Below are 115343 nucleotides of genomic sequence, written 5' to 3'. Positions count from 1 at the left end.
AATTTTAAAAGCGTTTATTTCCAACTGGTTTGGATCTTCATCATAATAATTTCCATACCCAAAATAACGGAAATAATTATCTACCCATTCCTTATCATCAAACTTAGCTTTGAGTCTGTTATATTCTTCCAGATCATTATTTTTTGCTTCCTTAAAAGCCCTTAAAACCTGTTGAGCTTCATAGCCCCGATGTATTTTTTCTTTATATGAAATGATACCTCTTGCCTCATTACCCAAAACCAAATCTTTTATACCAGGTACAAAAGCATCAACCTTAAGAAAAGCCATATATGAAAGCATATTAGGAATTTCAATCTTCACTAGAAAGTCTGATTCCGACTCTTTATTAAGAGGATCATCAGGTGCCTTGCCAAACAAACCAATAGCGATTAATGGAGCCTGTGTCTGACCTTCAAACAATGATTCCATAGCAGCAAACTTCATAGGTTGATTACGGGCAATCTCTCTGGCTGATCCATCACCTGTTCCAATTAGCATTATTGATGAAACAATACCAAAAACAGAAGCAATTACAATACTTCTTTTGGCAAATAAGATGTGACGCTTTTTCAACAGAAACCAAGCACTTATACCAACCACAAAAATGGAAGCAAGTACATAACCCGATGTTGTTGTATGAAGAAACTTATTTACAGCTGTTTCTGAAAGAAAGACATCCCAGAAATTAACCATCTCGTTTCGTGCCGTTTCCGGATTAAATTTCATTCCAACGGGATTCTGCATCCAGGCATTTGCCACCAAAATCCATAAAGCTGAAAGATTAGCACCGATAGCGGTTAACCAGGTAGCGGTTAAGTGAAATTTCTTACTAACCTTACCCCAACCAAAAAACATCACTGCAATAAATGTACTTTCAAGGAAAAAAGCCATAATTCCTTCGATGGCCAGAGGAGCACCAAAAATATCACCCACAAACCATGAATAATTAGACCAGTTAGTACCAAACTCAAATTCAAGAATGATACCTGTAGCTACCCCAATGGCAAAATTAATTCCAAAAAGTTTCATCCAGAACTTGGTTATTCTTTTCCACTCTTCATCTCCGGTTTTCACATAGATACTTTCCATAAAAGCAACTATAAATCCTAAACCTAAAGTAAGCGGAACAAACAGCCAATGAAACATTGCTGTTAAAGCAAACTGTGCCCTTGACCAATTGACAAGGGTTAGATCAATATTCTCAAACATTATAATATAATTTGATTTAATGAGTAATAAGTTCCTCCAATACATGATTGGCTCTTTCTTCTTCAGTACTATACCTGTTCTTTAATGTATCTCTGAAAAAGAATAGTTTTAATACGGCAAACATAATGAATAGCTTTATTAATATGATAATCCATAAGCTACGCCCCCAGCCTGGCATATTTTTAAAACCATCAATGTAAAAATGATAAACTTTTTGTATTCGATTCATCCTATTTGTAATCTTTCACTAAAACAGTAGCCTTTCTAACACAATTGATAATTCTTTTGTTTGCCAATTCTTTCTCCTGTTTTTTGTTTTACAGAATTAGTCAAGTACAATTTGATTTCAAATTTAATTGGTTCTCATTAATACAGAAACATTTCCGCAATTAATTTAAAAGAAAAAAATACATACTCTCAAAAAAAATTTAACAATTATTAACTCCTTGATTTTTAATTGAATTTAAGACAAACATATCCTTAATATGTATTTTTTATTGATTAATAACTTTCAAAAAAAGTTAAACAAATTTGGTTATTAATTAATTTTTGTTCACCTTTAAAATGTATTTAAGTATTTGATTACCCTTTTGCATTTTAATCTAACGAGATTGATTGTCAGTTGCATAAAAATAAAAAAAGTTGTAAATTTTATGTTTTAGAAAATACCAGCTGTTAAACACCCGAGCAGTTGTGTTGATTAAAACAAGTTGTTAACGAAAAAACCCAAAAGATGACCGCAGAACAATTTAACAACCGCTTGTTGAATCTTCAACAAAAGATGTTTAGCTATGCCCTTAGCCTAACAGCTAATGAGGAAGACGCCCACGATTTACTTCAGGAAACAAACTTCCGAGCTCTTTCATCACGTGAAAAATTTGTAATGAACACCAACTTTTCGGCGTGGATGCACACTATTATGCGCAATTCTTTTATCAACAACTATCGCCGCCGATACAAAATGCGTCAGGCACCCATGTTAGTTGATGAAGTTAACTACTTATCTAATAAATACTATACAGATGACACTCCGGATGTGCTTCATTACACAGGGGAGATTCACAAACATATGAATAACCTGAATTCAGATTTTAAGCAACCACTTAAAATGCATATGGAAGGTTATAAGTACAAAGAAATCGCAGAAACACTGGATATGCCAATCGGAACTGTTAAAAGCCGAATTTTCTTTGGACGAAAAAAATTACAAAAGATGATTGAAAATTAACATTTAGACTCTTAATATTTTTGGTAAAGTAAAAGCGGGCTGTTGGCCCGCTTTTATTGTATCCAATCATTGATATTTATATCTAGTTAGAAACCACTTTTACAGCACTTCCAGCTTCTTTAATCATTGCCTTAATAGAAATATCTTCACCTAATCCTTCCTGCATCCAAGCATTAGGAGTCAGACAACCGATACGGAATAAACGTTCTACTTCTTTTGCAAAGTCAGCTTGCATCAAAAACTGTTCTACCTGAAACTGAATCAAATGCCCAAAGGCATAATTTGATAAATAAATGGGACTATTAATCATATGGGAATAAATAGCTAGTATAGGCTCATCTTTAACTCCAAAAACAGGTGCATAATACTCATTCCATATTTCAACAGCTAAAGACTGAACAGCAACTTTCAACTGCTCAGCATCTGCATCCGGATGATCGTACAACCATAACCACATACGTTGGTCCAGCAAAGAAACTCCCATTATCTCATAGGTATTCCAGAAATTATCCAATATATCCAAAGCTTCTTTTTGAGGATTCTTATTGTCAATTCCTAAAAGTTCCAAATCACGTTTCTGAAAAATAAAAGCCAATGCCTCAGTAAAAGCAGTATTCGGCACACCATTCAATAAGTAGTAATCCACATCGTACAACGAGATGGTTTGCTCAACATTATGGCCGAACTCATGAACAGCAATATTATACCCTTTATAATCCATTCCGGTTGAAGGGATTCGGGTTCGTAAATGGGCATTTTCACCTTTCATACCTGCTCCCCATGCATGACCTGAACCTCTGGCTGGATCCACATCAATATGATCAGCCAGAAATTGTGCTTTCTCATTGGTAAAACCTAATTTAACAAGCATATTGGCTAGATCGGCATCCAAAGCCTTTGCATTGGGATAGCGTTTTTGAGTAATTGCATTCAGGTTTTCTTCATTGATATTGCTTCGGGCCTTAAAACCATCATACCAGATATCCCAGGGTTTTAGTTCACGCCCTAACCTGGTTTGTATTAACTCCGCAACTTTTTTCAACTCACCTGATGACATAAACTTCCTGAACAACTTTTCTGCATCGTCCTGCGTAATCTCCATACCTCCCTCAAATGCACGCATTACAGCTGTATTCAAAGGAGAATATTCATCCATTGCACGCATGGCCTTGAAATTATTGATGATTTGCTGATAACGTTCGTTTCCTTCAGGTGAAGCTTCAATCGCCTTTCCATCCTGATAAACGATGTTTGTTACAGGATCCCAATCATACGAAGGATTGTTAATCACTTTCTCTGGAATTGTTTGATCAATGATACGCTTCATTACTTCGTATACCTTTTCTTGCAGCTCAACACCTTCAACACCTTTACTGTAATGCGATTTAATTTCATCACGAAGATTCCAGTGGGCAAGTAAAACCATATCTTCAGGAAAGAAATGATTTCCACTCTGATCTGTCAGATGTCCCATATGTATATTGTAATTGGCAATATACATTTCGGAAGCTGAGGCAACTTCTGATACATTTTGAAGAATGGACGCTGGAATACGAGCCGTAAACATATCACCCAATCGTGCAAAAGCCCATTGCTGACGAGTCCAGCTCTTACCCAGTTTCTCCTTTTCCTTTAAACTGTAATATGGAAAGTTGAGTGCAATAGTAAATGCAATCTTATTTCGATACATATCCTCAATCATATGTGCATCGGCACTATAGCCACCAAAATCCTTATCAATATCAAAGATTTCTCCCATTGGTTCATGAAGGGGACGCTGTAGATCAAGACTGATTTTATTAAAATGCCCTCTTAATATCTCAATGTTGCGACTGATCTTCTCAAAAGTCTGTGACTTTTCTTTATTATTGGCAATAAAATGAGTGACACAGTATGATTTAAATTCATTTTCTGTACCATCTGTACTTCGCCAAAGCGAAGCTGTATGTTTAACACCTCTCTCCGCATCAGCCTTTATATCTCCTCCATATTGAGTAATTAAAGCTTCCACAGTTGACTTTATCGTCGACTTTGATATATTAGCCTTTTCCTTCATTTCCTGATTTTTATTTTCCTGGCAACATGCTGTGATTAAAACAACAGTCATCACCAAAAATGCGATCTTCTTCATAGTATATTTTGATATAAATTTCAACTCTGATAGAGGTATAGAAAATAGATTATTAGGTTCTATTATTTCGATTTAAACTTTTGTCTAAAGCCCCCGATAGTAATCGGGGGTAATAACCCATCAAAGTAACAAAGCTAATGTATAAAAACAACACAGATTAGGATATTTGTTAGCTATTAAAACTAAACAACCTCCTTTTTCCACTTACCTTTTCTAAATAACCAGGCAGCTAATATCGTCATGCATGATTCTGCAATAATGATTGCATAAAAAACACCTGTTTGTTCCATTCCAACAATCATTGCTAACAAGTATGCCAATGGAATTTCAATCATCCAGAATGTAAATACATTGATTCGTGTTGGAGTTCGGGTATCGCCAGCTCCGTTAAATGCCTGAATCATCACCATACCCATTCCGTAAAAGGTAAAGCCATAAGCTACAATTCGCAGACATTCTACACCAGCCTTTACAACCTCAACATCATCGGTAAATAACCTTACAAACCAACCAGGAAAGACAATAAACAGTACGCTCAACGCTCCCAGAAAAATCATATTAATTCTGGCAACACCCCAAACTGCTTTTTCAGCTCTCTCTGGTTCTTTGGCGCCCAGATTTTGTCCTACCAAAGTTGAGGCAGCATTACTTAAACCCCACGAAGGCAGCAAAGTAAAGATGATGATTCTAATACCTATAGTATAACCAGCCAACACTTCACTTCCAAAATTGGAAATGATACGAACCATAAAAATCCAGCTTGAAGTAGCGATTAACGACTGTGCTATACCTCCCAATGAAATACTGATGAGATGACGAATCCTTTGCCATTCAATCTTTAATGGTATTCCTTTCAGGCTTACACGTCCTTTGCCTCTGAATAATAAAATTAGTTGAACCACTACTGCAATACCTCTACCTATGTTAGTAGCTACGGCAGCTCCAGCTATACCCATCTCGGGAAATGGGCCAATACCGAAAATCAGCAATGGATCCAGAATCATGTTCAACCCATTGGCAATCCATAACACCCACATGGCAATATTAGCGTCTCCGGCACCTCTGAAAATAGCATTATTGATAAACAATAGCATGATGACCAGATTACCACCAAACATGATGCTGGTATAGGATGAAAGATCTACGACAATCGCCTCTGAAGCACCCATCAATTGAAGTAAATCCTTCGCAAAAATCATCCCTGGCACAGCAATCAAAACAGACACAACAACACCGGTAATAATAGCTTGTAATCCCTCATGTCCTGCCTCTTCGCCTTTCTTCTCACCGATTCGTCGCGATACAAGGGCAGTGGTAGCCATACTCAAACCAAACGAGATGGCATAAATAACAGTTAAAATACTTTCGGTAATACCTACCGTTGCAACAGCATCTGCTCCTAATCGTCCAACAAAATAGATGTCGACAACGGCAAATACTGATTCCATAATCATTTCGAGTACCATAGGAACAGCCAGCAGAAAAACTGCCTTCCCTAATGGAATTTTGGTATAATCCTGCTCAGAACCACCAAAGGCTTCCTTAAAATCTTTCCAGATGCTACTCAAACTTCTTTCCTTTAATTTTCGTGATAATATATTTATACTCTGCCTAACCATCTTGTTTTAGTTTTTGTTTAAACCTGAATTTTGAACTTATTACCCTTTCTATGCTTCCATTTTGTGAAATGTGGAAACCCAAACATACGGGTACTGCAATCTGATAAACAACATGTGTCCTCATGGTAAATCCTCCTTTAATTAAAAATTGATGAAATAAAATTGAATTGATAAGTACAATGAGACCGACCTAACTAGAAGTTATAGCGTACACAAACGGCCGGTAGAAACGATATGTATCTCATTGTTTTCATAATAGAACAAAGATTGTGTAAAAAAAACAGATAAGGCAATACCTAAGCTGAAAATAAATTAAAGTTTTTGTATTTTGTCTCAATAAATTAGGCTAGCATGTTAAACAAATTGGGAATTATAGCAGGGTTGTCAATCTTATTGATTGCATGTCAGGATATGGAGAATAATAACCGGAATCTTCATTTCAGGATTGAAAATCTGGCTGATGCGGATACCTCGCACATATTTTATTCCGAAACAGTTTACGTTCCTGTATATACAGATGTTTATCATGTTGATCAATCAAGGCTATTCCCACTCACTGTTACCTTAAGTTTAAGAAACACAAGCTTAACAGATACCATAGCTGTTCAAAAAGTAGATTATTACAACAGTGATGGAAAACTGGTTAAAAAGCATATAGAAGAAAGTAAAATGTTGTTGCTCGAACCTCTGGAATCTTATGAACTGGTGATTGACAAAATGACCTACACAGGCGATACCGGAGCCAATTTTATTGTGGAATGGGGAGGAAAAACCAACAATAGCTCAATGCTCATTCAGGCTTTGATGATTAATACTTCAGGCCAACAAGGACTGTCTTTTATTACAGAAGGAAAAATTATTAAATCACAAATAAAACCTTAACCTCATATGAACGATCAGGGAAAAATTATAGCAATAGTAAGCTATATTACACTATTAGGCTGGATTATTGCACTCATCATGCGACAAAGCGAAAGGCCTCAAAGTGAGATAAGCAGGTTTCATCTCCGTCAGGCCTTAGGTATTAATTTACTTGTCTTTTTAGTATCCTCTTCACAATACTTTTTTGCCTTACTTTATCTTGGTTTCATTGGTACTTTGCTATCATTTGCAGTTGGTATTCTTTGGTTGATAGGTTTAATAGCAGCCATTCAAGGGCGCTTCAGGTATATACCTTTTGTTGGAAAATGGTTTGAGGATACCTTTAATTTTATCCACTAATCAATTAAAGAAACAATTGACACCATTGATTAAACTGATCAACCTGATGTTTACCATGTTTAGCCATTGATTTACGTATTTTTTCTATGCTTTTAGGTTGAGTCAGGATGCCGCTCTTACTATAGAACTTATCTGCAAAACAGATAATTTGCTCTTCGATGGATTGAGGTCTCATATCACGATGAGGAATGGGTAGACTCTGAGCTTGAATATCTTCAATTGATAAGCCTGTTCCTGTATGTCGTTCGCAAACTAAACCATGTTTAGGATAACCTTCCTTCTCCAGCAAATCTCTACCTAAATAACCATGACAGATATAAGGTTTATCTCCCAGACAATACAGATCTGGAGCATTTGTATAGAAAATACCAATATCATGTAACATGCAGGCTTCTTCAATAAATTGCTGATCAGCTCCTAACTCAGGGTGATTCTGAGCAATCGAAAGTGCCATATCAGTCACAGCCCTGCTATGCTCAACCAAAACAGTCCAGATAGGACTGCCCGGCTGATAGTATTTATCTATTATTTCCTGAGGATTCATACAATAAGTTGAACAGTATTAGAGGCAGAAGGCAGTAGTTTAAATGGGCTATTTTTTCAATTACCTATGAACCAAATAGTTTAATTTTTTAAAGTCAAACTTCTTACTTCTGCCTAAAATCTTCTGCCTATTTATGTCTACTTTTTAACTCACGGGCCAGATCTTCGATACGATAGCCTTTGTATGTAAGTAACACAATCAAATGATAAAGAAGATCTGCTCCTTCGTACAAGAAATTCTCATCATCATTTGCCATGGCCCCAATAACTGTTTCTATGGCTTCTTCACCAACTTTCTGTGTTATTTTTCGAATACCTTTTGTGAATAAATGAGTGGTGTACGAGCCTTCTGGCATTTCGTCTTTTCGCTTATCAATAAAGTCCTGCAACGTTTTTAAAAACATCACATCATCCTGCTTATTCTCCTCTTCCCAACAAGTATCTGTTCCTTTATGACAAACAGGTCCTACAGGATTCACCTTGATCAACAAAGTATCATCATCACAGTCAACAGCCATTGAAACAACATTCAGAAAATTACCCGACTCTTCTCCTTTTGTCCACAGACGTTCTTTGGTTCGGCTATAAAAAGTCACTTTTCTTTCCTGCTTTGTTTTCTCGTAGGCCTCTTCATTCATAAATCCCAACATCAAAACTTTGTTGGTTGTATTATCCTGAATAATTGCCGGCACAAGGCCGTTTCCAAGCTTTTGAAAATTTATTTTCATGTTTATTGGCTTATAGCTGATAGCTAATAGCTGACAGCTTATTTCAGTTATTTTTTTAATTTATTCATTAAACTCTGAAGCATCATAATTTCTTCAATTAAAGATGTTCTTAGCTCATCGCACAAATCATCTTGATCAAATTCCAATTGTATAACAATTTCAATTTGTGTATCCAACTCAAAACAGCTACCTAAAGATATTTCCAAATAACGATGATAATCCTTCTCGCTTTTTCTACTACTTCCTTCTGCAATATTTGAAGGTATTGAAACAGCTGCTCTATTCATCTGAGAAACAAGATTGAACTTTTCATTTGAAGGCAATGCACTTGTTAACTTATAAGTAAGCTTAACAATTTCAATCCCTTTTTGCCAGACTCTAAGTTTTCTATAATCCTTCATCAATTCCTGTTACTGATTATAGCTAATAGCAATCAGCTATCAGCCATTAGCTGCATTATAATCTAATAGGCACTCCCTGCTCGTGCAAATACTGCTTAAGAGTTGGAATGGGAATCTCTTTAAAATGAAAGATACTAGCGGCTAATCCGGCATCTGCTTTACCCAAAGTGAATACATCTTTAAAATGTTCCATTGCTCCGGCACCTCCGGATGCAATAATCGGAATAGATAAGTCATCACTTAATTTGGCTAATGCTTCGTTGGCAAAACCTGTTTTTACTCCATCGTGATCCATACTGGTGAAAAGTATTTCTCCAGCACCACGGTCTTCAGCTTCTTTTGCCCATGAAAAGAGTTTCTTTTCTGTTGGTATCCGTCCACCGTTAACAGTAACAATCCAGTCATCGCCCTGATCATGTTTAGCATCAATCGCAGCTACCACAAACTGACTTCCAAAATTTTTTGCCAGATCATCAATCAATTGAGGATTGCGAACTGCTGATGAATTAATAGAGATCTTATCAGCTCCGGCATTTAATAATGCATCAGCATCACTCAACTCACTGATCCCTCCTCCAACAGTAAACGGAATATTAATATTACGGGCAATACGCCTTACCAAATCCACAAACGTCTTACGTCCTTCGTGACTGGCAGTGATATCTAAAAAAACCAATTCATCGGCACCTTGTTCAGCGTACAAAGCGCCTAATTCCACCGGATCTCCAACTTCTTTTATTTCAACAAACTTCACCCCTTTAACGGTTTGACCGTTTTTTATATCGAGGCATGGTATTATACGTTTTGCAAGCATGTTTTTTTAAGTTTTAAGTTCAACAGGCAGAGGGCAGAAGTTATTTAGTTGATTGCTTTAGTTTATATATTAAACTTGAAAGCATCTTTTCAATCTCGATAGATAACTTATTCACTTTATCGTAATCCTCCAAGAGAATATATTCTAAACGTAAAGCGATTTCTATTTGTGTTTGAAGTTCATACAGCGATCCTGATGAAATCTGTAAAAAGCGTAAATAATCCTTTGTATGATTTCTACCATAACCTTCGGCAATATTTGAAGGAATAGAAATGACACATCTTCTAATTTGTTGAGTCAAACAATACAACTCTTCAGCAGGAAATTGTTTAGTCAACTTATAAGTATCTTCAACCAGATCCATACCTTTTTGCCAAAAAATCAAATCTCTGTACGTTTTCATATTCTTAAATTTAGATACACCAACTGCCTTCTGCCTAAATCCTACTGCCTATTTAAAGGAATCTATGCAACTCTTTCAACTCAATCCTACCCTCATATATCGCCTTTCCAAAAATAACTGCAGGTACATTTGCCTCAGCCAGTTTTTCAATATCATCAATATTACTAACTCCTCCACTGGCCACCAGGTATAAACCAGGAATCTCAGCAAGAATATCTTTGTATAATTCAATGGCCGGCCCCTGTAACATACCATCTTTACTGATATCGGTACAAATAACTTTTTGAATGCCCTTTGCAGAATAATCTTTGATGAAAGGTATCAGCTCCTGATCGGTCTCTTCAATCCAACCGGTTACTGCTATTTTATTGTCTTTTGCATCTGCTCCAAGAATGATTTTATCGCTACCGTATTGCTCAATCCACCCTTCAAACTCAGGTCGATTTTTAACAGCAATACTACCTCCTGTAATCATCTGCGCTCCACATTCAAAGGCAATTCTCAAATCTTCAGTAGTTTTTAAGCCCCCACCAAAATCAATCACCAGATTTGTTTTGCCAGCAATATTCTCAAGGGTTTTATAATTAATGATATGACCAGCTTTGGCACCATCCAGATCGACCACATGTAAGCGCTTGATTCCATTATCTTCAAACTCACGAGCCACTTCCAAAGGATCTTCGTTATAAACCTTTTTACTGGTATAATCACCCTGACTCAATCGAACACATTTGCCTTCGATAATATCAATGGCAGGTATAATATCTATTTTTCCCATTGTTTACAGACTTAAGAAATTAGAAAGGATACGTTCCCCAACCGATCCGCTTTTCTCGGGATGAAACTGTGTTGCATAAAAATTATCTTTCTGCAATGCAGAACTATAATCCACAATATACTTGGTAGTAGCTGCTGTATCGGGACCTTTGGCAACATAAAAACTATGCACAAAATATACATACTCACCCTCTAAAGATGCATCAAACAAATTGCTTTTGACATCAAAGATGGAGTTCCAACCCATATGAGGAATCTTAATATTATCAGGATTTCCTTCAGGTAATTGAAACTTGCGTACTTTTTCATCAAAAATACCCAGGCAATCAACATCACCTTCTTCCGACCAGCTGCACATCAACTGCATACCCAGACAAATACCCAAAACAGGTTGTTTTAAACTCACAATTAATTTGTCCAACCCTGTTTCTCTAAGATATTTCATTGTGGTACTGGCTTCACCTACTCCTGGAAAAATAACTTTATCTGTATTTCTAATTACCTCTGGATCTGCTGATATCTCTGCCTCGTAACCCAACCTGTTTAAAGCATTTAAAACAGATCGAATATTACCGGCATTGTATTTTATGATTACGATCTTTTGAGAGTCCGGAGCCCCGAGCTGGGAGTCCGAAGTATGGTTTTCTGAATTTTCATTCATATTATTTCATTTTTGATTTTAAGCCCTTCAACATTTTATCAATTTCTTCCAGCTCATTAATAGCCCTATTCAAATCACCCAGTTCCAGATAACCTACATTCTTTGCAATTTCCAACTGAGTTTGCACTTCATAGTTCGATCCAATTGCAATGGAAAGAAATCTTCCGAAGTCTCCATCCGATTTCCTACCGAATCCTTCTGCAATATTAGATGGAATTGAGACCGATGCCCTACGAATCTGATTTGTCAAACCAAATTTCTCATCTTCAGGAAAAGCTGATGTTAATTCATAAACTTCAGTTACAAAATCCATTGACTTTTGCCATACTATCAATTCTCTAAATGATTTCATAATATGTAGATTTGAGTTAATATCACTTCTCGGACTTCGGACTTTCTACTACGGACTTATTCTAACTCCTCTCCAATTCTCTTAACCAAAGCAGCAAACTCTTCTTCATTGAATAGTCTGGTCAAAAAGATAATTTTCCCGTCTCTATCAATCAAAACATTACGCGTAACACCAGCTTGCTTATCGGCATACAAACCAAAAATATCAGCTCCAGGATCGAGCCCTATACTATAAGTAATTTTAGTATCTTCTTTCAATTCCAGTGCTTTCTTCACAGGCTCATCACGGTCCACACCAAACACTTGCAATCCCTTATCTTTATAGGCCTGCCAGATTTGCTCTTCGATATGTGGCATTTCTTTTCGACAAACTCCACACCACGACGCGGTAAACTGTAGCATTACAACCTGTCCTTTTAAATCGGATAACTTCACTTTTGTACCATCAGTGAGTTCCATTTCAAAATCAGGCGCTTTGTCTCCTAATTTCACAATATATCCTCTGTCATCGGGAGCTGCCTGAGCAAAAAGCGCAATACAAAAAACAGATAATAAGAATGATAAAATGATTTTCTTCATCACCATAATATTTAAATTTTATGCAAAGATGATTGTTTTGTTTTTATACACCAGCGTTTTGCGATCAACATGCGCCTGAACGGCTCTTGAAAGCACAATTTTTTCTATATCCTTACCTTTCTGAACCAGGCTCTGAACGGTATCATGATGTGTAATTCTTGTTACATCCTGCTCAATGATTGGACCTGCATCCAGATCAGATGTTACATAATGTCCTGTGGCACCAATAATCTTGACACCTCTTGAATGAGCTGCATGGTATGGTTTGGCTCCGGCAAATGCTGGTAAGAATGAGTGGTGGATATTAATGATTCTGTTTGGATACAACTCATTAAATTCAGACGAAAGAATCTGCATGTAACGAGCCAACACAATAAAATCAACATTATTCTCTTCCAATAGTCGAATCTGTTCTTTCTCCATTTCCTCTTTATTATCTTTTGTAACAGGAAGGCAATAAAAAGGAAGTCCAAATTGCTTGGCCACCTTTTCCAGATCCTTATGATTACTGATAATTAAAGGTATCTCAACTTTTAATTCACCGGCACTGTAGCGGGCTAATAAATCATATAAACAGTGTGATGATCGACTCACAAAAATTGCCATCCTTGGCACCTGATGTGAGAACTGCAACGACCAAACCATTTCCATTGGCCAGGCCAGTTTCTCCTGAATAACATCTTTAATCTGATCCGTTGGAATTTCAAATCCATCAAGATCCCACTCCACACGCATAAAAAAACGATCCTCACTATAATCAGTATGCTGATCTAGATACACCACATTACCATTGTGACGATGTATAAAGTCTGTTACTTTCGCCACAATTCCTCGTTGATCTGGACAGTGTATCCGAAGAATAGCCGTTTCTCTCATTTAAATTTATTGTTTAGTTGTTCGTATTTTAGTTTGTTAGCCCCGATAACTATCGGAGTCAGTAGGTAGTAGTTGATTTACAAGTCACACAAAATCTATTCGATTTAAAGAACTTCAGCTTACTTAATAACATTAATCCACCACATAACCTATTCGGAAGTATCTTTTATACTTTTCACAAAATCATTGATCGCTGTCTTATCTGCTCCTTTTTCAGCCAATAATTTGACAAATGCACTTCCAACAATTGCACCCGAAGCATATTGACAGGCTGTGGTAAAAGTTTCTTTATTACTAATTCCAAATCCTATAATCCTCGGTGTTTTAAGACCAAGGTTATTTACACGGTTGAAATATGTCAATTGTTGATCAGATAAACCACTTTTAGCACCCGTTACAGCAGCCGACGAAACCATGTAGATAAAGCCATTACTGTTAGCATCAATCAATTTAATACGTTCATCAGGAGTTTGTGGAGTTATTAAGAAGATATTTGAAATATTGGCATCTTCAAAAAGCTGCTGATACTTGTCTTTGTATTCATCAAACGGTAGATCAGGAAGAATGACTCCATCAACACCTACTTCTTTACATTTAGCCACAAAAGCTTCCACTCCATATTTAAAAACCGGATTAAAATAACCCATTAAAACAATAGGCATATCAATGGTTTTGCGCATCTCCTTGATTTGCTCAAAAAGCTTTTTGATGCTCATACCATTTTCAAGTGCTTCTTCACTACTTTTCTGAATAGTTGGTCCATCAGCTAAAGGGTCTGAAAAAGGCATACCTACCTCAACCAAATCTGTTCCGGCTTCCTGCAGTGCTTCTAGAATAGGCAATGTGTCCTCCAGTTGCGGATGACCGGCAGTATAATAAGCCGAGAATATTTTTTTTTTCTCTTGTAAGAGTTTTTGTATTCTGTTCATATTAATCTTAGTTGAATAGTTTTAAGTCTGTAGGCAGTAGTTGACTAACATACCGCTTAAAATCTATGATTAACTTTCATTCTAGAATCCAAAACGATTCATATAAGTCTCCATATCTTTATCGCCACGACCCGAGATAGTAATTACGACGGCATCATCGGGCTTGAATTTCATCTTACCCAAAGCAGCCAAAGCGTGCGACGACTCCAATGCAGGAATGATGCCTTCCAGCTGAGTTAATTCCAATGCTGAATCAAGTGCTTCCTGATCAGTTGCAGATATGATGGAAGCTCGTTTGGTATCATGCAGATGAGCATGGATAGGGCCAATACCCGGATAATCCAAACCTGCGGAGATTGAATAAGGTTCTGTAATCTGGCCATCATCACTTTGCATCAAATACGTCTTGCTACCATGAATCACACCCAAATCACCCATTGCAATGGTTGCAGCAGTTTCTCCTGAATCAACTCCCATACCTGAAGCTTCAACAGCAATTAATTTAACCCGCTCATCATCCAGAAAATGATAAAATGAACCAGCTGCATTACTTCCTCCTCCAACACAGGCAATCACATAATCGGGATATTCCTTATCTGTTTGCTCTTTAATTTGCCATGCAATCTCCTCGCTTATGATAGCCTGTAAACGAGCAACCATATCAGGATAAGGATGTGGACCAACCACAGAACCAATCAAGTAAAAAGTATCTTCAGGATTACAAATCCAATCACGCAATGCTTCATTGGTTGCATCTTTCAGTGTTTTACTACCCGATTTTGCAGCTTTCACTTCGGCACCCAACATTTTCATACGAGCCACGTTTGGCGCCTGACGTTTAATGTCCACCTCGCCCATGTAAACCACACACTTCAACCCCATTAAAGCACAGGCAGTCGCGGTTGCCACGCCGTGTTGTCCGGCACCGGTTTCGGCAATAATTCGCTCTTTGCCCATATGTTTTGCAATCAGAATCTGACCAATGGTATTATTTACTTTATGGGCACCTGTATGATTCAGATCTTCACGTTTCAGATAGACATTGGTATTATATTTTGCAGACAATCGCTTTGCCAGATAAAGTGGTGAAGGGCGCCCCACGTAATCTTTCAACAACGACTTGTACTCTTTCTGAAACGCTTCAGAATTGATTATATCGAGATAAACCTTCTTCAGATTATCGATATTGGGTTGTAACATCTCAGGAATAAAGGCTCCGCCAAAACGACCGTACATCCCGTTTTCGTCAACTTGATATTTACTTTTATCACTCATTGTGAATTTCTTAATCAATCTTTTTTTTTCTTCTCACTTTCGATTATTTACCCTTGATAATTTTGTTTCGCTCTAGCCGCTGGGCTTTTCATTTCTTGTCTTGATACAAGAAACGAAACAAAGAAAATCAAGGCTGCATTAGGGATGATTACTGATTTTCGAAGAGCCTAAGGACGGCCGGGTGATCTTCGAACAAGTTCTCAGCTTCCCGGTCTTTCTAAAACTCTTCATCACCTCATCTATCATCCCTAATGAGGCCGAACCAATACTTATCCACTTTTTAAACCTATTGTTTCTTTCATCCCCTTTCTTATTTCAGAAATAAACTTTTGTAACTTTTCAACGTCTTTTAAAGCAGGTTCAATCTCAAAACAACTATTAATATCAATGGCTTTAATGTTGAGTCCTTCAATCTCCAAGATGGAAGCTGCATCATCAGGTCCGATTCCACCGCTTAAAAAGATGGGGCGAGCATTATTATAACCTTTCAATAAATGCCAGTCGAACTTCTTTCCACTGCCGCCATACTCTTTGGTAGCCGTATCAAACAAAAAGTAATCAACAAAGTCTTCGTACTTACGGGCCAACTCAAAATCAAAATTCTCATCTACCCTGAATACTTTTATTATCTCAACTCCACTTTGTTTGAGTATATGACACAACTCAGGCGATTCATCCCCGTGAAGCTGCAAAACATCCAGACCAAAGCTGATTTTCTTTTCGCGAATCTCACGCTCCGATGCATTTACAAACACCCCAACTTTCTTCACTGATGAAGGAAAATCAACTGCAGGATAATCCTTCACAAAGCGAGGCGAATTAGGATAAAAGATGAATCCCAAATAATCGGGATACAGCTTCAAAACCTCCCTGATATTATCAGGATCGCGCATTCCGCATATTTTTATCTGGGGCAGATGCTTCATCACTTATCGCTTGATAGCTTTACAAAAATCGATACACGCCTGACCAGGATCATTCGTTTTCATGAAGTTCTCTCCAATCAGAAAACCATCAAAACCATTCTCTCTTAAGTAAAACACATCGTCAGCTGAATGTATTCCACTCTCCGAAATGCGTATCTTATCTTTGGGTAATTGCTGAGCTAAAGCAACGGAATGCTTTAAATTTACTTCAAAAGTTTTAAGGTTACGGTTGTTGATTCCAACCACATCAACATATTGGTTCAATCGCTCCAATTCACTTTCGTCGTGAAGTTCCATTAGTACCTCCAAACCCAATTCATGTGCCGCTGCTCCCAACTCTTCAGCCTGCTGATTTGAAAGACAAGCAGCAATCAATAAAATGGCACTGGCACCGATTGATTTTGCTTCAAACATCTGGTAAGGATCCACCATAAAGTCTTTTCGCAAAACAGGAATTGATGTCACAGAACGAGCTTCTTTCAAATCCTCAAATGTTCCTCCGAAGAAATCGGTATCTGTTAAAACTGATAGTGCTGAAGCTCCTGCCTTTTCGTAGGCTGCAACCACATCTTTCACCTGAGCCTTTCCGTTAATAACACCTTTGGATGGCGACTGACGTTTGAACTCAGTAATCACCCCCGATTTGGACGGATCAGTTAAATAGGCTTTCAAAGAAGGTACCTTTAGTCCAAAGGCCTCCGACTGCTTCAATGTTTCAATTGTAACTTTTGCTTTTGCCTCTGCCACTTCCTCCTTCTTCCGCAGAATTATTTTATCAAGAATATTCATTGTACAAATTTATGACAGACTCAACAGGTTTGACAATACTTCGGCAGCTTTACCATCACTCAATGATTTCTTAGCATCTTCAATACATTGTTCCAGACTTTTTTCCGGGTAATAGCATTGAAGAGCCGAAGCTGCATTGGCGATCACCACACTATTTTGCGCCCTGGTTCCGTTTCCTTCCAACACCTTCACAAATATTTCAGCAGCTTCAGGAATGGTATTTCCGCCAAAGATATCTTCAGGTGAAACAGGATCCATTCCAAAATCTTTTGGTGAATACATTTGTTCTCCATTTTGTGTGATGGCTTTAAAATCACCCGTCAACGAAATCTCATCATATCCATCCATTGAATGAATTATTGTGTAGTTTTTGTTTGTTTGCTGATAGATGTACTGATAAATACGAGCCAGTTCCAGACTAAAAACACCCACCAGTTGATTCTGAGGGAAGGATGGATTAACCAATGGCCCCAGCATATTAAAAAATGTTTTTAATCCCAGTTCTCTGCGGATTGGACCAACGGCCTTCATGGCAGGATGAAACATAGGAGCATGCAAGAAACAGATATTGGCTTTTTCTAATTGCTCTTTTAACTTATCTTCTTCTGAGGTGAACTGATATCCCAGATATTCCATTACATTGGACGAACCACATGAAGAGGAAACGCCGTAATTACCATGTTTGGCCACTTTTGCTCCGGCTCCGGCTACAACCAATGAAGCCAATGTTGATACATTAAAGGTATTTTTACCGTCACCACCCGTACCACACATATCTATTGTGTTGAATTCTGAGAGATCAACTCTTAGGCACAATTCCAATAATGCATCTCTAAAGCCTGATAACTCTTCTACAGTAACCGGACGCATCATAAAGACTGTAAGAAATGCAACTACCTCTGACTGGTTATAACTTTCAGCTGCAATATTTACCAACATTTCCTTGGCCTGACTCCGCGATAAGGTTCCGTAGTTAAGTAATTCTTTTAATATGGTTTTAATCATTGGTTTAAAATTAAATCGTTCATTTTAGGCCTTTATGAGTAACAAGTAGCAAGACTTTTATAGTGATAAACTCATGATGCTTCTAAACACTTCTCACTTGGCACTAGGCACTTCTTTACTATTTTCCCAACCAGTTACGAATCATTTGTTTCCCGTTCTCTGTTAAAACCGATTCGGGGTGAAACTGCACTCCACGTAAATCATACTCTTTGTGGCAAACACCCATAATCTGACCTTCCTCATCGCGCGAAGTTATGGTAAGTTCAGCTGGTAAATCTTCTTCATTCACAACCCAACTATGATATCTGCCCGCCATGAATTCATCAGGTATAGAGTTAAACAAATATTCATCTCTACTAGTGACTTTTACTTTTGTAGCCACTCCATGATAAACCTTATTCAGGTTTCGAATACTGCCACCACATACTTCACCAATTGCCTGACAACCCAAACATACTCCTAAAATACTTTTGGTTGGCATATATGTTTTGATAAGTTCCTTTAATATGCCTGCTTCATCAGGTATACCCGGGCCCGGAGACAACAGAATCTTTTCGTATTTATCCACCTCTGCAATTGATATTTCATCATTGCGGTAAACATCCACCTTTTCATTTAAAATCTCCTCAACGTAATGGACCAGATTGTATGTAAACGAATCGTAATTATCCAGAATCAGAATCTTCATAATATATAGCTTAATGCTTCTGCTTATTGCTTACAGCTTGGTTATGTAAATTAAAAATCTTGCGCCATTTCAATGGCTTTTTTCAATGCTCCCAATTTATTATTGACTTCAGCCAACTCATTTTCTTCTTTTGATTCGCTTACCACACCAGCGCCGGCCTGATAAAACAAGGTATTGTTTTTACTTAGAAAAGAACGAATCATGATAGCCTGATTAAAGCTTCCATCTAAACCAATATTACCTATGCAACCACCATAATATCCACGGTTTTGATTTTCGATAGAATCAATCAGCTGCATAGCTTTGTATTTGGGTGCTCCCGATAAAGTTCCTGCCGGAAAAGTATCAGCCATTACTCGCGCAGCAATGGATCCTTCTTTCAATTGCCCGCTAACATCCGAAACCAGGTGTAATACATGCGAGTAATACTGAACCTCTTTATAGGTATTTACTTTCACCTTCTCGCAATTACGGCTTAGGTCATTTCGGGCTAAATCAACCAACATTACATGTTCAGCGTTCTCCTTGGCATCCTCACTCAATTTAATGGCCAGCTCCTGATCTTTCACATCATCTCCGGTTCGCTTGAATGTTCCGGCAATAGGATTGATTGTTGCTTCATTGTTTTGAATCACCAGCTGTGCTTCGGGTGAAGACCCAAAAATCTTATATGATCCGTAATCGAAATAAAACAAATAAGGCGAAGGATTAATGTTTCGCAAAGCCCTGTAAACATTGAATTCATCGCCTTTAAATGATTGCTTGAACTGACGTGATAACACAATCTGAAAAACATCACCTCTGAAACAGTGCTCTTTTCCCTTGGTTACCATTGCCATGTACTCTTCATTCGTAAGGTTTGAAGTTTCATTATTGGCCGGTTCAAAATTGAAGGCAGGTAAAGCCCTGTTATAAAAGGTATCTATCAATTCACCTGCGGCTGATTGTTCTCCCTCATTCAGGTTTTCAATCAGGTGCAATTGATTACTAAAATGATTGAAAGCAATGATATACTTGTAAAAAGTATAACGCATTTCAGGAATTTTATGCTCATCCAAAACAGGTGATTCAAAAGTAAGTGTATCGAAATACTGCACCGCATCAAAGGTTGTGTATCCGAAAAGACCATTTACTTTAACCGGGCAATTTTCTTTTTTAACATTGAAACTTTTAATAAACTCATCGAGCAACTGCGGAACATTGTTCACCTTATCAATGGTAATACTCTCCAAATCTTTATGCGCTTCACCCAAAAACACTTTCCCTCTATCGGCTATAAAATCATAAACAGGATTAAAGCAGATAAACGACATCGAATTGGAATTTCCATGATAATCGCTACTCTCCAATAAAATAGTGTTTGGATAAGCATCACGTAATTTAAGGTATAAGCTTACCGGTGTTGTCACATCAGCTACATTAGCCGGTATGGGTGTTGCTTTGCAAATTATATTTTTAAGTTCCATGGTTTAGTTTTTACACAATTTAATTAAAAAAAAGAAGGCTTACCTGGAGTTAGGTAAGCCTTCTTGTGTTCGTTATACTGTATACGGCTATGGCCCTCAACCCCTTGTTGAAAGATATAAATGGTGCCACCAGCCTGTATTTTTTGTAATCAAATTCATTATTTCCTCGTTGTTGAGATGCAAATATGAGAAATATATTTCATATATGCCAAACATTCAATTCCATTTTTATCCATTAAATTCAAAATATTCTTTTAATTTGATTATTTAAAGCTTCATTTGCTGATAAAGTATCACTCGCGACTTATAATCACATATGAAGATGAAATTAAAAAGCCGCAAAGAATATCTCTGCGGCTCCAAACAGGTGTTCATTCTGTCTGTTATTCTACATCCCAGGTATCACCTGAATGTACTAAATCTTTAAAGGACTTAATCTTACTTACTTCCTGAACGTCATTTAATTGTGACTCCACACATTGATCGTAAACAGGTGCCTTAACTGCACGGATCACACCAAGAGCAACAGGATAATCAGGATATTCCATATCTGCCAATTTCAGATGCAAAGTAGTATCCTCACAATGAGCATCGTGAATTAGTATATCTGCTTCTGTAATACCATTCTGACCAATGGTCTCCACTTTTAGATTCAAACCATCAAGCACTAAACCTTTATTTCTGTCTTTGCCAAAAATCATAGGTTTTCCATGTTCGAGTTTAATGGTACGATCCTCAGAGTGTGCCTTATCTGTTATTGCATTATGCGTTTTATCATTATAGATCACACAGTTTTGCAATATCTCAATGATAGAAGTACCCTCATGAGCGGCAGCTTCTTCCATCATTTCAACCGAATGTTTCAAATCTTTATCAATACAACGGGCAAAGAAATGTCCCCGTGCACCAATACATAATTCTCCCGGACGGAAAGGTGACTCAACGGTTCCGAAAGGAGAAGTTTTAGATATAAACCCACGTTTTGAAGTTGGTGAATACTGTCCTTTTGTTAATCCGTAAATCTGGTTATTAAATAGAATTACATTCAAATCAACATTACGGCGAATGGTATGTATAAAGTGATTACCTCCGATAGCTAATGCATCACCATCTCCGGTAATCTGCCAAACTTTTAATCTTGGGTTAGCCACTTTCACTCCCGAAGCAATAGCTGAACCTCGTCCGTGAATGGTATGAAATCCATAAGTCTCCATGTAATAAGGGAAACGCGATGAACATCCGATACCTGAAATTACAGCTACCTCTTCTTTTGAATAGCCCAAATTAGCCATTGCTTTTTGAACAGAATTCAGAATTGCATGGTCGCCACAACCAGGACACCACTTAACACTCTGATCACTTTTGAAATCAGTAAATTTAATTTGACTTTCTACAGACATTTTCTATTCCTCCAGCAATGTTATAAAATGTTCTTTCAACTCAATAACGGTAAATGGTTGACCTTGTACCTTATTAAACTTTTTATATTTGAATTCAGGAAAATTCATCGTAAGATAATTGGCAAATTGCCCCATATTCAATTCACAAACAACAATCTTTTTATATCGTTTCAATACTTCTTTTGTATTTAAAGGAAGTGGTTTGATATAATTAAAATGTGCCAGAGCAACATTATGTCCTTCATGTGTAAGCTCATCAACCGCTGTGAATAAATGGCCAAATGTGCCACCCCATCCAACAACTAACAAATCAGCATCATCCTCACCAATCACTTCCAATTCAGGAATAAAATTGGCTACTTTCTGAACTTTTTCTTCACGTAACTCAACCATTCGCTGATGATTTAAAGCATCATGAGAAACAGCTCCGGTCACTGCATCTTTTTCCAAACCTCCCAATCGGTGTTCAAACCCTTTGGTACCAGGTGTAGCCCAGTATCGAGATAATTTTTCCGGATCGCGCAGGTAAGGATGCCAATCATCTATTTTTTCTGTAACAAACGGCACTTTTATTTCGGGCCAATCAGCTAAATCAGGTATTAACCATGGCTGAGTACCGTTTGCTATAAAACCATCAGTTAACAATATTACCGGAGTCATGTGTTCAACAGCAACCTTGGCAGCATAAAAGGCATAATCAAAACTATTGGTTGGTGAGCTCGCAGCAATTACCACAACAGGGCTCTCACCATTACGTCCATATAATGCCTGCATCAGGTCAGACTGCTCTGTTTTAGTAGGCAAACCGGTTGATGGTCCACCTCGCTGCACATTAACAATAACAATCGGAAGTTCAGCCATAACAGCCAACCCAATAGCTTCTCCTTTCAATGCTAAACCAGGACCCGATGTAGTAGTAATTGCAAGACTACCTGAAAAACTTGCCCCGATAGCCGTACAAATACCTGCTATTTCATCTTCGGCCTGAAAAACTTTGACACCTAAATCTTTACGGGCACTTAACTCCTGTAGAATCTCTGTGGCCGGTGTTATAGGATACGAACCCAAAAACAGTTGAAGGTTACTTTTTTCAGCTGCCGCCAAAAAACCCCATGCAACAGCCACATTACCGCTTAAATTACGATATTTTCCTTTTTTAATGTCGGCAGGATGAATATGATATGATGGCGTTACAGCCTGTATGATATTACCATAGTTATAACCATCACTCAACACCTTAAGATTTGCCTCAACAATCAATGGTTTTTTGGCAAATTTCTTTTGAATATATTCACGGGTGTGATCCAACGGACGATCAAAAAGCCAGTAAACCAGTCCTAAAGCATACATGTTTTTACTTCGTAGTATACTTTTATTATCCAGTCCCATATCTTTCAAGCTTTCCTTCGTAAGTGTCGTAATAGGAGCTTTTACGATATGATAATCACCCAGTTTATCTTCAATAATCGGATCATCTGTTTCATATCCTGCTTTGATAAGATTCTTCTCATCGCAACTGTCAACATCCAGAATAATTGTTCCACCTGGTTTCATCCATTTGGCATTCGCTTTTAAGGCAGCAGGATTCATTGCGACCAATACATCACAATAATCACCTGGTGTATAAACCTCTGAATGTCCAAAATGAACCTGAAAACCGGAGACTCCGCTTATTGTTCCTTGTGGGGCCCTTATTTCGGCCGGATAATCCGGAAATGTAGATATATCATTTCCAAAAATTGCTGAAGTGTAAGAAAATAAGGTTCCGGTTAGCTGCATTCCGTCACCGGAATCGCCTGAGAACCTTACAACCACTTCCTCTTTCTCAATAACTTTTGATCTTTTACCCATGATCGTTAAGTACGTCGGTTATTTATTAACTATAAGCATCTATCTCCATAAGAGACAAATGCTAAAACCTAAGTTAAGGACACATTAAATTCTATCAAAATTTAAAGTAAAGGTATTGATAAGCATATCTTCAATAAGTGATCTTTGTCATATTCATACACTTTTTAAAAGCTGTTTTACAACACGTTTTGAATGTTTACCTGAAAAAGTCAATATTTTCTTATGAAAAAACAATAATCAAAGCACCTGAATGTAATTTCTTAAGCAGATGGTTGTATTTTTGTGACACTCAAATTTGAAATAATTATAAATACCACCTATACAATGGCATTAATTAAAGAAGTAAGAGGATTTACTCCTAAGATCGGCAACAATGTTTATTTAGCTGAAAACGCTACTGTTATTGGAGATGTAGAGATAGGAGATGACTGCAGTATATGGTTTAATGCAGTGTTACGAGGAGATGTTAATTCGATTCGCATTGGTAATAAAGTGAATATTCAGGATGGATCTGTTCTGCATACACTGTACCAGAAATCCACCATCGAAATTGGCGACAACGTTTCAATTGGCCATAATGTAACCATTCACGGAGCCAAAATTGAAGACAATGTGCTAATAGGTATTGGTGCAACAGTGTTAGATCATGTGGTGGTTGGGTCAAACTCCATTATTGCCGCAAACTCACTTGTTCTAACCGGTACAATTGTTGAACCCAATAGTGTTTACGCAGGAGTTCCTGCTAAAAAGGTGAAAGATATCGAGCCGAATCAAACGAAGGAAATGATCAATAAAATAGCCAACAATTACCTTATGTATGCAGGTTGGTATAAAGAAGACTAAATATTAAAGCTGTCGGGGTTTCAATATTCCGGCAGCTATAAACGAATATGCTCAACTCTTATATCTCCACTAAAGAAAATACCTGCTGTCTGTTTAAACTTATCAGTACTCTCAGTAGTGTAAAAATGTACCGAACCATTTTTTGAGCACTTTTTCTCCATCTCAGGATGGCGTTGTAAATAATCTTTCAGACTTTCTCCTACGATATCTCCCTGTTCAATAACATTTACACCTTCAGGCAAATATTTCTTAATCTTGGGTATAAGTAAAGGATAGTGTGTACAACCTAAAATTACTGCGTCAATCGAAGCATCTTTATATAATAGTGAATTGACATTTTTCTTCACAAAATAATCTGCTCCTTCACTATCAAATTCATTATTCTCAACTAAAGGTACCCACATCGGACAAGCTTCCTGTGATACCTGAATATCCGGAAATAACTTTGCTATCTCCATAAGATATGATTCGGATTGAACGGTACCAGAGGTTCCAACTATACCCACATGACCTGATTGACTTAATTCGTTTACCTTTTCAACACTGGGCCGAATGACACCCAAAACCCTTCTTTGTGGATCAATTAGAGGCAGATCTTTTTGCTGAATACTACGTAATGCTTTGGCTGAAGCTGTATTGCAAGCCAGGATAACTAAATGAGCTCCCATATCAAAAAGTCGACTAACAGCCTGAAGCGTGTATTCATAAACCACTTCAAACGATCGGGTACCATATGGGGTGCGGGCATTATCACCCAAATAAATATAGTCGTATTGCGGTAAGTGCTTAATAATTTTATCTAACACAGTAAGGCCTCCATAACCTGAATCAAAAACTGCAATCGGACCAATTTTATTCATTGTAATAATTAAATTATAACCTTAAAGATACAAAAGCGGGTGACTTTAAAAAGTCACCCGCTCATTCTTTCGAATAATATTTTAATTATTGTGCGTTAACTTTAGCTTTTACCAAATCACCGCAATCAATACTTTTTTCAGAATGATAAACTACAACCTGAGAGCTAATATCGAAGATATAAATCAAACCTTGTTCCTGTCCTACTTCTTCAATAGCCTTTTGTACTTTTTCGATAATAGGCGCTAACAATTGTTGTTCTTTCTTTTGTATCTCCTGCTGAGCCATTTGACTGTATTGTTGCAAACGCTGGTCCTTATCCTGCATTTCTTTTTCCTTTGTAGCGCGGATTAAGTCAGGTAAACTATCTCTTTGAGATACGTAATCAGTATACATTTTTTCTAACTCACTCTGCATTACCTGCAATTGATTTTGCAATTTAGTAGCCTCACTTTGTAGAGTTTTATCAGCCTCAATTTTAGCAGGAAGTTCAGCTACTACTTTCTGAATATCGATATGACCAAACTTTAACTCCTGAGCAAAAGCCTTTCCTGAAAAAGCAAATGCTATAACTACGACGAATACTTTTACTAATTTCATATACTTTTTATTTCTTAGTCATTAAAAATTACTGTATCCCCAACTTTGCTTTTACTAATGGGGTAACATCTATACTTTTTTCAGAATTAAAAACAGGCACTCTAGATGCAAGATCAAATATATATAAGAACCCATTTTCATCACCTACTTCTGTAATGGCAGTTTTTAATTTTTGAATGATAGGTGCTGTTAATTCATTTTGTTTAGCCTGCATTTGTTGTTGGGCCAACAAGTAATAGTTTTGAACTTTTTGGCTCATTTCACCCATTTCACTCTCTTTTGCCTGACGTTCAGCCGGTGTTAAGGCAGTTGCAGTTTGCTGATATTCCTGCTGTTTCTTTTGCAAATCCTCTTGCATTACAGCTAATTGATCTTCTTTCACTTTAAAATCAGCCTCTAACTGAGACTGCATTTCCTTAAATTCAGGCATAATCGTCATCAATTCGTTCGAATTCAAATGACCGAACTTCATTGGTTGTTGCGCATTCAAGGTAAAAGTCCCCAGAAGAATCAGCATAAATATTCCTATAAGCTTATTCATCATACTTTCTTGTTAATTCTTAAAAGCATAAGATATAACCTGCATTGATTAACTGTTTTTCTTTCTCTGCGTGCTATTTCTTACTAATCTATTTTTCTATTCTACTCATTTTTATATCCGAGTTTCACCAAAACATCATCACTGATATCCTGTTTTGGATCCACATACATAATGCCCATACCTGATGCTTTATCAAATACGGCTAAATAATTATTATCGGCTGCGATTTCTGTTATCGCATTAAAAATATCATCCTGAATTGGTTTGATAAGCGATTCTCTGCGTTTAAAGAGTTCACCATTTTGGCCAAAATAAGATTGCTGCAATTGCTTTGCTTCCTTTTCTTTTTCTACAATCTCATTTTCACGCTTCACTTTCATCTCGCTAGAGAGAAATACATTCTCGGTTTGATAGGCCTGATATAATTGAGATACTTCCTCAAACCTTGCTTCAATTTCCTTTTGCCATTTACCAGAAAGCTGATTCAATTGTTCATTGGCAGCTTCATAAGCAGGAATATTACGAAGAATATATTCGGAATCAACGAATGCATATTTTTGTGCACTAACCAATGTGCTTACAAATAATAATGCTACTAAAACTAAATTTTTCATAGTCGCTAATTTTTGGTTTCTCAATTTATTACAAAAATCAAACCAAACACCTATCCTGTTAATTACTAGAAACTTTGACCTATCACAAAGTGGAACTGACTTCCTCCTGCGTTTTGTCTGTATGGACTTTCATCAAATCCATAACCCCAATCAATTCCCATAAGCCCAAATATAGGCAAGAAAATTCGTAAACCAACACCTGCAGAACGTTTCAGTTCAAATGGGTTAAAGTCTTCGTATGAACTCCAGGCATTACCGGCTTCAAGGAAAGCTAATGCAAATACGGTTGCTGAAGGCTGCAACGCCAATGGGTATCTAACCTCCAGGGTTAATTTATTATAGATATTACCATCGTATGAACCGGTAGAATTATATGGTGTTAATGAAGAGTTTTCGTAACCACGTAATCCAATTGTTTCACTACCATACATGCTATATCCCGACATTCCATCACCACCAAGAATAAACTTCTCGAAAGGAGATTTAAGATATTTATTATAATATCCCAGGAATCCCATTTCCATCTTACCCATCACAACTAATTTTTCTTTATTGTCGATAGGTTTAAAGATAGATCCTTTAAAAGTCCACTTATGATATTCAATTCGTTGATACAATTCCTGCTGATCATCTGTATCTGTTGCGTCCAGCTTAGACCAGTCTTTATCAGAGAACATCGACCATGGAGGTGTAAATTCCAATCCCAATGAGAAATCTGAACCACTACGAGTATAGATTGGATTATCAATTGAACGACGGCTCAACATAACTTTAAAGTTCAGGTTATTTGAAATACCGTTCTGCATAATAAAATAGTTCCAGTCCAATAAGTCGTAACGCTGGTAACTTACTTCTGTATATAAAGTAAACCAGTCATCAGGCCATCTTAAACGCTTACCAAAACCTACAGACACACCAGAAATATTCATGTGCTGGTTAGTATCGTAGTTTGGATAATAACTGTTGTAGCTTGATCCATATCCATAACTCGAATATGGATTGTAGTAACTACTGCTTACACCTGTTTGAATAGAATGGTAAAGAGAAAAACTTAATGAGTTTGGTTTTTTACCACCTAACCAAGGTTCGGTAAACGATAAACTATACGATTGGTAATATTTACCGTTTGTCTGAGCTCTTAAGGCAAGTGTTTGTCCATCACCAGTTGGAAGTGGTCTCCATGCTTCTCCGTTAAAAATGTTACGCATTGAGAAATTGGTAAACTTCAAACCAAGTGATCCCACAAACATACCGGCACCCCAACCTCCGGAAAGTTCTATCTGGTCATTTGCTTTCTCTTCTAATTGATAAACAAGATCAACGGTACCATTATCCTGATTTGGACGCACATCTGGCACAATATTTTCCTGGTCGAAGTGACCTAGTTGAGCAAGTTCTCGAACCGTACGAATTAACTCAGACTTACTAAACAACTGGCCTGGTTTGGTTCTGATTTCACGTCGGGCTACATGCTCGTGAGTTTTAGTATTTCCTTTAATGATTACATCATTGATAGTAGCCTGTTGACCTTCATAGATTCTCATTTCAAGATCAATGGTATCACCCTGCACGCTTACTTCAACCGGATTAATATTTGAGAACAAATAACCATTGTCCATATATTTGCTCTGAACAGCATCTTCATCATCTGTTAAACGTTCAGCTAAAAATTTCTGGTTGAATACATCTCCTTTTTTAATCCTCAATATAAAAGAAAGATAATCGCTTGGGTAAATAGTATTACCAACCCACGAAATATCACCAAAGTAATATTTTTGTCCTTCTTCCAGAGTAATCTTCACATCAACTGTGTTTTCCTCAATATTCTTGACAACTTCCTGTGAAACAATACGGGCATCGCGGTGACCAATCTCGTTGTATTTATCAATCAATGCAACCAGATCTTCCTGATATTTTTCAGTTATGAATTTCTTTGTTCTGAAGAAGTTTAAAATATTTCCTTTTTCATTGGTCTTTTTCATGGCACGATTTAACTTTCCATCAGAAAGCACCTCGTTTCCTTCAAATACCAGAGACGCAACTTTTACTTTATCCTTTTTATCAACATTAATTTCCAACACTACATGATTCACCTTTTGTGTATCATCTTTTTGAATAATGTTAACTTCTGTATTGTAAAAACCCTTATTTACAAAGTATTCAGTAATGTATTTTTCAGCTCTCGTAATTAAATATGGAGTTACCTGAGAACCTTTCATCATGGCAACTTTCTCACGAACCGTTTCAATTTCACTCTTCTTTAACCCAACAAAAGTCATTTCGGATAATCGGGGACGTTCCTGCAGATAAACTTCCAGATAGATTTTACGTCCTTCTATTTTTTTCGCTTTGATCTTGACATCCGAGAAAAGACCATGATCCCAGTAGCGACGAACAGCTTCTGAAATTTCATCACCCGGAACAGTAATCTCCTGGCCAGGTCTTAAACCACTAATGTTTACGAGAATTTTAGGATCCAAATTTTCAACACCAACTACATCAATCTCTGCAATTTCGTAGCGTTTTGGTGATCCTGAATAAGAAATATTAACAGCATCCTGTCCGATAGCAATCGTTGTTGACAAGAATAATACTAAAACCAATAAATACTTATAATAGTAGATACCTTTCATTTACTTCTACAGTTTGTTCGTTAAGGTCAAAGAATAACTAATGTATGACTCAATCATGATGTATCAATTATTCTTAATTACTTCTTATTTTTTTATTTGATCACCTGTTTTGCCAAAGCGCCTTTCGCGTCCCTGGTAATCAAGTATGGCTCTATACAAATCGTCTCTTCTGAAATCAGGCCATAAAATATCACAAAAATAAAGCTCTGAATAAGCCAATTGCCAAAGCAGGAAATTACTTATTCTTTGCTCTCCACTAGTTCTAATCAATAATTCAGGATCAGGCATCCCTTGTGTCGATAAATATGACCCAAACATTGCATCATCCAGTTGTTCAATATTGAATTTTTTTGACTCAACATCTGATGCAATTGCCTTCACCGCTTCCAAAATCTCCCATCGGGAACTGTAGCTTAATGCCAGAGTTAAGGTTAACCCATTGTTTCCTGATGTTTGATTAATACATTCATCCAAACGTTTTTGAACGCTTCCCGGCAAATTTGATTTACAACCAATTGCATTTAGTCTAACATTGTTATCCATCAGAGTTTTTGTCTCTGAACTAATTGTTGTAACCAATAAACTCATAAGAGCATCAACCTCTGTTTTTGGTCTGCTCCAGTTTTCAGTACTAAATGCGTAAAGGGTTAAATATTCAATTCCCAACTCAGCTGAAGCTTCTGTAACTTCACGCACTGCTGTCACCCCATGTTTATGCCCAAAAACCCGGGCATTACCTCTTTTTTTAGCCCAGCGACCATTACCATCCATAATGATAGCAATGTGTTTTGGTAACTTATCTTTTATCAGTTGATCTTTTACTGACATTTCAACTGCCTCGTTTTAATAGCCCCCGTTACAGGATGATTTACGTCTCAACATACTAATTGTAACATAAACACCTGCAAATGAAACCCAGTCATTATTATGTGTCCAAGTGGCATCGGCTCCATACGGATCAGATGGGTCAATCTCCCCAGGACCTTCATAATCAAGATCATCGGCAAATGTTTTCCGGAACGACCATTCAGCTCCCAGTCTTACCCATTTGTTAACCTTATACTTTACGCCAACACCGAAGGGCAAAGATAATATAAAAGTTGGTTTCGTAGTAAGATTTTCAGCATCCCCCACTTTTCGACTATAAATCATTGTACCTAAGCCCACTGAAAGATACGGAGTGAAGCCGGTATTTGCTATGTACTTATGATCGTATGATAAAAAGTTGAATTCTGCCTGCACGGTCAAATCACCAATTGTATTGTTAAACTCATATGTTGGCCGTCCTACTTGTTGATCGGAAGGACGCAAATCCTTAAAATTTAAACTTTCATCCGAATAATCTCCGCTAATTCTACCTATTGTTGCCGAAGCTTTAAAAGCCAAACGATCGCTGTATGCATATCGTCCAATGCCTCCCAAAGCCGGCTGCAGCTTGTAAAATTGCTTTGACGGATTTAAATCACCAAAATAATATGAAGTTCCTATAAAACCACCTAACTCAAGCCTATCCTGAGCATGTATATTCTTTGTAGCCAAAAGGAATACAGCTATCAAAAATGTAACTGCAAAATACTTTCTGAACAACAAACAAAAATATACCCGGGTGTTAAAGATCTTCACAAGTCGTTTTTTAACTCCTGCCACAAATGTATTATTTAAAAGATTATTTCAAAGAATGTCTCAACCAAACCACTAATCACCTCAACTAATAAACGTTAAATTTCAATTTTATTGCTGCTAAAGATAATTAATTACGGCGATCGAGCCCCCACATCAGCTTATTTCGCAGGGTAGTGAAAAAGGAATAATCGGGAAGTTTAATCACATTAATACTAAAATCGGCTTTCTTAATTTTGAGATGTACTGAATCTTCAAAAACCTGACTTCGTGAATCAAGAGCAGCCAAAAATTTTGTATCCCTACCCTCGACCTTTAAGGTAATTTCTACATTATTAGGAACCACCATTGGGCGAACGGTTAAGTTATGCGGTGCGATGGGTGTAATCACAAAATTATCGGCATCCGGATGTATAATTGGCCCTCCGACACTTAACGAATACGCTGTTGAACCCGTAGAGGTAGCAATAATCAAACCATCGGCCCAATAAGAATTTACAAACTCATCATTTATATAGGTATGAATGGTAATCATCGATGAACTGTCTCTTTTCACAATAGACAATTCATTCAAAGCATATGGATTATCTTTAAAAAGTTGATTGTCGGTTTGTAGGGTTAATAAATCAAGCTGATGAACCTTATACTTGCCGTTTAATACATCCTGTATAGTACATTCCATTTCGTTTTGAGACACATCTGCCAAAAAACCAAGTCTCCCACTGTTGATTCCTACAATGGGCACACCCGAATCCCGCACAAAACTCACAGCTTCTAGAAAAGTACCATCTCCTCCAATACTAAAAACCTGATCAACAGCCGGTAATCCGGAAGAACCATCAAAAAACCCAACAACATCAGGTTTCATGTTCACCTCGGTCAACAAGAATTCATAAAATGGTTTATATATAAACAATTCAACATCGTTACTTCTCAAAACCTCAAAAAGCCGAATGCATGAATCGTAAAAGGACTTATTGAATTTTTTACCAAAAACAGCGATTTTCATCTGTTCAATTTATAGTTTCATAATTAGGATAAATATACCGAAGATATTAATAGCAGCATTTCATCCTTCCTGATTTTGCATTCTTACAAGACCAGAATTTATACAAAGGTAAGTAAAGCTTAAATATCAAGGTTAAAGTGTACGAAAAAACCATCATATCCTAACTTATTAATCGAATAGTTAAAACTGAACACTTTATCGTAGAAGGTTACAAAATCAATCCCCAGGCCATATCCGTACTGCCAGCTATTAACCATATTATTGGTTGGATCCGGATTTTTCTGCCAGGCATAACCAGTATCAAAAAAGGCCTTTACATAAAATGCATAATGAATTTTGGCAAACTGCGTTAAAGGCATAAAACCAATTGTTTTAACCTTGGGCTCCATCAAAGTAAATAATATCTTGTTCTGAACCATAGCATTTCTCACGCCATCCAACACGTACAATTCATAACCATTCATAAAGCTTTTGTACCCTAATCCCTGAAACAAAGCATAAGGTAAATGATCACTGGTTCCTACTCTTCCTTCCGCAACTCCACCCCAATGCCATCTTCTACCCAATTGCGCATATTGCTGAAATTGCAAATGGAGATTAAGATCGTTAAGTTCATCCGTTAAGATACCCAAACCATTTTTTGTTAGACTTAAATTCAGACTTGTCCCACCTAATGGATATACTTTCGAATCTCTTTTATCAAATCTGTATTGATAAGATATGCTCAGGTAATCCATTTTTGAATCACCTGGCGTAAGATAATTGGGGTTTATCTGAGTTACTGAATCTGACACATCAAATCCTTCATAAGTCAATTCAAGTCTGTGACGTTGATAAAGATCGCTTCTTAAACTGTAGTTGACAGCAGATTTATAATAAAACTGAGACATTTCATTATTGACCATCACGAACATCGGTCGATTATCGATGGTTGCAAATGGAACTTTTGTAAATGCTTTGGCATTGACCTCTGCTCCCCAGCCGGATTTTCGTTTATATTCGGGAGAGTCGAAACGCAAAGAGACCTGAGTTGAAAAACCAATTTTGACCCGAAATTTTAATAATTCTTTTCTACCCCTGAAGTTATCGCGTTTGAGATAGATTCCATAATTCATTCGGGACCAATCACCACTCTCGAGAAACGAACTTAAATTTCTATCAGTATGCTCAAATATTGGAAACACCCACCAATACCAGCGCTCATCAACTTTGATATGAAAAACTACACTTTCATCCAATTGTTTACTATAGGTAATGGTAACAAAATTAAAGAGAGAAGTATTTAAAAGATTGTCGCGACTGCGGGTTATTAGCTGACCTATTTGATTAATCCATAAGGTATCGCCTGTTTCAAACTCTAACTCATTCAGAATAACACGTGACTTGGTGACCTTGTTACCTGAAATAATAATTTGCTTAACAAGGACACTGTCGATTAATTCTGTTCTTCCGTCATTCGTTTCAAGCTTCCGCCCATAAGCTTCAAATGAACACGTTGCCAGCATTACCAGCCATAATAACACGACTATTTTCTGACCACTTTCATTTTTCTGCATACACCGCTATTAATTTCACATACTCAGATATTTCATAAGTGAGTCATAATTTCTTTTTACTGTTTCGTCATAAGAATCATTCCCTACATATGTAGTTTTAACTGAATATCCATACCGATCAAATGCTGTAAGCACTGATTCCAAATCGGTACGATTTAATTTTATTGCTATCGAATACCTGTCACCCTCATCCATTTGACTTACATAAAGACTTAATATTTTGGCATCAGCATCTTCCACAATCCTTGCAATCTCTGATAAAGAATAATCTCTCAACTGAAGTTCCAATTCAACTATTCCTCCAGGCGTATGAGCTGCTATCAAATCAGCAAATTTTTGGAGTAACTGACTTTGAGTTATCAATCCCAGGTATTCCTTATTTCCATCCAGAACAGGCACAACTGTAAGCTGTAATCTCGAAGCCAGTTCAATCACATCATAAATATGCTGATATGCAAACACATAAGGCTTGTCGTAAGATAAAGGATGATTTCCGAGAGGCTCATCGGCTTTATTGAGGTCGTATATGTCAACATCAGAAATCAGCCCAAGAAATGATTTATTATTTACAATGGGTAGATGTGATACTCTGAACACTTCCATCCAGTTGATTGCATCCAATCCTGTATCTGAAGTTTTAAGAGCAGGAACCACATCTGATATTAATTCTTTTGCCAACATAGGATACTTTTAGAAATACTTTATAATTTTGCCATACAATTAAAACCCTATTAATGAATGGTTGTTTGTTTATTTAAAAATACTTTCAATGTATTAAACAATCAACACGCACCATAGTTTATTAAGTTTTTTTAACCACCACAAAGTGTGTATTCATCAATTATTCAGAAATGACAAAGCTGAGTGTTAATATTAATAAGATCGCTACAATCAGAAATTCACGTGGCGGCAACATGCCTAATGTATTAAAAGCTGCTGTAGACGTACAGCAATTCGGGGCAGAAGGAGTAACGGTTCATCCACGCCCTGACGAGCGTCACATTAGATATCAGGATGTTCTGGATATTCGTCCGGTTATTACAACTGAATTTAATATCGAAGGTTATCCTTCTAAAGAATTTATTGATTTAGTATTAAAGGTAAAACCTCATCAGGTTACATTAGTACCTGATCCACCTGAGGCTTTGACATCAAATGCAGGATGGGACACGATTAATAACCTTTCATTTCTACAGGATGTGATAGGCCGATTCAGTGAAGCTGGTGTGCGTACTTCCATTTTTATTGATACTGACCTTGAAAATATAAGCAACGCTGTAAAAACGGGTACTGACCGCATTGAGTTATATACTGAACCTTATGCAACAAATTATCCAAAAAATAAAGAAGCTGCCATAGAACCATTTGTTGAAGCTGCTAACCTGGCTAACAAAATAGGATTAAAGATCAATGCCGGCCATGATTTAAGTCTAGAAAATCTTAAATATTTCAACGAGAAAATACCTTTCCTTAAGGAAGTTTCCATTGGTCATGCCTTAATTTGTGATGCTTTATACTATGGACTGGAAAGAACAATTCATATGTATAATGAGTTATTGATAAAATAAGATTTTTCAATGAAACTCTTTTTCAGAGAATACGGATCAAAGGGCCCCAAACTAATCATTCTTCATGGTTTGTATGGGGCTTCCGACAATTGGGTGAGCATTGCCCGACAATTGCAGAACGATTACCATGTATACCTGGTTGATCAAAGAAATCATGGTCAATCGCCACATGCTTCAGAAATGAATTACGAAGTAATGGCTGAAGATTTGCTGGAGTTTTTTCAGGGTCAGAAAATTGAGAAAGCTCATTTAGCCGGTCATTCAATGGGTGGAAAAACAGTTATGAGGTTCGCCCTTATTCATTCTGAGCTGATAGACAAACTGGTTGTACTTGATATTGCTCCCAAATCTTACGCTTCATTCAGCAATTATGCCGAAGTAACCAATAACCATTCTCTAATAATTGAATCGCTTTTAAGTCTTGATTATAAAAACGCTCAAAGCCGTACTGATATTGACAAACAGTTAGCTCAAAAGTTACCATCAAAAACACTTAGACAGTTTTTACTAAAAAATATCGACCGGACTAAAGAAGGAAATTACGAGTGGCGATTAAACCTGCCAGTGCTTAAAGAAAACCTTGAAAATATTATGGATGGCTTTTCTTCTCTCGATGCGGAATCGCATCAGGTTAATATTCCAACCATTGTTATCAGAGGAGAAAAATCAGGATATGTAATGGATGAAGACACACTCATCATCCATAAATATTTTAAGAAGGCTGAGATCGTTACCATCCCTGATGCTGGCCATTGGCTACATGCAGAGCAACCCGAACTTCTGGTTAAAACATTGGCTTATTTCCTTTTGGATTAAAGCGCAAGTTCTACAGCTGAGGATTCAATTAATGGTTCACCTTTAAATCGCAGAAACAATTGTGCTGTTGCTAAAACATCTTTTTCACAATATCGTGCAATACGTTCGATGTCCTTTTCTTCGTAAAACACCTTTGCTACCTGACTTCCATCAATATCATCCTTTGGCGAAGGAATATCAAAAATGGTGGTTAAGAGATTGAGGGAGGTATAATGTTTGTAATCACCAAATTTCCATAAATCAAGCGTATCTAAAAACCTTACTTCCCAAGGCTTCTTACCGGCTACATCCAGTATTTCAGGTAATTTAACGCCATGTATAAGCATCCGGCGTGCAATAAACGGAAAATCAAATTCCTTCGCATTATGCCCACAAATGTTTTTACCCGGCTTTGATGTAAAATGCTCAAGTGTTTGTTTGAAATCAGTCAATAACAGTTTTTCATCTTCTCCGGCAAAAGACTTTAACCTGAAGATTCGCTGACCATCACGATGAGCCAAAACGCCTATTGAAATACAAACTATCTTTCCAAACTCGGCATAAATCCCTGCCCGTCCATAAACTTCGGCAGGTGTCTCTTCTTCTTTTCTGAAAAAAGCAGATTTTTTATCCCATAGCTCCTGCAAGGCAGGTTTCACCATATCAAATGAAGGCTGATCAGGTACTGTTTCTATATCCAGAAACAAAATATCCTCGACTCGTACATGATCAAGCATAAGCAGTAGGTTTAGTTAAAACAAGATAAATTACGCTCAATAAAGTTAGTTAAAATATCAATTGCAATATGATTATTTCCACCCTGAGGCACAATTAAATCGGCATATCGTTTAGTAGGCTCAATAAACTGCAGGTGCATCGGTTTCACAGTATCTCCATAGCGCTGTAAAACTTTATCAACGGTTCTGCCCCTTTCTTCGATATCTCTCTGAATCACTCTCGACAAACGATCATCTGCTTCTGCATCAACAAAAACCTTCAGATCCATCAACTCTCTTAATCGCTCATTACCCAATATCAGTATTCCTTCAACGATTACAACATCGCGTGGCTGAACTGTAATGGTTTCTTCAGATCGAGTACAGGTCAAATAAGAATAAATAGGTTGCTCAATACAATTGCCCTCCTTCAATTGAGCCAAATGATCGTAAAGTAATTCGAATTCAATGGCATCCGGATGATCAAAATTAATTTTCTGACGCTCTTCAAGAGGAATATGCTTATTGTCTTTATAATATGAATCCTGCGGCAAAACTGCCACCTCATCCTTCGGCAAACGCTCAATGATTTTGCGTACCACAGTCGTTTTACCAGATCCTGTACCTCCGGCAATACCAATTATCAGCATTTTTATATTTTTGCTATGAGTTAGTTATGACAACAAAATTACTAAAAATAATGACTATGATTAAGCACATTGTTTTGTTTCAGCTAAAAGCATTTGAAAGTGAAGACACTAAAGATGCCAAACTCAGCGAAATAAAATCTGAATTATTGGGACTAAAGGAGAAAGTAAGTGTATTAAAATCAATTGAAGTTGGATTGAACACTAATCCTGCTGAGCAATACGACATTGCACTGACAACTACCTTTAACAACATGGAAGATTTGGAAATATACGCCAAACACCCAGATCATCTTGCAGTTGGAAAGATTATCCGTGAAGTATTAGAAGCAAGAGCTTGTGTTGATTATGAGTTCTAAAATAAAAAAGCGCGTGATGTTCTCACGCGCTTTTTTTGTCTAGTATAATCAATTTTAAATACTATCGGAATAATAGGCTTTGGGTAATGTTCGCAAATTATACTGATTTGCCATTACCTCTCCATAAGCACCGGCCGAACGCAGGGCTATCAAATCACCTCGTTTTGTTTTAGGTAACAAAACAGCTTTCCCAAAGCAATCACTTGACTCACAAATTGGTCCAACCACATCATATTTTTCTTCCTCATCAGCAGAGGTAAGGTTTTCAATTTTGTGATAGGCCTGATACAAAGCAGGACGTATCAAATCACTCATTCCGGCATCCACTATGGCAAAGTTGGTTTGAACCCCTTCTTTGATATACAACACTTTTGTAAGCAACGATGCACTTTGCCCAACCAATGATCGTCCTAACTCAAAATGAAGTTCCTGACCCGGCATTAGTTCAAGTAAGTCGTTAAATAATGCAAAGTAACTTTCAAAATCAGGTATTGATTGCTCATCCGGCTGTTCGTAACTGATTCCCAGGCCTCCACCAACATTCACTACTTTAGGCATTATCTGACGGGACACAAACCACTTTTGTAATTCATTTACGCGTATACACAAATCACGAAACGAATGTAAATCTGTTATCTGCGATCCGATATGAAAATGAATACCCTCCAGTTCAACATTCTTAAGTACTGAAAGCACATCTACGACCTTCTCTAAATCCCACTGGTTGATGCCAAACTTATTTTCGTTTAGTCCGGTTGTAATATAATGATGCGTATTAGCATTTACATTAGGATTGATTCGTAAGGCAACTTTTGCTACTTTCCCTTTCTTCCCTGCCAATTCATCAATTATTTCAAGCTCAGGAATCGATTCAACATTAAAACAGGCAATGTTATTGTCCAATCCTAAATTGATTTCCCAATCTGATTTTCCAACCCCTGCAAATACAATTCCATCTGAAGGGAAACCACAATCGATGGCTTTCTGCACTTCATGTCCACTCACACAATCAGCTCCAAATCCCTTACTCTCAATAGCCTGCAAAATACGATCATTGGCATTTGCTTTTACTGCATAATGGACTTTAAATCCATACTTTCCAGCCTCGGATGCAACAGCATCCAAAGTGGCATTCAGCAACTCCATATCATAAAAATAAAATGGAGTATTTATATTCGTCAGGGTCTCAACCGGAAAATTAAATTTCATTTTTCCTCTTAGTTAAATAATTTATCACTCAACAAGTTTAATGCTTTCTTTTTGTCGTCAGCATTAATCAATATCGACACATTATAGTTGCTGCCTCCGTATGAAATCATTCGAATAGGCACTTCTTTCAATGCATCAAAAATTTTGTTGGCATAGCCTTTATTCTCAGCTACCAGGTCACCCACAACACAAACAATAACCTGATTGGTATCTACATCTACCGTACCATATTTCTTGAGATCATCCACAATCTCATTCAAATGTTTGTCATTATCGATGGTAACCGAAACTCCTACTTCAGAAGTTGTAATCATATCAATTGGAGTTTTATAACTCTCAAATATCTCAAATACTTTGCGAAGGAAACCATATGCAAGTAGCATTCGTCCCGACTTGATCTTGATAGCCGTAATACCATCTTTGGCAGCAATGGCAGCCATACGGTGTTTACGTTGGTTCGAAGAGATCATTGTCCCTTTAGCCTGAGGTTCCATAGTATTCAGTAAGCGAACCGGAATATTCGCCAGTTTGGCTGGCAAAACACTGGTAGGATGCAAAATCTTAGCGCCGAAATAAGCCAACTCAGCAGCTTCATCAAAAGAAAGTTCCTCAATGGATTTAGTTTTTTCGACATAACGGGGATCGTTGTTATGCATTCCATCAATATCGGTCCAAATCTGTATTTCTTCAGCCTGACATGCCGCACCAATCAACGATGCTGAATAATCACTTCCTCCTCTTTGCAGATTATCGATCTCTCCAAACGCATTTCTACAAATATATCCTTGCGTAATAAAAATCTGAGCATCGCTATTTTGATCCAATAATGTAGCCAGATTCTCCTTGATGTAAGTTGTATCAGGTTCATTATTTTTATCGATTCTCATATACTCAAGGGCTGGCAACAAAACAGAGTTTTCACCATTTTCCTGAAGATAATAATGAAACATTGCCGTAGAGATTAACTCTCCCTGAGCTAATATGGTTTTTTCTTCAAAAACGGTAAACATATCAATGGTGAACGATTTGATATAATCGAAATGTGATTTTATCAGTTCGGTTCCTTTTTGCTTAAATTCATCTGTTGAATACAAAGCATCTACTTCGTTGTAATACTTTTGCTCCAATTGATTAATAAGCTCGTTGGCACCATCGTGGTTCTTTTTATAAAGGTAATTGGCTATTTCGACCAAATTATTTGTGGTACCCGACATTGCAGACAAAACCACAATTTTTCTGTGTTCATCAGAGATAAGGTCAGCAACCTCTTTCATACGTTGCGCAGAGCCTACTGAAGTTCCACCAAATTTTAGTACTCTCATTGTTTTGCTATCTTAAAATTTTCGCTTCTAGTTAAATAAGCAGTACAAAACTACAATAAATAGATGTAAAATCTCTTTTTCGTTTGTTAATATTTTCACATTAATTGAATATATTAACTCATTTCAAATATATTTAACTAAATACACACAACAAAACTTTCAAGCGAATAAATCCTAACAATCAAAAAATCCGGTTACAACGAACCGGATTTTACTATATTAAGAATAATTCAGCTTATAAATGCACCTCAATTAAGCGGGCTTTACCATTTGGTGTAATACTAATCTCTTTTAAATCGGCAGGAACCAGAACTGTTTCACCCAATGCAATGGTTTCTTTCTGATTATCATTAAAGATGATTTCAGCAGAACCTTCAACACACATATAGATCAAGAATGAATCCAGACCGTAGAAATCCTTTTTAACGGTTTGATCCAATTCCAAAACATTGGTAATAAAGTAATCGCTTTTTACAACCTCGTTTACTTTGTTTGGCTCAACCGTATATTTTGTTTTAGGCTCGGGAACATAAGTATAATCGATTGCATCAACAGCCTGTTCGGTATGCAACTCTCGTGTATTACCCTGATCATCTTTACGATTAAAATCGTAAATCCGATAAGTCACATCTGATGTTTGCTGAATTTCGGCTAACAAAATTCCTTTACCAATTGCATGAACCCGACCTGCAGGAATGAAAAACACGTCCCCTGGTGCCACATCATGTGCTGCCATTATCGATTCAACTTCGTTGGCTTCCACCTTGGCTAGATATTCATCCTTATCCAACTCCTTACTGAATCCTGAAACCAACTGAGCCCCTTTATCAGCCTGCATAACATACCACATCTCAGTCTTCCCAAATGAATTATGGCGTTGCTTTGCCAATTCATCATCAGGGTGCACCTGAATACTTAGTACATCGTTGGCATCAATAAATTTGATTAATAACGGAAACTCATTACCAAATTGCTGGTAAATCTTATCTCCAACCAAATCGCCCATGTAAATTTCGATAATTTCGGAAAGCGAATTACCGGCTAAAAATCCATTTGACACAACAGAAACGTTTCCGGGTACACCGGAAATCTCCCAACTCTCACCCGCATTTGGAAGCGGAGAAATCTCTTTATTCAACAATAATTCAAGTTTATGACCTCCCCAAATCTTATCTTTAAGAATAGGTTGAAACTTGAGTGGATACAATTTACTCATCGCTTAAATTCATTTTGCACAAAAATAGGCTTCTTTACTTTTATAAACTAAAAAACTAAAGATCAATGTCAGCATAATACAACACTTTGTCAGCATAATATTATCAACCCATAAGATGGATTGATTTTAAAATTAAATAACTAGCTGTACCTTTGCCCAAAATTACCTGAGAATGGAAGTAGTAAAAGCCGAGTTTTTAAAAAGTAGTTCCACCGTTAAACAATGCCCCAAGGCTGATCGCCCTGAGTATGCCTTTATTGGTCGGTCTAATGTTGGTAAATCCTCTTTAATAAACAAGCTGTGTAATCGCAAAGCGATGGCCAAAACCTCTTCTACCCCCGGAAAGACACAATTAATCAATCACTTTACCATTAACAGCGATCAATGGTATCTGGTTGATCTTCCGGGGTACGGATATGCAAAAGTCTCTAAGAAGCTTCGATCAGGCTTCAGTAAAATAATCCTTGATTACATCGGAAATCGTGAAAACATGATGTGCTTGTTTGTTTTGATTGACTCTCGTATTCCCATGCAGAAGGTAGATCTTGAATTTATGAATCTGATGGTTGAAAATGGAATACCTATTTCAATCGTCTTCACAAAAACGGATAAACTCAACAAAGGACAGTATACCGAAAACATGAAAGCCTATGAAAAAGGCCTTCTTGAGCACTGGGAAGAATTACCTCCCATCTTTTATTCATCGGCCGTTAATGGAGAAGGAACCAATGAAATACTCTCATTTATAGAAGATATCAACAGTAAATGGTAAATGGGTTTATTCCGGCCGAAAGGAAATTCAAAAGTATTAAGTTTTTTTATGGCCATGTTCATGTTAAGAAATTATGAAATTCTTACCTTTGCGGCACAATGCAACAATCATTCAATTAATCTGATAAACATCTTATTTAATGCCACCGAAAGCTCCAATTAAGATATTCTCAGGAACAAGTACGAGATATCTGGCAGAAAAGATTAGCCTTAGTTCGGGTCGTGAACTGGGGAGTCACAATTGCTTACGATTTAGTGACGGCGAATTCGCCACAGCCTACGAAGAAACAGTTCGCGGATCTCACGTATTCCTGATTCAATCAACATTTCCACCAGCTGATAATTTAATGGAATTGTTAATGTTGGTTGACGCAGCCAAACGAGCTTCGGCATATAAAATTGTGGCTGTTATGCCCTATTTTGGTTATGCCCGTCAGGACAGAAAAGATCAGCCCCGTGTTTCTATTGGTGCTAAATTGGTTGCAGATATGCTGAGTACTGCAGGTGTTGACCGTGTGATTACAATGGATTTACATGCTGATCAGATCCAGGGATTTTTTGATATCCCTGTAGATCATTTGTATGCTTCATCTATTTTTGTTCCACACATCAAACATATGAACCTGGAGAACCTGGTTATTGCTTCTCCTGATGTAGGTGGTACCAAAAGAGCCAATACCTATGCCAAGTTTCTGGAAACACCTATGGTAATCTGTCATAAATCACGTTCTAAAGCCAATGTGGTTGATGAGATGAGAATCATTGGTGATGTTACTGATAAAAACGTTATCATCGTGGATGATATGATTGATACAGCCGGTACAATGACCAAGGCTGCAGATATGATGATGGAAGCTGGAGCAAGAAGTGTTCGTGCATTTACCACGCATGCTGTTCTTTCTGGTCCTGCCTATGATCGTATTGAAAATTCATCATTAACAGAACTTATTGTAACTGACTCTATTCCTTTGAAAAAGTCAAGTCCAAAGATTAAAGTTCTTTCGGTAGCACAACTTTTTGCCGATACAATTGAAAAAGTATATAATTATCAGTCTATAAGTAATCAATTCTTGCTATAAAGTATTATCTTTGCAGCCGCTTATAGCGAGCGTGTGATGGGAAATTAAGCCGACACGTTGTACTTAATTTTGAGTAGCACTTAAAAAAGAAACATGAAAACAATTGAAATTAAAGGTACTAAACGTACTGATTTAGGTAAAAAAGCCACAAAAGAGCTTCGTAGCGAAGACAAAGTTCCTTGTGTAATTTACGGTGGTGAAGAAGTAATTCACTTTTCTGCTCCTTCAAAAGAATTCAAGAAAATTATTTACACTCCAAATGTATACATCATTAATGTTGATGTAGACGGTACTGTAATTCCTTGTATTCTTCAGGATAAGCAATTCCACCCAGTACAAGAACAAATTCTTCACTTAGACTTCCTGCAAGTTAAAGAAGATAAGCCTGTAAACATTGAAATTCCTGTTGAATTAAAAGGTTTGGCAGAAGGTGTTAAGGCCGGTGGTAAATTACAGTTAGAAAAGCGTAAGCTTAAAGTTCGTGGTTTGGCAAAAAACTTACCAGACACTTTGAAAATTGACATTACTAACTTAGGATTAGGTAAAACTATCCAGGTAGGTGCTTTGTCATACGATAACATCGAACTGACAACTGCTAAGAATGCAGTAGTTGTAGCTGTAAAACTTACAAGAGCAGCTCGTGCAGCAGCACAGCAAGCAGCAGCGAAGTAATTTTTATCATACAACATATAAACCTCCATATCCTTATATGGAGGTTTTTTGTATTTATAGACACTCATTTTATAAATTTGCTAAAAGCAAGTTAGTCTATGATACAATTTCTAAAATCCATCTTTACAACAACTAAAAAAGAAACAGAGGATTCGTCAATGAAATATTTAATTGTTGGACTTGGAAATATTGGTGAGGAATATGCCCATACCAGACACAATATTGGTTTCGATGTTTTAGAAGAATTGGCTCATTTAAACGATTTAGAGTTCAAAGAAGAAAGATATGGAGCTTTATGCACCTATAAATTCAAATCTCGCCAGTTTCTTTTATTGAAGCCCAACACTTATGTCAACTTGAGTGGTAAGGCTATCAACTATTGGTTACAAAAAGAAAAAATACCCGTTCAAAACCTATTGGTTATTGTTGATGATTTGGCATTACCGTTTGGTTCTTTGCGCCTGAAAACTAAAGGTGGCGATGCCGGACACAACGGTTTAAAAAGTATCCAAAGCATACTTGGAACTACTAATTATTCACGTTTACGTTTTGGCATAGGTAACGAATTTCAGAAAGGACAACAAGTTGATTTCGTACTGGGACGTTGGTCTGATGAAGAAAATGAGGCATTAAAAGACCGAAAGAAACTGGCTATTGATATCATTAAAGCTTTTGGAACTATTGGAGCTTCGCAGGCAATGAATCAATTCAATAACAAGTAATATGGAAAGTGCAGGAGTTCGTATCGATAAATTTTTATGGGCTGTTCGTCTGTATAAAACCCGAAGTCTGGCTGCAGAAGCCTGCAAGAAAGGTAAAGTATCCATCAATAAGCAATCAGTTAAGTCGTCGCGTATCATTAAAGCAGGCGATTTAATTGACATACGTGTAGCTCCTATTACCCGAACATACAAAGTTCTTGATATTTCCGAAAAACGTATGGGAGCAAAACTCACTCCTGGCTTTATCGAGGATGTTACTACTCCTGATCAACTGGAAATGCTCGAACTTGCCAAACTGGCTTCAAGTGCTCAACGCGACCGCGGCCTGGGCAGACCAACAAAAAAAGACAGACGTGACATTGAACGACTGCAACAAGGTGATTGGGAATAAAAACTGAAAGATTATGATTGTAGCAAGAGAAAAAAAGAAGGAAAATATAATTGAGTATATTCTTTATATGTGGCAAATCGAAGATTTGATTAGAGCTAACGAAGTTAGTATGTCAAATATAGACAAGAATATTATTCCCAGTTACAATCAAGGTGAAGATAAATTGCTTGAAATAAGGGACTGGTGGGCCAACCTTACTGAGATGATGCATCTTGAAAACAAGCACACAAGCGGACATCTGCAAATCAACATTAACACCGTTAACGAGGTTAATCATCTTCACTTGCAACTTATGAAGGCTCCTAATGAAGTAGCCTATCAACATCTGTTTAACAGTGTTTTGCCAACAATAAAAGAATTCGACCAGAAATCAGGTCAGAAGCTTGCTAATGATGTTGAGATATGTCTTACTGCCATTTACAGTACTTTTCTGTTAAAACTAAAAAAACAAACAGTTAGTCCTGAGACAGAGTTAGCTATTAAAGCAATCAGCAAATTCTTAGCAACACTGGCAAAAAAATATAAAGAAAACGAGAAGGGAGAACTGGAACTTTAGATAATCTCGCAGGTGGCTTTTCTGCCAAACCAACGATACCGATTACTGGCAATGTATAAATACATTTTTTGCAAAATCCATAAAGGTAGTATTCTTAGAAGGTAGGAAACCACTTTATAAATTCCACCCATTTGATTTAGAATAAGCAGAACAGCACTTGCACCGGCAATCATTTTACCATCTGAAATAACTGCAATTTCATTACCTACAATTATCTCAGAGTTCAATTCTGCCTTCGGGAGGTACTCGTCTATACGCTGAATAGGTATATAACTAAATCTCCGGCCCGGTTTTGTTTTGAGAAGTATACCAACCACACCCGAACACAGCCTGCACCATCCATCATAGAAGATAGTTGCATCAGGCTTTGAGTATGATGTAGTATGTTTCATTATCTAATGACAAGAATTATTAGCTTCTTCGTTACCTTTTTCAGTTTGATTATTATTGGTTTCCTGATCTGAATAAAGATTCTTATCAGAATTGAAGAAGTTTCCGGCATTCATAACAAATCCCTTATCTGAGAAAATATCATAGATAAAGTCCTTATCACTCACACCTTTACAAAAACATTTTCTTTCATTTACCATAAGCTTTGAATATTAATTGAATACTTTTATTATTTGAATTAATGTAAAATATCATAGGCATAAATACGGGTTAAGAACGCTTGTGATATTAAACAAAAAGGCGGTATTTAAGAAAAACACCACCTTTTCATAAAAGTTCATCTATCAATTATTTTTTCAAAACAATGTCAACTCTTCGATTAATACTTAAACGACTTTTTTTCGAGGTTTCATCCTGAGGTAATACATCATCCTCCCCTAAAACATGAAGTTCAAACCGTTCCCTATCGAGACCAAGATCTCTTACGAAAAACTGGAGAATTCTTTCACAACGTTTTCGACTGATCTCAATATTCTTGTCTCCCTCATCATATTCGTTAGCAAATCCATAAATATCAGCTTTCCACGATTTATTCTTGGTCATATTTAGGGCAAGTGTAGCCAATTCAACCAACGATTCTTTATCAATTTCATTATATTTTTCCAATTCAAAGAAAACAGTCACCAGATTTGCCGTTCCATAAATCTTTTGAGCATTATGAATAACCGTTACAGAATCTTTTTTAACAACCCGGCCCTCGCGATATTTCTTAAAGTCTTCTTCCAGCACTCTTATTTCACTAACCAAAGGATCATTCTTGGGAGCTCCAAAAACATTAAAACCATATCCTCGGTATGTCCAGCGACTATGTCGCTTATCTTTTTTACCAATTTTATAGCACAGGCTGATACTTGAACTCCAATATTTATCATTCTCAGCACCTACCAATATATTATCCAGTTTATCTTCTATTGACAGCCTCATGGTAGATTCAAAAGCCAGATCAAAACTTCTGTTTAAACGATATTGAACACCTACACCTATGGGCACAACAAATTCCTTTGCCCTTGCTTTCGACTTTGTTGGGTCGTCAGCATCATAACCTGAAACGATATAGCCATCCTCCTCATTGGCCGAGCTAAAATCTCTGTTGTGAACAAATTCATTTGTATCAGTATACCTTACTCTGTTTCGAAAAGCTGTTAAGCCAAACCCCAACTTGAGGTAGAAGTTCCATTTATCATTTAACGGACCCGGTAGTGGCAATATCTGATTGATATATGTCTCACTGTTAATGGAAAAATCCATTAGATTTCCTTCACTATAAAAAGTAGTATTACCACCTCGAAAATCAGAAGACAGGAATTGAAAATCAAAAGCCATCGCAGGAACCCACTGTTTTGATACTGAAATTATAGGACCAAATTTCCAGTGGGTTGGAAAAACCGAATAATCTGCCAGATCATTATACATTATGAGCGGTCCATATCCTAATGAAACAGACCATGTATTAAAACGTTTTTCCGAACTATAGCGCATGTGCTCAAAAATCACACGATTGTCGGTTGAATACTGGGCAAAGCAATAATGTCCGCTCAATGCAAGCATTAACAACATGCATATCTTTTTACTTAAATGCCCCATATTATTCAACAATTACAAACATATCAACCCGACGATTCACTAAATGCAAGCCATATGGCTGAAGTTTTTTTGTATCCGACAGCATTTCACTCTCTCCTCTTGGATCAATCTGGAACCGATCTGCCGGTATCTTAAATTGATTTACCATTGTATTCAACACAGACATACAACGCCTTTTACTTAAAGCAAGATTATATGCTTCTGATCCACGTTCATCGCAGTAACCAACGATTCTGATTCTAATCTGTTCGTTTGATTTCATTACACGAGCTAACTTCGCCAGTGTTCGTTCTGACCGTTTGGTGATATCAGATTTATCAAAATCAAAAAACACTGACTCTGAAATACCTTCCTGGTAAATGATCGATTCTGTATAAATAGTTGTTGTATCTCCGGCAAGTGAATCCTGCGCAGCTAAATATTTAATTTCAGATCTGATGGAATCCAATCGAATGGCCAATGGATCATTTTGTCGCAGACGTTTATATTCCATATTGAAATCCTTGTACGTCCAGACTGCATGTCGTTTGTTTTTTCTACCTATTTTATATGTCAGATTGAAGGATGTATACATGTAGCCATCGTTATCAGCACCCGTTAGATTTACATCCAGATTATCCGCATTCAGATTGCGCAACATTACTTCAGAGCCAATATCAAAATTCTTATTAATCCTATATTTGACACCTACACCAAAAGGAATAACAATTTCATTTTTTCGGTCTGTTTTGGAATCAGGCGCTCCCACCCCACTTCTTTCATAACCAACTGCCAGATAATCTTCGCGATCCCAACCATATGCATCAGGATAGCCAAAATTATAATCATAAACATGTTTCACTTTTAAAACATCACCAGGATGAAGCAACTCAATGGTACCATCCGGATTAGTATATGATCCTTCTGTCAAACGATATTGTTTACTTCTGAAATAGGTTAATCCAAATCCAATTTTTCCATATATATCCCATTTATCCTTAATGGGTCCGAACAACACCAATTGGTTTATTGAAAAGGTGACATTCAAAGAAAAATCAAGCAGATCACCTTTAAAGTAACGGGTATTTTTTTGACCATACATATCAGCCATCATAAACTGTGCATCCAATCCCCATGGACGATTAAATTGCTTACTCAGCATAATGGTAGGACCAAACTTCCAATCACTTTTAGGAAAAACAGTATAATCAATTACATCTACATAGTAGGTAACAGGCCCATAGCCAAGGGTAAGAGCCCAGGTATTATACTTATTTCCTTTTCGATAAATCTGTTCTTCCTTAAGGTTGGCAAAATCAATCTGAGCTATTGACGAGAAGCTAATAGAAGTCAATAGTAAAAAACAGATAAAGGTCAAAAAACGGTTCATATGCAAATATTTAGCACTAATGAGTAAAGCTAAAGCTTTTACTCGCGCCATAAAACCATAATTAAATAGTTTTTTTACTAAAGTGGTAAAAATTTACACGAACATTAATCATGCACAATTAAACTCATTATATACTTCAAACGTATACAAACAAATTATCACAGGTAATAACTATGTTACAATAATTTGAACAATGCAAAGAAGGAAATAACTGCAAAGAAAAAGCCTCTTCATGATGAAGAGGCTTTGAATCTATAATAAAGAAATAATTAATCCTTGAATTTTTGCAGACCGTCTAACAACCAGTTTTTATACTTTTCCACATCCGGATCGTATGCAACCGGATCATTAAGTGTATTTTCCTCTTCATCAACAAGAACATAATATGGCTGTCCTTGCTGCTGATAACGCACAAATTGAAATTCAGCCCATTTATTACCAACGGTTCTAATTTTCTTACCTGTTACATCAGATACATATGGTTCATCAAGTTTCTTTCTGTCATCAACATACAAGGACACCAGAATGTAATCGTTGGTTAAAATAGATTTAACTGATTGATTTGACCATACAGCATCTTCCATTTTGCGACAGTTTGTACATCCTAATCCAGTAAAATCCAATAACATTGGTTTATTTACTTTTTTAGCATAGGCCAGCGCTTTATCATAATCATCAAATGCCGGAATTCCTTGTGGTCCAGGGTGCATACCTTCTGGAAGCCCCATAGCATGATTATTATTACCAGAACTAATAATTCCTGGTGTTTCATTCCCTACTCCATATGGAGACTCTGCGTAGTTCTTTGGAGGAGGAAATCCACTAATCAGATTAACTGGCGCACCCCATAATCCAGGTATCATATAAATAGTAAAACTAAAAACAACCAAAGCTAACAGAAACCTTGGCACAGGAACATGATTCATCGGAGAATCATGAGGCAATTTTATTTTCCCCATAAGATAAAAACCCATTGCAGCAAAGACAGCAATCCATATTGCTATAAAAACCTCTCTCTCAAGAATATGCCACCCCATTGTCATATCAGCAATAGAAAGAAACTTGAATGCAAAGGCCAATTCTAAAAATCCTAGAACAACTTTCACAGAGTTTAACCAACCTCCTGATTTTGGTAACGAATTAAGATAGCCCGGGAAGGCAGCAAATAACGCAAAAGGAAGCGCCAATGCCAAAGAAAAACCCAACATTCCAATGATTGGTCCCATATAACCACCCGTTGCAGCCTTAACCAACAACGAACCTACAATTGGGCCTGTACAACTAAAAGAAACGAGTGCTAAAGTAAAAGCCATAAAGAAAATTCCTATAATTCCTCCTTTATCTTCGTTTTTAGTTGTAAAATTCACCCAAGAGCTTGGCATAACTATTTCAAAAGCACCAAAGAAAGATGCAGCGAAAACAACCAATAGTAGGAAGAAAAATAAATTAAACCACACATTGGTTGATAATTCGTTTAACGCACTGGCTCCAAAAATTGCAGAAACTGCAACTCCCAATATTACATAAATTGCAATTATTGAAACACCATAGGTAATTGCATTTCTAATGCCGGCAGCCTTTGTTGCACTTTGTTTGGTAAAAAAGCTTACCGTCATTGGTATCATAGGGAAAACACAAGGAGTTAATAAGGCTGCCAAACCTCCACCAAAAGCCAATAGAAAAATCGTCCAGTAAGACTCTTCTTCTTCAGTAGATGAGGCATCAGTACTTTCCTTAACTTCATTAGATGTTTGCTTTACCGTAAGTTCAAAATCAATCATTTCAGGAGGCATACATGTTTCATCGTTACAAATCATCGATTCAACATATCCTTTTACAGTAATATCTCCGGTTCCATTTAATTGAACAATCCTTGAAAACTTAGCTTCACCTTCAAACCATTGCAGCTCAGCTTTAAAAGTTTCATCGTAATATATCTTAGGTTCAGGAAACTCCTTGATTCCATCCAATACTGTATAAGCATCACTCTCTTCAATTTCTATACTGGTAGGAATAGCGGTCCCCTCAGGCAAAACAGAGGAGTATACATGCCAGCCATCATCAACAGTTGCTTCACAGATTACTTCTACTTTATTATCCTCTAATACTTTTGTCGAAAATTTCCAGGTAATATGTTGATCCATCTGAGCAAAAAGACTACCCATAACTGACAACATCATTACTAGTGCTAAAAATGTTCTTTTCATATTTAAATCTTGCTAATTGTATAATCCAGGTTTAAACATCAATGTTTGTAAATATTTTAATTGAGGGTTACAAATTCCCTGCCAATATATACACTTTTCTAGATATGTAAATGAAATTAATTTGTTAATGATCTAATAATTGATTCATTTCATATTTTTGCAGATAAATGCATTATTACTAACAAATCTACAATTTTAGATCTGAAATAAGTCTGAATTTTATCAACCTATTGAATATCTGACAATTCCATTATTAACAGGATTTTCACTTCCCATTTACAATTCATCTAATAGTAAGACACCTAAGAAGTAAAAAAGGGTGAATGCATTAACAAAATTTTAACATTAAATTTTACTGACAGATAATCCGACGAAATGACACACTGTTCATTTTCTGCCATTCATAATTCGAAAAATTATTTGAAAAAAGGACAAAAAAAAGGTTGACCTATGACAGGTCAACCTCATTATCTTCATTATCTACAATCTTGAATTCCAAGAAGCCCAGTGAGTCGGAAGGCATTACTTTCAAACCATGTGTGTATTTAAATTTCCATCGCAATACTTTAGACGGAAAACCTTTTTTAAGGTAAGCATACACAATAGGATGAACCTTCAGGATCAACTTCTTCATTTTAAGTGCTTGCACAGCTTTTTTCACAGCATCCTCCAATACCTTTGGCCAAAAAATAGCTGGTTGGATTGTGCCGGTACCGTTACAGGTCGGACAACTTTCCGTTGTTTGAATATGCATTTCAGGTCTTACACGTTGGCGGGTAATCTGCATCAAGCCAAATTTACTCAATGGTAAAATATTGTGCTTGGTTCGATCAGACGCCATGGCCTGTTTCATTTTTTCGAAAACCTTTTGACGATTTTCGTTATTCTGCATATCAATGAAGTCAACAACAATGATTCCACCCATATCTCTAAGCCTAAGTTGACGAGCAATTTCGTCGGCTGCTGCGAGATTTACCTCGAGGGCATTGTTCTCCTGGTTGGAGGCCGATTTAGAACGGTTACCACTATTAACATCAATTACATGAAGGGCTTCGGTATGTTCAATAATAAGGTAAGCACCGCTTTTAAACGATACTGTAGTTCCGAATAATGCCTTTATTTGACGATGAATTTGAAACTGGTCAAATATTGGAGCACCACCCTTATAGTGCTTTACAATTTTTTGTCGGTCAGGTGCAATCAAACCGACATAATCTTTTATTTCACTGCATACTTCTTCATTATTCACAAATATGGAATTAAATGTAGGATTTAAAATATCCCTTAATAATGCTGAAGTTCTGCCAATTTCACCAACAACCAAACCCGGTGCTTTCACATCCTTAATTTTGGCGGTATTTTCTTCCCACCTTTTAACTAATGTACGTAATTCTTTATCCAGTTCGGCAGCTTGTTTACCTTCGGCAACGGTTCGGATTATAACACCATAATTCTTAGGTTTTATACTCGTTACCAATCGTTTCAGGCGACTTCTTTCTTCTGCTGAAGAAATTTTCTGACTTACCGATACTTTGTCGGAGAAAGGAAGCAGTACCAGGTTTCTTCCTGCTATTGATAATTCTGATGTTAATCGAGGCCCTTTTGTTGAAATGGGCTCTTTGGCCACCTGGACCAAAACATTTTGTCCTGCTGTTAAAACTTCCGGAATGGTTCCATTTTTATTAATGTCTGGTTCCGGTTTAAGCTTGTGCAATGCAACAACTCCCTTTTTGTTGGAAGCAATATTCAAAAATTTCTGTAGGGAACGAAATTGTGGTCCAAGATCTAGATAATGTAAAAAGGCATCTTTCTCATATCCTACATCAATAAACGCTGCATTAAGGCCGGGCATAATTTTCTTTACCCTTCCGAGATAAATATCTCCAACAGCGAACTGAACATTACTTTTCTCCTTGCGGAGTTCTACCAAACGCTTGTCTTCCAATAGTGCCATTGAAAGATGATCGGGAGCAACATCTACAAACAGTTCTGCATTCACTATATGATCGCAATTTATTTCAAAGATCGTTGTATATAAATACAAACAACAAACAGAAAGTGAAACACTTTCTGTTTGCTAATTTTTCTTAGACTAAAGAAATTTATTTCTTCTTCTTATGACGGTTTTTTCTTAGTCTTTTCTTACGCTTGTGCGTAGCCATCTTATGTCTTTTACGTTTTTTTCCACTTGGCATGGTTTCACGTTTTAATTGGTTATACTTACTTTACGTTATTCTTCACTTTTGTAACAAAGCTCTTAGAAGGCTTGAATGAAGGAATAAAGTGCTCTGGAATAATAATAGTAGTATTCTTAGAAATATTACGTGCAGTCTTTTCTGCTCTTTTTCTCACTACGAAAGACCCAAAACCTCTCAAATACACATTTTTACCTTTCACTAATGAACCTTTAATAGTGTCCATGAAGGCTTCAACAGTCTTCTGAACAGTAACTTTCTCAATTCCAGTATTTTTCGAAATTTCGTTTACAATATCAGCCTTTGTCATTTTCTCTTAAAATTATTTAATTATCAATTATTTACAGCTAATTCTCTAAAATTCAGATTGCAAAGATAAATGAAATCTCAATAAAAAAAAACAAAACGATTATTTTTGCTTAAAATTTTAATAATGACGGATTTCGGAACACGATTGCTTGACTGGTATAATAACAATTACAGGAACCTTCCCTGGCGCCAAACCACTGATCCATATAAAATTTGGATATCAGAAATCATACTTCAGCAAACCCGTGTTGCACAAGGTTTAGATTATTATCATCGTTTCATTGATAACTTTCCTAATGTACAATCACTTGCACAGGCCAATGAGGAACAGGTACTCCGATTGTGGCAGGGTTTAGGTTATTACTCCAGGGCCAGAAATTTACATCAGGCGGCTAAAACAATTGTTGAAAAACACAATTCTCAATTTCCGAACACCTATAAAGAGATTCTTAATTTAAAAGGTATTGGTACTTATACTGCAGCTGCCATAGCTTCTTTTGCTTTTCAGTTACCATATGCTGTTTTAGACGGTAATGTCTATAGATTCATATCAAGAATAAAAGGAATAGACACACCCATTGACTCAACCGAAGGAAAAAAACGCTTTACCGAACTTGCCAATGAATTATTAAACACTAATGAACCGGCACACCATAATCAGGCTATGATGGAAATGGGAGCTGTTATCTGCAAGGCTCAATCTCCGGAGTGTGATCAATGTCCTTTTCAAACGGACTGTGTGGCTTTTCTTACAGGTCAAATACCCAACCTTCCGGTAAAAAGCAAGAAGATTAGCCAACGACACCGATACTTCAACTATTTTTTAGTCGACGAAACAGATACCTTATATATACAACAACGAAATGGAAAAGATATTTGGCAAAATCTCTATCAGTTACCATTAATAGAGTCTGAAAAGAAACTTTCTGCCAACTTTTTCAAAAAGCAAATAAATGAAAAGGTTAAATTATTGAATGAGACCAAACATATACTGAGTCATCAGATTATTCATTCAAGCTTTTTCCTGACAACGACAAATGCAATAGAAAAACTTGGCATCAATGATTATCAAACAGTAAAAAAAGCTGAATGCATTAATTATCCATTTCCACAATTAGTTGTTAACTTTTTTAACGAACAAAATATACCCGGATACAAAAAAGAGTAACGTTTGTTTTAAATTGAAAGTTTTGTACTTTTAAATTCGCAAATTTAATAAACATATAATGTCGGTTAATAAAGTAATTTTAGTAGGAAACGTAGGGAAAGATCCTGAAGTAAGACACTTCGAAAACGATGGTGCTGTAGCAAATTTTCCGCTGGCAACTACCGAACGAGGTTATACCACACGTAATGGACAGGAAATTCCGGACAGGACCGAATGGCATAACATTGTTGTATGGAGAGGCTTAGCCAAAGTAGTTGAAAGTTATGTAAAAAAAGGTACTCAGATCTATATTGAAGGAAAGCTCAGGACACGTTCATACGACGACAAAGATGGAAATAAGCGTTATGTAACTGAGATATATGCCGATAATTTGCAATTATTAGGAAGACGAGGTGACGGTGCCAATAATGGTGATTCCGGAATGGGTAGCCAACAATCTACAACGCCTCAATCACAGCCAATTTCTTCCCCTCCTCAAAACGATGATTTTTTGAAGGAAGATGAAACGGATGATCTACCATTTTAGTTCAATTTAAATAGATATTGATTGGAAGCTGATAGTATTCCCCTTATAATGCAGGCAAGCGTAGGAATTGATTTTCTACCTTTTTCGGTAAGTACTGCGTTTGCCATTCTCTTAAACCTCTTTTTCTTGTTGTCTTCAGGACTGATTTCTGGTTCTGAAGTTGCATATTTCTCGCTTGAACCTATTGATCTGGACAAGCTAAAAGAGAAAAATTCGAGAAAAAATAAACTTATTTTAGACCACCTTGATGACAAAGAGACTTTACTGGCAACAATTCTGATTGGCAATAACTTTGTTAATGTTGCAATAGTAATACTAACCTCATTCATTACAAGTGAACTGATTGTATTTAATGGCAACAGCTTGATTCAGATACTCATTGAGATTATTTTCATCACATCAATAATATTGTTCTTTGGTGAAATATTACCTAAAGTGTATGCTTCTAAATCACCTTTAATGTTTGCCGGCCTGATGGCTTATCCATTATGGATTCTTACAAAGATTCTTAGTCCGCTTAGCCTGATACTGACCAAATCAACTGGATTTGTTAATCGCAGGTTATCGCGTAGATTGAATAACCTTTCAATGGACGACATCTCTCATGCACTTGAATTAACAGGTAACGATATTACCGAGGAAAAAGAGATATTACAAGGAATTGTTAAGTTCGGTAACATCAATGTGGATGAAATAATGACAGCTCGAGTAGATGTGATCGATGTTGAGATAAAAAGTGACTACAACAAAGTATTACAAACCATTATTGATTCAGGTTATTCGCGCATACCCGTTTTCGAAGATACTCCTGATAATGTTAAAGGAGTTTTATACGTAAAAGACTTACTGGCTCATTTAGATAATGATCCTGATTTTAATTGGCAGAAACTTATCAGGGAAGCCTATTATGTTCCGGAAACAAAAATGCTGAATGACTTACTGGATGAATTCCAATCAAGAAAGATTCATATGGCCATTGTGGTTGATGAGTATGGAGGTACATCAGGCATTGTAACACTTGAGGATATTCTGGAAGAAATTGTTGGTGACATCAATGACGAGTTGGATGATGATGAAGATTTTTACACCATCCTTCCGGACGGATCCTATAGTTTTGAAGCTAAAACTCAAATTAACGATTTCCATAAAGCCACCAACACCGAAGAGGATTCATTTGATGATGTAAGAGGCGAAGCTGAAACACTTGCCGGTCTGATTCTTGAACTGAAAGGTGAAATACCTCAAAAGAACGAAAAGATTGAATACAAGAAATTTATCTTCACTGTTTTATCGGTTGATAACCGAAGGATTAAGAGGATAAAATTTGAGTTGAAAAAGGAGAAAAAGAAATGAGAAGAGGATGGACTAATTCAGTAATGTTATCATTATTTGCGATAACCTTAATTGCGATTCTGGCATCATGCAGGGGACACCAATCTCCAAAACCAAGAGGGTATTTTAGAATAGAATTTCCTGAACACAGTTACCAGTTATTCGACTCCACTTACCCATATAAATTTGAATATCCTGAATATGCCAAAATAGTGGCCGACACTTTACCAGACGCTGAGGCATATTGGTGTAATGTATCGTTCCCAACCTTAAACGGGCAAATTCATTTAAGCTACAAAACAGTTGGCGACCGTTTTTACGATTTATTGGAAGATAGTCGTAAGTTGGCTTATAAGCATAGCATTAAGGCAGATGCCATTAATGAGCGATATTTCGAAAATCCTGATAAACAAGTGATGGGTGTTTTATACGAAATCAAAGGCAATGCGGCTTCTCCTTTCCAGTTTTTTGTAACCGACAGCACAAAGCATTTTTTAAGAGGTTCGTTATATTTTAATACGGTACCTAACAAAGATTCGCTGGCTCCTGTTATTCAATTTGTGAAGGAAGACATTGAGCATCTTATCGAAAGTATTGAATGGAAATAACTGAACGATGCCACTGGAGAGAATAATAGAGAAAAACACACAGGGCAAAGTGGCTATCTGGCATTTAACAGAGAGTCTCGACGAGTTGCTTGAAATGATTGATTTATCTAATACTGATCAACAGGTATTTGATACATTTAAACTGGATAAACGCAAGAAAGAATGGATTTGCTCCCGAATCATACTACAGCAATTCATTAACGATTACCCACAAATAAACTATACTGATAACGGTAAACCATTTCTGGTTAATCAATCAAAGCACATCAGCATCTCACATGCTACTAATTTTGTAGCTGTTAGCATATCAGACCACCCAACGGCTCTGGATATTGAAATTTGTTCTCCACGCGTCGAAAAAGCAGCATCCCGCTTTGTTCATGATGAAGAATGGCAATTTATTACAGACAAAGAGAAAGTTAACTTCCTGACTTTAATCTGGTCTGCTAAAGAAACATTATACAAATACTTTGACGAATGGGGAGTGGTTTTTAAAGAACATTTCCGCATTAATGCTTTTAATATTTGTGAAAGAGGAGAATTCAATTCGCATTGTAGTTACAAACAACACGATCAGGATCTGATTCTTGATTACGAAATAACACCCGATTACGCATTAGTATATCATCTAAACAACAAAAATGATTTATAAGCAGATATCAGATAATTTCAAGCAACAGAAAAAACAACTTGCCTTACTGCTCGATCCAGATAAATTCGGAACTGAACAGATGAAATCACTATCTGCTTTATTAGATCGTGTCACACCCGATTTACTTCTGGTTGGTGGCAGTCTTGTGAGTACCGATACTTATGTCTTTCTTAATGAATTGAAGAAGCATATTCATTTACCGGTTGTTTTATATCCCGGTTCTTCAACTCAATATGCATCCAACGCTGATGCGGTTCTGTTTCTATCCCTTCTTTCGGGGCGTAATCCGGAATATCTTATCAGTCACCATGTGGCCAGTGCTCCATTAATCAAGGCTAACAATACTGAAACCATTTCGACAGGGTATTTACTGATTGACGGAGGTTGTACTACTTCTGTTCAATACATCAGTCATACCTTACCTATTCCAGCCGACAAGAATGACATTGCCATCGCCACTGCCCTGGCCGGTCAATACCTGGGAATGAAACTTATTTATATGGATGCCGGCAGTGGAGCTAAAAATCCGGTTTCTGCCGAAATGATCTCATCGGTTAAACAACAAATAGATATTCCGTTAATGATTGGCGGAGGATTGAACACTTCATCAAAAATTGAAACAGCCTGTAAAGCCGGTGCCGATATCATTGTTACAGGCAATGCTCTGGAAAAAGACCTTTCGTTAATTGAGGAGTTTAGTGAGGTAATAAAATCATTCAATCAATAGCTTCCTAAATCAATATCTGGCTTTTCGCCCATCACATGCTGTGAAATTAACTTACCGGTTATTGGTGCCAGACTCATTCCCATCATTGCATGTCCTGCTGCCACAAATAAGTTCTTATATGCCTTACTTTTACCAATATAAGGTACACCTGTTGGACTAAGAGGTCTCAACCCCTCCCAAACGGTTTGTTTTTCGGCTCTCATTGGTTGAATCGATGGAATTGCAGCACTCGTTTTATCTAGCATCGATTGTATTCGTTTCAGTCTTAACTCACCCACTCTTCCGCCAAATTCCATTCCACTTCCCAGCCTTACCTTATGACCCAAAGGAGTTAAAGCAACCTTGGCTTCTGATAAAATAGCCGGAGTCTTTAATGGTATTTCTTCTGATGGTATATCAATACTATACCCTTTCCCGGCAATAACAGGCAAAGATAATCCAATGGATCTGGCTATAAATGATGAATAAACACCAGCCGCCAAAACATAATCATCTGCATAAAATGTCTCACCTTTTGCCTTTACTCCGCTAATTCTCCCCTTATTTATCATGATCTTTTCAGTTGCTGTTCCATAATGAAAAACCACGCCAGACTCTTCAAGATAAGACTTCAACCAACGCATATGACTATCAGGAGAAACATTTCCATCACTTTCATATAATACCGCACCTTTTATATCAAGCGACAAACGAGGTTCCTTTTCCAACACTTCCGACAAGCTTAAAACATGGGTATTAATGTTTAAAGAATCTGCAATTTTTGTCAGCTCAGCTTCTTCATCCAATCCTTTATCAGTAGTGCACATCATCAATAATCCTTTATGCTGATATTGAGTTTTGTGATTGGATATTTTATCCAACTCTTGATATAATTTATGGCTTTCGTTATTCAACTGATAAAGGACAGGAATACCGTTCTTTACTTTGCTTTTATTCGCAGCCAGCAGGAAGCGGGAGAACCACCCAATATTTTTTATATTTCTTAGTAATGGAAGATAAACCGGACTTTTCGAATCAAAAATCATTTTTAATCCTTGATGAAGCATTGCCGGTGATGCCATTGGTACAAAGTGGCTGGGGACAATCAACCCACAGTTCCCATAGGAGCATCCACTTTCATCTTGTTGCTCTGCTGCCTCAACAACCTCAACTTCACAACCCTTTTCGTGAAGATAATAGGCACAATGGAGACCAATAGCTCCGGCCCCGATAATTAATACCTTCTTTTTCATAGACTATAACTTACCAACTACTCTGAAACCAAATGCATACGGATCATCCTCATCATCAATAATAATATGATTGTATCCTGTAATCTTAGCCCAGCCTTCAATACCAGGTACTATGGCATCAAAATCTCCAATCTTCAGGTCCGATTCTACCGTACCGATAAACTGACTGCCAATCACACTTTCATGTAAAAAAGATGATCCAACCTCCAGTTTACCCAATGAGTACCATTGAGCCATACGAGCCGATGTACCTGTTCCGCAAGGGCAACGATCGATGGCTTTCTCTCCATAAAACACTGCATTACGGGCATCTGCCTCTTCACTAATAGTATTACCAGTCCATAGCACATGACTCAATCCATTGATTTTTTCATTCTGAGGATGTACAAAACTGTATTTCTCATTCAACAGTCTCCTAACTTCACCACTGTATGAGATTAACTCATCTGCAGTAAAATGATGTAATCCAGAGAAGTTTTTCTGTTCATCAACAATGGCATAAAAGTTTCCACCGTAAGCAACATCAACGGTTAATTCACCCAAATCAGGACTCACAATGGTAAGGCCCTTTTTATACAAAAAGGATGGAACATTAATGATTTTTACAGAAACCACCTTACCTTTCTCATTTTGCTTGTACTTAGCCAACACAAGACCTGCAGGCGTTTCCAGTCGCAATTCACCGGGAGTATGTGGAGTAATTAAGCCTTCTTCGATGGCAATGGTAACGGTTCCAATGGTTCCATGACCACACATGGGCAGGCAACCACTGGTTTCGATAAACAATATACCTGCATCATTCTGAGGATTCTCAGGTGCAAATATCATGCTTCCCGACATCTGTTCATGACCCCGTGGTTCAAACATCAAACCCGTTCGAATCCAATCATATTCCGTTAAAAAATGCTCACGTTTTTCGAATATGCTTTTCCCCTTAAGGTTTGGAACACCACCGGCCACAACTCTTACTGGATTCCCGCAGGTATGTCCGTCGATACAAAAAAATTTTTTTTTCGCCATTTGTTTATGGTTAAAGGTTTAAGAGTTATGTGTATTAGTTAAATCTCTTCTCTGGTCCATTTGTTATCAACCCTGCGCCAGATAGAAAGAGGATTGCCATTTTGTAATTCCAGAGGTAATAAATGATCGGGAAAATCCTGATAACAAACAGGTCGAACAAATCGCTTGATAGCATCAACACCTACCGACGTAAATCGCGAATCACTGGATGCCGGGAACGGTCCCCCATGTTGCATTGCCGCACCTACCTCAACACCTGTTGGCACCCCGTTCAGCAGCAATCTTCCACACTTTTCAACCAACAAATTAATTAATGCCTGATTCTTACCTAACTCCTCTTCTTCAGCTTGAAGAGTTGCTGTTAGCTGTCCTTTTAAATTAGCTAATACCTCTACTAACTGTGAATCATCATCACAAACAACCAGCAAGCTAAACGGACCAAACACTTCTTCATGCAACTGCGGGTGTTTTATAAAATCAGAAGCAGAAACTGTGGCCACTGCAGGAGGTACAACTTCAGCATCAGCATCAATACCTTTTGCTACTAATTGAACTGTTGAATGAGACAGAACCTTATCAGCATTTATTTGATAGTTACGCAATACTCCATTGCTAAACATTCGCGCTCCTGAGGTTTGACTCACTTGCTTTGACAATTCTAAAACAAAATCATCAAATCCATCTGTTTTGGTAGTAACAATCAAACCCGGATTCGTACAAAATTGCCCTGTTCCCATATTTATCGAGGCAACCAAATTGGAAGCAATGGAAGCATATTTATTTTTTAAGGCATCTTTTAAAATCACCACAGGATTGATGCTTCCCATCTCTGCAAAAACAGGTATTGGTTCGTCGCGTTCACTTGCCAATTTTACCAAAGCCATACCGGCAATAGTCGACCCGGTAAATCCAACTGCTTTAGCAACCGGATGTTGAACCAATAATTTACCTGATTCAATCCCGTCCTCCTGAATCATTGAAAACACTCCTTTAGGCAATCCACTCTTTTCAATGGCTTTATTGATAGCAGAAGCAACCAACAAGCTTGTTTCTGGATGAGCAGGGTGACCTTTAACCACCACCGGATTTCCTGCTGCCAGAGCAGACGCAGTATCGCCACCTGCCACCGAGAAGGCTAATGGAAAATTACCTGCTCCAAATACAACTACCGGGCCCATAGGAATCAACAGTTTTCTTAAATCAGGTTTGGGTAAAGGTAGCCGCCCCGCATCACCTTTGTCGATTACTGCTTCTCTCCACGATCCTTCTTCAACCAAATCTGCAAATTTCTCAAGCTGACCAACTGTTCTTCCTCTTTCTCCCACGACTCTACCCTCCGGAAGATGTGACTCTTTTATTACGGTCTGGATAAGAGTATCACCAAGGTCAACAATTTCTTTTCCAATTAACCTTAAAAAATCAGCTCGTTGCTTGCCTGAAGTTTTCTTAAAGATGAGAAATGCATCAGCAGCATGCTGCATTGCATTCTCAACTTCCGTCTTAATATCAGTCATAAGTAATTTTTTTAATTATAAACAGGTCGATTCTTCAAAGCAGCTTCAATAGTTGCTACAATTCCTTCTCGCTCAGCTCCTGTTATTATTTTTCTAGGTGCGCGCACATACTCCGTTCCTATCCCTGTATAAACTTCACACAACTTAATATACTGAACCAGTTTAGCATGAATATCCATTTCGAGTAATGGCATAAACCAACGATACAACTGAACGGCTTCTTCGATTTTACCTTGTTTGGCTAATTCAAATAACACAACTGTTTCTTTTGGAAAGGCACAAACCAATCCTGCCACCAAACCATCAGCCCCCAGTAAAAGAGCTTCCAGGCAAAGCGTATCAACACCACCCATAATCTTAAAGCGATCGCCAAAAGCATTTTTCATTCGGGTAATATTGGTCAAATCACGGGTTGATTCTTTCACAGCTTCAATATTGCTCACATCTTTCAGTTGCTCAAACATATCTACTGTGATTTCAATTTTATAATCAACCGGATTATTATAAAGCAAAATCGGTAAGGATGTTGAGGAAGCCACTTCTTTGAAATACGCAACTGTTTCCTCTGCATCGGCCTTATACAAAAGTGGAGGCAATAACATCAGGCCATCAGCCCCTTCTTTTTCAGCTCTTATAGCAGCCTCAATTGCTCTTTCAGTGCTCGACTCGGCAATATTCATGATAACCGGCACTTTTGACCGATAAGGTTGAAGTGCCTGTACCAGTTGAATTTTCTCATCGGCACTCAGCGTACTGGATTCACCCAATGATCCTCCCAGAATAATTCCAGAAACACCTGACTCAATCTGGTGTTCTATGTTTTTAATAAAGGCTTTTATATCAAGCTCTCCATTTTCTTTAAACTTCGTTGTTACTGCTGGATATACTCCTGTCCAGGTTGGTTTCATACTTATAGTTTTAATGATTAATCTACATTACAAACATATCGGATATTTATATCCTTTTTTACTCTTATATTAACCATTTTTTGAACTATTTATTCTACTTTTATAGCATTAACTATATTTAATGGTAATTTAAGGCATTTTATTACTTATGAAAGCTATCAGATTTATCATTCCTAAAACCGGCAATAATTCTTTTCGCCATCAGGTCGATAAAGGATCAACTTTCTATGACAATATTCATTATCACCCTGAACACCAGATAACACTCATTTTAAAAGGAGAAGGAACCAGCTTTATTGGCAATCATATCGAGCGTTTCCAACCCGGTGATATATTTATGATTGGGAAAAACGTACCGCACGTAACCCGATGTGATGAAGTCTATTATGAGCCTGACTCCGAATTAAACGTTCACAGTATTTCGCTTTTCTTTAAGGATGAGTCATTTGGTCAGCAATTCTTTGAAATTCCGGAAATGGCGCATATTAAAAGGTTATTGACAGAAGCTACAAAAGGATTAAGGCTTGAAGGTAACGACAAAACTGAAGTATCCCAATTAATAAAAGATTGCCAAACACAGGATGGCTTCGAACGATTTCAAACATTTATGAACATCCTCAATATTTTTGCTCAATCAAAAGATTGCCGCAGCCTGTCAACTATAAGTTATCATACACCAATCAAACAAGCTGATAATGAAAGAATCAATATTGTATTTCAGTATTTATCCAAAAATTTCAAGGAAGACATTGAATTACAGGAAATTTCAGAAGTGGCAAATATGACTCCAAATTCATTCTGTCGTTATTTTAAACAACGAACCGGGAAACCATATACAGTTTTTTTGAACGAAATGAGAATTGAATACGCTGGTAACTTAATTGCTGGCACAACAGACAGTTTTGGAAATATTGCAGCAAAATGTGGCTATAACAGTATTTCTTACTTCAACAGGCAGTTCAAACAAATTACCAAACTAACTCCTCTTCAATACCGAAAAAAATACAATTGAAAAGGATAGTATAGCCAGTCAAGTGATTAAAAACTACAATAATTTGATAAACTCATTAAAAAATTAAGTAAAAAAGAAATTTTCTTGTAACTTATTTCGGTAACGCAACGAATAATTTTGGTATGAACTTAAGAAAATACAGGGTTCCGGAGATTGTTTATGGAGATAATTCAATTGGCCTTGCTGCCAAATTTGCTAAAAACTTCAATGCAAACAAGATTCTTCTGGTAACCGATTCTGGTGTACAGAAGGCGGGATGGGTAAAAGAACTGGAAGAATCGTTACAGGAAAATCAACTCAATTACATTATTTATAACAATATCACTCCAAATCCCAAAGACTATGAGGTGAACGAAGGAGCTAAATTGTACATAAAAGAAAAATGTAATCTTATTATTGCCATTGGAGGTGGTAGTGTAATTGATTGTGCGAAAGGAATTGGTATTGTTTGTACAAATGGCAAAGACATTAACGAATTCGAAGGTGTTGATAATATTCGTGTTCCAATGACTCCATTAATCTGTATTCCTACAACAGCCGGTTCTTCTGCCGACATCTCTCAATTTGCCATCATTTTAAACACCCATAAACAAAAGAAGATAGCCATTATTAGCAAGGCACTTGTTCCTGATGTAGCAATTATTGATGCCATAACTACTACATCAATGGATGCTGAATTAACTACCAATACGGGGATTGATGCCTTGGTACATGCCATAGAAGCGTATGTTTCTAACGCCAGTTCTGTATTTACAAATATAAATGCACTAAAAGCTATTGAATTACTGAGCAACAATTTATTGACTGCAGTTAATGAACCTTATAATGTGGAAGCCAGAAACAATGTAATGAAGGGAAGTATGCTGGCAGGTATAGCATTCTCTAATGCCAGTTTAGGAATAATTCATGCAATGGCCCACAGCCTGGGTGGATTGAAAGATTTACCACATGGAGAGTGCAACGCTATTTTAATGGATTATTGTATAGACTTTAACTTCGAAAGTTGTCCTGAAAAATTCAAGGATATTTATATAAGTATGGGAGGTGATATTAAAACACCTGACGATCAGATTAAGGCTAAGCTAACAGATAAAGTAAAACAATTAGCACGTTCACTTGGTGTTGCAACTTCATTTAACCATTATAATGTTGAAGATATCAACATTGAACAAATTACCACCAATGCTTTTTATGATCCTTGTATTGCAACAAATCCAAGAGTTGTAGAGTTAGAGGACATCAAAAAGCTATTTACAAAACTACTATACTAAATAAGAAGATTTCAACAGGTTCATGTATGAGTGAATATAACGACGATAAGGAAGCTATTAGAAGAAAAGTTCTTGGTCTCGGTGAAGATTCCGTTAGTAAAAGCTATTATCCTCAGCTTCAGCAACACATTCATGAATTAGAGCAAAAAACTAAAGCTCTGGAAACAAAAACCATTGAACTGAATAAAACAATTGAAGATCTTGTAAATACTAAGATATTACTTGAAATTGAAGAAGAGCGCTTTAGAGAATTGTTTGAAAGTGCCAATGATGCCATCTTTATTTTTGATACCGTTGATCATTGTGTTGAATGCAACAATCAGGCTTTAAAACTTCTGCAATATGACAGCAAAAATGATGTAATGGGACTTAGTCCAATAGATTTTTCACCCGAATATCAGGCAAATGGAGAATTAACCGTTACAGCCCTAGAGAATTACAAAACAAAACTGATGGGAGGTGAATCACAAATATTTGATTGGGTAGTAATAAGAAAAGATAAATCGCTGGCTTATACTGAAGCATCATTAAATAGTATTACGATTGGCGATAATAATTATGTACAGGCAATTGTAAGAGATATTACAAAACTTAAAAAGCTGGAACAGGATTTCAGTTTGGCAACCATCAGAACTGAAGAAAGAGAAAGGGTTCGATTTGCAAAGGAGTTACATGATGGCATTGGTCCCATCTTATCAACCATTAAACTATACCTTCAATGGCTGAATGACACCGATAACCAGGATCATATCGAGATCATTAAGAAGAAAATTAATGAAAGTATCAACGAGGCTACCAAATCAATTAAAGAAGTCTCACAGAACCTAAGTCCACATGTTTTAACAAATTATGGCCTGATTGAAGCTCTGAATATTTTTATTGAAAAAATAAAAGAAACAGGTAAGTTACAAGTTAACCTGAAACACAATTTATCTCAACGATTGGATAAAGACCTTGAAGTAATGTTTTACAGGGTAACAACCGAGCTTATTAATAACACAATAAAACATGCAGGCGCCAGTACCTCAGAGATTACCATAAAAAAAGAAGGTGAAATTATTTATTTTACATACTCCGATGATGGAAAAGGTTTATCTGAGGATCATAGGAATAAAACCAACCTGGGTATGGGTATCAACAATATTATAAACAGAGTAAAAAGTGTAGGCGGTATAATCGATTTCAAACAAAAGAAAGGAAAAGGATTTAAGGTGAAAATAATTGTTGCCACTCACCTTTCGAACGGAAATGATATAGATTAATAAAAGGTAAAACAATCAGGAAATGAACACAGATCTTCCCAATATAATATTAGTTGATGACCATGATTTATTCAGAGATGGCTTAAAAACACTACTTGAGCTCAATAATATTGGTAAGGTTGTAGCACAGGCTTCAAACGGACTGGAATTTATAGAGTTGCTGCACCACAATGATGCTGACCTTGTTTTAATGGATATTGAAATGCCCCGTATGAATGGTATTGAAGCCCTTCAGAAAGCAATGGAAATTAAACCTGATATAAAAGTATTGGCAATTTCAATGTTTACAGACCATCAGTATTATTACGACATGATGACTTCAGGTGCTAAAGGTTTTGTATTCAAAACAGCAAACCTCGAAGAATTATCAAATGCAATCAGGTCTGTTTTAAAGGGCGGCACCTTCTTTTCAGCAGCTTTATTACAGGAAATGATTATAAAATACCGTCAGGAAAAAAATCAAACGGATAGTCAGCCCGAAATAGAACTAAATTCGAAAGAAATAGAGATACTTACCTATATGGTGGATGGTTTATCGGCTAAAGAAATTGCAGACAAAACAAACCTTTCTCCCAAAACAGTTTCGAATTATAAAACCCTTATGCTTGAAAAAACAGGCAGTAAGAATGCTGTAAGCCTTGTTGTATATGCCATTAAGAATCAACTAATAGAACTATAACATTTCCTTCCGACAAGTTTTCCCTAACCCACTACATGGAAAACCCTCAACAACAATAAGGTAAAAATACCCTATAAATTCCTACAAATTACCTCTAAAAAACGCCTCCTGGGTACTCTATCTTTACATCATCAATAAAAGATGAAGAGTGGGAGTATTAAAAAACCTATGTATCGGGTTAAAACTAACTAGAACAATGAAACTAATTGTTGTTGACGATAATAAGAGCTTCCTGGAAGCAGTGACCTTCTTTTTAGAAGAGAAGTTACACTACAATGTTATCGATCAGTTTAGTTCGGGGGGCGATTTATTGAGTAGTAGTAAACTGAATCAGGCCGATATCATATTATTGGATATTGAAATGCCTGATATGAATGGATTTGAGGTAGCCAAAAGATTATTATACAGGTATCATCACCTGAAACTGGTTGCCGTAACAAATCATTCAGACAGTGTTTTTCTGAACGACCTGATTGGTTCAGGCTTCAGAGGGTTCGTTCCGAAAAACACTGTATTTGATCACATGTCTAAAGTATTAACAGAAGTACACAATAATAGTTACTCTTTTCCAACCAACCTAAAACTGAAGAATCTTACACAAGAAATAAACTCAAAAAGGGGGGAAACATTATGAAGTTTATTAATGATATCAGAATAGGTGCCAGACTCAATATAATTTTGGGGCTAACGATAGCAGTAATATTTATTGCTTTAACAATCTACACGGTTTCAATGGAGAAGAAAACCTTTCTTGAAGATGCCCATAACCGGTTGACAGAACAGGTTGATGATATCTCAAGATTTCTAAAAAACGAAATCAAATTAAACCAGGAAGAAATAGATATAGGTTTACACTACGTTGAATGTTACATTAACAACTTAGGGGAAATAAAAATTGATCATCGCGATGAGAACCAATACACTGCTATTAACCAGGCGACCAAAGAAGAAAGTTCTGTTACTCTTAACTCATGGACTATTGGGGGTAATAAAATACATGGTAATCATGCAATTGTTGATGCCATTAAAGAAAAGATTGGCGGTACCGCTACTATTTTCCAACGCATACCGGGTGGATATTTAAGAATTTCAACCAATATTTTAGATAACAATGGGCAAAGAGCCGTAAATACTTACATTCCTAACAGTTCACCTGTAGCACAAACTGTTAACGATGGTAAAACATTTTTTGGTAGAGCCTTTGTTGTTAATGATTGGTATCTCACAGGATACAGCCCGATCGTAATCGACGGTAAAGTTGAAGGTATGCTCTATTTTGGAGTGAACGAAAAAGATCTGAGTGGGCTAAAAGAAATATTCTATTCTAAAACCTACTATGAAAATGGATATCCATTTTTATTGGAGGCTGATGGCGAAATACTGATTCACAAAACAGAAGAGGGGAAAGACATTTCAGAAGAATCAATATTTAAACTGATAACAGAATCAGGTAAGGAACAAGATAAGATACGAACCAACTGGAGAGACGAAGACGTTGAGATTTATTATGAATATGTTGATGAAGTAGATTCTTATGTAGTCATTACAGTATTTCATGATGATTTAATGAAGTCGGTTAGAGAGGCACGGAGCTCAATTTTATTATCAATGTTTATATCACTGGCTCTATTCTTTATAATTAACACATTATTAAGCAGAAACATAAGTAGAGGATTAAACAAAGCTGTTGATCTGGCCAAGGCCCTGGCCGAAGGTAACCTTACACATCAGCTTGATATTAGTCAAAAAGATGAAGTTGGTATTTTGGCCAATGCATTAACCATGATGTCTTACAAATTAAAAGAGGTTATATCAAGTGTACAGCAGGGAGCCAGAAATGTATCGGATGCAAGTATGCAATTAAGTACTGCCTCTGAACAGATTTCACAAGGAGCTTCGGAACAGGCATCATCCACTGAGGAGGTATCTTCATCAATGGAAGAGATGGTAGCAAATATTGAGCAGAACAACTTCAATTCAGGAAAAGCAGAAGAAATTGTACAAACCACTGCACAAAATATTCAGATCGGTTATGATACAGCTAAAGAAGCAGCAGTATCTATGATTGAGATTGCAGAAAAGATTCAGATCATTAACGAAATAGCAATGCAAACCAACATCCTGGCCTTAAATGCAGCAGTAGAGTCGGCAAGGGCGGGAGAGCATGGCCGGGGGTTTGCTGTTGTTGCCGGAGAAGTTCGCAAATTAGCTGAGCGTAGTAAAATAGCTGCCAACGATATATTTACGGTTTCAAATAATGGCGTTGCAAAAGCCAGAGTTGCAGGCGAACGACTGGAACAGGTTGTTCCTCAGATGGAGAAAGCTGTGGGACTGGTAAAAGAGATAGCTGCTGCATCACACGAGCAAAACCAGGGATCGGAACAGATAAATTCAGCTATACAGGAGTTAAGCAATATAACACAGCAAAATGCTGCAGCCAGCGAAGAAATGGCAACCAGCTCAGAGGAATTGGCCAGTCAGGCTGAACAACTAAGTGAGATCATGTCATTTTTTAGAGTATAAAACCAAGTTCATTAATATCTATAATCTACATTACCTCTAAAGAGAGGGACCACTTGGTAATAAGGGGCAAGGGGTGATTTAAGGGGGAAGTGAGATGATCGGTTCTGTGTCGGTCATCTCCTTTAAAGTAAATCAGATGGTAGCCATCATTGTTAGTTTTATGCTGACGATGATGGCTTTTTCTTGTATTCTATTCCATTCTTTTCATTAGAGTTTTTATATGAAAACTTAGTATTTACAATTATCTTAGCTTTATCGAACCATTAGAAACGATATACGATGAAAAGAAAACCAACCATATTAATACTCCTTACCACATTCTTCATTTGTAATCTATCCGCAAAAATTACTGAAATACCATATACTCAGCTACCAACCGGCCAGCTGGTTGTGGAACTTAAAATAGATGGCATTAATCTGCCACAATTATTTATTGTTGAAACATCAGGAGGTAACTACCTGCGAAAAGACATGAATTATCGTTTGCATGATCTAGGTCTGGATACCCTCGAGACAACCTTTAAATTTAAGCAGATAACCATTGGCGACAGGGTCATTTCAAATACTAAATTTAAAACCAAACGACATCTGGGCAATAGAAGTGAATATGCTTTCCCGGCCCCTGTAATTGGCACTATCGGAGCTGACTTGTTCAATAAACTGGCAGTTCAGTTCGATTTTGATAAGAAATTAATTCGTATAGCCGATAACATTAAAGAACTGAGTATTCCCGAAGAAACCAATACCATAGGTTTTACTCAGAGTTTATTACATAAGACACCAACTATTGATATTGAACCCTGGCAATACATGCGGCAACCCGTTGAACTGGAAGTATCCATGCCTGTCGGCATTAATCTTTCATGGAATGGCCCTGCACTCGAAAAACGATATCGAATTAAAAACAGCATGACTGGCTACCGCGTGTCATTGGATGATGTTACTGTAATTGATATGTATGAACAAATAGTATCGCAGGTAAATTTCGATTATAATTTTGTTCTGTATAATGTACCCATTACTTTTTGTGATGACATAAGGCCAATTATAGGATATCAATTTCTTAGACACTTTTTAATAACCTTTGATTTTAAAGGAGGAAAGATTTACCTTCAGCCCATCACCGAAGAAGCAAAAGCTTTGTTCGTTAACGAATAAACAGAATTCAAATCAGAATTAATAGAAAACTAAGGCAAAACTTCTTTTAAAGGTTTACCCTCACATCCATTAGGAAAGGGTATCTCAAGAAAAGAAGAGATAGTTGGAGCTACATCAGCCATAGATACTTTTTCGTAAATATTTCTTCTGCCAATTTTCCATCCGTAAAAAACCAATGGTACGGTAGATGAAGTCCAGTGGCGATGTACAGGATCCTTACCATCAATTTCTTCATTCCAGCCGGGTTGCAGTCTAATCAGAATATCACCGGAACGTTTTGGATGATAATTGAGTTTTAAGCTTTCCATAGCAGCCAGATCGGATGTTGATGCCATAAGTTCATCAGCGGGTAAGGCATAAGCAACACCTTCAACCTGCATCAAAAACTTAGCCGATTGATCCAGTATTTCCTTTTTCGATATTTTCGATTGCTCCAGTAACTCATGATTCAAATAAACCTGACCATCGTGATAAGCCTTAACCCAGGTTCCTTGCCCATGAATTGCCATCAGGTAAAGATTTAATAAAGAAGCAGCCTTTCTGCCACTAAATAAACCGGTAGGAATATTTGCCCTTCCATTATCAACTACAGATCTTACAGGTGCTGCAATGGCACTGGTTATAACCAATGTATTCTCCAGACCTACTTCACTATCCAGTATTTTAAGCATATCAGCAATCTCCTGGTCTAAACGAAGCAACATATCCTCTGTTTCTGCCTCAAAAGCAGCAGCAGAAGTACGATGTGCAGAGCGAGTTGTAAACTGAACCGTTAAAATATCAGTAACCTCATCCTTTCCATATTCACCGTTTAACACCTGACTAACGGTAAAATCTCTGATCAACTTATTTCCATAAGGTGATTCCAAAACATTTTGATAAACATTATTTTCTTTTCCCTTCTTTAAAGAATACAAAAACGTATGTCCTTGTGGCAGTTCTTCACTGAAATACTGTAATTGATGATACTCACTCAAATCAGCAATTGGTCCCCACTGCCTCTCGGCATAAACATCCAGTAATTTCTTTCCATTAAACTCATTTACCCAATCAGGCAGCTTAATTATGGAAGTATCTGCATTGAGTACCATATTTCCAGTGGTTTCGTCAGGGTAGTATGTATAATCAGGTGAATGACCGCCAGTCCAAACAAGAAAATCAGGGTTAAAACCAATGCTTGTTACTTTCGACTGACCATTATACATCCATTTCAACTCATCTGTAAAAGTGGAAGCCAGCATATTTTTAGCTGAAGGCAAAACTCCTTTATCAATATCTGCAGCATCGGCCAGAACCTTATTGTATTTTAATTTATCATACCATACATCTGAGATTATACCATGAGTTGAGGGATAAGCTCCACTGTACAAAGTCGAAAGATTACACCCGGCATAAACTGATCCTGCCGGAAAAGATGCATTTCTATAAAAGGCTCCTCCGTCAATTAAACGATTGAATCCTTCATTGCTAAATTTATCTCTGAATGCTACAAGCTGGTCTGTACTTAATTCATCGATCAGAAAAAACACAACCAGCTTTGGCTTGGGTGAGGCAATACGATGCTGAGCTATAGCCGAATAACTAAAACTTAGTACGAGTAGTATATATATGGTAAATCTAAATCGTGTCATTATAATTAAATTTGGTGCCCAAATATAACTATAGCAACAGCGAAATAAAAAAGGAATTACCTTAGCAGACGCTTTTTTTGTATGTAACTACATCCACGCTTTCAACATAAACAATTCCACCACAGCCCGATTTATCGATTAACTTCGAAACAATCTCGGCAAAATCATAAATGCGTTCTTCCCGATCAACCATTTCAATAATGACAGGCATATTCTCTGGCAACGAAAAAGCTTTTGCATTATTGGCTAAATCATCCGCCCCATACGAAAGAATACCTTTGTGAGCTGTAGCACCTGCAATTTTATATTTCTTTGCAGCAAATAAGATTGCTTCATAGAGTGAACGCTGGTACACTATTCCTTCCTCACTAACTATAATTTTGAGTTTCTTTGCATCTCCATCAAGTACCATAAAAGTGTGTTTGGTGTATTTATTAGTGTAGGTAAATTACGATTTAATACTTACAAATTCAATTAAATTATCTGTCATTCTAAAATCGATAAAAATTTGTAAGAACATGTATTAAACTTAGGCTTACAGATATCCTTTTTTAAACCAGCACTAAATAAGAGCAGCCACTTTCAGATTAATAGTGATTTTCTTGGTCGGTAACTAAATATTGCTAATTTTACAATCACCCTTTTTATTACCTAATAAAAATTAGTTACAAACTCTTAAATCAAGTTTTATGAAAGTATATCAAGCTGATCAAATTAAAAACCTGGCGCTGCTTGGTAGCAGCGGCTCGGGTAAAACCACCCTCGCAGAAGCAATGCTGTACGAAGGTGGTGTCATTAACAGACGTGGCGACATTGAAAGCCATAACACAGTATCAGATTATCACCGGGTGGAGCATGAATATGGTTACTCGGTTTTTTCATCTGTACTGTTTACCGAATATCTTGATCGTAAGTTTAACATTATTGACTGCCCTGGTTCTGATGACTTTATTGGTGGAGCAGTTACCTCACTAAATGTTACCGATACAGCATTAATGCTTCTTAACTCCACTCAAGGTGTTGAGGTTGGTACCGAAAACCTTTTTAGGTATACAGAACAATACAACAAGCCTGTAATTTTTGTAATGAATCAGCTTGACCATGAAAAGGCCAATTATGAACAGACGCTTGAAAATGCAATTGAAGTTTTTGGTAAAAAGGTAGTTGTTATTCAATATCCTATTAATGTAGGTACTGATTTTAATGCAGTGGTAGATGTTCTGAAAATGAAAATGTACCAGTGGGCTCCTGATGGTGGCGAACCACAGATTCTTGATATTCCGGCTGACCAAAAAGAGAAAGCAGACGAATTACACAACGCATTGGTAGAAGCAGCAGCCGAAAATGATGAGTCGTTAATGGAACTTTATTTTGAAGAAGGAACCTTAAACGAAGATCAGATGCGTCAGGGTATCAGAAAAGGTCTGGTTGCCCGCGATTTATTCCCGGTATTCTGTGTTTCAGCTAAAAAAGACATGGGAGGTCGACGTTTAATGGAATTCCTTGGCAATGTGGTTCCTAATGTATCTGACATGCCTGCACCTGTTACTAAAGACGGAGTAGAAGTAAAATGTGATACAAACGGACCAACTTCCTTGTTTATATTCAAAACATCAGTTGAACCTCACTTGGGAGAAGTTTCTTTCTTCAAGGTAATGTCAGGTAAGGTATCTGAAGGCATGGACCTGATCAATGCCAATAAAAACGCCAAAGAACGAGTTGCCCAACTTAATTGTGTAGCAGGTAACAATCGTCATAAAGTAACAGAACTGGTTGCCGGTGATATTGGTGTAACCGTTAAATTAAAAGAAACACATATCAATCATACCTTAAACGAAAAAGGTTGTGATTACCTGTTTGAACCGATTCACTATCCAAATCCTAAATACCGAACAGCTATTAAGGCAAAAAGCGAAAGTGATGATGAAAAATTAGGAGAAGTTCTTCAACGTATGCATGAAGAAGATCCGACACTGGTTGTTGAATATTCAAAAGAGCTGAAACAAATTATAGTCCATGGTCAGGGTGAGTTCCATTTAAACACTATGAAATGGAGGATTGAGAACAATGACAAGATTGAGATTGAATTCCTGTCTCCTCGAATCCCATATCGTGAAACCATAACAAAGGTTGCCCGTGCTGACTATCGCCATAAAAAACAATCAGGTGGTGCCGGACAATTTGGTGAGGTTCATATGATTATCGAACCATACTATGAAGACATGCCTACTCCGGCAACCATGAAAATTGATGGACAGGAAATTAAACTCAACGTTCGTGACACCGATGAAGTAAAGTTACCTTGGGGCGGCAAACTGGTTTATAACAACTGTATTGTAGGTGGTTCAATTGATGCACGCTTCATGCCTGCAATTCTAAAAGGTATCATGGAAAGAATGGAAGAAGGGCCGCTTACCGGATCATATGCCCGCGATATCAGGGTATTTGTTTATGACGGAAAGATGCACCCTGTTGATTCCAATGAAATCTCATTTAAGTTGGCCGGACGAAATGCCTTTAGCCAGGCTTTTAAAGTTGCAGGCCCTAAAATTCTGGAACCTGTATACAATGTGGAAGTAAAAGTTCCTAGTGATCGCATGGGTGATGTAATGAGTGACCTTCAGGGACGACGTGCCATGATTGAAGGCATGTCAAGTGAAAAAGGTTTTGAGGTAATCAAAGCCAAAGTGCCTTTGAAAGAAATGAACAAGTATTCTACTTCATTAAGTAGTATCACCGGCGGACGTGCTTTCTACACTATGGAATTTGCTCAGTATGATAAAGTTCCACCTGAAATTCAAACGGAACTTATTAAAACCTTCGAGGCGGAACAAGATGATGATTAATTAAATAATAAATAAGGGGTTGATTCATAACAAATCAACCCCTTTAATATTTTAATTGCCAATCTTAGTTTTGAGTCACAATCAAGTGAACAGCTCCTTCTCGCGTCACTTTTTCTCCTTCATTGTAGCCTTCTGCTTCTATCTCGTAAAAATACACACCTGGTTCGGCTTTTCTGTTTCCTATCCGACCATTCCATCCCTGTGCTGGGTCACTACTTGAAAATACTTTGCGTCCCCATCGGTTATAGATAACAATGCGATATTTTTTAATGGATCTGTATAGTACTTTAAACTCATCATTTTCACCAGGACTACTAAACGGAGTAAAAGCCGTTGGAACCTTCAAAACGATTTCTTTTACGGTAAAGGTTTGTACTTCACTATCTGATTCACACCCCGAATCTGAGTTCATTACCCATAAACTAACCGCATAATCACCGGCTTTTTGGAAAGTAAATATTGGGTCTGCCACATAATCTTTCCCTGCATCACCAAAAGTCCATTCCCAATCAGTAACATTACCCAAAGATTCGTCTGAATATCGCACCACCATAGGAGCTGAACCTTCTGTTGCTTCATTATCAGCCGTTCCTTCTGTTTCAAAACTAAAAACAGCAGATACTGCAATGGCTTCATATGCATAACTCAATGTAGCCGGGGTTATACCGACTGCAAACTTTTGCCCAACTACAAAAGAGTATTCAGTGTCTTCAGTAGGTGCAGTAATCAGTTGAGTAACTTCCGTTACTCCATCAATTGGTCCGGTTGGAGCAGATGACCAGCTGTATCCATAATCAATCAGCTGAGAGTTTCCATCTCCCTTATGATTATAATAAACAAGAGGCTTATTATTTACATATCCTGTTAACCTTATATTACTGCATGATTCTGTAGGCAGACCAATAGAATCAATTGCTGCAGCTGGAACAAAATTCCAGCAAAAATATGGAGTAACAGTTCCTCCGCCTATTACGTCCACCTTATATCCTTTCTCTGTCACATTCATTAATGTCTCACCACCACTCTGTTCAAGTATGTCAAAAGCACCTGTTGCAGTATTAAACGAATACCAGTTATAAGTTGCACCGGCAACAATGGGTGCCAGTAATTGTGCATCCGACATAGTTGAATAAAAAAATATCGGATCATTGTTGCCTCCCGGGTAATCAGTATTCTCTGAATAAAAAGCATTGGATGTAATGCTCTGACCAATCATTAGCTGAGGCAACAGAAATACCAGTATAATAAAAAATCGATGTGTGTTATTCATGTATCAAGTGATTACTTCAATTTTTGAAGTGTTGTTCAACCATTCAAAGCTATAATATTTCTTTCAAACGATAAAAAGCAACAACTTATTACTTACAGCCAGGCTCTTTCGTTGCGAAAAGAGTATTCATCCTTAAAAATAGTCATATCCTCCACTTTTTCTCAAATGATCTTATATTTTTGCAGTATCATCAATCATCATAAAAGTAAGTAGTGCAGAATTATTTGGAAGAGTTGAACGAGGTGCAACGCGCTGCCGTGGTCGAAACAGAAGGACCAACTCTGGTAATCGCAGGTGCCGGATCGGGAAAAACAAGGGTATTAACCTATCGGATTGCTCATTTATTAAAGCAGGATGTAAAACCGTACCGTATATTAGCTCTGACTTTTACGAACAAAGCTGCCCGCGAGATGAAAGATCGTATCGCAACGGTTGTTGGACAGCATAATGCCGCAAGTTTATGGATGGGTACTTTTCACTCTATCTTTGCACGTATACTTCGCTTTGAATCAAAACATCTGGGTTATCCTTCTTCATTCACTATTTACGATAGTACAGATTCGAAGAATCTGATAAAAAGTATTTGTAAAAAGATGAAGCTGAATGATAAGGCATACAAACCAGGAAGCGTTCTTTCTCGCATATCAGCAGCAAAAAATGATTTAGTGACACCTGTTGCCTATGCCCGCGATGTGAATCGTATTGCTGCCGACAAAGCTTCACAAATACCCTTGGTTCATGAGATTTATTCGCAATACATGCGCGAATGCTATAAATCAGGAGTGATGGATTTTGATGATTTACTGTTGAATACCAACATCCTCTTTCGCGATTTTCCGGATATACTCAAGAAATATCAACAACAGTACGATTATATATTGGTGGATGAGTACCAGGATACCAACTTTTCGCAGTATCTGATCATTAAAAAACTGGCCGAAAAACATAACAACATATGTGTTGTTGGAGATGATGCCCAGAGTATTTATAGTTTCAGGGGTGCCAAAATCGAAAATATACTGAATTTCAGAAACGATTACCCCGGATATAAAATATTTAAGCTGGAACAAAACTATCGTTCATCGCAAAACATAGTTAATGCTGCTAACAGCATCATAGAAAAAAATCAGGGACAGATACAAAAAAATGTATATTCTGAAAATGCTGTTGGAAATCCAGTACGTGTATTAAAAGCATACTCTGATATTGAAGAAGGCTTTTTAATTACCAATGATATTTTTGAGAAACGAATGAAGTATCAGCTGGATTTTAAGGATTTTGCAATACTCTATCGTACCAATGCTCAATCGAGGGTATTTGAGGAAGCGTTGCGTAAGAAAAACCTTCCCTATAAAATATATGGAGGTTTATCATTCTATCAACGAAAAGAAATCAAAGATCTGCTGGCCTATTTCAGGTTAACCGTTAACCCGGCTGACGGGGAAGCATTGAAAAGAGTAATTAATTACCCGGCCAGAGGTATTGGTAAAACCACATTAGATAAAATAACAGCTGCCGCGGATGCTTCAGGAAGAACCATCTGGGAACTGCTATTAAATGCAACTGCAGCACAGTTGGGTGTAAATGCAGGCACCTTAAAAAAGCTGCATACCTTTATAGCATTGATAACCCGTTTTGCCGCTCAGCTTGAACAACTATCTGCTTACGAACTGGCAGCTGAGATTGCATCAGCCAGTGGTATAATGCATGATCTTCACGGCGACAAATCCATTGAAGGACAAGGACGCATCGATAACATCAATGAATTATTGAATGGTATCAAAGATTTCAGCACCACCAAGCAGGAAGAAGGCATTACTCCCAACCTTGTTAATTTCCTAGAAGAAGTTTCATTATTAACGGATCAGGATAATGAAAGTAAAGATGACATCAATAAAATAACCTTGATGACGATCCACTCTGCAAAAGGACTGGAGTTTAAAAACGTGTATATCGTAGGTGTTGAAGAAGGACTGTTTCCTTCATTACAATCTGTTGACAGTGAGAAAGCTCTGGAGGAAGAAAGACGTCTTTTTTATGTGGCTATTACACGAGCTGAACAAAACGCTACCATTTCATTTGCCCGATCAAGATACAAGTATGGCGAATTAACATATAGCCGCCCCAGCCGTTTCATCGGCGATATTGATCAGAGTTACCTTGATGTTCATGCTGATGATATTGTCTCTTCTCAGCCCAAATCTAATTCAACGGCATTACCTCGCAACTTCCGCAAGCTAGGTAACACAAGAGCTGAAACTCCGAAAATCAGAATGAATTATTCAGGAAATAACGAAAAGCCTAAAATAAACGTGAATTTCAATGCTGCTTCACCCAATCAGATTGTACCTGGTGCGATGGTTGAGCATGAAAGATTTGGACGAGGTAAAGTAGTAAATGTAGAAGGGTTAGAACCCAACAGAAAAGCAACTGTAATGTTTGAGAATGCAGGGCAAAAACAATTATTACTCAAATTTGCCAAACTTAAAATTTTGCTTTAGTTTTGTAGCATCAGTTACCCTGTCACTTAGATTATAGTGTAACCTACCTCCAAAAGGATTAAAAGAAACTATTTCCTTAAACACTCAACCATTTTTGGAGCTTAAAAAATTGTAGAAGAATTTCAGAATACATGGATTATAATTCGAATCGCAAAACCCTGGCAATGCCGGAATACGGGCGACATATTCAGAAGATGATCGACCATGCTGTGACAATTGAAGATCGCGAAGAAAGAACCCGATGTGCCAAAACCATTATTGGCATTATGGGTAACATGTTTCCTCACCTGCGTGACATTAATGATTTCAAACATAAACTCTGGGATCATCTTGCTATCATGTCTGACTTTAAATTAGACATTGATTTCCCATATGACTTACCTGAAAGAGAATCGCTTAATGCCAGACCTGATAAAGTGCCATATAAGAACAGCAAAATAAGTTATATGCACTATGGCGAATTGGTAGAAGAGATGATTGCCAAAGCCATTGAATTTGAAGAAGGCGGCGACCAAAAAGAAAAGCTAATTCTTTTGATTGCAGGACATATGAAAAAGTCATTGTATCACTGGAATCAGGATTCTGTTACTGATGATAGAATTTTCAATGATTTATCAAGACTTTCAGGGGGTAAATTAAAAGTAAGTGAAGACACCAAACTTCCTGAAATTAGAGAAACTTTTCAGAGTAAAGCAAAAACTAACAAAAGGCGCAACCCAAAACGCAGTAACGATAAGAAATAAATATTTTTATTGCTAATCTTTTAAACTCCCATAAATGAATTGCTTTGAAATTGAGGGTGGTATTCGTTTAAAAGGCGAAATCACTCCCCAAGGTGCAAAAAACGAAGCCTTACAGGTAATCTGTGCAATACTACTAACATCAGAGAAAGTTACAATCAATAACATCCCTGACATCGTTGACGTTAACAACCTGATAGACTTACTTCATGAGATGGGAGTAAAAATCAACCGGATCTCAAGAAATACATGTGAGTTCCAGGCCGACAATGTAAATCTGGAATTTCTTCAAAGCAAAGAATTTAAAAAAAGAGCTTCTTCCCTTCGCGGATCTATCATGATTATGGGACCATTATTGGCTCGTTTTGGTAAAGCCTATTTCCCAAAACCAGGAGGGGATAAAATTGGCCGACGCAGACTTGATACCCATTTTATTGGTTTTGAAAAACTGGGAGCTAAATTCAATTTCGATGCCCAGGATATCTTTTACACGGTAGAAGCCAGTGAAATGAAAGGCACCTACATGTTATTAGATGAAGCTTCGGTTACAGGTACAGCTAATATTGTAATGGCAGCCTCTCTCACACCTGGAAGAACAACCATATATAATGCTGCATGCGAACCGTATCTGCAACAACTATGCAGAATGATGGTTTCTATGGGTGCTAAAATAGAAGGCATCGGTTCCAACCTTCTTTATATTGAAGGGGTAAATAAAATGAATGGTTGCCAACATGAGATCTTACCAGATATGATTGAGGTAGGAAGCTTTATTGGTATGGCAGCTATGACCGGATCGGAAATCACCATAAAGAATGCAGGAGTTCAACATTTGGGAGTTATTCCAATGGCATTTGAACGAATGGGTATAAAAATGGAGATTAAAGGCGATGACATATTTATTCCTTCTCAGGAAACTTATGAAATTGAAACTTTTATAGATGGTTCTATCATGACCATTGCTGATGCACCATGGCCTGGTTTAACACCTGACTTACTGAGTGTTTTTCTTGTTATTGCCACTCAGGCAAAAGGAAGTGTTCTGATTCATCAAAAAATGTTTGAGAGTCGCTTATTCTTTGTTGATAAACTGATTGACATGGGAGCTCGTATCATCCTATGTGATCCACACAGAGCCACTGTTATTGGTTTAAATAAAGAAACTATGCTAAGAGGGGCAAAACTTACCTCTCCGGATATACGCGCAGGTGTTGCTTTGTTAATTGCTGCTTTATCCGCAAAAGGGAAAAGTACAATTCAGAACATTGAACAAATTGATCGTGGATACCAAAACATAGATATTCGACTTCAGCAACTGGGCGCAAAAATAAAAAGAGTAGAAGCTCAGTAGTTTTCGAAGATAGAAATCAATTATTTTTAACATTTTTTAATTACAAAAACACTACTAAATCATCCTATTTAGAATGATTCTATGAGTTATTTTATACAAAAGACCGCACTTTTAGTTGTGTTATTTATTTGATTTACTGCACTTTAATACAACACCAGCTTCATAATATAAAAATATAAACATCAATTCCTAGTACTTTTTAGTTGTCCATTTTTGTAACCCACTTTAAATTTGCAAGCTCAATTAAGCCGCTAATCACATATAAACGTATGTTCATCTAAAACTACAGCATCGCATCTTTTTTTTTTTGAAACTTTAACTCGATTTTTAATCAAAATATATTCATATGAAGCAGCTAAAATTAATGTTAGCTACTGTGTTTGTGGGAATTGCATTTTTATCATTTATAGATGATAAAAACATTGCAGAGGTTGGCCTGGATATAGGTAACGAAGCTCCTGCCATCAAAACACAAACGATCGATGGAGTCGATTTTGATCTGAATGAATTTAAGGGTAAAATGGTAATAATTAATTTTTGGGCCTCTTATCACGCTCAATCAAGAATGAATAATTACCAACTTACGCAGATCAACGAACAGTACAGCAAATCATCTTTCCGTAACGGACAAGATCTTGTGATTGTAAACATCTCATTAGATCGTTTTAAATCACCAATGAATCTGGCTATTGAACAAGACGAAATTGCCGAATTCATTCAAATTTGTGATTTTACCGGAAAAGAAGGTGAAGTTGCTCAAGCATACCAAATCAACGCTCCCGTTAATATTTTATTGGACGGTGAAGGACGTATTCTGGCCAAAGATGCCGGATTATCTAAAATTGAAAAATCGCTTAACACCCTCTCAGCGATTTAAAAATCTCTTTAATTTTCCATTATGGATAAAAAAATATTACACTCTTTTGGAGCAGTAATGCTATTTTGTGCGCTTTTTGCATTCAATGCTTCAGGGCAAAAACAAGGCGTAAACATTGGAAATAAAGCGCCTGAGATTAAGATGGAAACTCCTGAAGGCAAAACCATTTCTCTATCTGAATTATCAGGAAAAATGGTATTAATAGATTTTTGGGCCAGTTGGTGTAAGCCATGCCGCTACGAAAATCCAACAGTTGTTTCTGCTTTTAATAAATACAAAGAACAAACTTTCAAAAATGGTGAAGGATTTACAGTTTTCAGTGTTTCACTGGATAAAGATCCGGAAGCATGGAAAGAAGCTATTAAAACAGACAATTTAGTTTGGTCCTATCATGTTTGCGATTTTAACGGATGGCAAACAAGAACTGCTGTTATGTATGGAGTAAGAGGTATTCCGAGTAATTTCCTGATCGACGGGAACGGCGTAATAGTTGGAAAAAACCTTCGTGGCCCTGCACTGGAGGCACTTTTAAAACAACAGTTAAAATAAGCTGACAACATAACATTACAAAGGCAATTCTCTACAAAGGGGGATTGCCTTTTTTGTCATTATTACAGCTAATTGCATTGAGCCTAATGAAAAACTGTCAATTTGACGAACAAAATCAGCTTGGCAAAATATTTGTGTAAATTTGCGAACGAATACCTAAGTAATTCTTGTATTCATTTCGATAGAACAAATAAAAAATATATACATGGTAAAGAAGTCATCAAAAAAGCAGGATGCAGAGAAGGCTAATGAAGTAGAAGAAACAGTTGAGCCTACTAACGAGCAAGCGCAAGAAACTGAAGCCTCTGTGGAAGAGCAGAGCACTTCTGAAGAAACAGAAGAATTAAATGAAGAGGTAACCATTGAACAATCGGAAGAAGAAAAGCTGACTGAAAAACTTGCAGATCTTAACGACAAATATGTTCGTTTGAGTGCTGAATTTGACAACTATCGCCGACGTACATTAAAAGAAAAGATGGAGCTTAGCAAATCGGCTGGCGAAGGTCTGTTATTGGCATTGCTTCCGGTGGTCGACGATTTTGACCGCGCATTAGCTCACATTGATGAAGCCAAAGATATTGATGCTTTAAAAGAAGGTATCAAATTAATTTACAACAAATTTAATGAATACCTGAAACAACAGGGTATCAAGGAGATTGAAGCGAAAGAAAAAGACTTTGACACTGACCTTCACGAGGCGATCACTAAGATTCCTTCACCTACAGAAGAGATGAAAGGAAAAGTTATTGATTGTGTAGAGAAAGGATACACTTTAAATGAAAAAGTAATCCGTTTTTCGAAGGTTGTTGTTGGGGAATAAACTAAAAGCAAATGTCAAAAAGAGATTATTACGAAATACTTGAGGTATCGAAAAATGCAAATGCGGAAGAAATAAAAAAAGCTTACCGCAAAAAGGCCATTCAATACCACCCGGACAAAAATCAGGGCGACAAAGCGGCTGAAGAGAAATTTAAAGAAGCAGCTGAAGCCTACGAGGTTCTATCCAATGCCGAAAAACGCCAGCGTTACGACCAGTTTGGTCATGCCGGTGTTGGCGGCGCAGCCGGAGGAGGCTTTGGAGGAGGTATGTCTATGGACGATATTTTCTCTCACTTTGGAGATATCTTTGGTGGTGGATTTGGTGGCTTCAGTGGATTTGGAGGTTTTGGCGGTTCATCAAGAGGTGGCAGACGAGTAAACAAAGGCTCGAACCTGCGGGTTAAGGTAAAACTTAACCTTGAAGAAATTGCCAATGGTGCTGAAAAGAAAATCAAGGTAAAAAAATACGTTCAATGTAACTCATGTTCCGGTACCGGTGCTGCTGACAGCTCATCATACAGTAACTGCTCTACGTGTCATGGTTCTGGTCAGGTAACACGTATTTCCAATACCATTCTTGGACAGATGCAAACTTCATCTACCTGTCCGACCTGTGGAGGAGATGGAAAAATCATTACCAATAAATGTACTTCATGTGCCGGAGAAGGTATTGTTCGTGATGATGAAGTGATTAGCTTAAATATTCCTGCCGGTGTTGAAGAAGGCATGCAACTTTCGGTTTCAGGCAAGGGTAATGCCGCTCGCCGGGGTGGAGTTAATGGAGATCTTCTAGTATTAATAGAAGAAGAAAAACATCCTGAACTAATGCGCGACGGTAACAATCTTATCTACAACCTTAACATTAGCATCCCTGATGCTATTTTAGGAACTCCGGTTGAAATCCCAACGGTAGAAGGTAAGGTTAAAGTTAAAATTGAACCAGGAACACAGCCTGGTAAGATTCTTCGTTTAAGAGGAAAAGGTTTGCCGGAAGTAAACAGCTATGGAAGAGGAGATCTACTTGTTCAAATTCAGGTATTTATTCCTAAAAACATATCTAAAGAAGACAGAAAGGCGGTTGAAAAAATGCAGACTTCTGAAAGCTTTCATCCATCAAATGGAACGGGAGAAAGTTTCTTTAGCAGAATGAAAAACATGTTTGAATAACATAAAAAAGGAACCTAATGGTTCCTTTTTTTATATACGGCTATGAAGAGCAATTCTGTTTCCTTCGGTATCTAAAAACAATGCCATATAACCTATATCATCTGCAATCAGCTTTTTTGGCATTAACACTTTACCTCCAGCTCCTTCTATTCTGCCTAATTCTTCGTTTAAATCTCCGGCTATTGAATTAAAATATATAAGCACACCACTTTCTGAAGGTTTATATTCGGTTGGATAACAAACTAAACCGCCGGGAGATCCGGGTATTTTCTCATCCCATGGAAAAAATGCCATTTGCACTTCACCAAAATCCTGTTTTTGCATTTCATCTATACAAAAAACCTGTTTATAAAAGTCAATTGCACGGTTCATATCATTAACCGGAATTTCAAACCATCCTATCATATTATTTTTGAGATCCATAACTCTTTTTTAAAATTTTATCTCAATAATCGATAATAGCCCTTAAGAAGTCAAGTAACAGGTATGATAAATATCTATTAAAATAGCATGACTTATCCCATATTTCTGATGCTATATTGTATTTGAAAAGAACCAAGACGTAAATAATTTGTTATAAAGACCTCCTATAACTTGAATTGCTTTTTTCAAATTTTTATTTTTAAATATGATTAAAAAGTTAGCTAAACAAATTCCATACGAGGCAAGGCTATCTGCAACCTTTTTGTTAATAGGAGTAATCTGGCTTTTGGTTTCAGACCATTTTGCGTTAGCTCTGTTTAAGAATGAGTCCATGCTTGTTAAAGTATTTCTATACAAGGAATGGGTATTCGTAATCATGTGCACGGTAGTTATTTTCTTCTTAACAAAGCACCTGATTAAAAAAATTAATAAGGCCAATGCCAAAGCCAAAAAACACGAAAATCTTCAGACAGAATTTATAAAAAACATTTCGCATGAACTTCGCACCCCGATGAACGCCATTATTGGCTTCTCAGAACTTACGATGTCGCTCGAGAATACAGATGATGAAATAAAGGAATACCTGAAAATAATTGAAAAAAGTTCAAAAGAACTATTAACCGTTGTCACCGATCTGATTGACACATCGCTGCTCACTTCAGGCACCATGACATTAAATAATTCTAATTTTGAGATTCAACCTTTTATAAAATCTGTCTACAGTTATTTTTATCCTGTGATGAACGAAAATGTCAGACTGGTTTTATCACATCAAGAAGTACCGGATAATTATCAAATAAATTCAGATGAAGAAAAACTCAGAAGGGTTTTCCACAATCTGATTAACAATGCTATTAAATACACCTATAAAGGGAAAATTCAGATAGGCTTTGAACTAAGTCAAACAGAAATAACCTTTTTTGTGGAAGATACCGGAGTTGGAATAAAACAAGATTTGCACAAAAATCTGTTTAAGAAATTCAAACAAATTGAAATTGAGAGGCTGAATCGTTCCGGAGGTAGCGGATTAGGATTATCAATCTGTAAAGAAATGATTGAACTGTTAAATGGTAAAATTTGGCTTGAATCATTACCCGGAAAAGGAAGTACATTCTTCTTCTCCATTCCTGTTCAATAAGCCCATCTGATTTGAACAAATTTGATTATATCTTCTTTGTGTTATAATTATACGCACCGAATAGTTTATGAACGCACAGACAGAAATTCTAATTGTTGGTCAGGGACTGGCCGGAACATTGGTCTCCTATCATCTGCATAAAAATCAAATTAAACACCTGGTAATTGACACTCCCCATGTTGGCTCAGCATCTAAAGTAGCTGCTGGATTAATCAATCCAATAGGGATTAAACGCATGGTTAAATCCTGGAACGTAGATTTATTTCTGCCTTATGCCCACAACCTTTATTCTGAAATGGAGGAATTTCTTCAAACAAGGTTCTTCTATCCCGTTTTGATGGACAAGATTTATGGTGAAAAAGATTCATCCTTTTGGCAACACAGAATGGAAGCCGGTGAACTTCAAAATTACATCAATCTTAATAACAACCTTCCGGAACTACCAACAGGTATTGAAGCTCCTTTTGGATATGGTCAGATTAAGCAAGGTGCTCGTTTGCATATCTATGATCTTCTGACAGCATACCGTAGCTTTCTGATTCAATCAAACATGCTGATCGAAGCTAATTTCAAAGACGAAGATCTGGTATTGAACCCCTATGAGATAAGATGGAATGGAATCAATGCAAAAAAAATACTCTTTTGCAGAGGAGAGAAAGATAGCCAGAGTAAACTCTTTGAAGCTCTTAATTTCAGGAATACCAAAGGCGAATTATTGAATATTGAAATACCTGATCTTGAACTCAAAAACATTCTTTTAAAGGGTATCTTTATAATGCCTGTGGGAAAAAACAATTTTAAGATTGGAGCCACTTTTGAACATGAGTGGAAAGATCTTTCTCCTTCGAAAGAAAAGAAGGAAGAACTAATCAATTCATGGAAAAAAATATCTAAACTCCCCTTGTCCATTAAGGATCAACTAACAGGAATAAGGCCTACCATGCACGATCGCAGACCCGTAATCGGATTTCTACCTCATCAACCAAACATCGGAATTTTTAACGGGTTGGGCTCACGTGGCGGTTTAATAGCTCCTCTTTTGGCACAGCAATTTGTAACATCATTATCCGGATCGACTGATCAATTATATAAAGAGGTTAAAGTTGAACGATATTACCGTAATTGATAAGAACAAGAAGATTTGGTATTTAAACCGATCACAAAAAAAACAATCTAAGTAGGAATTCATCTGGCAATATATAAACCCTGATTCTCTTTCCTTCCTCCCAATCTTTTTATATATTTGGTTTGTCCCATAACCAATAATAAAAACACGTTAAACATGAGTGAACATTTTAACAAGGTTAGAGACTTCCTCCTTGACCTTGAATACCGCATTGTGTCGGAAGACGCCGTGGAAGAATTATTTGTCGTTGAAAAAGAAGAAGACGGCATTTCAAATTTAATAGTCGATTGTGAAGATTCAATCCTGATTATCGAAGGACTACTTTTTGAACTGGGAAAAGGTTCTGAAGATATTTATAAATCACTACTGGTGATGAACCGTCAAATTGTACATGGCGCCTTTGTTTTAGACGAAGAAGGTAAAAAAGTAATTTTCCGCGATACCCTTCAACTCGAAAATCTTGACTTAAATGAGTTGGAAGGAAGTCTGAATTCTCTTAAACTTTTATTGTCAGAGTATTCCGATCAATTAATCGAATTTTCAAAAGCTTAAAACCAATTCAGAAATGGGAATTTTCAACAGAATATTTAATGTAGGAAAAGCCGAAGCTCACGCCATAGTGGATAAATTGGAAGATCCAATTAAAATGACAGAGCAAGGTATTCGCGACCTTAAAAAAGATTTGGATAACAGTCTTCAGGCATTAGCGGAAGTAAAAGCTATGTCTATCAGAAGTAAAAAAGATTTAAACGACAGTAAGTCATTGGCTCAAAGCTATGAGCAAAAAGCAATTCTTTTAATTCAAAAAGCCGAAAAAGGTGAGTTAGATGTAGCCGAAGCCGATCGTTTGGCCACAGAAGCACTCTCGAAAAAAGAAGAGGCTTTAGAGGCTGCCAGAAGAGCTCAGGAAGAGGTTAACCGTTTTGACAGTAACATTGCAACGCTAGATAAAAACGTTAAAAAACTAAAGAGCACCATTTCGAGTTACGAAAATGAATTACGCACACTTAAAGCCCGTGCAAGGGTGAGTAGTGCCACACAAAAGATAAACAAGCAATTAAGTGGCATTGATAGTTCAGGAACCGTTTCGATGCTTGAAAAGATGAAAGAAAAAGTTGCCCAACAAGAAGCTTTATCAGAGGCCTACGGCGAGATAAGTCTTGAAAACAAGAGCCTTGATGATGAAATTGATGAAGTTCTTTCGGAAAAAAATGTGAAAGCATCGAATTCACTGGAAGAGTTGAAAGCTAAGTTAAAAAGCAAAAGTGAATAACATACCCGTTTAATACTCATATGGGATTATTTGATATTTTTAAGAAGAAGAAGGAATCGCATTACGATAGTACCAACATTCGGATTCAGGATCTGGATGTTGGATTCGTGTTTGAATACGATTTATCAACATGGGTAGTGGAAGCTATAATGGAATACGACTGGGGAAACAATTATTTCACCCGCGAATTTCAAATTAACAACGGGGCTGAGACCCGATATTTAGGCATAGAGGAAGATGACGAATTGGAAGTTTCTTTTATGCAAAAGGTTAAGGTGAGAGCCCTTAAGGATGACCTTACTGACACCCTGATTGCACATCAGCAACCACCCAAAAAAATAACCTATAAAGGCATCACCTATCATATGGAGAAAGAATTGCCTGGCTATTTTCATAATATCACTAAAGGAACAGAATGGGAAGAATTCCGCTCCTGGGATTTTGAAGACACCACAGGCGAACATCTTTTATGCATTGAGCAATGGGATGAGAAAGAATTTGAAGCCTCCATCGGAAAAAGTATTAAACCATTTGAAATATCAAATATTCTACCGGGTGAAGAATAATTAAAAACCCAAACAATTAAATTATGAACAACGGAATTGCAAAGGTAATTATAGTAGTTATCTTAGGATTTATAGTTTTGCGCTCCTGTAATAACTGCACAAACCGATCCAGAAGAGTTGACTCAACTGCCAGCTCATGGCAGAAAACACCGGTTGATAAACTAATTACTAGCCTTAATAACGAACAAAACTATTCCATTATACTTCTTGACATGGATTCGAGAGGTAGTAATTACTACCACATGTATAATGTAATAGTTGAACACCCCGATACAGTATTATCTTCTACAACTGACTGGGAAGAAGTACCTGATGCTTTTTTCGCAGCCAATGTGGATAATATGGGAATGGAAATTGTTTCGAAGAAAGATGGCAAACTTAGTAAGCAAGCCAGTCCTGCAGGTTATAATCATTATGTAGGTAATCCTAAATACGGACATTGGACTGAACGTAACGGATCATCATTCTGGGAATTTTATGGCAGATATGCTTTTATGTCATCCATGTTTAACATGATGACCTACCCAGCCCGCAGATCGTATTACGATGATTATTATGGCGGAGGATATTATGGTTCCCGTCCTTATTACGGCCCTTCAGGAAGAACAGTTTACGGAACAAATACCTATACCTCATCTGGCACAGGAAAAAGCAGTACCTGGGGAAATAAACCTTCTTCATTTAAGCAAAGTGTAAGAAGTGAAGTGAAGCGCTCCACAGCAGCTAAAAGCTCAAGGAGTTATTCATCCAGCTCCAGTTACTCTAATAAAACGAGTCGTAGTTCAAGTCGCTACAGTGGCTCTTCATCACGCAGCCGTAGTGGAGGATTTGGCAAATAATACTAACTCAACTTTTTAGACATGACTTTATCATACTATTCAAACATCTTATATGATGCTGTAATATACATTGCTGTTGGTTTTGCAATTTTCTTCATTGGGAAAATGGTTTACCAGCTGGTTAATAAAGGTTTTAATGTAAAGGAAGAACTGGTTGAAAAAGATAACCTGGCATTCTCTTTTGCCCATGTTGGTTATTTTATCGGATTATTAGCCGCCATTGGAAGTGCTATAGTTGGACCTTCACGAGGTTTACTCCTCGATATCCAGGATATTGCTATATATGGCATTCTGGCCATTGTCCTTTTAAACATATCTATCTGGCTGAACGACAAGATAATATTGAGTAAATTCTCGGTTAAGAAAGAAATTATTGAAGACAGAAATTCAGGTACCGGTGTTATTGAAGGTGCCATTTCAGTCGCTTCAGGTTTGATTATCTTTGGAGCAGTTACTGGCGAAAGTGGGACATTACTGGAAGGAATCACATCAGCTGTGGTATTCTGGTTTGCAGGACAAATTGCATTATTTATAACTGCAGCAGTTTATCAACTGATTACCCCATACGATATTCACGAACACATTGAAAAAGATAATGTAGCTGTAGGTGTTGGCTTTGCCGGAGCATTGATAGCTATAGCCAACCTTATTCGTCATGCATTAATGGGTGATTTTGAAGGCTGGACATACACCTTTACCGAAGCTGGTTTTGAATTGGCTTTAGGAATTCTGTTATTACCTGTAATGCGCTTTTTAACTGATAAGATCCTTTTACCGGGTCAACGTTTAACAGATGAGATTATTAACCAGGAAAAACCCAACGTAGGGGCTGCTATCATTGAAGCATTCGCTTATATTGGCGGATCTGTTATGATTACCTGGTGTATCTGATACAACATTGCTGAATTTACACGGAGATCAGGTAAACCCATGTTCTCCGTGTTTTTGCATTATCTTGACTAAATGTTTAAAGTACGAAATAAATACTCTGCCATTCTTATGGCAGCTATCTTTGCCACCGGCTTCAGTGGAATCATAGCTGAATACCTTCTTTCAACACTGGCTACCTATTTTTTGGGTGATTCCATTTTACAATGGACCATGATTGTATCCACCATGATGTTTTCAATGGGTCTGGGAAGTCGTATTAGTAAATCATTTAAAACAAACCTCACTGAGAAGTTTCTGATACTGGAATTTATCTTGTCATTGGTAGTTTCATTTGCCCCAATGGTGGTCTATACCATTTCGGCATTCACAACTTCCTTAGCAATATTTATTTACGGATTCTCCATCATCATAGGTACTTTAATTGGCATGGAGATTCCTTTAGTGATGCGCATCAACAATGAATATGAATCCTTAAGAATTAATATCTCAAACGTACTGGAAAAAGATTATTACGGGAGTCTGATAGGCGGAATCTTCTTTGTTGTTCTGGGACTACCATTCCTAGGCTTAACTTACCTTCCTTTCTTTTTGGGAACGGTAAATTTTGGTGTTGCAATAGGTGTTTACCTGATGCTAAATAAACTCATTGCCCAACAGTATAAAAAATACATCAATGCTTCGATATGGATTGTGACCATTATAATTATTTCGGGAGTCATCTTTTCCGACCCCATTATAAAATATGGTGAACAGATTAAGTACAAGGATAAAGTTGTTTATTCAGAGCAAAGTCAATACCAGAAGATTGTCATTACTCAATGGGAAAATGATTACTGGCTTTATCTAAACAGTAATCAACAGCTATGTACCATGGATGAAGTAATGTATCACGAGCCTTTGGTGCATCCTATTATGACCTTACATCCCAACCCGCAAAAAGTATTAATACTGGGAGGCGGAGATGGTTGTGCAGCTCGTGAAGTACTTAAATACCCAATGGTTGAAAGCATACGGTTAGTTGATCTGGACCCTGCCATGACAAAATTAGGCCAGGAAAACCCGATCTTAACCAATCTGAATAAAGGTTCGATGAATGATTCTAAAGTTGAAATTATCAATGCAGACGGATATCATTACCTGACTCATAGCAAAGACTTTTACGATATAATAATAATCGACTTACCGGATCCCCGAACCGTGGAACTGGGAAGGTTATATTCAGTTGAATTTTACAATGTGTGTCATAAGCATCTGCGCCCCGAAGGCATGATTATTACACAGGCAGGCAGTCCGTATTTCGCAACCAAAGCCTTTAAATGTATTGTAAACACAATGAGAGAAGCAGGTTTTAATACCATTCCATTACATAACCAGGTTATAACATTGGGCGAATGGGGCTGGTCAATGGGCATCAAAACAGAGCGTGCCATTAACCTTAAGCATGAGGTCCAGTCATTGGATTTCATCAATATTAAAACGCAATGGCTGAATAATGAAGCAATGCAACTGATAACCTCTTTTGGTAAAGATATATTTCCAGGGCAATCTGATTCAGTAAAAGTGAACAGAATACATGATCCGGTACTTTATAAATATTACTTAAAAGGTAACTGGGATTTATATTAAAGCAAGTTAATATGACAAAAATAAATGCAGTAGAACTGCCTCCAAAAATATATAATATTAAAGGATGGATTAAACAAACCAATCCGACGGAACTCAAAAATAACTTTGATCACGTTTTGAGTGAAAGCGGATTTAATGTACTTAATTATACTGATCAGGAGTTTCCGCTTAATGGTTTCACCGCATTTTGGTTATTGGCTGAATCTCATTTAGCAATTCACACTTTTGCCCAAAGTGGATGGTCGTATATTGAACTCAGCAGCTGCAATAAAGAAAAGGCGCTGAATTTTATAAACTTATGCAAGCAAAGCCCACTTTCAAATCGGTGGGAGAATGAAGTTGAGGAATTGAGTTGTGAAACTGAACTAACTATACATTAGAAAAACTGTGATATGAAGAAAAAAGCAGGATTAGCAATTGGCTTTATTGTCTATCTCTTTTTAATCTATCTTATTTCAGTAATCGAAAGCAAAGATCCTAATGCTAATATTCAGTCGATTACTGATGCCCTCTGGTATGCCATTGTAACCCTAACAACTGTAGGGTACGGTGACTTTTATCCCGTTACACCACTTGGAAAGGTAGTGGGACTATTTGTAATTTTAGGTAGCCTTGGAGTTATAGGCTATTTTATTGGTGAAATCAGCAGTAGAATAAATACATATATGGAAAAGAAGAAGAACGGTTTTTTCGGAACAAAATTCGAAGATCATTATTTAATTATCGGTTGGAATGATTTTGGCAGAAAAGTAGCTGACCAAATCTTCCCTACAGGTCATAACATTGCGTTTGTCACCAATCTTAAAAGTGATTTGGAATTGATTAAAGATCTTTACCCGCATGATCAATGCTTTGCTATGTTTGCCGATTACAACAATATGGAGGCATATCGAAAAGCCAATATTGAAAAAACCAAGGCTGTATTTATCAACTTTAATGAAGATACCGAAACGCTTGTCTTTGTATTGAACCTCAAAAGAGAGTTTTCGAACCTTAATATAATCGTTAATTGTACCAATCCCGATTTGAAGGAGACTTTGATCAATACAGGCATCAAACATGTGGTTTCACGAAGCGAAGTGGCAGCACGACTTGTAGCAAGCTATTTATTTGAACCTCATGTTGCTGAATTCACTGAGGACCTGATTTCTACCAGTATTAAAATGGAAGATCAGGACATTCAGCAATTTAAAGTGACCGAACAAAATCCATACAAGGGTTTGACATACTTTGACGCATTTGTCAAAATGAAAAAAGAAATTAATGTCATCCTGATTGGATTAGTTATTGATAATAGAATTATAAAAAATCCATCCGACACACAAAGCATTGAAAAAGATCAGTATCTCATTGTCATTTCTGTTGGCCAGAATAAAAACCAACTCGAAAAATTATTTGGGGTAAAAGAAGGACTTTGATAGCTAATGGTCAACACATCATGCTTAGATAAATTATATGTTGTTCTACTTCTAGAAATTATCTTAGGCAATAAAAATTCATTTGATTGATCGTTCATAAATAATCACTACTTAAGATATCCAAAAGGTTATGAAACCACATCTTATGAATCAAATCATTTATCATCACCTTTCATATTATTAGTTCTAATACTTTTTTGACAGACAGCATATATTTTTTATTAAAAAGGTGTTACGATTTGAAAGTTCTGCAATTAATAGATAAAACAAACTAAGACTAACTACAGAACTATGAAGATTCGCAACGAAGTATTAAATAAGCTTGTTGAAAACGGAACAAAGGCATGGACAAATATTGAACTAAACATTACAAACAAGATTAAAGTATTACAACACATAAACAATCGTCTAGCCTACCTGGCCGAGCCTGAAGAAGAAAACAAAGTGAAAATTGAAATCATCCGACAGAGTTGCCTGAAAATCCGTAATGATTATCCTGGTTATGCCAATGAGGTGGATCGAATAATCAATCAGTTTGAACATCATCTGCGCTTTGACAACATGGCCATTTTACCCTTTAAGCAACTGGATGCCTTAACGTATCGAATTTTTATAAAACAAAATTTACTTGCCTATACAGGTTAATCATTCAACACCCAAACTAATAGATTGGAGAGTTTAAAAGCTCTCCATTTTTCTTTTACCGCATGCAATTAACCTCATAATAATACGATTCGTTATCTTTTTCACTTTCAATCTGTAACATTTTCGAAATTAATCTACCTTTGACATCTAATTTGGTGATTAAAATGAGTAGAGATCGAAAGCCTCATATTGGTATTTTTGGCCGAAGAAACAATGGCAAAAGTTCTATAATTAATAAACTGGCTAATCAAGATATTGCTATCGTTTCTGATATTGCCGGAACAACAACCGATCCTGTAAAAAAATCATTTGAAATCAGTGGATTTGGTCCAGTGGTACTAATTGATACTGCTGGTATTGATGACATAGGTGAATTAGGTGAACTGAGAATCAAAAAAACAACTCAGTCGATTCAATTAATCGACCTAGCCATACTGGTCGTTAGTAATAACGAGTGGGACAAGCATGAAACTGATTTAATTGAGACTTTTCAAAAACAGGAGGTACCATATATAATTTTACACAACAAGAGTGATATTAATAAAGCTAGTGAAGACTGGTTACAAATTGCCAGACAACAGAATGCAGTTGAAGTAATGAATTTTTCGGTAATCGATTCAGACATTAATCCATTAGTACGAAAAATTCAACTAGCGATACCTGAATCAGCCTATAAAATGCCCACTCTCGTTGGCGATCTTATTTCATATGGTGATATTGTTTTATTAATTACACCTATAGATATTGAGGCCCCGGAAGGCAGGCTAATACTTCCACAGATTCAGGCCATCAGGGATATTCTGGATAACGATGCTGTTTGTATTGTTTTAAAGGAGAGAGAAGTAGATTCATTTTTAAAAAAGACGGGTATTAAACCAGTCCTTGCTATTACTGATAGTCAGATTTTTTTGAAAGCAGATGCCTCGGTACCCAAAGATATTCCACTAACAGGATTCAGTATTTTATTAGCTCATTTCAAAGGCGATTTTGAAAGCTACTTGAAAGGAACACCCAAAATTGATGAACTAAAGAACAGTGACAGAATTTTACTCCTGGAATCGTGCTCGCATCATGTCGCCTGCGATGATATTGGCAGAGTTAAAATACCCAGATGGATTTCTGCCTACACCGGTAAAAAACTACATTTTGATGTAGTAGCCGGACTCGACAACATAAAAAGGCCAATTACTGACTATTCGCTGGTGATACAATGCGGAGGGTGTATGATTACCCGAAAACAATTACATAACAGATTAAATCTGGCTAAAGACGCGCAAATACCTATAACCAACTATGGCATGACAATTGCCTATGTTCAGGGAATTTATGAGCGTGCTGTAGCACCTTTCCTAACCAATAATAAAACCATTAAACCAGATTACTTATAGTTATTTAACTATGTCACTATATTAAAAATCAATCCGAGAAAACAAAATTACCAACTTGTTTTTTTTATATTTGTTCGATTTCAACGCAACTGAGGAGTTATGATCTGTAATGCAGGAAAAAAGACGGCGATAGTCTGTGGAGATATTACCATTAGCTACGACCAGTTAACTGATAAAATAGCCAATTTCGCTAGTCAAATAATAGATATCAAAGCAAAACGTATTGCTATTTATTCTGAGAACCAGGTTGGATGGATTTATTCCTTCTATGCCGGATGGCAATGCGAAGCAACCATGGTTCCGATCGACTTTATGTCAACAGTCGACGAAGTAGCATACATTCTTAAAGATTGCTTTCCTGAGATCGTTTTCACTTCGAGAGAAAAGAAAAAGCAGTTAGACGAAGCAGTTCTTCGTTCCGGCATCAACACTCAGGTTCTGATAATTGAAGAATGTGAACAAATAGAGGCACCAAAGGATTTCGTTTTATCTGAAATGCCTACTCCCGAAGATAAAACAGCGGTAATTATTTATACTTCTGGAACTACCGGAAGTCCCAAAGGAGTTATGTTATCATTTGGAAATTTATTAGCCAATATTGATGCTGTTTCCAAAGGTGTTGAAATATACTCTGGTGATGAAGTTGTAATGATGTTATTACCGCTTCATCATATATTTCCTTTGATGGGTACCATGATGGCTCCTCTTTTTGTAGGTGCCAAAATTGCAGTTTCGCCATCCATGGTTTCTGATGATATTTTGAGAACCTTACAGGAAAATAAAGTTACTATAATTATTGGCGTACCTCGCCTTTATGCAGCTATTCGAAAAGGAATACGAACAAAGATAGATAACAGCTTTGTTGCAAAAGCCTTATTCAATCTGGCCGCAACAATAAATTCACCTGCATTCTCTAAAACTATATTTAAGTCTGTTCATAAGAAATTTGGAGGTGCTGTTAAATTTATGGTATCAGGGGGAGCAGCTTTGGATCCGGAAGTAGGAAACGATTACAAAATACTAGGATTTGAGGTGTTGGAAGGTTATGGAATGACAGAGACGGCTCCGATGATAAGCTTTACTCGTCCTGGTAAAGTTAAAATTGGTAGTCCTGGTCAAATCCTGCCTTGTGCAACAGTAGAAATTAAAGATGGAGAGATCGCTGTAAGAGGTGCGAATGTCATGCAAGGTTATTTCAACCGACCTGAAGAAACTGCCCAAGTGCTTAGAGATGGTTGGCTATACACGGGCGATTTAGGACAATTAGACGAAGATGGTTATTTATATATTACCGGTAGAAAAAAGGAAATTATCGTTCTTTCAAATGGTAAAAACATTAACCCGGTTGAAATTGAAGCTAAAATTGAGAACATGGCAGCCTGCGTTGCTGACATAGGCGTATTTGCTGATAAAGATCAACTCAGAGCCATCATTGTACCCAATAAAGCCGAGTTACAAGGCCAAAATGAAGAAGCCATTCACAATACAATCAAATGGGAAGTAATTGATAAATACAATCAATCTGTTGCTCCATATAAAAAAATCACAGCTTTTTCTGTCTATGAATCGGAACTACCACGAACACGACTTGGAAAGCTCCAGCGTTTCATGCTTCACGAACTGGTAAGTCAGGATAAAATATCACAGAAAGAAGAAGAAACAGAAGAAATAACCTTGAAGGAATACCTGGTTATTAGCGACTTTATTGCCAACGAAAAAAATTGCACTGTCCGTCCGGGTAATCATCTGGAGATGGATTTAGGGATGGACTCGCTTGACAAGGTTGGTTTACAGGTATTTTTACAGTCAACCTTTGGGGTTGAGATGGATGTGAATGAAATGGTTAAATTTCCTTCGGTATTAAAACTAAGTGAATATGTAGCCTCAAAAAGTACACGCCTTTCTATTGAAAAAATTAACTGGTCGAAAATACTTAAAGAGAAGGTGAATCTTCAGTTACCTAAGACTTGGCTAACCGGAACTCTTTTCGTGAAATTATCGAAATATTTCTTCCGCCTGTACTTCCGTTTTAAAGGTAAGGGAATGACTAATATACCTGATGGTCCATGCATCATAGCACCTAACCATCAGAGTTTCTTCGATGGATTATTTGTGGCTTCATTTCTCAAAAAGCAGACCATCAGAAACACCTATTTCTACGCAAAAGAAAAGCATGTTAACTCAAGATTTTTAAAGTACATAGCCAATCGCCATCATGTGATTATAATGGACCTTAATAAAGATCTGAAAGAGTCGATTCAAAAGATGGGTGAAGCTTTAAAGAAGAAAAAGAATCTGATCATCTTTCCTGAAGGAACCCGTTCGTTTGATGGAAAATTAGGTGAGTTCAAAAAAACATTTGCTATTTTAAGTAAGGAGCTTAATGTACCTATTGTACCTGTATCCATTAAAGGTGCCAAAGATGCATTACCCAAAGGATCAAAATTTCCAAAACCATGGCGAAAGGTTAGTGTTGAATTTTTAAAACCTATTTATCCTGGGCAATCTTCCTATGAGAAGCTCACGAACATGGTTTATCAAAGAATATCATTAAATCAGAAAGCATAAGAAAAGAAGAACTGGCTAAAATGTCAGTTCTTTTTTTTATCCAATGGCAAAGTAAAATAGAAAGTGGATCCTTCATTTTCAACTGATTGAACCCAGATATCACCTTCCATTATCTCTATTAAACGCTTGCAAATTGCCAACCCAAGTCCGGTTCCACGCTGCTTCATCTGATCATTATACTCTGCCTGCAAGAAACGTTCAAATACTTTATCAAGGAAATCAGCAGGTATTCCAATACCTGTATCCTGAACAAAAAATTTCAGGTAGGTATTCTCAATTTCATATCCAACTTTAACTGTCCCATTCAGTGTAAATTTCAGTGCATTGTTAACCAAATTGGTAAGTACCTGACGCATCTTCATCTCATCGGCATAGACAATCTGCATTTCTGAGTTCTCCGGACATTCAATCTGAATTGTATTATGATTCTGGCGAGCCAATGGTTGAAAAAAGACGCTTATATCACGAAGTAAATCATTTACTTTAATGTCTGATTTCATGATATTGATCTGTCCTGTTTCAATGCGAGAAATCTCGAGAACATCATTGATGATGTCCAATAACTGATGACCACTACTGATAATAACATCCAGATATTCCATCCGTGTTTTATTATCACAATCTTCAGCTCTTACCAACTCGGCAAATCCCAGAATCCCATTCATAGGTGTTCGAATCTCATGACTCATATTTGCCAGGAATGAACTTTTTAACCGATCACTTTCTTCTGCTTTCTGCTTGGCCAATAAAAGTTCCTTGTTCTTTCTTTCCAATTCACTCGCCGCTTTTCTTCTCTCTCGCAAATCTCTAATGATTGACAAGTAATAATTGGCATGAGGCCTTTTGGAATTCATCTCAACCGGTATCAACTGACCTTCTTTTCCGGTTATATCTCTTTCGAATATCAGCGTTTGCCCCTTATTCAGCATATCGAATCGCAATGGCTTATCTGATAATGATTGCTGTGAGAAAATTTTCTTAATATGAAACCCAATAATATCTTCACGATCATATCCTGTCATCTTAAGAAAAGCTTCATTCACCTCAATCATTCTCCCCTGAAGATCTCCAATCAAGATTCCATCGCCGGCATTCTCGAATACTTCACGAAACTTGCTTTCACTATCTTTCAGGGCCTGTTCGGCTATCTTTCTTTCAGTCACATCACGCAGGGCTGCAACCCTTACTTCTTTACCATGATAGATACAATTTTTACCTGTAATCTCAACCGTAAAAGTGGACCCATCTTTTCTTAAACCGGTTGCCTCGTATGCGTGCGTTACGCCATTCTTAATGTTGGTCATCACCAACTTTCTCGAATCTTCAGTAAAAATTTCTAAAGCATGCCTACCTATTAATTCTCCGGGGTCATAGCCAAACATCTCGCAGCCAACGTTATTTACCTCTAGTCCTAATCCATTATCATGAATAAAGATGCCCTCATGAGCAGCGTCCGACAAGGCTTTAAACCTTGATTCGCTCTCTTTGAGTTCTTGTATTAAATTAATTTGTGGTTGATCATTTAATAAGGCTTCCAGCCTTTTTACTTTCTCCTCCAGCTCTTCGTATGTAGGCTTCTTATTCATTAAGGCAATCTAGTTTACAATTGCAATCTCTAATATATGAATTTATAGCCTAAATCAATTGTTTTAGCCTGAAAAGAAAACAAACACTAATTGTTTATGCCAATAAAAAATCCAATTCATCATTTAATGATCCCACTTTTTCATTGGTGGGTATCCAGCAGCCTTTCTCTATCAGATATTTCTTCAATAAAAGGAAATAAGTTAACGGGAATTCATCCTTCTGCCATTTTTGTTCGTAATTGAGTAACCCCAAACGCTTAATGAACTTATCCAGTTTATGAATGATGGCATAATAAAAGTCAGTCATATTCATTGATCCCTCACCTACCAAAGTGCCCGTTGATTCATCAAACAAATCTTCGTATTGAATCAATTTAATGGTCACATTTATGCCATCTTCAGTTCCAATAACCCAACGCAGAAATCCAGTTTCATCATACCAATCAACCCAACTAATATTATCCTCACCCCAGATATGAGATGGTTCAAATATTAATTTTGCCATTCCTTTGAGCAATTCAAATAGCGGATTTCCACTGTTTGTTACTTCAAATGTGATTTCTCTTTCGTTAAAAATAACTTTACCGGAAGCCTTACCTCCGGTTCCCAGTTCATACGTAAAATCAAATGGATACTCCGACTGATCTTTATTTTCATCATTATCGGCAGTGTAAAACGGCAGGTTAGTTAGGTTTGTTTTCACTATTCAGAGAATTTTGCGGGTGTTTCTTGAATTTTAGGTTAAATATAGAAAAGATGTTTGAAAATAAAAGCTTAATGCTTCATTTTTAGCTAATAAACTAAATTATATCCTTTAAACTATACCCTTGTCGAATTAGTGATTCCGGTTTCATCAATTCGTCCAGAACTTCTTTCTTTATCAAATTAAGACTATTATTTGCCTCAAAAATACTGGTATTATTTTGTCTCATAAACCGGGCAAACTGTGTTGCTTTATGATAACCGATATAAGGAATCAGCGCTGTACTTATTGCAGGATTCAGAAATATATCCTCCTCTTCTGATGGAATTTCCAGACCTACAACCAGGTTATTTAACATTGAATGATTGGCGTCAATCAATAAATGCAATGATTCGAGTAATGCATCACCAATAACGGGTAAATATGCATTTAACTCCAGACAGCCCTGCCCGCACAAGTTAGATATTAACAAATCATTTGCGTAAATCTTATGCACCGAACTAATGACAAACTCTGGTATAACCGGATTAATCTTACCCGGCATAATTGAACTACCAACCTGACGTTGTGGAATCAGTAATTTACTACCTGAAGCAATATCTGAAGCCAATAAACGGAGATCGTTTACCATCTTTTCAAGATTTACTGCATGTGCTTTAAGTATAGCATGAACCTCCACAAAGCTATCCAGGTTAGAGGTGGTATCTGTCAGGTTCTCTCCCCTCGTAACGGGTACACCAGTTAGATGTTGCAGCTCATTAACAACGTGCATAATAAAGAAACGGGGAATACTCAATCCGGTACCTGTTGCTCCTCCTCCCAAATTCACTTCTTTAATACGTTCCGAACATTTCGAAACTCTCCACCAATCGCGCGACAAAGCATTATTATAGGCACTAAAAAGTTTATCATAAGTAGATGGCACCGCTTTCTGCATCTGCGTATACCCGTGACGTAACACATTACGATGTTCCTTTTCGAGCTTTTCAACCTGCTGGCGATGTTCATTAATTATCTCTTCCAGCTTATCCAGAAGTATCATTGCTGCCACTTTTAAGGCAGTTGGTACGGTATCGTTGGTTGATTGAAAAACATTAGCATGTTCAAAAGGATCTACCTTTTTATAATCACCCGGAACACCACCTAGCTTAAGAATTGCAAGGTTGGCAATGATCTCATTGACATTCATATTGATCGACGTACCCGCTCCGCCTTGTACAGCAGGAACAATAAACTGATCAAAATGCTTTCCTCCTGCAATTTCTGAGGCAGCTTCCTCCAGCACTTCAATAGTTGTATGATCAAAGAATGTAATGGGCAACTGGTCTGAATTATACTTTTCTTCAGCCGCTGCTTTAAATTTAGCATAGGTTCGATAGCAGGCAAGCTTGACTTTACCCATTGCTTTATACCATTCCAATTGAAATGGTTTTTGATTAGGAAAATTTTCCCTGGCTCTTAAGGAATGTATCCCATAAAGAGCTTCTGACGGCAATGACAGTTCACCAAGAAAATCTGCTTCCTTTCTCATAAATGTTGATTGTTACATTGGACGGGCATATGCCTGCACATCTTCTTCGGTAATGCTGTTTTGACCAAGAATGATTAATCGTTCAATTACATTTCGAAACTCACGAATATTACCGGTCCAGTTAATGGTTTTTAGCTCATCAACAGCACTATCCGTAAATGATTTTAAAGGCATTCCTAATTCAGCACAAATAAGCTTATTAAAATGGTCCGTCAGAATTGGAATATCTTCCTTACGATCATTTAAAGAAGGAACGTGAATCAATATCACGCTTAATCGATGATACAAATCCTCTCTGAAATTACCTTTCGAGATTTCTTCTTTTAGATTTTTATTGGTTGCAGCCAGCACTCTCACGTCAACTTTGATATCCTTGTCACTACCTACACGACTAATAATATTTTCCTGTAATGCTCTTAATACTTTGGCCTGAGCAGGCAAACTCATATCGCCAATCTCATCTAAAAAAATGGTACCACCATTGGCTTGCTCAAATTTACCTTTGCGTTGCTTATGAGCAGATGTAAAGGCTCCTTTTTCATGACCAAACAACTCGCTTTCTATCAACTCAGATGGAATGGCAGCGCAATTGACCTCAACAAATGGCATAGATGCACGGTTACTTTTTTCGTGTAACCAACGGGCAACCAACTCTTTTCCGGTTCCATTCTCACCTGTAATCAATACGCGCGCATCGGTTGGTGCAACTTTATCAATCATATCTTTCACCCTGGCAATCGGCTCTGATTCTCCGATCATCTCGTAGGTTTTACTAACCTTACGTTTCAGCACTTTAGTTTCAGTTACCAGATCTTTTTTCTCAACAGCATTACGAATGGTTACCAGCAAACGATTAAGATCCAGTGGCTTTTCAATAAAATCGTAAGCTCCTTTTTTAATCGCTTCCACTGCTGTATCAATATTACCATGACCAGAGATCATTATTACAGGTGCATCATTCTCATGATTGATGATCTTATCCAACACCTCCATGCCATCCATATTAGGCATTTTAATATCGCATAAAACAACATCGTACTTATTGGCATTATACATTTCAACACCTTCTTCTCCATGCTCTGCTAACTCAACGGTATGACTTTCGTATTCCAGGATATCTTTAAGGGTATTTCGTATACTACGCTGATCGTCGATTACTAATATTTTGGCCATTCTGAGTGTTTATAACTGGTTTCGTAATATTTGATAAATAGTTCCTTCCTTTAGCGCAAAAGCACACTGCCAGAAGGTTTTTAATTTAAATTCACGAACGATGAAGTTAATAAAAATACTTGCTAATACAATCATTTCAACCCGGTGCAGATCCATGCGCTCCATTTTTTCACGTTCGGCATGAGTTGATTTTAGAAACTTAAAATGTAACTCTTCAACGAATTGCAAGGGCACATGATAAGTCAGTATTTTTTGCATATCCAAATGTGGATGATGAATAGCCGCAATCATTCCGGCAATCGTATCAAACGAACCGGATGAACCAATTAAAGTATCACAGGGATATTTCTCAAACGCCTCATACAATAATGCCAGTTCGTCTTTTATATAGCTTTCTACAGCTTGAATTTCTTCATCTGAAATAGGATCAGACGGTTGAAAACGATCCAACAAACGAGCCATTCCCAAATCAAAGCTGTGCTTCCAAAGAACACCATCTTTATTAGCAATAATAAATTCATTGGAACCACCGCCAATATCAAGTATCATCACTCGTTCTTCTCCAATTGGCACTATCTGCTTTACGCCATCAAAAATCAATTGAGCCTCTTTTTGCCCATCAATCACATTGATATCCAAACCACATTCGTCTTTTGCCCTTTGAACAAATTCCTGTCCGTTTGAGGCACTGCGAATTGCAGCCGTAGCAATACAAACCACTTTTTCGACCTTATAAGGTTCCATTGTAATCTGATGCGTTTTTAGTGCCGCAATACCACGATCCATTGCCTCAGGCAATATTCTGCGATCATTTATCCCACCTTTACCAAGCTTGGCAGGATATTTACTTTCATGTAATATCTGATAAGATTCCTGCCCGTTTTTTTCAGCAATGAGCAGATTGATTGTATTGGTTCCTAAGTCAAGTATTGCTATGCGCATAAAAGTTTATTTTGAGTATGCTAAAATACTAAATTGCAAGAAAAAGCCGGGCTAACCCGGCTCATCTGAAGTATTTATTTTCCTGAATATCTAAACCACTTCCAAAGTTCACCATACGACACTTTCTTTCCGTACATTAAAATTCCTGTACGATAGATACGTCCGGCAAACCAGGTTGTAAAAATAAATGTGCCTGTAAGTATTAACATTGATAATATTAGTTCCCAGATAGGCGGCTCAAAAGGCATACGAGCCATCATTACTATTGGAGATGTAAATGGAATCATTGAAAACCAGAAAGCTAAATCACCAGCTGGATTCCTAAATGCTGCCATGGCCACATAAATAGATAATATGAGTGGCATCATTACCGGCATGACAAATTGCTGACTATCGGCTTCGCTATCCAAGGCGGCTCCTAAAGCAGCAAATAAACTTGCATATAACAAATATCCCCCAATAAAGTAGAATACAAAAGCGAACAATATGCCAACCAGATTAATGGCTTTAATTTTACTGGTAACATCAGTAAAGTTTTTCTGAAATTCAGTCATCTCGACTGAATTACTATTATCATCTAAAGCCTGAACACTTTCAATCTGACTATCCATTCGGGTTGGGACCTTACCTCCATCAAAAACAAAAGCTGAAATTCCGAAATAAAGCATCATAGTCAACACTACCCAAATAGCAAACTGTGTAAGGGCAACCATTGCTATACCCACTATTTTCCCCATCATTAACTGAAATGGCTTTACTGATGAAACAATCACCTCAACAATACGGCTTGTTTTTTCTTCAAGAACACCACGCATTACCTGTGTACCATAAAGAAGTACAAAGAAATAAACCAGCATGGCAAAAACCAGAGCCGCCATAATTGTAATAAACTGTGAACTCTCTTTTTCTGTTCCATCTTCACCCAGCTTAATGGTTTTCACCTTAACTTTTACATTATTAACTTCCTTAATAATGGCATCTAAACCACTTATATTATAACTGGCCAACTTCTTTTGTTCGAGTAACTGCTCCAATTTTCTTGAAATATGCTCCTTCACATCAATGGTAATTTGAGCATCTGAATAAATAGTCACAGCATCAGGATGATCTAGCAAATCTTTTTCAATAAACAGATAAGCATAATAACCTTGCTCCTTATAATCAGAAGCAACCTCTTGCTGATTACTATTTTGTAACCAGTCGAATTTCAGAAATTCTGTATCTGTTATCTGCTCTGCATACTCACCTGTCTGATCAACAATAGCAATACGCTTTTCAGTAGTATCTTCCATTGATGAAAACCAGGCTGGCAACACCATCATTGCTCCAAATAAAACAGGACCGATAATACTCATTACAATAAAGCTCTTCTTACGAACCCTGGTAAGATACTCGCGTTGTATAATAAGTGAAATTTTACTCATGACTATTCGTTTACGGGATTAGGTTGATTACTTTGTTCCACTACCTTAATAAAGATTTCATTCATCGACGGTAATAATTCCTGCATTCCTTGAATCTCAACATGGTCAATAATTTTGCTAACCATCTGATTAATGGAACCCTCTTTGGGCATTTGAACCATAGCTGTGTTCATTCTGTGATTCTGAATAATATTTTGAATCAGATAATCGCCTCCCAAAAATTTATCCAATGTATCTGAATCACCTGTAAAATCAAGTTTGATCAGATTGTCCTTGTATTCTTGCTTGATATCATCAACCTGTCCGGTTAAAATCGTTTTCGATTTATTGATTAAAGTAATATGATCACAAATTTCTTCAACCGATCCCATATTATGAGTACTAAAAAGAATAGTTGCTCCCTTCTCTTTCTGAGCAATAATTTCCTGCTTAAGAAGATTGGCGTTAATTGGATCGAATCCACTAAATGGTTCGTCGAAAATCAACAGCTTTGGATCGTGTAGAATGGTCACAACAAACTGAATTTTTTGCTGCATCCCTTTTGATAGCTCTTCTACCTTTTTATCCCACCAGGCCTGAATCTCGAATTTCTCAAACCAATATTTTAATTTTTTGATAGCATCGTTTCGAGATAGTCCTTTTAAACGGGCAAGATAGATGGCCTGCTCACCCACTTTCATCTTTTTATATAAACCCCGTTCTTCGGGCAGATACCCAATACGATGAACATCTTCTGGCTTTAATTTTTGCCCATTGATTAAAATCTCACCGGAATCAGGACCCGTAATTTGATTAATTATTCGAATCAATGTTGTCTTTCCTGCTCCGTTCGGACCGAGCAATCCGTATATAGAACCTTCAGGAACTTCCAGATCAACATGATCGAGAGCAAGGTGAGCTGCATACTGCTTTACCACCTTTTTTGCTTCTAAAAACATCATAGGTTATTGTTAAGTTAATTATAAACCAGATGTGAAGATAAGATTTTTAAAAAGCTTAAAAAAGTGGAATTTCAATGCTGATAGATAATCAAAAGTGTTTAAATACCTCAATTAGAACCATCCGGCACCCAATTGCTCACGAAATGGCCATGGAATAGAAACCATTATCAAGACAAAACCTATGAAATTAGCCCAGAATAAAACCTTATGACTTTTAAAATTAGTATATGATTTTGAACGGATTTGTCCAACAGTTATAAAAGCTATTGCAATCAGCATTAATAAAGGATGTTCCAAGGTAAAGAAACGAATAATGGCTCCTCCGAATAATTCGGGATCGAAAATCACTTTCGGGCTTACAAAAAATAAAACAGCTCCAATTAAAAACTGGATGTGTATTAAAGACATGGATATAACCGCAATTCTTCTGTTACCTGCAGTAAAGTTTCGTTTACCTAACCAACCCCAAAGGCTCTGAACAATAACAGCAACCAATAATACTATTACTATATATCGTAATCCACTGTGTGCATGAAGTAATCCTGTATACATATTTTCTTCTTTTTTTGATAAAAACATATTGCTAATAGAAAAGTTTATAAGACACTTGTTTTACTTATGTTTTTTATTTTACTTTGCAATTCAAAGTTCTATGTAATGAAAGATAATAATCCGACAATTCAAGATATCAAGGCGATTCGCCAAATGATGGAAGAGTCATCAAAATTTCTGTCTCTTAGCGGGCTTTCGGGAGTTGCTGCCGGTTTAGTTGCAATAATTGGTGCAGCCATAGCTTACTTCTTTATATTGGATTCAGGAATGGTAAAATACGATGAGCACATGGTCGATCTGTACCACGGCAATACCTTGTTTATACGACTTGGATTATTGGGAATTGCAACTGGGGTATTAATTGTAGCAGTAACATTTGCATGGTGGTTAAGCTATAGAAAAGCCCGTAAGGCAAAAGTATCATTCTGGACACATACTGCTAAAAAAGTAATGTGGAGCATGGTTTCAATCTTAACGATAGGAGGTCTTTTTAGTCTGATCTTGATCTATCATGAGAACATTCGAATGGTTGCCTCTGTTATGCTTATTTTTTACGGAATTGCTTTGATTATGGCATCGCGCTATACACATCGTGATATTCAGTACTTAGGGTACATTGAAGTCGTATTAGGATTGGCAGCTGGCATATTTCTTAATTACGGATTGTTATTCTGGACCCTTGGCTTTGGAGTATTTCATATAATTTACGGTATTGTAATGTACCTTAAATACGACCGATGAAAGAGATTATAGCAGGACTAAATAAGAATTTTGAGAATCGGGTGAGATTAGGCATTATGTCTGCTCTTATGGTAAATGACGTACTCGATTTTAATGCACTCAAAGACCTGCTGGGTGTAACGGATGGAAATTTAGCCAGTCACCTGAAGGCACTGGAGACAAACGAGCTGATTAATGTATCAAAAAAATTTGTGGGCCGAAAACCCAATACAACATATAGTGTAACCGAGTATGGAAAATTATCTTTTAAGAAACACCTCGCTGCACTTGAACAACTATTAGGTAATACGTAATTTTTTTTAATCATTCACTTTGTTTTACAAAGTACTTTATTTAATAATTATGGAAGTAAAACTTAAAACAACAGGAACAGAGCAATGGTATCAAACCATTACTTTTAAACTAGTTACAGTTGGCATACTGATACTGGTATTACTCATTCCCTTAAGCATGGTAAAATCTGTGATCCGCGAGAGAGAAGCCACAGATCAACAAGTAGAAACTGAAATAATGCAACAATGGGGAGGTCCGCAAATCATTTCTGGTCCGATTATGCATGTACCGGTTTACTACAATTCTTTGGATAAAGATGGACACGAAATCAAAACAAAACGATGGTTACACATCATGCCGGATGAATTAAACTCACAAGGTTTTATCGAACCCGATAAAAAGCATCGGGGAATTTACGAAACTGTTATTTACAATACGAACCTCTCTATCAAAGGTAATTTCGACTCATTGAGCAAACTCAACCCTGATGCAGATGAAGTTGATTGGAGCAAAGCCTGTATATCAATCGCCATAACTGATAACAGAGGAATAAAAGGAAAGGTAGACTTTAAAATAAACAACCAATCATACGATCCGGAAGCAGGCATGGCAACTACCGATCTGGCTACTTCAGGAATGACAGTCAAGTTCCCTGTTTCAAGCGAAATGCTGGAACAAAAAATTCCATTTGACATTGCGATAAACATCAGTGGAGCAAAGGCTATTTCTTTCAATCCTATTGGGAAAAAGACAGATATCAATCTGTCATCAACATGGAAAGATCCAAGTTTTAACGGTTCGTTCCTGCCTACCGAAAGCACTATTTCTGATGATGGTTTTAAAGCCCAATGGATCATCACTCATCTCAACCGCAATTTCCCGCAATACTGGATCGGTTCGAAACATTCAATCAACGAACATCAACTGGGTGTTGAATTATACGTTCCGGTAAATCATTATCAAAAATCATTACGATCAGCTAAATATGGAATTCTTATTATCTGCCTTACATTATTGGTTTTCCTTTTTATCGAATTGGTTAAAAAGAAAACAATCCAGCTTTTACAATATTTGCTGGTGGGTCTGGCTTTGGTGTTGTTTTTTTCTATCCTCACCGCGCTGAGCGAATTTATGGGCTTCACATGGGCATACCTGGTTGCATCTGCAGCAATCATTTCAATGGTAACACTATATTCTTATGGAGTGTTGAAAGATAAGGTGCAGGCTTTTTGGGTAGCAGCACTATTAATTATTCTTTATGCATTCTTATTTGTTCTTCTGCAATTAAACGACTTTGCATTCCTAGCTGGTAACATTGGATTGTTTGTAGCTTTGGCATTTATCATGAAAGCTTCGACTAAACTAAAAAGCACTAATTCGACCCCTTCGAATTAGTGCCTGATTCCTAATATTATTTTTGATTTTTGAATAGGTCCTTCGGGACCTATTCTCTGCTTATCAACCAATATGATTTTACGCGCTTGGCGAAAGCCACCGCATCTTCGGCGAATATTTTACCCAATAAAGGCCATAAATCTCTTGTTATATGTCTTCTTTCATTAGTAAGACTTTTAATTAAACTCTGCTTTTCATCTTCACCCATAATCTGGTCAGGAGTTTCTTCAATGATAGCAATGGTTTCCGCATGATTATGATCATCGCCCAATAATTCTGCTGCCACACTCAGTGATGAAGAATAGGTTACAAAATATTCAGGCCAAACAGCTTCCATTAACAGCATTTGATTGTACAAATATTTTACTTTCTTACGCAACTGGTGAAGAGCTTCATCATCCAGCCTTAACTGAGCATCTTCTATCTTATCAAGACATCTTTTGTAAGCATGAATTACACCATTATGAATGGTATGAGGTCCGAGATTCTGAACGGGATATTCTTTTACTACTTTCAACTGCCTCTTGCAATGTTTAAATATATCCTCCATCACACCTTTCTCTGTCAGCAACCTTAATTCCTTTTCTTTTTGCTCATTTAAATATCCAATAAAACGAATAAAACTTTCTTCACCAATAACCAACTCCTCAGCCTCAAAGCAATTAGCCAGATACGAAATGATCACATGTATATCCCGTAATCGTGAAAGACGGGCAGCAAATTCCTTATATTTCACATTCTCTGAAAGAAAAAGCTCTTCACCTATATCATAGCGAATCAGTCGAAGAACTGCTCTCAAACGTTTGAAAGATTTTCTGATTTCATGGGTTGATAAATCAATATTAACAGGAATACGGGCCTGCTGTTTTATATAATTCAATTGTTCGATGATAACACGCTGAATTCCTTCCCCTAATTCTTCCTCGTTGTCTATTATAAATCGATAGGTTGCCATAGCATTCGTTTTATATTTCAAACTACTAATTAATTTGCTGAAATTCAACTGCAATTTTGCTTCTTCTTTAAATTTCATAACTTTCAGTTGGAATGGACCCATTTATTGCTTTCCTTTTCTAAATCATTTGATCATGAATAAACTGATAATCTTACTATTAATCACAGTTTTATCAAATTCAACATTATTAGGTCAGGCAATAAGTAACAGTGGAAACAGCGTTCTTTTTGATGAAAACTCCTTATTAAAAATTACTTTAAACACAGATTTTTCACAATTAATTAAAAGAAAGGACAACGAAGAAATCTATTTCAGTGGAGAATGCACCTTTCATTGGTCTGATTCATATAAATTTGATGTACCACTAAAAATTAAAGCAAGAGGTTATTACAGAAGAATTAACTGTTATTTCCCTCCTCTGATGTTAAACTTCAAACCTGATTCTCTAAAAACAGCTGAAGGCACTTATGGTAAAATTAAACTGGTGACTCATTGCCAGAAATCAAAAATTTACAAAGATTACCTGCTAAAAGAATATCTGGCATACAAACTTTATGAAATAATAAGTCCGAATAGTTTGAAAACACGCCTGGTTGAAGTTACATACACCGACACCGGCAAACGTGAAAAACATGCAAAAAATATTGGTTTCTTAATTGAGCCTTTAGATGCCATGTGCCGAAGAAATAATTCGATTGAATTAAAATCAAGTGCATTCCATCTTTCTGAAGTCGATGAATTGGAAGCAGACCGGGTAGCTCTGTTTATGTATATGATTGGCAATACAGATTGGAGAATTAAAAGTGGTCATAACATCAAATTCATCAAACCTAATAACTTTAAAGTTCTTAAAGTAACCCCTGTTCCTTACGACTTTGATCATGCAGGACTTATCAATGCAGCATATGCCAATCCTTCAGAGTGGTCAGTTGCCCAAAGCATAACCGAAAGAGACTTTTTAGGAAAATGCCGAATAACCAACCGTAACTATGGAATACTGGTTAATGGTTTTATGGAGAAAAAAGACCTTATCTATCAAACCATCCTTGAATTTGAATGGCTTGAACAAAACAAACGAAAAGTGCTTTTAAAATATATCGAATCATTTTTCAATGAACTGGAAAAACCTGATCGATTTATAAAGAAATTGAATAACACATGTCTAGATGATTATTAATTAATGGAAGTAAAGAGTATAAGTATATTGGGTTGTGGATGGTTAGGCTTTCCTTTGGGTAACTCACTGGCAAATGACGGTTGGATAGTTAAGGGTACATCAACATCATCAGAGAAGATCGCTCGCCTGAAAGAAAACAATATTAAACCATACTTAATTGATTTAAATGATCAGCCTGATTTTCTTGATTTTCTTAATTCAGAGATTCTGATTATTAATCTACCTCCCAGAAAGCTTAATAATCCATTAGAGCAATACCAAATATTAAGTTCATTAATAGATAAGAGTCCCGTTCAGAAAGTCATCTTTATAAGTTCTACTTCTGCCTACGACAATTCAAACCGAATTGCCACTGAGGATGATACCATCTTGCTACCCGACAATTATAACAAAACCATCAACTTCGAGCGTATTTTTCAAAAACTAAATAATAAAGTAAACATTATAAGATTTGCTGGTCTAATAGGTCCGCAACGTCATCCTGGCCGATTCTTTGCAAACGGCAAAAGCATTTCCGATCCCAACATCCCGGTAAATCTTATTCACCTTGATGACTGTATTTCCATCATAAAACTGCTTCTTAATAGGAATCAATGGAATGAGATTTACAATGCTTGCGCCGATACACATCCTACAAAACTGGAGTTTTACACAAAAGCATCAGAAAAACTGGGTTTCCCATCACCACAAGTAATAACATCCAATGAAACCAATGAAGGAAAGGTTGTTAGCAACGAAAAACTTAAATCCCAGTTAAACTATCAGTTTCAACACCCTGATTTATTAGGCCTTTTGGATAAAAATTGCTTTTAAGACGCGTGGTTTGGTAAATCAATTCACTTCATATAGTTTTGTAGAGATTCAATTCATTTGAATTAGTTTGAGTTTATTAAGAAGAAGGGAGAGACAGGCTCGCAGAACTTCTGGCAACCACCAATGGCAGGTGCCAAAACCTGATTCCAGTTAGGAAGATAATGAATTTAAACCTTTTAATATGATACTTCAGATATTTCGAATGCCCTGACAGGGCTTGTTTACATTATCCTTTAACTAGGAGATCTCAATAGTATTCACAGAATTTTTATAAATAATATTTATCGAATGAAAAAAGTGGTTGCCAAATTTGGCGGATCTAACCTTAAACGCAAAGAAGATATCCAAAAACTTGTGCGAGTAATAAAAGCATATGACAGACCCATGGTAATTGTTGTTTCAGCTTTTTATGGAATTACCAACCACCTGATACAATCATTAGCAGAAGTTAAAAAGGACGAATCACAAATTGACGTCCTGAAAAAGTTTCTTAGAGAAATTAAGGAAGAAAGTATATTTGAAAATTTCGATGATGAACAATGGCGTCATCAGACAATGTCAAAAGTTGAGGATCGAATAAATCAATTAGGTAGATACCTAACCGGCATTCATTATATAGGCGATGTTCCAGAATTTGTTGAAGACGTAGTATTAAGCTACGGTGAACGTTTAAGCTCATTGGTTCTTACTTCCATTCTACAAGCCAATGGCATAGATGCAGTAGAGGCTCTTCCGGAAGATATGCCACTCATAACTGACGGTGAATTCGGAAATGCAACAGTTAACTTTGAAGTATCTGCCAAATTGGTTCAGGAAAAATTAAAAGAAAATAAGATATACATTGTTCCGGGATTTTATGGAGTTTCGCCAGAAGGTAAAGTCACCCTGCTTGGACGAGGTGGAAGCGATTATTCAGCTGCAGCAATTGCACGCTGCCTCGAAGCTGAATCATTAGATGTTTGGAAAGATGTTGATGGTTTTATGAGTGCCGATCCAAAACTGGTAAATAATCCCAAACGCATTAAAAGTCTTTCGTATTCTGAAGCAGCAGAACTTTCCTATTTTGGAGCTGGAATATTACATCCCCGAACTGTTGAACCTCTTAAAGAAGTTGGTATTCCCATTAATATAAGTAACATCGACACTTTCAAAAACAAGATTATTCCGGGTACCTCTATTTGCGGTTCTGAAGAAATAAGCGAAAGTATTTTAAAGAGTGTTACCTACAGTAACGATTTTTGCATTCTTAAGCTCAGAGGTGCAGGAGTAGGTTTAAAACAGGGTGTTTTAGCAAAAGTAACTTCGGCTCTGGATAACGCTGGTATTAATATTAAATCTGTGATAACCTCTCAGATTGTAATTAATGTATTGGTTTCTGTCAGTGATATCAGAAAAGCATTTAAAATAGTTGAGGAATTAAATCTTTCAGCCATTACTGAAATCATAACTATTGATAAGGTATCAACAATAGCAGTGGTTGGAGAAGGAATGTTGGAGAAACCAGGTATTTCAGGTAAACTGTTTATGGCACTGGCTCAAAAAAGCATTAATGTTCAGATGATTATTTCAGGTGCATCATCAGTTGCATCTTATTTTATTGTATCATCTGATG

115 protein-coding genes and 1 riboswitch (2 of these 116 cut by a window edge) are annotated in these 115343 nt (G+C 36.9%); of the genes, 53 read left to right on the top strand and 62 right to left on the bottom strand.

The annotated features are described in order from the left end of the window. Positions 1–1209 carry the 5' portion of a cytochrome ubiquinol oxidase subunit I gene (locus ACRD62_RS05380; RefSeq protein ID WP_430819105.1) on the bottom strand. The gene continues 387 nt to the left of window position 1, outside the view, so the window shows 1209 of its 1596 coding nt (coding positions 1–1209); the start codon lies at positions 1207–1209; its stop codon lies off the left edge, out of view. Between the two features lie 16 nt (positions 1210–1225). Continuing rightward, the gene (locus ACRD62_RS05375; protein ID WP_430819104.1) at positions 1226–1438 is read right to left on the bottom strand and encodes a DUF4492 domain-containing protein; all 213 of its coding nucleotides are present in this window, start codon (positions 1436–1438) and stop codon (positions 1226–1228) included. Between the two features lie 504 nt (positions 1439–1942). Here ACRD62_RS05375 and ACRD62_RS05370 point away from each other — a divergent pair. Next, positions 1943–2437 (top strand): sigma-70 family RNA polymerase sigma factor, encoded by a 495-nt coding sequence (locus tag ACRD62_RS05370; protein ID WP_321407756.1) that lies wholly within the window; start codon positions 1943–1945, stop codon positions 2435–2437. An 82-nt stretch (positions 2438–2519) separates the two neighbouring features. Here the strand turns inward: ACRD62_RS05370 and ACRD62_RS05365 are convergent, their stop codons facing one another. Continuing rightward, positions 2520–4568: a hypothetical protein gene (locus ACRD62_RS05365; protein ID WP_430819103.1), complete on the bottom strand. Its 2049-nt coding sequence runs from the start codon at positions 4566–4568 to the stop codon at positions 2520–2522. A gap of 182 nt (positions 4569–4750) precedes the next feature. Next, entirely contained in the window at positions 4751–6187 is a 1437-nt protein-coding gene (locus tag ACRD62_RS05360; protein ID WP_430819102.1) for an MATE family efflux transporter, read from the bottom strand. Positions 6188–6538: 351 nt separating this feature from the next. On the opposite strand from ACRD62_RS05360, the gene ACRD62_RS05355 reads away from it, so the two are divergent. After that, entirely contained in the window at positions 6539–7069 is a 531-nt protein-coding gene (locus ACRD62_RS05355) for a DUF3124 domain-containing protein (RefSeq protein WP_430819101.1), read from the top strand. A 6-nt stretch (positions 7070–7075) separates the two neighbouring features. Beyond that, positions 7076–7408 carry a magnetosome magnetite crystal formation protein family gene (locus tag ACRD62_RS05350; RefSeq protein WP_430819100.1) on the top strand — a complete coding sequence of 111 codons (333 nt, stop codon included), beginning with the start codon at positions 7076–7078 and terminating at the stop codon, positions 7406–7408. 4 nt (positions 7409–7412) lie between these two features. Here ACRD62_RS05350 and ACRD62_RS05345 read toward each other — a convergent pair whose 3' ends face one another. The 19 genes from ACRD62_RS05345 to ACRD62_RS05255 form a co-directional block, all read right to left on the bottom strand. Next, on the bottom strand, positions 7413–7952 hold the full coding sequence (locus ACRD62_RS05345; protein WP_430819099.1) for an HD domain-containing protein: 540 nt from the start codon (positions 7950–7952) through the stop codon (positions 7413–7415). 127 nt (positions 7953–8079) lie between these two features. Continuing rightward, complete coding sequence (gene hisIE / locus ACRD62_RS05340; RefSeq protein WP_430819098.1) at positions 8080–8679, bottom strand: bifunctional phosphoribosyl-AMP cyclohydrolase/phosphoribosyl-ATP diphosphatase HisIE; 600 nt, start codon at positions 8677–8679, stop codon at positions 8080–8082. A gap of 47 nt (positions 8680–8726) precedes the next feature. Beyond that, positions 8727–9080, bottom strand: coding sequence for a four helix bundle protein (locus ACRD62_RS05335; RefSeq protein ID WP_430819097.1), 354 nt, complete (start codon positions 9078–9080; stop codon positions 8727–8729). A gap of 55 nt (positions 9081–9135) precedes the next feature. Then, a complete protein-coding gene (gene hisF, locus ACRD62_RS05330; protein ID WP_430819096.1) occupies positions 9136–9894 on the bottom strand; it encodes an imidazole glycerol phosphate synthase subunit HisF in 759 nt (252 codons plus the stop codon). 40 nt (positions 9895–9934) lie between these two features. After that, entirely contained in the window at positions 9935–10297 is a 363-nt protein-coding gene (locus ACRD62_RS05325; protein ID WP_430819095.1) for a four helix bundle protein, read from the bottom strand. Positions 10298–10349: 52 nt separating this feature from the next. Next, positions 10350–11075 carry a 1-(5-phosphoribosyl)-5-[(5-phosphoribosylamino)methylideneamino]imidazole-4-carboxamide isomerase gene (gene hisA, locus ACRD62_RS05320; RefSeq protein WP_430819094.1) on the bottom strand — a complete coding sequence of 242 codons (726 nt, stop codon included), beginning with the start codon at positions 11073–11075 and terminating at the stop codon, positions 10350–10352. A 3-nt stretch (positions 11076–11078) separates the two neighbouring features. Beyond that, a complete protein-coding gene (gene hisH / locus ACRD62_RS05315) occupies positions 11079–11735 on the bottom strand; it encodes an imidazole glycerol phosphate synthase subunit HisH (protein WP_430819093.1) in 657 nt (218 codons plus the stop codon). 1 nt (position 11736) lies between these two features. Beyond that, positions 11737–12087, bottom strand: a complete 351-nt coding sequence (locus tag ACRD62_RS05310) for a four helix bundle protein (protein ID WP_430819092.1) — start codon at positions 12085–12087, stop codon at positions 11737–11739. Between the two features lie 56 nt (positions 12088–12143). Further along, positions 12144–12665, bottom strand: a complete 522-nt coding sequence (locus tag ACRD62_RS05305) for a peroxiredoxin family protein (RefSeq protein WP_430819091.1) — start codon at positions 12663–12665, stop codon at positions 12144–12146. Positions 12666–12683: 18 nt separating this feature from the next. Next, entirely contained in the window at positions 12684–13541 is an 858-nt protein-coding gene (purU, locus tag ACRD62_RS05300) for a formyltetrahydrofolate deformylase (RefSeq protein ID WP_430819090.1), read from the bottom strand. 149 nt (positions 13542–13690) lie between these two features. Then, on the bottom strand, positions 13691–14470 hold the full coding sequence (trpA, locus tag ACRD62_RS05295; RefSeq protein WP_430819089.1) for a tryptophan synthase subunit alpha: 780 nt from the start codon (positions 14468–14470) through the stop codon (positions 13691–13693). 81 nt (positions 14471–14551) lie between these two features. Continuing rightward, a complete protein-coding gene (trpB, locus tag ACRD62_RS05290) occupies positions 14552–15745 on the bottom strand; it encodes a tryptophan synthase subunit beta (protein WP_430819088.1) in 1194 nt (397 codons plus the stop codon). A 269-nt stretch (positions 15746–16014) separates the two neighbouring features. Beyond that, positions 16015–16671: a phosphoribosylanthranilate isomerase gene (locus ACRD62_RS05285; protein WP_430819087.1), complete on the bottom strand. Its 657-nt coding sequence runs from the start codon at positions 16669–16671 to the stop codon at positions 16015–16017. A 3-nt stretch (positions 16672–16674) separates the two neighbouring features. Then, positions 16675–17460, bottom strand: a complete 786-nt coding sequence (trpC, locus tag ACRD62_RS05280; protein ID WP_430819086.1) for an indole-3-glycerol phosphate synthase TrpC — start codon at positions 17458–17460, stop codon at positions 16675–16677. A 9-nt stretch (positions 17461–17469) separates the two neighbouring features. Next, positions 17470–18465 carry an anthranilate phosphoribosyltransferase gene (gene trpD, locus ACRD62_RS05275; RefSeq protein WP_430819085.1) on the bottom strand — a complete coding sequence of 332 codons (996 nt, stop codon included), beginning with the start codon at positions 18463–18465 and terminating at the stop codon, positions 17470–17472. Positions 18466–18583: 118 nt separating this feature from the next. Further along, the gene (locus ACRD62_RS05270) at positions 18584–19153 is read right to left on the bottom strand and encodes an anthranilate synthase component II (protein WP_430819084.1); all 570 of its coding nucleotides are present in this window, start codon (positions 19151–19153) and stop codon (positions 18584–18586) included. A 50-nt stretch (positions 19154–19203) separates the two neighbouring features. After that, positions 19204–20619, bottom strand: coding sequence for an anthranilate synthase component I family protein (locus ACRD62_RS05265; RefSeq protein WP_430819083.1), 1416 nt, complete (start codon positions 20617–20619; stop codon positions 19204–19206). 383 nt (positions 20620–21002) lie between these two features. Then, positions 21003–22019, bottom strand: a complete 1017-nt coding sequence (locus tag ACRD62_RS05260) for a 2-oxoacid:ferredoxin oxidoreductase subunit beta (RefSeq protein ID WP_430819082.1) — start codon at positions 22017–22019, stop codon at positions 21003–21005. A gap of 3 nt (positions 22020–22022) precedes the next feature. Beyond that, complete coding sequence (locus ACRD62_RS05255) at positions 22023–23870, bottom strand: 2-oxoacid:acceptor oxidoreductase subunit alpha (RefSeq protein WP_430819081.1); 1848 nt, start codon at positions 23868–23870, stop codon at positions 22023–22025. A 324-nt stretch (positions 23871–24194) separates the two neighbouring features. Here ACRD62_RS05255 and ACRD62_RS05250 point away from each other — a divergent pair, with 324 nt between their 5' ends. Further along, on the top strand, positions 24195–24713 hold the full coding sequence (locus tag ACRD62_RS05250) for a gamma carbonic anhydrase family protein (protein WP_430819080.1): 519 nt from the start codon (positions 24195–24197) through the stop codon (positions 24711–24713). Positions 24714–24748: 35 nt separating this feature from the next. Here the strand turns inward: ACRD62_RS05250 and murI are convergent, their stop codons facing one another. The 10 genes from murI to ACRD62_RS05200 all read right to left on the bottom strand — a co-directional run bounded on the left by murI (position 24749) and on the right by ACRD62_RS05200 (position 34825). Next, positions 24749–25573: a glutamate racemase gene (gene murI / locus ACRD62_RS05245; protein ID WP_430819079.1), complete on the bottom strand. Its 825-nt coding sequence runs from the start codon at positions 25571–25573 to the stop codon at positions 24749–24751. Between the two features lie 85 nt (positions 25574–25658). Next, positions 25659–26171 carry an OmpH/Skp family outer membrane protein gene (locus ACRD62_RS05240; protein ID WP_321407709.1) on the bottom strand — a complete coding sequence of 171 codons (513 nt, stop codon included), beginning with the start codon at positions 26169–26171 and terminating at the stop codon, positions 25659–25661. 28 nt (positions 26172–26199) lie between these two features. Then, positions 26200–26715, bottom strand: a complete 516-nt coding sequence (locus tag ACRD62_RS05235; protein ID WP_430819078.1) for an OmpH/Skp family outer membrane protein — start codon at positions 26713–26715, stop codon at positions 26200–26202. Positions 26716–26813: 98 nt separating this feature from the next. Continuing rightward, complete coding sequence (locus ACRD62_RS05230; RefSeq protein ID WP_321407707.1) at positions 26814–27326, bottom strand: OmpH/Skp family outer membrane protein; 513 nt, start codon at positions 27324–27326, stop codon at positions 26814–26816. Between the two features lie 65 nt (positions 27327–27391). Beyond that, positions 27392–29959, bottom strand: a complete 2568-nt coding sequence (locus ACRD62_RS05225) for a BamA/OMP85 family outer membrane protein (protein WP_430819077.1) — start codon at positions 29957–29959, stop codon at positions 27392–27394. Positions 29960–30043: 84 nt separating this feature from the next. Continuing rightward, the gene (gene uppS, locus ACRD62_RS05220; protein WP_430819076.1) at positions 30044–30787 is read right to left on the bottom strand and encodes an undecaprenyl pyrophosphate synthase; all 744 of its coding nucleotides are present in this window, start codon (positions 30785–30787) and stop codon (positions 30044–30046) included. A gap of 15 nt (positions 30788–30802) precedes the next feature. Further along, on the bottom strand, positions 30803–31606 hold the full coding sequence (gene porG / locus ACRD62_RS05215) for a type IX secretion system protein PorG (protein ID WP_430819075.1): 804 nt from the start codon (positions 31604–31606) through the stop codon (positions 30803–30805). 103 nt (positions 31607–31709) lie between these two features. Then, a complete protein-coding gene (locus ACRD62_RS05210) occupies positions 31710–32588 on the bottom strand; it encodes an NAD kinase (protein WP_430819073.1) in 879 nt (292 codons plus the stop codon). Between the two features lie 119 nt (positions 32589–32707). Further along, the gene (locus tag ACRD62_RS05205) at positions 32708–34144 is read right to left on the bottom strand and encodes a BamA/TamA family outer membrane protein (protein WP_430819072.1); all 1437 of its coding nucleotides are present in this window, start codon (positions 34142–34144) and stop codon (positions 32708–32710) included. A gap of 15 nt (positions 34145–34159) precedes the next feature. Further along, positions 34160–34825: a CBS domain-containing protein gene (locus tag ACRD62_RS05200; RefSeq protein WP_430819071.1), complete on the bottom strand. Its 666-nt coding sequence runs from the start codon at positions 34823–34825 to the stop codon at positions 34160–34162. Positions 34826–34995: 170 nt separating this feature from the next. On the opposite strand from ACRD62_RS05200, the gene ACRD62_RS05195 reads away from it, so the two are divergent. Together ACRD62_RS05195 and ACRD62_RS05190 are read left to right on the top strand one after the other, a co-directional pair. Then, the gene (locus ACRD62_RS05195) at positions 34996–35712 is read left to right on the top strand and encodes a pyridoxine 5'-phosphate synthase (protein WP_430819070.1); all 717 of its coding nucleotides are present in this window, start codon (positions 34996–34998) and stop codon (positions 35710–35712) included. Between the two features lie 9 nt (positions 35713–35721). Next, a complete protein-coding gene (locus ACRD62_RS05190) occupies positions 35722–36528 on the top strand; it encodes an alpha/beta fold hydrolase (RefSeq protein ID WP_430819069.1) in 807 nt (268 codons plus the stop codon). Here ACRD62_RS05190 and ACRD62_RS05185 read toward each other — a convergent pair. Then, entirely contained in the window at positions 36525–37244 is a 720-nt protein-coding gene (locus ACRD62_RS05185; protein ID WP_430819068.1) for a 3'-5' exonuclease, read from the bottom strand. The two genes, ACRD62_RS05190 and ACRD62_RS05185, sit on opposite strands and share 4 nt — an antisense overlap. 11 nt (positions 37245–37255) lie before the next feature. After that, a complete protein-coding gene (gene udk, locus ACRD62_RS05180) occupies positions 37256–37873 on the bottom strand; it encodes a uridine kinase (protein ID WP_430819067.1) in 618 nt (205 codons plus the stop codon). A gap of 56 nt (positions 37874–37929) precedes the next feature. Here udk and ACRD62_RS05175 point away from each other — a divergent pair, with 56 nt between their 5' ends. Continuing rightward, the gene (locus tag ACRD62_RS05175) at positions 37930–38229 is read left to right on the top strand and encodes a Dabb family protein (RefSeq protein WP_430819065.1); all 300 of its coding nucleotides are present in this window, start codon (positions 37930–37932) and stop codon (positions 38227–38229) included. Positions 38230–38283: 54 nt separating this feature from the next. On the opposite strand, the gene lysA is transcribed toward ACRD62_RS05175, so the two are convergent. From lysA to ACRD62_RS05160, 3 genes are all read right to left on the bottom strand, one after another. Beyond that, positions 38284–39438, bottom strand: coding sequence for a diaminopimelate decarboxylase (gene lysA / locus ACRD62_RS05170; protein ID WP_430819064.1), 1155 nt, complete (start codon positions 39436–39438; stop codon positions 38284–38286). 8 nt (positions 39439–39446) lie between these two features. Beyond that, complete coding sequence (locus tag ACRD62_RS05165) at positions 39447–40760, bottom strand: aspartate kinase (protein WP_430819063.1); 1314 nt, start codon at positions 40758–40760, stop codon at positions 39447–39449. 235 nt (positions 40761–40995) lie between these two features. Beyond that, positions 40996–41976 (bottom strand): type I phosphomannose isomerase catalytic subunit, encoded by a 981-nt coding sequence (locus tag ACRD62_RS05160; protein WP_430819062.1) that lies wholly within the window; start codon positions 41974–41976, stop codon positions 40996–40998. Between the two features lie 172 nt (positions 41977–42148). Between ACRD62_RS05160 and yihA the strand changes: the two genes are divergently transcribed. The 6 genes from yihA to ACRD62_RS05130 all read left to right on the top strand — a co-directional run bounded on the left by yihA (position 42149) and on the right by ACRD62_RS05130 (position 46167). Further along, on the top strand, positions 42149–42748 hold the full coding sequence (yihA, locus tag ACRD62_RS05155; RefSeq protein WP_430819061.1) for a ribosome biogenesis GTP-binding protein YihA/YsxC: 600 nt from the start codon (positions 42149–42151) through the stop codon (positions 42746–42748). A 139-nt stretch (positions 42749–42887) separates the two neighbouring features. Continuing rightward, entirely contained in the window at positions 42888–43826 is a 939-nt protein-coding gene (locus tag ACRD62_RS05150; RefSeq protein ID WP_321407681.1) for a ribose-phosphate pyrophosphokinase, read from the top strand. A 93-nt stretch (positions 43827–43919) separates the two neighbouring features. Continuing rightward, positions 43920–44498, top strand: coding sequence for a 50S ribosomal protein L25/general stress protein Ctc (locus ACRD62_RS05145; RefSeq protein ID WP_430819060.1), 579 nt, complete (start codon positions 43920–43922; stop codon positions 44496–44498). Between the two features lie 98 nt (positions 44499–44596). Next, positions 44597–45220: an aminoacyl-tRNA hydrolase gene (gene pth, locus ACRD62_RS05140; RefSeq protein ID WP_430819059.1), complete on the top strand. Its 624-nt coding sequence runs from the start codon at positions 44597–44599 to the stop codon at positions 45218–45220. Between the two features lies 1 nt (position 45221). Then, entirely contained in the window at positions 45222–45611 is a 390-nt protein-coding gene (locus ACRD62_RS05135; RefSeq protein ID WP_430819058.1) for an RNA-binding S4 domain-containing protein, read from the top strand. Between the two features lie 13 nt (positions 45612–45624). Then, positions 45625–46167 carry a DUF4924 family protein gene (locus ACRD62_RS05130; protein ID WP_430819057.1) on the top strand — a complete coding sequence of 181 codons (543 nt, stop codon included), beginning with the start codon at positions 45625–45627 and terminating at the stop codon, positions 46165–46167. Here ACRD62_RS05130 and ACRD62_RS05125 read toward each other — a convergent pair. From ACRD62_RS05125 to ACRD62_RS05095, 7 genes are all read right to left on the bottom strand, one after another. After that, positions 46164–46559: a thiol-disulfide oxidoreductase DCC family protein gene (locus ACRD62_RS05125; protein WP_430819056.1), complete on the bottom strand. Its 396-nt coding sequence runs from the start codon at positions 46557–46559 to the stop codon at positions 46164–46166. The two genes, ACRD62_RS05130 and ACRD62_RS05125, sit on opposite strands and share 4 nt — an antisense overlap. 3 nt (positions 46560–46562) lie before the next feature. After that, positions 46563–46757 carry a hypothetical protein gene (locus ACRD62_RS05120; protein WP_430819055.1) on the bottom strand — a complete coding sequence of 65 codons (195 nt, stop codon included), beginning with the start codon at positions 46755–46757 and terminating at the stop codon, positions 46563–46565. A 148-nt stretch (positions 46758–46905) separates the two neighbouring features. Next, complete coding sequence (locus tag ACRD62_RS05115) at positions 46906–48174, bottom strand: OmpA family protein (RefSeq protein ID WP_430819054.1); 1269 nt, start codon at positions 48172–48174, stop codon at positions 46906–46908. A 28-nt stretch (positions 48175–48202) separates the two neighbouring features. Further along, positions 48203–49621: an OmpA family protein gene (locus ACRD62_RS05110; RefSeq protein ID WP_430819053.1), complete on the bottom strand. Its 1419-nt coding sequence runs from the start codon at positions 49619–49621 to the stop codon at positions 48203–48205. 218 nt (positions 49622–49839) lie between these two features. Continuing rightward, positions 49840–51777 carry a protein-disulfide reductase DsbD family protein gene (locus ACRD62_RS05105; protein WP_430819052.1) on the bottom strand — a complete coding sequence of 646 codons (1938 nt, stop codon included), beginning with the start codon at positions 51775–51777 and terminating at the stop codon, positions 49840–49842. A gap of 448 nt (positions 51778–52225) precedes the next feature. Then, entirely contained in the window at positions 52226–53776 is a 1551-nt protein-coding gene (locus tag ACRD62_RS05100) for an Rne/Rng family ribonuclease (protein WP_430819051.1), read from the bottom strand. Between the two features lie 221 nt (positions 53777–53997). Continuing rightward, a complete protein-coding gene (locus ACRD62_RS05095) occupies positions 53998–54282 on the bottom strand; it encodes an HU family DNA-binding protein (RefSeq protein ID WP_321407662.1) in 285 nt (94 codons plus the stop codon). Positions 54283–54405: 123 nt separating this feature from the next. Between ACRD62_RS05095 and mutY the strand changes: the two genes are divergently transcribed. From mutY to ACRD62_RS05065, 6 genes are read left to right on the top strand one after another with little or no spacing between them, the layout of a single operon-like run. Continuing rightward, positions 54406–55449: an A/G-specific adenine glycosylase gene (gene mutY / locus ACRD62_RS05090; RefSeq protein ID WP_430819050.1), complete on the top strand. Its 1044-nt coding sequence runs from the start codon at positions 54406–54408 to the stop codon at positions 55447–55449. Between the two features lie 58 nt (positions 55450–55507). After that, positions 55508–55975: a single-stranded DNA-binding protein gene (locus ACRD62_RS05085; protein WP_430819049.1), complete on the top strand. Its 468-nt coding sequence runs from the start codon at positions 55508–55510 to the stop codon at positions 55973–55975. 21 nt (positions 55976–55996) lie between these two features. Next, a complete protein-coding gene (gene gldE, locus ACRD62_RS05080; protein ID WP_430819048.1) occupies positions 55997–57328 on the top strand; it encodes a gliding motility-associated protein GldE in 1332 nt (443 codons plus the stop codon). Further along, positions 57325–57915 carry a gliding motility lipoprotein GldD gene (gene gldD / locus ACRD62_RS05075; RefSeq protein WP_430819047.1) on the top strand — a complete coding sequence of 197 codons (591 nt, stop codon included), beginning with the start codon at positions 57325–57327 and terminating at the stop codon, positions 57913–57915. Before gldE ends, gldD begins: the two co-directional genes overlap by 4 nt. Positions 57916–57922: 7 nt before the next feature. Further along, complete coding sequence (locus tag ACRD62_RS05070; protein WP_430819046.1) at positions 57923–58567, top strand: 4'-phosphopantetheinyl transferase family protein; 645 nt, start codon at positions 57923–57925, stop codon at positions 58565–58567. Further along, positions 58557–59294: a phosphoglycerol geranylgeranyltransferase gene (locus ACRD62_RS05065; RefSeq protein WP_430819045.1), complete on the top strand. Its 738-nt coding sequence runs from the start codon at positions 58557–58559 to the stop codon at positions 59292–59294. The genes ACRD62_RS05070 and ACRD62_RS05065 overlap by 11 nt, the downstream gene beginning before the upstream one ends. Here ACRD62_RS05065 and ACRD62_RS05060 read toward each other — a convergent pair. The 4 genes from ACRD62_RS05060 to ACRD62_RS05045 are packed head-to-tail and all read right to left on the bottom strand — an operon-like array spanning position 59288 to position 63968. Next, complete coding sequence (locus ACRD62_RS05060) at positions 59288–60526, bottom strand: NAD(P)/FAD-dependent oxidoreductase (RefSeq protein ID WP_430819044.1); 1239 nt, start codon at positions 60524–60526, stop codon at positions 59288–59290. The genes ACRD62_RS05065 and ACRD62_RS05060 overlap by 7 nt on opposite strands. A 3-nt stretch (positions 60527–60529) precedes the next feature. Next, the gene (locus ACRD62_RS05055) at positions 60530–61546 is read right to left on the bottom strand and encodes a 4-hydroxyproline epimerase (RefSeq protein ID WP_430819043.1); all 1017 of its coding nucleotides are present in this window, start codon (positions 61544–61546) and stop codon (positions 60530–60532) included. 38 nt (positions 61547–61584) lie between these two features. Further along, a complete protein-coding gene (locus ACRD62_RS05050; protein ID WP_430819042.1) occupies positions 61585–63060 on the bottom strand; it encodes an aldehyde dehydrogenase (NADP(+)) in 1476 nt (491 codons plus the stop codon). Between the two features lie 11 nt (positions 63061–63071). Then, positions 63072–63968, bottom strand: a complete 897-nt coding sequence (locus tag ACRD62_RS05045; protein WP_430819041.1) for a dihydrodipicolinate synthase family protein — start codon at positions 63966–63968, stop codon at positions 63072–63074. 148 nt (positions 63969–64116) lie between these two features. Here ACRD62_RS05045 and ACRD62_RS05040 point away from each other — a divergent pair, with 148 nt between their 5' ends. From ACRD62_RS05040 to ACRD62_RS05010, 7 genes are all read left to right on the top strand, one after another. After that, positions 64117–64980, top strand: coding sequence for an AraC family transcriptional regulator (locus tag ACRD62_RS05040; RefSeq protein ID WP_430819040.1), 864 nt, complete (start codon positions 64117–64119; stop codon positions 64978–64980). Positions 64981–65102: 122 nt separating this feature from the next. Beyond that, positions 65103–66251: an iron-containing alcohol dehydrogenase gene (locus ACRD62_RS05035; RefSeq protein ID WP_430819039.1), complete on the top strand. Its 1149-nt coding sequence runs from the start codon at positions 65103–65105 to the stop codon at positions 66249–66251. Between the two features lie 26 nt (positions 66252–66277). Then, a complete protein-coding gene (locus ACRD62_RS05030; protein ID WP_430819038.1) occupies positions 66278–67513 on the top strand; it encodes a PAS domain-containing sensor histidine kinase in 1236 nt (411 codons plus the stop codon). Between the two features lie 22 nt (positions 67514–67535). Then, positions 67536–68192, top strand: coding sequence for a response regulator transcription factor (locus tag ACRD62_RS05025; protein WP_430819037.1), 657 nt, complete (start codon positions 67536–67538; stop codon positions 68190–68192). Positions 68193–68388: 196 nt separating this feature from the next. Then, positions 68389–68826 carry a response regulator gene (locus ACRD62_RS05020; RefSeq protein ID WP_430819036.1) on the top strand — a complete coding sequence of 146 codons (438 nt, stop codon included), beginning with the start codon at positions 68389–68391 and terminating at the stop codon, positions 68824–68826. Next, on the top strand, positions 68823–70715 hold the full coding sequence (locus tag ACRD62_RS05015) for a methyl-accepting chemotaxis protein (RefSeq protein WP_430819035.1): 1893 nt from the start codon (positions 68823–68825) through the stop codon (positions 70713–70715). Before ACRD62_RS05020 ends, ACRD62_RS05015 begins: the two co-directional genes overlap by 4 nt. Positions 70716–70994: 279 nt before the next feature. After that, positions 70995–71873 carry a hypothetical protein gene (locus ACRD62_RS05010; RefSeq protein ID WP_430819034.1) on the top strand — a complete coding sequence of 293 codons (879 nt, stop codon included), beginning with the start codon at positions 70995–70997 and terminating at the stop codon, positions 71871–71873. A 29-nt stretch (positions 71874–71902) separates the two neighbouring features. On the opposite strand, the gene ACRD62_RS05005 is transcribed toward ACRD62_RS05010, so the two are convergent. Together ACRD62_RS05005 and ACRD62_RS05000 are read right to left on the bottom strand one after the other, a co-directional pair. Further along, a complete protein-coding gene (locus tag ACRD62_RS05005) occupies positions 71903–73504 on the bottom strand; it encodes an alkaline phosphatase family protein (protein WP_430819033.1) in 1602 nt (533 codons plus the stop codon). A gap of 61 nt (positions 73505–73565) precedes the next feature. After that, on the bottom strand, positions 73566–73916 hold the full coding sequence (locus ACRD62_RS05000) for a DUF190 domain-containing protein (protein WP_430819032.1): 351 nt from the start codon (positions 73914–73916) through the stop codon (positions 73566–73568). Between the two features lie 277 nt (positions 73917–74193). Here ACRD62_RS05000 and ACRD62_RS04995 point away from each other — a divergent pair, with 277 nt between their 5' ends. After that, positions 74194–76350: an elongation factor G gene (locus ACRD62_RS04995; RefSeq protein WP_430819031.1), complete on the top strand. Its 2157-nt coding sequence runs from the start codon at positions 74194–74196 to the stop codon at positions 76348–76350. 64 nt (positions 76351–76414) lie between these two features. Here the strand turns inward: ACRD62_RS04995 and ACRD62_RS04990 are convergent, their stop codons facing one another. Beyond that, complete coding sequence (locus ACRD62_RS04990; RefSeq protein ID WP_430819030.1) at positions 76415–77620, bottom strand: T9SS type B sorting domain-containing protein; 1206 nt, start codon at positions 77618–77620, stop codon at positions 76415–76417. A 212-nt stretch (positions 77621–77832) separates the two neighbouring features. Here ACRD62_RS04990 and ACRD62_RS04985 point away from each other — a divergent pair, with 212 nt between their 5' ends. The 7 genes from ACRD62_RS04985 (at position 77833) to dnaJ (ending at position 85624) form a co-directional block, all read left to right on the top strand. Further along, a complete protein-coding gene (locus ACRD62_RS04985; protein WP_430819029.1) occupies positions 77833–80121 on the top strand; it encodes an ATP-dependent helicase in 2289 nt (762 codons plus the stop codon). A 131-nt stretch (positions 80122–80252) separates the two neighbouring features. After that, a complete protein-coding gene (locus ACRD62_RS04980; RefSeq protein ID WP_430819028.1) occupies positions 80253–80864 on the top strand; it encodes a DUF4290 domain-containing protein in 612 nt (203 codons plus the stop codon). A gap of 34 nt (positions 80865–80898) precedes the next feature. Then, complete coding sequence (gene murA / locus ACRD62_RS04975) at positions 80899–82212, top strand: UDP-N-acetylglucosamine 1-carboxyvinyltransferase (RefSeq protein WP_430819026.1); 1314 nt, start codon at positions 80899–80901, stop codon at positions 82210–82212. Positions 82213–82558: 346 nt separating this feature from the next. After that, on the top strand, positions 82559–83089 hold the full coding sequence (locus ACRD62_RS04970; RefSeq protein WP_430819025.1) for a TlpA family protein disulfide reductase: 531 nt from the start codon (positions 82559–82561) through the stop codon (positions 83087–83089). 21 nt (positions 83090–83110) lie between these two features. After that, the gene (locus tag ACRD62_RS04965; protein WP_430819024.1) at positions 83111–83638 is read left to right on the top strand and encodes a TlpA family protein disulfide reductase; all 528 of its coding nucleotides are present in this window, start codon (positions 83111–83113) and stop codon (positions 83636–83638) included. Between the two features lie 205 nt (positions 83639–83843). Then, on the top strand, positions 83844–84458 hold the full coding sequence (locus tag ACRD62_RS04960) for a nucleotide exchange factor GrpE (RefSeq protein ID WP_430819023.1): 615 nt from the start codon (positions 83844–83846) through the stop codon (positions 84456–84458). 11 nt (positions 84459–84469) lie between these two features. Further along, positions 84470–85624: a molecular chaperone DnaJ gene (gene dnaJ / locus ACRD62_RS04955; protein WP_430819022.1), complete on the top strand. Its 1155-nt coding sequence runs from the start codon at positions 84470–84472 to the stop codon at positions 85622–85624. A 30-nt stretch (positions 85625–85654) separates the two neighbouring features. Here the strand turns inward: dnaJ and ACRD62_RS04950 are convergent, their stop codons facing one another. After that, positions 85655–86047 carry a VOC family protein gene (locus ACRD62_RS04950; RefSeq protein WP_430819021.1) on the bottom strand — a complete coding sequence of 131 codons (393 nt, stop codon included), beginning with the start codon at positions 86045–86047 and terminating at the stop codon, positions 85655–85657. A 205-nt stretch (positions 86048–86252) separates the two neighbouring features. Here ACRD62_RS04950 and ACRD62_RS04945 point away from each other — a divergent pair, with 205 nt between their 5' ends. From ACRD62_RS04945 to ACRD62_RS04885, 13 genes are all read left to right on the top strand, one after another. Next, the gene (locus ACRD62_RS04945) at positions 86253–87185 is read left to right on the top strand and encodes a sensor histidine kinase (protein ID WP_430819020.1); all 933 of its coding nucleotides are present in this window, start codon (positions 86253–86255) and stop codon (positions 87183–87185) included. Between the two features lie 67 nt (positions 87186–87252). Beyond that, positions 87253–88311, top strand: coding sequence for an NAD(P)/FAD-dependent oxidoreductase (locus ACRD62_RS04940; RefSeq protein WP_430819019.1), 1059 nt, complete (start codon positions 87253–87255; stop codon positions 88309–88311). A gap of 156 nt (positions 88312–88467) precedes the next feature. Beyond that, positions 88468–88863 (top strand): YbjN domain-containing protein, encoded by a 396-nt coding sequence (locus ACRD62_RS04935; RefSeq protein ID WP_430819018.1) that lies wholly within the window; start codon positions 88468–88470, stop codon positions 88861–88863. Positions 88864–88876: 13 nt separating this feature from the next. Further along, positions 88877–89584, top strand: coding sequence for a PspA/IM30 family protein (locus ACRD62_RS04930; RefSeq protein WP_430819017.1), 708 nt, complete (start codon positions 88877–88879; stop codon positions 89582–89584). A 20-nt stretch (positions 89585–89604) separates the two neighbouring features. Further along, entirely contained in the window at positions 89605–90150 is a 546-nt protein-coding gene (locus ACRD62_RS04925; RefSeq protein ID WP_430819016.1) for a DUF4178 domain-containing protein, read from the top strand. Between the two features lie 23 nt (positions 90151–90173). Then, positions 90174–90989: a hypothetical protein gene (locus ACRD62_RS04920; RefSeq protein WP_430819015.1), complete on the top strand. Its 816-nt coding sequence runs from the start codon at positions 90174–90176 to the stop codon at positions 90987–90989. 21 nt (positions 90990–91010) lie between these two features. Next, on the top strand, positions 91011–91880 hold the full coding sequence (locus tag ACRD62_RS04915) for a DUF350 domain-containing protein (protein ID WP_430819014.1): 870 nt from the start codon (positions 91011–91013) through the stop codon (positions 91878–91880). Positions 91881–91952: 72 nt separating this feature from the next. Next, positions 91953–93506, top strand: a complete 1554-nt coding sequence (locus ACRD62_RS04910) for a polyamine aminopropyltransferase (RefSeq protein ID WP_430819013.1) — start codon at positions 91953–91955, stop codon at positions 93504–93506. Between the two features lie 11 nt (positions 93507–93517). Continuing rightward, positions 93518–93886, top strand: coding sequence for an S-adenosylmethionine decarboxylase (locus ACRD62_RS04905; protein WP_430819012.1), 369 nt, complete (start codon positions 93518–93520; stop codon positions 93884–93886). A gap of 12 nt (positions 93887–93898) precedes the next feature. Continuing rightward, on the top strand, positions 93899–94924 hold the full coding sequence (locus tag ACRD62_RS04900) for a potassium channel family protein (RefSeq protein WP_430819011.1): 1026 nt from the start codon (positions 93899–93901) through the stop codon (positions 94922–94924). A 291-nt stretch (positions 94925–95215) separates the two neighbouring features. Beyond that, positions 95216–95569: a hypothetical protein gene (locus tag ACRD62_RS04895; protein WP_430819010.1), complete on the top strand. Its 354-nt coding sequence runs from the start codon at positions 95216–95218 to the stop codon at positions 95567–95569. Between the two features lie 164 nt (positions 95570–95733). Further along, the gene (gene hydF, locus ACRD62_RS04890) at positions 95734–96957 is read left to right on the top strand and encodes a [FeFe] hydrogenase H-cluster maturation GTPase HydF (RefSeq protein ID WP_430819009.1); all 1224 of its coding nucleotides are present in this window, start codon (positions 95734–95736) and stop codon (positions 96955–96957) included. A 99-nt stretch (positions 96958–97056) separates the two neighbouring features. Further along, positions 97057–99525 carry an AMP-binding protein gene (locus ACRD62_RS04885; RefSeq protein WP_430819008.1) on the top strand — a complete coding sequence of 823 codons (2469 nt, stop codon included), beginning with the start codon at positions 97057–97059 and terminating at the stop codon, positions 99523–99525. Between the two features lie 23 nt (positions 99526–99548). On the opposite strand, the gene ACRD62_RS04880 is transcribed toward ACRD62_RS04885, so the two are convergent. The 8 genes from ACRD62_RS04880 to ACRD62_RS04845 all read right to left on the bottom strand — a co-directional run bounded on the left by ACRD62_RS04880 (position 99549) and on the right by ACRD62_RS04845 (position 108377). Next, on the bottom strand, positions 99549–101111 hold the full coding sequence (locus tag ACRD62_RS04880; RefSeq protein WP_430819007.1) for a PAS domain S-box protein: 1563 nt from the start codon (positions 101109–101111) through the stop codon (positions 99549–99551). Between the two features lie 94 nt (positions 101112–101205). Continuing rightward, on the bottom strand, positions 101206–101814 hold the full coding sequence (locus ACRD62_RS04875; RefSeq protein WP_430819006.1) for a hypothetical protein: 609 nt from the start codon (positions 101812–101814) through the stop codon (positions 101206–101208). Between the two features lie 97 nt (positions 101815–101911). Then, positions 101912–103345, bottom strand: coding sequence for a lyase family protein (locus tag ACRD62_RS04870; RefSeq protein ID WP_430819005.1), 1434 nt, complete (start codon positions 103343–103345; stop codon positions 101912–101914). Positions 103346–103357: 12 nt separating this feature from the next. Continuing rightward, positions 103358–104518, bottom strand: coding sequence for a sigma-54-dependent transcriptional regulator (locus ACRD62_RS04865; RefSeq protein WP_430819004.1), 1161 nt, complete (start codon positions 104516–104518; stop codon positions 103358–103360). 9 nt (positions 104519–104527) lie between these two features. After that, positions 104528–105460 carry a Ppx/GppA phosphatase family protein gene (locus ACRD62_RS04860; RefSeq protein ID WP_430819003.1) on the bottom strand — a complete coding sequence of 311 codons (933 nt, stop codon included), beginning with the start codon at positions 105458–105460 and terminating at the stop codon, positions 104528–104530. Between the two features lie 74 nt (positions 105461–105534). Continuing rightward, positions 105535–106884 (bottom strand): ABC transporter permease, encoded by a 1350-nt coding sequence (locus ACRD62_RS04855; protein WP_430819002.1) that lies wholly within the window; start codon positions 106882–106884, stop codon positions 105535–105537. Positions 106885–106886: 2 nt separating this feature from the next. Further along, positions 106887–107825 carry an ABC transporter ATP-binding protein gene (locus ACRD62_RS04850; RefSeq protein WP_430819001.1) on the bottom strand — a complete coding sequence of 313 codons (939 nt, stop codon included), beginning with the start codon at positions 107823–107825 and terminating at the stop codon, positions 106887–106889. A 111-nt stretch (positions 107826–107936) separates the two neighbouring features. Next, positions 107937–108377: a hypothetical protein gene (locus ACRD62_RS04845; protein WP_430819000.1), complete on the bottom strand. Its 441-nt coding sequence runs from the start codon at positions 108375–108377 to the stop codon at positions 107937–107939. A 105-nt stretch (positions 108378–108482) separates the two neighbouring features. On the opposite strand from ACRD62_RS04845, the gene ACRD62_RS04840 reads away from it, so the two are divergent. From ACRD62_RS04840 to creD, 3 genes are read left to right on the top strand one after another with little or no spacing between them, the layout of a single operon-like run. Next, positions 108483–109118 (top strand): hypothetical protein, encoded by a 636-nt coding sequence (locus tag ACRD62_RS04840; protein ID WP_430818999.1) that lies wholly within the window; start codon positions 108483–108485, stop codon positions 109116–109118. Next, positions 109115–109411, top strand: a complete 297-nt coding sequence (locus ACRD62_RS04835; protein WP_430818998.1) for a winged helix-turn-helix domain-containing protein — start codon at positions 109115–109117, stop codon at positions 109409–109411. Before ACRD62_RS04840 ends, ACRD62_RS04835 begins: the two co-directional genes overlap by 4 nt. A 49-nt stretch (positions 109412–109460) precedes the next feature. Continuing rightward, the gene (gene creD / locus ACRD62_RS04830; protein WP_430818997.1) at positions 109461–110786 is read left to right on the top strand and encodes a cell envelope integrity protein CreD; all 1326 of its coding nucleotides are present in this window, start codon (positions 109461–109463) and stop codon (positions 110784–110786) included. 49 nt (positions 110787–110835) lie between these two features. On the opposite strand, the gene ACRD62_RS04825 is transcribed toward creD, so the two are convergent. Next, positions 110836–111819, bottom strand: coding sequence for a CHAD domain-containing protein (locus ACRD62_RS04825; RefSeq protein WP_430818996.1), 984 nt, complete (start codon positions 111817–111819; stop codon positions 110836–110838). A gap of 55 nt (positions 111820–111874) precedes the next feature. On the opposite strand from ACRD62_RS04825, the gene ACRD62_RS04820 reads away from it, so the two are divergent. The 3 genes from ACRD62_RS04820 to ACRD62_RS04810 all read left to right on the top strand — a co-directional run. Further along, positions 111875–112918 (top strand): hypothetical protein, encoded by a 1044-nt coding sequence (locus tag ACRD62_RS04820; protein WP_430818995.1) that lies wholly within the window; start codon positions 111875–111877, stop codon positions 112916–112918. A 3-nt stretch (positions 112919–112921) separates the two neighbouring features. After that, positions 112922–113731: an SDR family oxidoreductase gene (locus ACRD62_RS04815; protein WP_430818994.1), complete on the top strand. Its 810-nt coding sequence runs from the start codon at positions 112922–112924 to the stop codon at positions 113729–113731. Between the two features lie 70 nt (positions 113732–113801). After that, positions 113802–113898, top strand: a riboswitch (SAM riboswitch). A gap of 121 nt (positions 113899–114019) precedes the next feature. Beyond that, positions 114020–115343, top strand: partial view of an aspartate kinase gene (locus ACRD62_RS04810; RefSeq protein ID WP_430818993.1) — the 5' portion only. The gene runs 47 nt beyond the window's last position; only the first 1324 of its 1371 coding nucleotides appear in the window; its start codon is at positions 114020–114022; its stop codon lies beyond the right edge, outside the window.

Origin of the sequence: Carboxylicivirga caseinilyticus (assembly GCF_050589785.1) — a bacterium.
In the GTDB taxonomy this organism is placed as follows: domain Bacteria; phylum Bacteroidota; class Bacteroidia; order Bacteroidales; family Marinilabiliaceae; genus Carboxylicivirga; species Carboxylicivirga caseinilyticus.
The sequence above is the reverse complement of the archived record's forward strand: the minus strand, read 5'-3'. Positions and strand labels throughout refer to the sequence as shown.

Bases quoted from the DNA above. Each gene is read 5' to 3' on its own strand.
- ACRD62_RS04970 (WP_430819025.1), top strand. From the start codon at position 82,559: ATGAAGCAGCTAAAATTAATGTTAGCTACTGTGTTTGTGGGAATTGCA.
- ACRD62_RS05000 (WP_430819032.1), bottom strand. From the start codon at position 73,916: ATGGTACTTGATGGAGATGCAAAGAAACTCAAAATTATAGTTAGTGAG.
- ACRD62_RS05105 (WP_430819052.1), bottom strand. From the start codon at position 51,777: ATGAAAAGAACATTTTTAGCACTAGTAATGATGTTGTCAGTTATGGGT.
- ACRD62_RS04930 (WP_430819017.1), top strand. From the start codon at position 88,877: ATGGGAATTTTCAACAGAATATTTAATGTAGGAAAAGCCGAAGCTCAC.
- ACRD62_RS04940 (WP_430819019.1), top strand. From the start codon at position 87,253: ATGAACGCACAGACAGAAATTCTAATTGTTGGTCAGGGACTGGCCGGA.
- ACRD62_RS04920 (WP_430819015.1), top strand. From the start codon at position 90,174: ATGAACAACGGAATTGCAAAGGTAATTATAGTAGTTATCTTAGGATTT.
- uppS (WP_430819076.1), bottom strand. From the start codon at position 30,787: ATGTCAGTAAAAGATCAACTGATAAAAGATAAGTTACCAAAACACATT.
- ACRD62_RS05005 (WP_430819033.1), bottom strand. From the start codon at position 73,504: ATGACACGATTTAGATTTACCATATATATACTACTCGTACTAAGTTTT.
- ACRD62_RS05125 (WP_430819056.1), bottom strand. From the start codon at position 46,559: ATGAAACATACTACATCATACTCAAAGCCTGATGCAACTATCTTCTAT.
- trpA (WP_430819089.1), bottom strand. From the start codon at position 14,470: ATGAACAGAATACAAAAACTCTTACAAGAGAAAAAAAAAATATTCTCG.
- ACRD62_RS05310 (WP_430819092.1), bottom strand. From the start codon at position 12,087: ATGAAATCATTTAGAGAATTGATAGTATGGCAAAAGTCAATGGATTTT.
- ACRD62_RS05325 (WP_430819095.1), bottom strand. From the start codon at position 10,297: ATGAAAACGTACAGAGATTTGATTTTTTGGCAAAAAGGTATGGATCTG.
- ACRD62_RS05110 (WP_430819053.1), bottom strand. From the start codon at position 49,621: ATGGCGCGAGTAAAAGCTTTAGCTTTACTCATTAGTGCTAAATATTTG.
- ACRD62_RS05030 (WP_430819038.1), top strand. From the start codon at position 66,278: ATGAGTGAATATAACGACGATAAGGAAGCTATTAGAAGAAAAGTTCTT.
- ACRD62_RS05365 (WP_430819103.1), bottom strand. From the start codon at position 4,568: ATGAAGAAGATCGCATTTTTGGTGATGACTGTTGTTTTAATCACAGCA.
- udk (WP_430819067.1), bottom strand. From the start codon at position 37,873: ATGCTGATAATTGGTATTGCCGGAGGTACAGGATCTGGTAAAACGACT.
- ACRD62_RS04900 (WP_430819011.1), top strand. From the start codon at position 93,899: ATGAAGAAAAAAGCAGGATTAGCAATTGGCTTTATTGTCTATCTCTTT.
- ACRD62_RS05205 (WP_430819072.1), bottom strand. From the start codon at position 34,144: ATGCAGAAAAATGAAAGTGGTCAGAAAATAGTCGTGTTATTATGGCTG.
- ACRD62_RS05195 (WP_430819070.1), top strand. From the start codon at position 34,996: ATGACAAAGCTGAGTGTTAATATTAATAAGATCGCTACAATCAGAAAT.
- ACRD62_RS04905 (WP_430819012.1), top strand. From the start codon at position 93,518: ATGACAAAAATAAATGCAGTAGAACTGCCTCCAAAAATATATAATATT.
- ACRD62_RS05070 (WP_430819046.1), top strand. From the start codon at position 57,923: ATGCCACTGGAGAGAATAATAGAGAAAAACACACAGGGCAAAGTGGCT.
- ACRD62_RS04980 (WP_430819028.1), top strand. From the start codon at position 80,253: ATGGATTATAATTCGAATCGCAAAACCCTGGCAATGCCGGAATACGGG.
- murI (WP_430819079.1), bottom strand. From the start codon at position 25,573: ATGAATAAAATTGGTCCGATTGCAGTTTTTGATTCAGGTTATGGAGGC.
- ACRD62_RS05225 (WP_430819077.1), bottom strand. From the start codon at position 29,959: ATGAAAGGTATCTACTATTATAAGTATTTATTGGTTTTAGTATTATTC.
- hisIE (WP_430819098.1), bottom strand. From the start codon at position 8,679: ATGAAAATAAATTTTCAAAAGCTTGGAAACGGCCTTGTGCCGGCAATT.
- ACRD62_RS05235 (WP_430819078.1), bottom strand. From the start codon at position 26,715: ATGATGAATAAGCTTATAGGAATATTTATGCTGATTCTTCTGGGGACT.
- ACRD62_RS05285 (WP_430819087.1), bottom strand. From the start codon at position 16,671: ATGAAGCATCTGCCCCAGATAAAAATATGCGGAATGCGCGATCCTGAT.
- ACRD62_RS05150 (WP_321407681.1), top strand. From the start codon at position 42,888: ATGCCACCGAAAGCTCCAATTAAGATATTCTCAGGAACAAGTACGAGA.
- ACRD62_RS05085 (WP_430819049.1), top strand. From the start codon at position 55,508: ATGTCGGTTAATAAAGTAATTTTAGTAGGAAACGTAGGGAAAGATCCT.
- ACRD62_RS05010 (WP_430819034.1), top strand. From the start codon at position 70,995: ATGAAAAGAAAACCAACCATATTAATACTCCTTACCACATTCTTCATT.
- ACRD62_RS04895 (WP_430819010.1), top strand. From the start codon at position 95,216: ATGAAGATTCGCAACGAAGTATTAAATAAGCTTGTTGAAAACGGAACA.
- ACRD62_RS05160 (WP_430819062.1), bottom strand. From the start codon at position 41,976: ATGAGTAAATTGTATCCACTCAAGTTTCAACCTATTCTTAAAGATAAG.
- ACRD62_RS04950 (WP_430819021.1), bottom strand. From the start codon at position 86,047: ATGGATCTCAAAAATAATATGATAGGATGGTTTGAAATTCCGGTTAAT.
- ACRD62_RS04820 (WP_430818995.1), top strand. From the start codon at position 111,875: ATGAATAAACTGATAATCTTACTATTAATCACAGTTTTATCAAATTCA.
- ACRD62_RS05260 (WP_430819082.1), bottom strand. From the start codon at position 22,019: ATGTCTGTAGAAAGTCAAATTAAATTTACTGATTTCAAAAGTGATCAG.
- ACRD62_RS05015 (WP_430819035.1), top strand. From the start codon at position 68,823: ATGAAGTTTATTAATGATATCAGAATAGGTGCCAGACTCAATATAATT.
- ACRD62_RS05145 (WP_430819060.1), top strand. From the start codon at position 43,920: ATGAAAACAATTGAAATTAAAGGTACTAAACGTACTGATTTAGGTAAA.
- lysA (WP_430819064.1), bottom strand. From the start codon at position 39,438: ATGAAATTTAATTTTCCGGTTGAGACCCTGACGAATATAAATACTCCA.
- ACRD62_RS05060 (WP_430819044.1), bottom strand. From the start codon at position 60,526: ATGAAAAAGAAGGTATTAATTATCGGGGCCGGAGCTATTGGTCTCCAT.
- ACRD62_RS05255 (WP_430819081.1), bottom strand. From the start codon at position 23,870: ATGGGTAAAAGATCAAAAGTTATTGAGAAAGAGGAAGTGGTTGTAAGG.
- ACRD62_RS05355 (WP_430819101.1), top strand. From the start codon at position 6,539: ATGTTAAACAAATTGGGAATTATAGCAGGGTTGTCAATCTTATTGATT.
- ACRD62_RS05045 (WP_430819041.1), bottom strand. From the start codon at position 63,968: ATGAAACCAACCTGGACAGGAGTATATCCAGCAGTAACAACGAAGTTT.
- ACRD62_RS05265 (WP_430819083.1), bottom strand. From the start codon at position 20,619: ATGGAACTTAAAAATATAATTTGCAAAGCAACACCCATACCGGCTAAT.
- ACRD62_RS04850 (WP_430819001.1), bottom strand. From the start codon at position 107,825: ATGATGTTTTTAGAAGCAAAAAAGGTGGTAAAGCAGTATGCAGCTCAC.
- ACRD62_RS04965 (WP_430819024.1), top strand. From the start codon at position 83,111: ATGGATAAAAAAATATTACACTCTTTTGGAGCAGTAATGCTATTTTGT.
- mutY (WP_430819050.1), top strand. From the start codon at position 54,406: ATGACGGATTTCGGAACACGATTGCTTGACTGGTATAATAACAATTAC.
- ACRD62_RS05190 (WP_430819069.1), top strand. From the start codon at position 35,722: ATGAAACTCTTTTTCAGAGAATACGGATCAAAGGGCCCCAAACTAATC.
- ACRD62_RS05130 (WP_430819057.1), top strand. From the start codon at position 45,625: ATGATTGTAGCAAGAGAAAAAAAGAAGGAAAATATAATTGAGTATATT.
- ACRD62_RS05095 (WP_321407662.1), bottom strand. From the start codon at position 54,282: ATGACAAAGGCTGATATTGTAAACGAAATTTCGAAAAATACTGGAATT.
- ACRD62_RS05360 (WP_430819102.1), bottom strand. From the start codon at position 6,187: ATGGTTAGGCAGAGTATAAATATATTATCACGAAAATTAAAGGAAAGA.
- ACRD62_RS04990 (WP_430819030.1), bottom strand. From the start codon at position 77,620: ATGAATAACACACATCGATTTTTTATTATACTGGTATTTCTGTTGCCT.
- ACRD62_RS05120 (WP_430819055.1), bottom strand. From the start codon at position 46,757: ATGGTAAATGAAAGAAAATGTTTTTGTAAAGGTGTGAGTGATAAGGAC.
- ACRD62_RS05375 (WP_430819104.1), bottom strand. From the start codon at position 1,438: ATGAATCGAATACAAAAAGTTTATCATTTTTACATTGATGGTTTTAAA.
- gldD (WP_430819047.1), top strand. From the start codon at position 57,325: ATGAGAAGAGGATGGACTAATTCAGTAATGTTATCATTATTTGCGATA.
- ACRD62_RS04880 (WP_430819007.1), bottom strand. From the start codon at position 101,111: ATGAATAAGAAGCCTACATACGAAGAGCTGGAGGAGAAAGTAAAAAGG.
- ACRD62_RS05305 (WP_430819091.1), bottom strand. From the start codon at position 12,665: ATGAAGAAAATCATTTTATCATTCTTATTATCTGTTTTTTGTATTGCG.
- pth (WP_430819059.1), top strand. From the start codon at position 44,597: ATGATACAATTTCTAAAATCCATCTTTACAACAACTAAAAAAGAAACA.
- dnaJ (WP_430819022.1), top strand. From the start codon at position 84,470: ATGTCAAAAAGAGATTATTACGAAATACTTGAGGTATCGAAAAATGCA.
- ACRD62_RS05370 (WP_321407756.1), top strand. From the start codon at position 1,943: ATGACCGCAGAACAATTTAACAACCGCTTGTTGAATCTTCAACAAAAG.
- ACRD62_RS04835 (WP_430818998.1), top strand. From the start codon at position 109,115: ATGAAAGAGATTATAGCAGGACTAAATAAGAATTTTGAGAATCGGGTG.
- ACRD62_RS05040 (WP_430819040.1), top strand. From the start codon at position 64,117: ATGAAAGCTATCAGATTTATCATTCCTAAAACCGGCAATAATTCTTTT.
- murA (WP_430819026.1), top strand. From the start codon at position 80,899: ATGAATTGCTTTGAAATTGAGGGTGGTATTCGTTTAAAAGGCGAAATC.
- ACRD62_RS04860 (WP_430819003.1), bottom strand. From the start codon at position 105,460: ATGCGCATAGCAATACTTGACTTAGGAACCAATACAATCAATCTGCTC.
- ACRD62_RS04925 (WP_430819016.1), top strand. From the start codon at position 89,605: ATGGGATTATTTGATATTTTTAAGAAGAAGAAGGAATCGCATTACGAT.
- ACRD62_RS04995 (WP_430819031.1), top strand. From the start codon at position 74,194: ATGAAAGTATATCAAGCTGATCAAATTAAAAACCTGGCGCTGCTTGGT.
- ACRD62_RS04865 (WP_430819004.1), bottom strand. From the start codon at position 104,518: ATGGCCAAAATATTAGTAATCGACGATCAGCGTAGTATACGAAATACC.
- ACRD62_RS05135 (WP_430819058.1), top strand. From the start codon at position 45,222: ATGGAAAGTGCAGGAGTTCGTATCGATAAATTTTTATGGGCTGTTCGT.
- ACRD62_RS05200 (WP_430819071.1), bottom strand. From the start codon at position 34,825: ATGTTGGCAAAAGAATTAATATCAGATGTGGTTCCTGCTCTTAAAACT.
- ACRD62_RS05035 (WP_430819039.1), top strand. From the start codon at position 65,103: ATGAACTTAAGAAAATACAGGGTTCCGGAGATTGTTTATGGAGATAAT.
- purU (WP_430819090.1), bottom strand. From the start codon at position 13,541: ATGAGAGAAACGGCTATTCTTCGGATACACTGTCCAGATCAACGAGGA.
- hydF (WP_430819009.1), top strand. From the start codon at position 95,734: ATGAGTAGAGATCGAAAGCCTCATATTGGTATTTTTGGCCGAAGAAAC.
- ACRD62_RS04870 (WP_430819005.1), bottom strand. From the start codon at position 103,345: ATGAGAAAGGAAGCAGATTTTCTTGGTGAACTGTCATTGCCGTCAGAA.
- ACRD62_RS05175 (WP_430819065.1), top strand. From the start codon at position 37,930: ATGATTAAGCACATTGTTTTGTTTCAGCTAAAAGCATTTGAAAGTGAA.
- ACRD62_RS04935 (WP_430819018.1), top strand. From the start codon at position 88,468: ATGAGTGAACATTTTAACAAGGTTAGAGACTTCCTCCTTGACCTTGAA.
- ACRD62_RS05250 (WP_430819080.1), top strand. From the start codon at position 24,195: ATGGCATTAATTAAAGAAGTAAGAGGATTTACTCCTAAGATCGGCAAC.
- ACRD62_RS05055 (WP_430819043.1), bottom strand. From the start codon at position 61,546: ATGGCGAAAAAAAAATTTTTTTGTATCGACGGACATACCTGCGGGAAT.
- ACRD62_RS05270 (WP_430819084.1), bottom strand. From the start codon at position 19,153: ATGAAGATTCTGATTCTGGATAATTACGATTCGTTTACATACAATCTG.
- hisH (WP_430819093.1), bottom strand. From the start codon at position 11,735: ATGAATGAAAATTCAGAAAACCATACTTCGGACTCCCAGCTCGGGGCT.
- ACRD62_RS05185 (WP_430819068.1), bottom strand. From the start codon at position 37,244: ATGCTTGATCATGTACGAGTCGAGGATATTTTGTTTCTGGATATAGAA.
- creD (WP_430818997.1), top strand. From the start codon at position 109,461: ATGGAAGTAAAACTTAAAACAACAGGAACAGAGCAATGGTATCAAACC.
- ACRD62_RS04840 (WP_430818999.1), top strand. From the start codon at position 108,483: ATGAAAGATAATAATCCGACAATTCAAGATATCAAGGCGATTCGCCAA.
- ACRD62_RS04910 (WP_430819013.1), top strand. From the start codon at position 91,953: ATGTTTAAAGTACGAAATAAATACTCTGCCATTCTTATGGCAGCTATC.
- trpB (WP_430819088.1), bottom strand. From the start codon at position 15,745: ATGAGTGATAAAAGTAAATATCAAGTTGACGAAAACGGGATGTACGGT.
- ACRD62_RS04885 (WP_430819008.1), top strand. From the start codon at position 97,057: ATGATCTGTAATGCAGGAAAAAAGACGGCGATAGTCTGTGGAGATATT.
- ACRD62_RS05240 (WP_321407709.1), bottom strand. From the start codon at position 26,171: ATGAAATTAGTAAAAGTATTCGTCGTAGTTATAGCATTTGCTTTTTCA.
- ACRD62_RS04825 (WP_430818996.1), bottom strand. From the start codon at position 111,819: ATGAAATTTAAAGAAGAAGCAAAATTGCAGTTGAATTTCAGCAAATTA.
- ACRD62_RS05210 (WP_430819073.1), bottom strand. From the start codon at position 32,588: ATGAAAATCGCTGTTTTTGGTAAAAAATTCAATAAGTCCTTTTACGAT.
- hisF (WP_430819096.1), bottom strand. From the start codon at position 9,894: ATGCTTGCAAAACGTATAATACCATGCCTCGATATAAAAAACGGTCAA.
- ACRD62_RS05230 (WP_321407707.1), bottom strand. From the start codon at position 27,326: ATGAAAAATTTAGTTTTAGTAGCATTATTATTTGTAAGCACATTGGTT.
- ACRD62_RS05115 (WP_430819054.1), bottom strand. From the start codon at position 48,174: ATGTTGTTAATGCTTGCATTGAGCGGACATTATTGCTTTGCCCAGTAT.
- trpD (WP_430819085.1), bottom strand. From the start codon at position 18,465: ATGATTAAAACCATATTAAAAGAATTACTTAACTACGGAACCTTATCG.
- ACRD62_RS05165 (WP_430819063.1), bottom strand. From the start codon at position 40,760: ATGAGAGTACTAAAATTTGGTGGAACTTCAGTAGGCTCTGCGCAACGT.
- ACRD62_RS05025 (WP_430819037.1), top strand. From the start codon at position 67,536: ATGAACACAGATCTTCCCAATATAATATTAGTTGATGACCATGATTTA.
- ACRD62_RS04815 (WP_430818994.1), top strand. From the start codon at position 112,922: ATGGAAGTAAAGAGTATAAGTATATTGGGTTGTGGATGGTTAGGCTTT.
- hisA (WP_430819094.1), bottom strand. From the start codon at position 11,075: ATGGGAAAAATAGATATTATACCTGCCATTGATATTATCGAAGGCAAA.
- ACRD62_RS04855 (WP_430819002.1), bottom strand. From the start codon at position 106,884: ATGAGTAAAATTTCACTTATTATACAACGCGAGTATCTTACCAGGGTT.
- ACRD62_RS05050 (WP_430819042.1), bottom strand. From the start codon at position 63,060: ATGACTGATATTAAGACGGAAGTTGAGAATGCAATGCAGCATGCTGCT.
- ACRD62_RS05350 (WP_430819100.1), top strand. From the start codon at position 7,076: ATGAACGATCAGGGAAAAATTATAGCAATAGTAAGCTATATTACACTA.
- ACRD62_RS05065 (WP_430819045.1), top strand. From the start codon at position 58,557: ATGATTTATAAGCAGATATCAGATAATTTCAAGCAACAGAAAAAACAA.
- ACRD62_RS04960 (WP_430819023.1), top strand. From the start codon at position 83,844: ATGGTAAAGAAGTCATCAAAAAAGCAGGATGCAGAGAAGGCTAATGAA.
- ACRD62_RS05345 (WP_430819099.1), bottom strand. From the start codon at position 7,952: ATGAATCCTCAGGAAATAATAGATAAATACTATCAGCCGGGCAGTCCT.
- trpC (WP_430819086.1), bottom strand. From the start codon at position 17,460: ATGAATATTCTTGATAAAATAATTCTGCGGAAGAAGGAGGAAGTGGCA.
- ACRD62_RS05020 (WP_430819036.1), top strand. From the start codon at position 68,389: ATGAAACTAATTGTTGTTGACGATAATAAGAGCTTCCTGGAAGCAGTG.
- ACRD62_RS04915 (WP_430819014.1), top strand. From the start codon at position 91,011: ATGACTTTATCATACTATTCAAACATCTTATATGATGCTGTAATATAC.
- yihA (WP_430819061.1), top strand. From the start codon at position 42,149: ATGGAAGTAGTAAAAGCCGAGTTTTTAAAAAGTAGTTCCACCGTTAAA.
- ACRD62_RS04945 (WP_430819020.1), top strand. From the start codon at position 86,253: ATGATTAAAAAGTTAGCTAAACAAATTCCATACGAGGCAAGGCTATCT.
- ACRD62_RS04845 (WP_430819000.1), bottom strand. From the start codon at position 108,377: ATGTATACAGGATTACTTCATGCACACAGTGGATTACGATATATAGTA.
- ACRD62_RS05335 (WP_430819097.1), bottom strand. From the start codon at position 9,080: ATGAAGGATTATAGAAAACTTAGAGTCTGGCAAAAAGGGATTGAAATT.